This window comes from Aminobacter sp. Piv2-1 (assembly GCF_037625995.1).
In the GTDB taxonomy this organism is placed as follows: domain Bacteria; phylum Pseudomonadota; class Alphaproteobacteria; order Rhizobiales; family Rhizobiaceae; genus Aminobacter.
In genome coordinates, this window is the sequence record NZ_JARKMU010000015.1 from 1 (window position 1) to 114,392 (window position 114,392).

Genomic DNA, 114,392 nt, shown 5'->3' on the forward strand with positions numbered 1-114,392 from the left:
CACGTTCCCGCAGATCCATCGAATAGGGCTTGGGCATCGCAAATCACCTCCTACCGGAAGTGAATCACCAAGTTTGCCTCAATGGAATCCCTCTTGATTCAATCTGAGCGTCCGCCGCTCTAGAGCGCGGCCTTGTCGGCGGCGGCGCGGATCGCCTCGATGTTCGCGGCATAGGCCGACGGCCCACCCTTGAACACGGCGTTGCCGGCAACCAGCACGTTGGCGCCGGCGGCGGTGACCAGCGGTGCGGTCTCGGGCGTGACGCCGCCGTCGATCTCGATGTCGATCGGACGGTTGCCGATCATCGCCTTGACGCGCTTGACCTTGTCGACGACCGCCGGGATGAAGGCCTGGCCGCCGAAGCCCGGATTGACCGTCATCAGCAGCACCAGGTCGAGGCGGTCGAGCACGTATTCGATCACCGATTCCGGCGTCGACGGGTTGAGCGACACGCCGGCCTTCTTGCCGAGGTTCCTGATCGTCTGCAGCGAGCGGTCGAGATGCGGACCGGCCTCGGCATGAACGGTGATGATGTCGCAGCCGGCGTCGGCGAAGGCCGCCAGATACGGGTCGGCCGGCTCAATCATCAGGTGGCAGTCGAACACCTTGTCGGTGCGGTTGCGGATCGCCTTGATGACCGGCGGGCCGAAGGTGATGTTGGGGACGAAATGCCCGTCCATCACGTCGAGATGGATCCAGTCGGCGCCGGCGGTGACGATGGCCTCGACCTCGTCGCCGAGCTTGGAAAAGTCGGACGACAGCACCGAAGGGGCGATCAGGGTCTTGTTGGTCACGTTCAGGCCTTTCAGCGGGCAGAGCGATTTTTTCGACTGCCTAATAGCGCACGGCGCGAATGTCGAGAAAGGAATGCCGCCCATTTGGCCGCGGCGGCCTGAAAAGCAGAACCCCGCCGGTAAAATCCGGCGGGATTCCATGAGGTCGGCCGATCACTGCGGAATGATGTTGTTGGTCCTCGGCTGGTCACGCCGTTGCGGAATGAGCCCGCGGAACACATCCGGGTTGATCGGGATCTGCAGCGTCGGCGGCTGGCGGACCGGGCGGCAGTTCGGATACTGGCCGACCGTGCCGCGCGGGCACTGGCGCTCGATGGTCAAGCACTGCCCGTTGATCAGCACCTCGCCGCGGCGGCAGACGGTATCCTGCCGGTCGGGCACGCAGCGGCCGCGCACCAGCGACGTGCCTGCCGGGCACTGCACCGTCGGCGGCTTGCGGCATGCGCCCCGGATCAGCTGCGTGCCGCGCGGGCAGATGCAGCGTCCGTCCTGGGTCCGGACCTGGCCCGGCAGCAGCTTGCACTGGCGCACCGGCGGCGGCTCTGTCGACACGCACTTGCCCTTGGACAGTTGCGTGCCGCGCGGGCAGATGCAGCGCCCGTCCTGCGTCCGGATCTGGCCCGGCAGCAGCTTGCACTGGCGTGCCGGCGGCGGTTCGGTCGACACGCACTTGCCCTTGGACAGGTCCGTGCCGCGCGGGCAGACGCAGCGCCCGTCCTGGGTGCGGATCTGGCCGGGCAGCAGGCGGCACTGCGGCCTGACCGGCGGCGGAACCGGCGTCACCGAACCGCCGCCGCTCGTGCACTGGCCGTTGCGGAACGTCTTGCCCTCGGGGCAGACGCAGCGGCCGACGGCGTTGAGCACGAAGCCTTCGGAGCACTGCTTCTTCTCTTGCTGCGCGATGGTGAAGCGGTGGCAGGCATAGGCCGAGGCACCGCCGGCACCCGGCAGGCCGGCACCGCCGCCGCCGAGCTCGAGCCTGCGCACCGGCGTGTCTGGCGACAGCACCGCGACGCAGTTCTGTGCCGGTGTCGGCGCGTTGCGGCTGGCCAAGCGGGCATCGTCGGGGATCACCACCGTCACCTGATGCACGCGGCTCTCGCCGGCACCCAGGCTGACATTGGCAATGCACGACGACGGCAGCGTCGTCGGTTCGGGCGTGCAGCCGAAGGGCGGGCTGATCTCGGCGATCGTCACGCCCTCGAGCCGGCCGAGCCCATCCACGCCGATCGCGTCGCCGATGCGGACCGGGCCGTCGAAGGGCGCCGTGCCGCCATTGCGGATCGTGATCTCGAACGTGCAGGGCCGGCCGACCTCGCACCTGAGGTCCCCGGTCTTCTCGACGGTGAGGTTCGGCCTTTGCGGGTCGTGGTTCGGAATGCGCATGGTGGCGCAGGCCCTGTTGTTGGCCAGCACCGTCTCGCCGGCTATCGCCCGCACCTCGCCGCAGTTGCGGATGATGTCGGACTGGTAGTCGGGCGGCACGATGGCGACCACGGAGAGCGGAACCGAGGCACCCGGCACCAGCGCCACGCCCGGATGGTCGCAGCGGAACTGGCCGGGACCGGCGGGACCGCAGCTCCAGGGCGGCGTCGGCCCGAAGGTCGACGACGCCGGCGCGCCCGTCGGATAGTCGTCCATCACCGTCAGCGGCCCGACATAATTCTCGGTGCCGTTGTTGTAGACGCGGATCAGGAAGCTGCAGACGCCGTCGGCGGTGCAGGCCAAAGAACGCGGGTCCTTGGTGATGCGCAGATCGACCTTCTTCTCGACCGGCGGACGGCAATCGGGATCGCCGCGGCGGCAGATCGGGATTGCGGCGCAGGCCTTGTCGTTGTCGGTGCGGCCGAACACGTCGGGCTTGCCGCTTGCCGTGTAGTCGTACTCGGCGCAGTTGCGGATGTAGCGCGCCTGCCAGCCCGGTCCGGGCTTGAAGCCGATCTTGAGATCGACCCATTCGCCGGGGTCGAGCGTGGTCGCCGGATGCTCGCAGCTCATCGGGCTGGCGTTGGGCACGCAGGTCCACGGCGCGTTCGGGCCGGAGTCGATCGACGCGTTGCCGGGCAAGGTCACCTCGTCGAGCACGATCTTGCCGTTGTAGGGGGCGTCGCCGGCATTGCTGACGCGGATGGTGAAGCCGCAGCCGCCCTCGAGCGTGCAGCGGGCGACGTCGGCGCGCTTCTCGATCTTGATATCGGGCCGCTTCTCGGGCGGACATTGCAGATCGGGCGGAATGACGATGTCGATGATCTGCGTGCAGCAGAGCCCGACGCCCTCCTCCGGCCCGGCATAGGTCTCGATGCCGGTGACGATGAGATGCACGACATCGCCGGGGCCGGCGCCCTCGATCTTCCAGTTCAGCACGCCGCCGCCGGGCGGGACGAGCTGCAGCGGCGGATCGATGGTCACGCCCGGCGTCGTGGTGCGCAACTGCACCCAGCGTCCGGCGAGTTCCGGTCCGACCGGCATGTTGTAGATGTAGGCTCCGCCGCCCGGCACGCAGTCGACATCGCCGCGCTCGACCTTGAAGCAAGCCTCCTTGTCGCCCGGGGGCGGCGGCGGAGGCGGTTCGCAGTCGGTCACGTCGATGCGGATCGAGGTCTTCTCGCCGGTGCGGAAATCGCCGTCGTCGGGCTTGGACGGGTCGTGCGAGGGTATCTCGACCGAGCCCGGTCCCGCCGACAGCTTGACGAAGCCCTGGTTGTCCACGACCGCGGGCGCGGGGAAGGCGGCCTGGTCGATCAGCGCGGTGATGCGAATGTCGACATAGCGCTCGTTCGGGCCGCCGACGCCGTCGAGATCCGTGGCCGAAAGCCGGAAGTCGGCAAGCGTCGCGGTGTCGTTGGGGTTGGTGGTCGTGCCGATCGCGCCGGCCGGAAGCGGGCCGCCGACGGCGTCGGTGCCGTCGCCGGAGGCCTGGACGTTGACGATCCTGAGGCCCGGGGGCAGCTGGTCGCGGAAGTCCATGCGCAGCGACTTCAGCCCGTTGGCGAAGGCCGGATCGAAGAACTTCTCCGGATTGCCGCGGGCGCCGAAGCGCAGGTTGTAGATGACGTAGTCGCAGTTGCGCTGGGCGCCCTTCTTGGTGAAGAACGGCACCACCTCGTCGTGGCCGGGTTGCGGCTCGACCCGGTCGAGCCTGAGGTCCGGAACGACGTCGGGAAGCGACTGGGCAACGGCTGGCATGGCGGCGAGCGCGATACCTGCCGCCACCAGCCAGCGCGCCCCGCGCCTGGCAAGTGACAGGGGTTTCATGATCGTCTCCATGACGTTTAGGTTGCTCTGCGAAACGAGCGGAATGGGAGCGAAAGCGTTCATCTCTCCCTCCCTCACGGTTCGCAGCTTGCGGCGGGCGTCGCGAGCGGCACCACCACCTTGCAGCACGGATAGTAGCCGCCCTTGTCGGCGTCCGACTTCTTGTAGAAGCACAGTCCGACATTGACGGTGTCGCCGGGGAAGTTGCCGGTCACGCCGATGGTGAAGGGCGCGCCCGCCGGCTTGGTCTGCTGCAGCGGTGTGATGCCGACGCCCGGCGTCCTGGAATCGGCCTTGACGGAGTCGCCGCCGATGCCTGCAACGTCACGGACATAGAGATCGGCCTCGAGCCCGGCCGGGGTGCAGAAATACTCGACCGCCTCGATGTCGAGGCAGGGCGGCAGGTTGCCGGGCGGCGGGAAGTCCGGCGGCCACAACGGCGTCGGATAATCGCCCGGATAGGGGATCTGCTCATAGTAGCCGGCGCGGCCCTCGCAGGGACGCCAGACCTCGACGTCGCCGACATGTCCCTCGACTTCCGCGTCGTCGAAGAAGCTGTCGAAATCGACGAACCACGAGCCGAAGGGCGGGACGTTGGCCGGCTTGACCAGGGAGGTGGCGGTCAGCTGCACGCCATGCACGGCGAACGGCCCGCCGGGTGCCAGCTGGTCGGCGAGCGCCGGATTGTCCCTCAGCCTGTCGCCGGTCTTGACGATGGTGTCGGTGCAGGCGTTGGGGTTGATGAGCCCCTCAGCATCGTAGCCATATTGCAGGTCGATGCCGCCGGCCGACTGGCGGTTGCCTTCCGGGAAACCCACCGCATATTCCTGCGGCACCGGCACCCAGATGCTCTCGGTCGCCGGATCGTCCGGGCTTTCGCGCCAGTAGCGCACGACCTCGCCCTTGCCGGTGTCGGCGAAGCGCGAATAGTCGTAGCGGTTGTCGACCTCGCCGCGCTGGGCGAGATACATGAAGCCGCGGCTGTCGAAGGCGATGTCGGTGACCGGCAGCGCCTCGTCGGCCTCGACCGTCAGCTCCCAGCGGGCGTCGGCCTCGAAGCGGCCGTCGCGGCCGATGCCGACCGACCAGATCTCGGCCTCGTCGCCGACCGCGTAGTAGACGCGACCGCCGTGGAAGGCGACGCCCCAGACCCGGCGCTCGTCCTGGGTATAGCCCCAGCTGTCCGGATCCTCTGTGTCGAAGGCGGCTCCCTGGATGTCCATCACCGAGCCGTCGTCGGCGACCGCGGCGAGGCCGCGCGCCGGCCGGCCGGCGACGCCGTGGTCGAAGCTGTCGAGCACGGCGCCCGTGGCGTCGATGCGCCAGATCAGGCCGTCGTCCAGGTCGGAGGCGAAGAACTGGCGGTGCACCTTGTCGAAGCTGACGTCGCCGATGCCGGGGCCGCTGTCGGCGTCGATGTCGGCGAATTTCGACACCGCGCCGGTGATGCCGTCGATGCGCCAGATCGTGCCGGGGCCGCCGCCGTTCTCCTCGCCGAACTGGCCGGCCATGAAGCTGGCGCCCGCCGCGCCGCGGCGCTGCCGCTCGGGCCTGCCGTCGCCGTCGGCGTCGGGGGTGACGATGCGGAGGCCGTGCAGCGAGGTCGCGCCCGCGTAGAGGTCGGGCACGCCCGACGGCGTGCCATCGCGGACGCCGTCATCATAGGTCAGCGCGAAGACCTGGCCGATCTGGCCGGCAAGCACCTCGAAGGGCAACGGCGTGTTGACGAGCTGGCCCGCCGGCGGGCCGCCGAGGGCGGAGACGTCGAAGACGCGCAAGGTGGCGCGCCCGGTGTCGATGAAGGTTTCGTCGACCGGGTCGACGCCCGGCGGCAGGCCTTCCTCGATGCCGGGGATGAGCGTGCCGGAGAAGCCGGTGACGGCCATCGAGCCCGGGTTGATGATCTGGGTCTGTTGCGCGCGGGCCGCCGGTGGGAGCCAGAGGCTCGCCGCGAGCGCCAGGGCGAGCATGCCCGCATTGAGCGCCAGCGCGCGCGGGGGCGCGCCCAGGGATCGGGTTTCGAGTGCATCGATACCGCCGCCACAGCGCGCCATGACACCTCTCCCGAATTGTGCGGAAGAAGGCGCCGGAGCGCAGGCAGGAGCCAAGCGCTGGTACCCGGCACTTTCCTCCCTTGCAGTCCTGCGATTGTCCCCTACTGGAACGATACGCTTGGGTTCACCTAGGGTCAATGCAAGTGCCTCCAGGCGTCGCGCGTCCACCCACTGCCTGAGGCGGTGGCCACGCTGGGCCTGGGGTGATCCCGGTGACCCGTGACATGTGCTGTAGTCCGTCATGGGTTTTCCTTGGTTCTTGGTTGGGCCGCCGCACCATGCGGCGCCTGGTCCTGGGTCGGCCCGGCAAGCGCAAAGGTTCAGGAGGATCGCGGGCTGCCGGCGAGAATCTTGCGGACGCGCGGCAGGCTCGCGAGACACCGTAAAAGGCCGGAAAATGTCGATTGAAATCGATTACATAATCTGCCTATGATACTCGGCAGCAGTTTTGCATCGGGAGGAGCAAATGAAGAGACTTGCAGCACTGGCGCTCACCACGGTCGCCGCAATCGCCGTGTCGGCGTTCTCCGTCCAGGCCGAGAGCTTCAAGATCGGCCTGTCCAACGGCTGGGTCGGCAGCGAATGGCGCACCCAGATGATCGAGGAAGCGCAGGCCGCGGCGGCGGCGTGGAAGGACAAGGGCGTCGACGTCGAAGTGGTGGTGCAGAGCGCCAACGTCGACGTGCCCGGCCAGATCGCGCATGTGCGCAACTTCATCAACGAGGGCGTCAACGCCATCATCATCAACCCGAACAGCCCGACGGCCTTCGATCCGGTCTTCGCCCAGGCCAAGGAAGCCGGCATCCTGGTGATCTCCACCGACGCCGAGGTGTCGTCGCCCGACGCCGTCTATGTCGGCATCGACCAGAAGGCCTGGGGGGCGGCGGGCGCCAAGTGGCTGGCCGAGACGCTCGGCGGCAAGGGCAACGTGGTCGCCATCAACGGCGTCGCCGGCCACCCGGCCAACGAGATGCGCGTCGCCGGCTACAAGGAAGTGTTCGGCCAGTATCCCGACATCAAGATCGTCAACGAGGTCAACGCCAACTGGGACCAGGCGCAGGGCCAGCAGGCGATGCAGAACCTGCTCGCCACCAACCCCGACATCAACGGCGTGTGGGTGCAGGACGGCATGGCCGCCGGCGCCTGGAAGTCGATCATCGACGCCGGCAAGCAGTCGTCGATCGCCGCCACGGGCGAGATCCGCAAGGACTTCATCGACCTCTGGACCAAGGACAAGCTGAACTCGGGCGCCTCGGTGAACCCGCCCGGCGTGATGGCGTCCGCGCTCAACGTCGCGGTGCTGATGCTGCAGGGCAAGGAACTGAAGGAGCCGGCGACGGCCGGGCAGTACAAGAACGCGATGTATCTGCCGATCCCGTTCATCGACGGCAAGAACCTCGGCGACGCCGCCAAGGCGGTCGAGGGCAAGCCGGGCTACTATTCCTACACCAGCCAGCTTTCCATCGAAGACGCCGAAAAGCTGTTCAAGTAAGCTTCTCCCGAGACGGGGGACGCGCGCCTGCCCGCAGGCCCGCGTCCCCGCGACCGACGAAGCACCGGGAAGCCACCGCCATGTCCAAAATCGAGCTCCGCGGCGTAGGCAAGGCTTACGGCGCCACCCTGGCCCTGCGCCGCGGCGACCTTTCGATCGACGCCGGCGAGGTGCATGTGCTGATCGGCTCGAACGGGTCGGGCAAGAGCACGCTGTGCAAGATCCTGGCCGGCAGCGTCCGCCCCGACGGCGGCGAGATCCTGATCGACGGCAGGCCGGTCACCATTGGCGGCCCGCGCGCGGCGCGCGGCCACGGCATCGGCATCTTCTACCAGGAGCTCAGCCTGGCGCGGCACCGCAGCGTGGCCGAAAACATCTGCCTGCCCGACCTGCCCGCCACCCGCGCAGGTTTCGTCGACCGCGATGCACTGGAAAAGCGCGCCGCGCGCTACATCGCGCTGTTCGCGGCCGTCGCCGGCGAGGATTTTTCCGCCGAGACGACGGTCGACAACCTGCGCGCCGACCAGCGCCAGCTGGTCGAGATCATGAAGGCGCTCGCCACCGAGGCGCCGGTGCTCATCTTCGACGAGCCGACCTCGGCGCTCGACCGCGCCCAGGTCGACCGCTTCTTCGAGATCCTGCGCGGGCTCAAGGCCGAGGGCCGCAGCATCATCTTCATCTCGCACCGCATGGACGAGATCTTCGCCATCGGCGACCGCGTCACCGTCATCCGCGACGGCGAGACCGTCGGCACCGAGAAGATCACCGAGACCAATCCGGCTGCGGTGATCCGGCTGATGGTCGGCGCGCAGGACGAGCTCGCCCCCGGCCACGCCGCCCCGCCGGCAGCGGCTGCGGCCGACCGATCGCCGGTTCTGTCGGTCAGGGCCCTCGCCGGCAAGGGTTTCGCCAATGTCGGCTTCGAGGTCGCCAGGGGCGAGATCCTCGGCTTCGGCGGCCTGCACGGCCAGGGCCAGTCGTCGGTGCTGCGCGCCGTCTTCGGCGTCAACCCGGTCGGCTCGGGCGAGATCGTGCTCGACGGCAAGCCGTTCGCCGCCAGCAACCCGCGCGAGGCCATCCGGCGCGGCCTGGCCTATGTCTCCGGCGATCGCGGCCGCGACGGCGTCATCTCGGGCAGGCCGATCCTCGAGAACGTGACGCCGATCCACTTTCTGCGCCAGAAGCTCAGGCTGGCGCGGCCCGCGGCGCTCGCCGAGCGCGTCAGGCCGGCGCTCGAGGCCCTGCACACCAAGTTCGGGGGTCTCGCCCATCCGATCAACTCGCTGTCGGGCGGCAACCAGCAGAAGATCGTCATCGCCCGCTGGCTGATCGACCGGCCCGACGTGCTGTTGCTCGACGACCCGACCAAGGGCATCGACCTGTCGGCCAAGACCGACCTGTTCACGCTGATCCGCAAGCTCGCAGCCGAGGGCATGGGCATCGTGCTCTATTCGTCGGAGGACGCCGAGCTGCTCAACAACGCCGACCGCATCCTCGTCTTCAATGGCGGCCAGGTGCGGCGCGAACTCACCGGCGCCGACAGGACGCGCTACAATCTCTACCAGGCAGCATACGAGGCCGCGTGATGGCAACCGCGACCCTTTCCACCACCAGGTCCGGCGGGCTCAAGCGCCTCGTCGAGCGCTACCCCTTCCTGCCGGCGCTGCTGATCGCTCTGGTGCTGCTCGCCCTCAACGGCCTCTACCAGCCGCGCAGCGTCAGCTTCATCGGCATCACCGGGCTGGTGAAGACCTATCTCGCGCTGATGATGCTCGCCATCGCCCAGACCTATGTCGTCTATGCCGGCGACATCGACCTCTCTGCCGGCGCCATCGTGTCGCTGGTCAACGTCGTCATCGTCGTGCTGATGGAGAAGATGGGCGGCAGCGGCTTCTCGGTCGTCGCCGCGCTAGGCATCGGCCTGCTCGCCGGCCTCGCCTGCGGCGTCGTCAACGGCCTGGTGGTCGCGGCACTCAGGCTGCAGGCGATCGTCGCCACCTTCGCCACCTCGATCTTCTTCACCGGGCTCGCGCTGTACGTCATGCCGGTCGCCGGCACCCCGGCGCCGGCCGCCTTCTGGCGCACCTATGGCGGCCGCTTCTTCGACATCCCCTTCGTCTTCTATGCCGTGATCATACTTGCGGTCGTGCTCTACGTGCTCGCCCGCACGCGGCTTTCGACCCAGCTGCTCGCCGTCGGCGACGACGCGCAGGCAGCCTTCCAGAGCGGCCTGCCGGTGACCAGGATCCGCATCCAGGGTTACGCGCTGTGCGGCCTGTTCGCGGCCCTCGCCGCCTTCTGCATCACCGGCGACACGGCGAGCGGCGATCCGCTGGTCGGCGGCAAGATGACCCTGTTCTCAGTGGCGGCGGTGGTGCTCGGCGGCAGCGCGCTGTCGGGCGGCTACGGCACCGTCGTCGGCTCGATCATCGGCGCGCTGATCATCGGCCTCATCAACTCGCTCGTCTTCTTCGTCGGCACGCCGTCCGAATGGCAGAACCTGGTCCAGGGCCTCGCCATCCTGGTGGCGCTGATGGCGGGCGTGCTCGTCGGCAGGAGGGCACGCGCATGACCGTCACCACCGGAACCTCCCCTGCCACGGCAGCCTCGCCGGTGCTGACCTTCGTCAAGCAGCCGCTGGTCGTGGCGCTGATCCTGATCGTCGCCCTGCTGCTACTCGGCGAGGCGCTGTCGCCCGGCTTCGCCTCGGTGCAGCAGATCCTGCGCCTGCTCATCGTGGCCGCCCTGCTCGGCATCGTCGCGGCGGGCCAGAACCTCGTCATCCTCGGCGGCCGCGAGGGCATCGACCTCTCGGTCGGCGGGGTGATCTCGCTCTCGGCCATCATCGCCGGCAACGTCATGAACGGCGCCGACGGCGGCATCCTGCCGGCCATCGTCGCCTGCGTCGTGGCAGGCGGGCTGATCGGCCTGTTCAACGGGCTCGGCGTCACCCTGCTGCGCATCCCGCCGCTGGTCATGACGCTCGGCATGCTCGGCGTGCTGCAGGGCCTGCTGGTGGTGGTGCGCAACGGCATCCCCTCGGGTCTCGCCGCGCCCGGCCTGTCGCAATTCGTCACCCGGCCGTTCCTGCTCGGGCTGCCGGGCATCATCTGGCTGTGGGTGGCTATCGGGTTGCTGATGGCCTTCATGCTGACCCGCACCGTCTACGGCCACCGCATCTATGCCATCGGCTCCAACGAGCAGGCGGCCTACATGGCCGGCGTGCCGGTCAGGGCGACCCGCATTTCGCTGTTCATGCTGTCGGGCGTCTTCGCCGCCATTGCCGGCATCTGCCTGCTCGGCTATTCGGGCACCTCCTTCGCCAATGTCGGTGAGCAATACATGCTGCCCTCGATCATCGCCGTCGTCTTCGGCGGCACGCCGCTCGCCGGCGGCAAGGGCGGCTACACCGGCACCATGGCCGGCGCCCTGCTGCTGGTCATCCTGCAGGGGATCCTGACCACAGTGAACATCGACGAATCCGGCAGGCAGATGGTGTTCGGCGCGACCCTGCTGCTGCTGATGCTGTTCTACGGGCGCGGAAGGGCGATGCGCGGATGAACGAACGTCCCAAGATCAAGGACATCGCCGAGCGGCTCGGCGTTTCGGCTGCCACCGTGTCGCGGGCGCTCAACGACAGCGGGCTGGTCGCCGAGCCGACGCTCAGCCGCATCCGCGAAGTGGCGCGCGAGATGAACTACCGGCCCAATGTCAGCGCCCGCAACCTGCGCACGCAGAAGGCGATGGCGGTGCTGATGGTGGTGCGCGACGTCGGCAACCCGTTCTATCTCGAGATCCTCAAGGGGGTCGAGGCGACCGCCCGCGCCGCCGGCTATTCGGTGCTGATGGGCAACACCGAAAACGACTCCGACCGCGAGATCGAGTATTTCGACATGCTGCGCGACGGCCATGCCGACGGCATGATCCTGATGACCGGCAAGCTGCCCGAGCGCCCCGGCTTTGCCGGCCAGGCAGCCGGCGGCGCGCCGATCGTCGTGGCACTGGAGGAGATCGAGGACGCCGGCTTCCCGCATGTCATGGTCGACAACAAGGCCGCCGCCCGCAACGCGGTCGAACACCTGATCGGGCTCGGCCACCGGCGCATCGCCCATATCTCCGGCCCGGTTCCGGAACTCATGAGCATCAACCGCCGCGAGGGCTACCGCCAGGCGATGGCGGCCGCCGGCCTCGCCACCCCCGCCGGCTACGAGCAGCGCGGCGACTATCTGCTGCACACCGGCCAGCGGCTTTGCCGCGCCCTGTTCGAACTGCCCGAACCGCCGACGGCGATCTTCGTCGCCAACGACGAGATGGCCTTCGGCGTCATCCACGAATTGCGCGGGCTCGGCCTCGACGTGCCCGGCGACGTCTCGGTCGTAGGCTTCGACGACCTGTTCCTCTCAGAGGCCTTCTATCCGCCGCTGACCACCGTCAGCCAGCCGCGCACCGATATCGGCCGCGCCGCCATGACCATGCTGCTCGACCTTCTGTCGGGCGGCGCCACGCCGCTCAAGCCGGTGATGCTGCCGACGGCGCTGAAGGTGCGTGGCACCACGGCCGCGGCACCGAAGGCGGCCGCAGAATCGTGACTACGGGAAAACGACCATGACCGGACTGCCCAGACAGCGCCTGCGCGTAGGCTTCGTCGGAAGCGGCTTCATCGCCGAGTTCCATCTCAAGGGCATGCTCGGTGTGCGCAATGTCGACGTCACCGGCGTCTTCAGCCGCAAGGCGGAAAACCGCGCCCGCTTCGCCGCCCGCGTCGCGGAGTTGGGCTTGGGCGACTGCAGCAGCCACGACAACCTGGAATCACTGGTCAACGCCGGCGACGTCGACGCGATCTGGATCCTCTCGCCCAACTACACCCGCCTCGACGTGATGCGCACCATTCATGCCGAGGTGAAGGCCGGGCGCAGCAAAGTGATCGCGGTTGCCTGCGAGAAGCCGCTCGCCCGCACCGTTGCCGAGGCGCGCGAGATGCTGCGGCTCGCCGAGGATGCCGGCCTCAACCACGGCTACCTGGAAAACCAGGTGTTCTGCACGCCGGTGCTGCGCGGCAAGGACATCGTCTGGCGCCGCGCCGCCTCGACCACCGGGCGACCCTATCTCGCACGCGCGGCCGAGGAGCATTCAGGGCCGCACGAGCCGTGGTTCTGGCAGGGCGACAAGCAGGGCGGCGGCGTGCTCTCCGACATGATGTGCCACAGCGTCGAGGTGGCTCGGCACCTGCTCACCAAGCCGGGAGCCCCCCGCAAGTCGCTGACCGTCAAGCAGGTCAGCGGCACCGTCGCGACGCTCAAGTGGACGCGGCCCAACTATGCCGAGCAGCTCAGGAAGCGCTTCGGCGCCGAGGTCGACTACCGCAACCGCCCGTCCGAGGATTTCGCCCGCGGCACCATCCTGCTCGAAGACGAGGACGGCAACGAACTGGTGATCGAGGCCACCACCTCCTGGGCCTATGTCGGCGCCGGCCTGCGCATCCAGCTCGAACTGCTCGGGCCCGAATATGCGATGGAGTTCAACTCGCTCAACACCGGCCTCAAGATCTTCATGTCGCGCGCGGTCAAGGGCGAGGAAGGCGAGGACCTGGTCGAGAAGCAGAACGCCGAGCAGGGCCTGATGCCGGTGCTGGAGGACGAGGCCGGCGTCTATGGCTACACCGACGAGAACCGCCACATGGTCGAGTGCTTCCGCAAGGGCGAGACGCCGATGGAAACCTTCCACGACGGCCTCGCCGTGGTCGAGATCCTGATGGGGCTCTACCGCTCGGCCGAGATCAACGGCACGGTCTCGTTCCCCGCGCCCGAGCTGGAGAACTATGTGCCGCCGGTGGCGCGCCGCGGCGCCTGACCGGACCTGTCGGCTACGGCGCCCGGCAGCGTCCCGGACAGTGCGGCCAGGGTCGCCAAACCGCTCGAAGCGCGTTATCCTTGGCATGGTGAAGGTCGCGGCTTTGGCGTGACCAGTCATGCTGAGCCCGGGCCGTGACCCGCCCCAACCTGTTCCAGGAGGAGTGGTCATGGCAATTTTCCACGTGTACTCGGGCGCCACCAGGACGCTCCAGCATCCCGCCATCCGCCGCATAACGGTGGCGGATGTGTATGACGCCCTGCGCCTGGGCTTCGATGACTTTTGGGCAAAGCCGTCGCATTACGTTTTCCTGTGCCTGATCTACCCGATCGTCGGGGTGCTTCTGATCACCTGGACGTCGGGCGGCAACGCCCTGCAGCTCATCTTCCCGCTGATGTCGGGATTTGCCTTGCTCGGACCCTTCGCCGGGATAGGCCTGTACGAGATCAGCCGCAGGCGCGAGCAAAACCTCGACACGTCCTGGTGGCATGCCTTGGATGTCAGGCATTCGCCGGCCATTCCCGCGATGGCGGTCATCGGCGTCATGCTGCTCGCGCTTTTCATCGCCTGGCTCCTGGTCGCGCAGGCGCTCTACACCTGGTTCTACGGGCCGGCCGCGCCGCAGTCGATGACATCGTTCCTCGGCGATCTCTTCACCACCCAGCGCGGCTGGACGCTGATTGTGCTCGGCAATCTGATCGGATTCCTGTTTGCGCTGGTGGTGCTCTGCACCGCCGTCGTCGCCTTTCCACTGCTGCTCGACTGCGATGTCGGCGCCTATGCCGCGATCGAGACCTCGGTACGGGCGGTGCTGGGCAATCCGGTGCCGATGCTGCTGTGGGGTCTGATCGTCGCGGTCGCGCTGCTGATCGGGTCTCTGCCGCTGCTGGCGGGCCTCGCCATCGTCATCCCGGTGCTCGGCCACGCGACGTGGCACCTCTATCGCAAGGTCGTGGAAATACCGGTCGGCATGAAGACGCCCCTGCCACCTTCTGCTCGCAAAGAGGACGATGGACGATTCCCATATTGGCTTCGCTGGTAGTCGGCGCAGCCGAGCCGAACAGCGCCATTGGAGACAACCGCGGACCGTTGGGTTCCGCCCCTCATCCGGCTGCCGTCGCCTTCCCCCGTCTACGGGAGAAGGCGACTAGGCCGACATGCCGTTGCGCGGGCGGCTCTCGGCCGAAAGCCGGTCGAGATGCATGCGGATATGGGCCGCCTCGGCCGCCGTATTGGCCAGCGCGATCGCCCGCCCAAAGGCCTCGCGCGCCTCTGCGTCGCGGCCGAGCTGCATCAGCAGCCCGCCCTTCACGCCGAAGAAATGAAAGTAGCCGGCGAGCTTGGGCTCCAGCGGCTCGATCAGCTTCAGCGCGGCTTCCGGCCCACGCAGCTTGGCGAAGGCGACGGCGCGGTTCAGCGTCACCACCGGCGACGGCGTCATCGATTCCAGCACCGAGTAGAGCAGGTCGATCTCGGCCCAGTCGGTGTCCTCGGGGCGCGCGGCGCGGGCGTGGAGCGCGGCGATCGCCGACTGGATCTGGTAGGGGCCGGGCCGGCGATGGCGCATCGCCTTGTCGATCAGCGCCAGGCCCTCGTCGATCAGCGCCCGGTTCCACAGCGTGCGGTCCTGGTCCTCCATCAGCACCAGCTCGCCCTCGGCATTGAAGCGGGCGGCGGCGCGGGCGTGCTGGAGCAGCAGCAGCGCCGTCAGCCCCATCACCTCCGGCTCGGTCTGGAACAGCCGCAGCAAAAGCCGCGCCAGCCTGATCGCCTCCTCGCAGAGCGGCGCCCGGTTGGCGATCTCGGCCGCACCGGCCGAATAGCCCTCGTTGAAGACGAGATAGACCATGGCGAGCACCGCCGCGAGCCGCTCTGAACGCTCGACCGGTCCCGGCGCCTCGAAGGGCACGTTGGCGTTGGCGATGCGTCCCTTGGCGCGGGTGATGCGCTGCTCCATGGCGCTTTCGCCGACGAGGAAGGCGCGCGCGATCTGCTTGACCGACAGGCCCGAGACGATGCGCAGGGCGAGCGCGATCTGCTGGGTGGCCGGCAGGTCGGGATGGCAGCAGATGAACAGCAGCCGCAGGATGTCGTCGCGGTAGTGCGCCCCGTCGAGGCGGTCGACGACCTCGCCCTCGACGTCGTCGAGATCGGAGACGGTCTCTTCCGGCGGCATCGGCGCCTGCTTGGCGCGGCGGCGGGCGGCATCGATGCCGGAATTGCGGCCGACGAAGATCAGCCAGGCGGCCGGATCGCGCGGCGGCCCGTTCTTCGGCCAGGTGCGCAGGGCGCGCAGGCAGGCCTCCTGGAACGCCTCTTCCGCGCTGTCGAGGTCGCGGAAATAGCGCAGCAGGGCTGCCACGGCCTGCGGCCGGGCGGAAGAAAGAGCCGTGTTGATCCAGGCCGGGTCCGTCATGCTGCCTCTCGTCCGGGGAAGAAGGCGCCTATCGGGCGCAGTTCATAAGAGCCGCCGCCAGGATTGGCTTCCGCCAGGTCCTTGGCCACGGCCACCGCGTCGTCGAGCGTTTCGCACTCGACGACGTAGAAGCCGAGGAACTGCTCCTTGGTTTCGGCGAAGGGACCGTCGATGACCAGCGGCTCGTCCCTGGTCTTGCGCAGCGTGGTCGCCGCCGTGGTCGGCATCAGCCTCGCCACGGGCCCCAGCCGGCCCTGGTCGCGCAGCTTGCCGGTCACCACCTGCAGGCGCGCCATCACCTCGTCGTCCTGCTCCTTGGACCAGGCGCAGACGACGTCTTCGTTGTTGTAGCAAAGGATGGCATAGAGCATCTGTTCGGTTCCTTCATGTCTAGGACGAACAGATATGTGCATTGCCGACAGAGCATCGGCAAATTTTTTGTCGGCTGGAAGGCGTCGGAATTCACACCCCCACCCCTGGCCCCCCATAAGTGGAGGGGGACCCTTTCCCTGCCAGCCCGGTCAAATGCTTGCTCAGCCGGCGCCAAAATCCCCCTCCCCCTTGTGGGGAGGGGTCAGGGGTGGGGGCAACTTGTCCGCAAGCGTGCTCGAAGGCGGCGCGGGTTCATCCCTGCGGCAGCGCCGCAAGCGCGGCCTTCAGCGCCTCCGCCCCGCCCGCCACTTGCTCCGCCGTCGGCGAGAAGCCGAGGCCGAGCATCTTGCGGCCGAGCATGTGGTCGGCCGGGCGGTTGACCGATTCGATCGCCACCAGCCTGTCGCCGACGAAGTGATAGACCGAGAAGCGGTTCTCCGCCGGATCGCCCGACAGGATCTGCCGGTCGCTGCCCGCGGTCAGCCCAACCATCTGCAGCTTCATGTCGCCGATGTCCGACCAGAACCACGGCACCGCCGCGTAGGCGCCGTCATGGCCGACGATGGTCCGCGCCGCGAGCTTGGCCTGGTCGGTGGCGTTCTGCACCGATTCCAGCCGCACGTCGCCGCCGGTCTGCCAGTGGCGGTAGCTGGCATTGTCGCCGACGGCGAGGATGTTCTCGACCGAGCTGCGCATCCGGCCGTCGATGCGGATGCCGTTGGCGACTGCGAGGCCGGCGGCCTGGGCCAGCTCGACATTGGGGACCACGCCGATGCCGATGATGACCATCTTCGCCGGCAGGTGTTCGCCCGCGGACGTCAGCGCGCCAGTGACATGGCCGTTCTCGCCCTCGATGCGCTCGATGGTGGTCCTAAGCAGGATGCGCACGCCCGACGCCTCCAGCCGTTTGCGCACGTGCTCGGCAATCAGCGGCGCCACGGCGCGGCCGAGCAGCCGGTCGAGCGCCTCGACGACGGTGACGCGGCGGCCTCCGGCGGCGAGCGTCGCGGCGATCTCCAGCCCGATGAAGCCGCCGCCGATGACGACGACATCCTCGCTCGCCGCACTGTGGTCGCGGATCAGCCTCGCGTCGGCCACCGAGCGCAGCGACAGCACGCCGGCCAGATCCGAACCCTGAAGCGGCAGCTCCCGCGGCCGCGAGCCGGTGGCGAGGATCAGGTGGTCGTAGGCGAGGCTCTCGCCGCCTGCGAGCGCCAGCCGGTTGGCGCCCGTGTCGATGCCCTCCACCAGCGAACCGGGGCGGAGGTCGATCGAATGGCCGGAGTAGAAGACCTCGCCGCGCAGCGGCTGCGGCTGGGCGGCTGGATCCTTGATGAAGGTCTTGGACAGCGGCGGCTTGTGGTAGGGCAGCTCGTTCTCGTCGCCGAGCAGGATAACCGGGCCGTCATAGCCCTCCTCGCGCAGACTGGCCGCCGCCTGCACGCCGGCATGACCCGCACCGACAATCACCACACCGTTCTTCATGCTCGCCTCTGCAACACCGGAAAACACACGCGGAAATGGCCGCTGGGGCGGGGAACCGCAAGGGGCCATGCACGGATATTTGGCTGACAGCCGGCAGCACGGCTGTCAAGCACGCGCATGCGCCAGCGACGACCTGGCCGGAGCTCATGCGCGACACCCGCCGGCCCGCGCGACGGCAAGCGCCCACCAAATCAATGGCTTGCCAGCAATCGCGCCCTTATAAACTGGACAAATTTAGTTTAGAATAATTCTAAACTATTGATCCAACTGCATTTTTCCGCTCTCCGCCGTTGACTTTTGGTGCCGGACGCCCTTATGTCGCCCTGCTTTTACAGCGCCTGTCTTTGATGTCTGGGCCTTGAACCCTTTCGATTGGAGCGCCGGGTGCCAGCCTTCGACGCGTCGCCCGCCGGCGCTGGTTTTGTCGCATCAGCCCGACCGGGCATTGCTGCGACTGTCCGAGGCCGCCCCCGAAGTCTTCTCTCGATCCTGCGGTTCGCTGCCCGGCACATCCTCGCCGGCGCACGGGTTTTCGGCGCGGCCCCGCGCCATCGGAGACGTTGAGGAGACGTTCATGCCTGCATCCATCTCGCGCAGCCGGCATATCGGCAGGCTCGCCGCCATCGCCGCCACGACGGCGCTGACCGCCGCGGTCTTCGTCCTGCCGGCGAAAGCCGAAACGGACCCGAAGGCGGTCATCGCCACCTATGCCGACATCGCGCTGGCCAAGTACGAGGACTCGCTCGTCACCGCCAAGGCGCTCGACACGGCCGTCGAGGCGCTGATCGCGAAGCCCTCGGAAGAGACACTGAAGGCGGCCCGCGAAGCCTGGAAGGCGGCCCGCATCCCCTACCAGCAGACCGAGGTGTACCGCTTCGGCAACGCCATCGTCGACGACTGGGAGGGCCGCGTGAACGCCTGGCCGCTGGACGAGGGGCTGATCGACTATGTCGACAAGAGCTACGGCACAGAGTCCGACGAGAATTCGCTCTACACCGCCAATGTGATCGCCAACGCCTCGATCGAGATCAACGGCCAGAAGGTCGACGCCGCGAAGATCACGCCCGAGTTCCTGTCGGGCACGCTGCAGGAGGCCGGCGGCATCGAGGCCAATGTCGCCACCGGCTACCATGCCATCGAGTTCCTGCTCTGGGGCCAGGACCTGAACGGCACCGGTCCCGGCGCCGGCAACCGCCCCTACACCGACTACGACCCGGCCAACTGCACCGGTGGCAACTGCGACCGTCGTGGCCAGTATCTCGCGGCCGCGACCGACCTGCTGGTCGCCGACCTCGAGGAGATGGTCGGCAACTGGACGGCCGACGGCGCCGCCCGCAAGGCGCTCGTCGACGGCGACCCCAAGGCCGGCATCTCCACCATCCTCACCGGGATGGGCTCGCTGTCCTATGGCGAGCTCGCCGGCGAGCGCATGAAGCTCGGCCTCCTGCTGCACGATCCGGAAGAGGAACACGACTGCTTCTCGGACAACACCCACATCTCGCATCTCTACGACGCGGTCGGCATCCGCAACGCCTATCTCGGCAGCTACAAGCGCATCGACGGCGCGACCGTCGAGGGTCCGTCGGTGTCGGACCTGGTCAAGGAGGCAGATGCCGCGCTCGACCAGGAACTCGGCGGCAAGCTCGACGCCACGGTCGCCAGGATGGAGGCGATCAAGGCGCGCGCCGAGGCCGGCGAGCCCTACGACCAGCAGATCGGCGAGGGCAATGCCGAAGGCAACGCCACCGTGCAGGCGGCGATCGACGCGCTGGTCGACCAGACCAAGTCGATCGAGCGCGCGGTGGCAGCGCTCAAGCTCGAGGCCATCGCCTTCGAGGGCTCGGACAGCCTGGATGCCCCCGACAAGGTCTTCCAGTGAGCGCCCCCAGCGCCTAGATTATCCAAGCCACGCGGCGCGCTCGACGCGCCGCCAGCCACCCAGAGCAAGCCATGCTGATCTGCCACTGCAACCTGATCACCCAGAAGGAGATCGAAGACACGATCATCGAGCTTCTCGACCGGGATCCCTGGTCGCTGATCGTGCCGGCAAAGGTCTATCACGCGCTGCAGCAGCGAGGACGTTGTTGCGGCTGCTTCCCAAATGTGGTCGAAACAATCATTCGGATTACCGAAGCCTACCACGCTCGTACGGAGGCGAGCGGCGGGGATATCGTTTCGCACATGGACCGTGTGAAAGAGTTGCGGGTCCAATTTGGGAGCAGATTCAATGAAAGGCGAAAAGCAGGTCATCGAGCGGCTTAACGAAGCCCTTTTCCTCGAACTCGGCGCGGTCAACCAGTATTGGGTGCACTATCGCCTTCTCGAAGACTGGGGCTACGGCAAGCTCGCCAAGAAGGAGCGGGCGGAATCCATCGAAGAGATGCACCATGCCGACAGGCTCGTGGCGCGCATCATCTTCCTCGAAGGTCATCCCAACCTGCAGTCGGTAGCGCCGCTGCGCATCGGCCAGAACGTCAAGGAAGTGCTCGAAAGCGATCTCGCCGGCGAATATGACGCCCGGACCTCCTACAAGAAGTCGCGTGAGATCTGCCAGCAGCACGGCGACTACGTATCCATGAAGCTCTTCGAAGAGCTGCTCGCCGACGAGGAAGGTCACATCGACTTCCTCGAGACGCAGTTGCAGCTCCTCGAGGAGATCGGCGACGAGAAATATGGCCAGCTCAACGCCGAGACCGCGGACGAGGCCGAATAGGATGCCGGAATGCGGCGCAACTTTTCCCTGACGCGCCGCGCCCTGGCGGGTGCGCCCGCCTGCGATACTCCAGCCACCAGGGTATTCGAGGATACCCCCACCCCTGACCCCTCCCCACAAGGGGGAGGGGAATATGCTCGCGACCATGCCGACCGCGGTCATCCTCATTCCGCCCACACCTATCATGGTCCGGCGCCGGACGGCGGTGCCGCCAGATCCCCCTCCCCCTTGTGGGGAGGGGTCAGGGGTGGGGGTACCTTTCAGCCCGCGAGCGCGCCTGGCACCAAACTGCTTCGCAGCCTGCTTGCGGCGAATCTGATCCTGTTCGCCACGGTCGGCCATTCTGCCGCCGGCGACGCGCTGTCTTTGCCAGCCGAGCGCAGCGACCTCAACCCCAAGGACAAGGCGCGCGTCGAAAGGATCGTCAGGCCGACGACCGACTTCTCCAGGGCCGAACAGTTCGAGCGCATGCAGGGTGGCGCCGGCACCTCGGAAAAGCGCGTCAACCAGGATGCGTTCTCGCAGTCCTCGGCCAACATAACCTTCGAGGAAGAAGGCACCTTCAAGCTCGGCAACGGCATGTTCCGCAAGCTGTGGGTGTCCTCCCCCTCCTCCACCCAGGCCTCCGACGGGCTCGGGCCGCTGTTCAATGCGCGTGCCTGCCAGAGCTGCCACCTCAAGGACGGCCGCGGCCATCCGCCGGAAGGCAATTCCGACGCGACCTCGATGTTTCTGCGCCTCGCCCGCACCGCAGAGACCGACGCGGAAAAGGCAGCACTCGCCGAGCGCAAGGTGGTGAACTTCCCCGATCCGGTCTATGGCGGCCAGTTCCAGGATCTCGCCGTGCCCGGCCTCAAGGGCGAGGGCCGCATGGTCATCACCTATGAGGAGGTGCCGGTCGAGCTGGCCGACGGCACCAGGCTGTCGCTGCGCAAGCCGAGCTATTCGGTCGCCGACCTCGGCTACGGGCCGATGGACCCCAAGACGACACTGTCGCCGCGCGTCACGCCGCCGATGATCGGCCTGGGGCTGGTCGAGCAGATCCATCCCGCCGACCTCCTCGCCAATGCCGATCCGGACGACGGCAACGGCGACGGCATTTCCGGCAAGGCTGCCATCGTCCGCGACGACAAGACGGGCGAGCTCGCCCTCGGCCGCTTCGGTTGGAAGGCGCAGAACCCGACGATCCGCCAGCAATCGGCCGGCGCCTTTGCCGGCGACATCGGCATCTCCACGCCCGACGTGCCGCAGCACTGGGGCGACTGCACCAAGGCGCAAGCCGATTGCCTCGCCATGCCCAACGGCGTGCAGGAGCGGCTCGGGGCGGTCGAGGCACCCGATCCGATCATGGACCTCGTCACCTTCTACTCGCAGAACCTCGCAGTTCCCGCCCGCCGCGACATCGACAAGCCTGAGGTGCTGCGCGGCAAGCAGATGTTCTACGAGGCGGGCTGCGCCTCGTGCCACACGCCGAAATTCGTGACCCGCCGCGACGCACCCAACAAGGCGCAGGCCTTCCAGCTGATCTGGCCATACTCCGACTTCCTGCTGCACGACATGGGCGAAGGCCTCGCCGACGGCCAGCAGGTCGGCGACGCTACGGGCGGCGAATGGCGCACGCCGCCGCTGTGGGGCATCGGCCTGACCCAGACCGTCAACGGCCACACCTTCTTCCTGCACGACGGCCGCGCCCGCAACCTCACCGAGGCCATCCTGTGGCACGGCGGCGAGGGACAGGCGTCTCGCGACCGCTTTGCAGCACTTCCCGCTTCCGATCGCGATGCCCTGATCAAGTTCCTGGAGTCGCTGTGATGGCCAGAACAGTGCTTGCGGCATCCATCGCAATTCTCGTCGCCCTGCCGGCCGCAGCCCAGGCCAACGAGGCTTCCGGCAAGGTGATCTCGGGCGCCATCGACGGCTTCATCCGTCCCGTCTATGGCCGGCTGGTCGGGGCGACCACTGATCTCGGCATATCGATGGGCAAGCTCTGCGCTGCGCCCTCCACCGACACTCTCGAAGCCGCGCGGAAGGCCTTCTCGAAAACCACCGAAAGCTGGTCCGAGGTCGAGATCATCCGCTTCGGCCCGATCACCGAGGAGAACCGACTCGAGCGCATGCTGTTCTGGCCCGACCGAAAGGGCACCGGCCTCAAGCAGGTGCAGGCGGCCATCGCCGACAAGGACGAGACGGCCACCGACGCCGCCAGACTCGGCGACAAGAGCGTGGCCATGCAAGGGCTGGGCGCTCTGGAATTCGTGCTGTTCGGCACCGGTGCCGACGACCTGGCCGGGGCCGGGGCAGCCTATCGCTGCTCCTACGGCAAGGCGATTTCGGGCAACATTGGCAAGATCGCATCCGACGTCGACGCCGCCTGGCGCGACGACAAGGGTTTTGCCGCTCAATGGAAGCAACCCGGCCTCGACAATGCGCTCTACCGCAACGCCACCGAGGCCATCACCGAGCTGCTCGAGGTCTATGTCAACGGGCTGGAGCTGGTGCGCGACGTGCGCGTCAACGGCTTCCTCGGCAAGGAGGCCACGGCCGACAAGCCGAAGCAGGCGCTGTTCTGGCGCTCTGAGGGCACCGCCGCCTCGCTCGGCGGCAACATCGCCGGCATGAAGGCGCTGTTCGACGCCTCGCGGTTCGGCTCGCTGCTGCCGGCCGACGCCCAGTGGATCGCGCAATCCATCGACTTCGAATTCGCCAATGCGCAGAACGCGGCGGCCGCCGTCAGCGGCCCCATCGATGCGGTGCTCACCGATGCCGAAAAGCGCGGCAAGCTCGCCTATTTCGGCGTCGTCACCTCCAGCCTGTCGGAGCTGTTCGGCACCCGCCTCGCCAGCGCGCTCGGGCTGACCGCCGGCTTCTCGTCGCTGGACGGCGACTAGAGCATGATCCCGAACCAAAGGTCCGCGGCAGCGAAAAGTGGACGCCGGTTTTCGGACAAGATGATGCTCCAACAACAACTGCGTACGCCCCTGTTCGATCGCCGCGACTTCCTCAAGGCCGCGGGCACGACCTTCCTGATGTCGCTCACGCCGGCGCAGCGTGCGCTGGCGCTCGAAACCGATGCTATGTTCGCAACGGCTTACCAAGCGCGTTCGGGCGAGTATGGCGTCGCGGTCTTGTCGGAGGCAGGCAAGATCCTGCACAGCGTCGCCCTGCCCGAGCGCGGCCACGACGTCACCTTCGATCCCATCTCGCGCAAGTCGGTGGTGTTCGCCCGCCAGCCCGGCACCTTCATGATGGTGTTCGACCACACCGGCCGGGACGCGCCGCTGACCATCCCGAGCATCGCCGGCCGCCACTATTACGGCCATGGCGTGTTCTCGCCCGACGGGGCGCTGCTCTATGTCACCGAGAACGACTTCGACAACGCCGCCGGCATGGTCGGCATCTACGACGCGCGCGACGGCTTCCGCCGCACCGGAGAGTTCCCGACGCACGGCGTCGGCCCGCACGAGCTGATCCTGCTCGGCGACGGGCGCACGCTGGCCATCTGCAACGGCGGCATCGAGACCCACCCGGATTTCGGCCGCGCCAAGCTCAACCTGCCCACCATGAAGCCGTCCTTGGTGCTGGTCGACCGCGTTTCGGGCGATCTGCTCGAGAAACACGAACTACCTGAAAAGCTTCACCAATTGTCGATCCGGCACATGGACATCGACGCCCAGGGGACCGTCTGGTTCGGCTGCCAGCACGAGGGGCCGGCGACGGAGAAGCCACTGCTGGTCGGCCGTGCCGTGCGCGGCCAGGAACTCGAGATGTTGGACATGCCCGAGGACATCCTCGGCGGCTTCCGCAACTATATCGGCTCGGTGGCGGCCAATCGCGACGCCGGGCTGATCGCCGTCTCCTCGCCGCAGGGCAATGCCTGGGCGACGATCGAGGCGAAGACCGGCAAGGTGGTGGCGCAGAACGATCTCGTCGAGGTCTGCGGGCTCGCGCCCGACCGGGACGGCTTCCTGGCAACGACCGGCGCCGGCCTCATCGTCGGCTCCGACGGCGGCCAGACCGACGATCCCGAGCATGTGTGGGACAACCACATGCTGCGCATCTGACTTGCAGCATTCGTAAGTCTGCACTTACGCAAAAGCTTAGATCAGCCCGGAGACGTCCGCATGGGCAACGGCCTTGCGCAGCACGGCGAGGAACTTGTCGCCGGCGATCCCCGGCGCGCCGGAATTGTCGATCTGAACATGGCCCGGGCCGGACAGGTCGTGCGGCGCGGTGCGGGCGAGGCGCGCCAAGACCTCGCCGCGCGATTCCCGTCCCCGTGCCGCGAGACGCGTCGCGAGGACCTCCGGCGAGGCGGTGATCTCGACCACGACGACGTTCGCATAGCGCGCGCGCAGCGCCGGGATGACGCCGCGCGAGGTGTTGGCGACGACGACCTGGCCGTTGGCGACGGCATCGTCGACGGCAGCCGGGATGCCGTAGCGCAGGCCGTGCGCCTCCCAGGACAGCGCGAAGGCGCCGGCTTCCTCGGCTTCGACGAAGGCGGCATCGGCCAGCGTGTCGTGATCCTCGGTGGCACCGTCGCTGTGGCGGGTGATGACGCGGCGGGCGAACTCGACATGGTCGTCGTCGCTCAACCGCTCGCGCACATAGGCAATCAGCGTGTCCTTGCCGGCGCCGCTCGGCCCTACGACGGCGACGAAGACGCCGTTGCGGACAGGCGATCCGATGCGGGTGAGTTCACGCTCGATCAATGCAGAAACCATCATGCGACGTCATTTCCTCCATAGCAGCCCCCGTGCCCCGGCGGCCAGCGCCGGGGACCGAATTAGGCGATTTGCATGACGGGATGACGAAGCGGCAATGACGGACAGGCGACAGCGGATCGTCCGGCATGCTACTCAGGCGGCGGCTCACCGTCGGCCGCAGCTTCCGGTGGAGTTGCCGCAAGCCTCCGACGGCGCATCTCCGTTTCGAATTGCTCAGGCGTGATAATGCCTTCGTTGACCCAGGCGCGCAGCCAGATTTCGTCGACCTGCGCCAATGCTACGGTGTTTCTGTCTGCCAATTCTGCCCTGTTGCCTCATGCCTGACGTGTGCCGCCCCCCGCGGAACACCGCCACGCCCGTCCGAGCGGGCATGCATGCAACATTAATACATTCTCATACACTCAAAACAAGAAGCATTGTATAACTGAATATATATTCGGCATCGCAAGAATTTATAATGTTTTGGCTTAGAGCCAGATATTTAAGATACTTGCGACAAAACATCGCTCTTATTTTCGCCAAACAGGAATCGACCATGCAAGATTCGCCGGCAGGCGGCCGGCGAAAGAAGATCAGGTCAGGCAGAGCGTTCGGCCTAAGCCGCCTTGTCGCGGACCTGGTAGTCCTTGATCGCGGCGAAGCGGATCATCTTCCAGCGCTCGGCCTCGTAGTTGAGCGAGAACTCGTGCTGGGCGAGATAGACCGGATCATTGTCGAGGTCGCGGGCGATGTCGCCGCGATGGCTCTCGACGAAGCGCTGCAGGTCGGCCTTGTCGTCGGCGCCGATCCAGCGGCAGACCGAGAAGCGCGACATCTCGAAATCGACAGGCAGGGTGTATTCGACGTTGAGGCGCTCCTTGAGCACGTCGATCTGCAGCGCGCCGACGACGCCGACGATGGCCGGCGATCCGTCCTCGGGCTGGAACAGCTGCACCACGCCCTCCTCGGCCATCTGCTGCAGCGCTTCCTTGAGCTTCTTGGCCTTCATCGCGTCGCCGAGGCGCACGCGGCGCAGGATCTCGGGCGCGAAGTTGGGCACGCCGCGGAACAGGATGTCCTCGCCCTCGGTCAGCGTGTCGCCGATGCGCAGCGTGCCGTGGTTGGGGATGCCGACCACGTCGCCGGCATAGGCCTCGTCGGCGGTGATGCGCGAGCGGGCGAAGAAGAACTGCGGCGCCGAAAGCGACATCGGCTTGCCGGTGCGCACCAGCTTGGCCTTCATGCCGCGCTTGAGCTCGCCCGAGCAGACGCGGACGAAGGCGATGCGGTCGCGGTGGTTGGGGTCCATGTTGGCCTGGATCTTGAAGACGAAGGAGGTCATCTTCCCTTCCGTCGCCTCGACCTTGCGCGTGTCGGCCTCCTGGGCGCGCGGCGCCGGGCCGAACTCGCCAAGCGCCTCGATCAGGTCGCGCACGCCGAAATTGCGCAGCGCCGAGCCGAAATAGACCGGCGTCAGATGGCCTTCGCGGAAGGCCTGGAGATCGAACGGCCGGCACGCTTCGCGCGCCAGCTCCAGCTCCTCGATGAAGGGCGGGCGGTCGTTGTCGGGCAAGAGGCCTGCGGCGCGGTTGGAATCCGGGCCGTGCACCGGCGTGCGCTCCTTCTCGTCGTCGCCGTGGCGCACCGCGTTCTGGGCGAGGTGGTAGGTGCCGGAGAAGGTCTTGCCCTGGCCGATCGGCCAGGTGATCGGGGCGGTGTCGAGCGCCAGCTTCTCCTCGATCTCGTCGAGGATCTCGAAGGTGTTGCGCGCCTCGCGGTCCATCTTGTTGACGAAGGTGATGATCGGGATGTCGCGCAGGCGGCAGACCTCGAACAGCTTCAGCGTGCGCGGCTCGATACCCTTGGCGGCGTCGATGACCATGACCGCGCTGTCGACCGCAGACAGCGTGCGATAGGTGTCGTCGGCGAAGTCCTCGTGGCCGGGCGTGTCGAGCAGGTTGAAGACGTTGTCGCCATACTCGAAGGTCATGACGGAAGTCACGACCGAGATGCCGCGCTCGCGCTCGATCTTCATCCAGTCGGAGCGCGTCTGGATCTTGTCCTTCTTGGCCTTGACCTCGCCGGCGAGCTGGATCGCGCCGCCGAACAAAAGCAGCTTTTCGGTCAGCGTCGTCTTGCCGGCGTCAGGGTGCGCGATGATCGCGAAAGTACGGCGGCGCGCCACCGCCTTTTCGATGTCTTCAGCCATCGGGGATTCCTTGTGATGGCGGGGCTTCTAACAGCCGTGGTCGCGCCTGTCGAGGAAATGGACGCACGGCGGCGCTGCTACGAGCTCGGCTGAATTCAGGACAGTTGCCGTTGGCGCGGCAGGCGCCTCCCTCTCCCTTGTGGGGAGGGAGGCATCAACGTCGCGCCATTTCTAAAGGTGTCATCCCCGCAGATCGAACCCGCCCTCGGCGACGGTCTCGCCATTGACGATCAGCTCGACGCGGTGGTGGCCGGGATAGTGCTTGCGGGTGGTGAAGTCGCGCACCGCCTGGCCGATCTCCAGCTCCTTGCGTCCGGCCGGCGGCAGGCTGATCTGCTTGAGCTTGAACACCTTCTTCGAAGTGCCGCCCGCCTTCTTCACGTAGTGGACCGCATAGTCGACCACGAGCTGCTGCGGCCCCTTGGCGGTCGAGACGATGCTGGTCTTGAGCGCGATGCGCCCGCCCAGCGCGATCGACGCGGGGGTCACGGCAAATGCCGCGACGTCGACCTCGGGCTTGCCGGTCGTGCCGATCAGCGCAAGAGCCTTCGGATCGCCCTTCTTGATCAGCGTCCGCAAGGCGTGGCGCACGATCCAGGCGGTGTTCCTGTCGGCCATGTCCCAGCCCGCCAGGCACTCGAGCAACAGATCCGGACTGTCCTTGCTGATGTCGTTGAGATGGTTGGCCACCGACTTGCGCACATAGAGGCTCGGATCGCTCTTCAGCGCCTCCAGGATCGGCAGCGTCGGCGACGGGTCGGCAATCAGGTTCTTCAGCTGGAACGACCACGGCAGGCGCGGGCGTGAGCCTTCGCTGGCGAGGCGGCGCACATGCTCGTTGTCGTCGAGCGCCCAGCCGCGCATCACCTTCAGCGTTCGGTCGAAATCGTCGGCGAGGAAATGGCGGATGGCGAACTCGGCCGAGCCGAAGCGGGTGAAATGACACAGCGCCGCCATCGAGCGGTCGAATTCCGCCCGGCCGTACAGCGCCACGAACTCCGACAGAACGATGGACGCGAAGCCGTGGCCGATGCGCGGCGCGAGGTCCCGCAAGACCTCGATCGCGCGGGCAAAGTCGCCCGGCAAGGCACCGCGCAGCGCCTCGGCCGTCTGACGCAGCCGCTGCATGATGCCGAGCGCGTCGAGATCGTTCGTGGCCAACATCATGAAACGCTCGCGGTCGAAGCCCGGCGCGATCGCCGCCATCTCTGCTGCGATGCGCTGGAAGCGGGCCCGGTCGAAGATTTCCTTCAGCGCCGGCGCGGCCTGGGTCGCGGTGTCGTCCATATGCTCATCCTGTCCTGCCCCGTCAGCCCCGACGAATCGTGGCGGCACGCTACACCAGCCTGCTGCCAGCGGACTGTCAGGAGCCTTGGCCGGCGGCCCGCCCTACAGCACAAAATGGTGAGACCGACGCCATCCTTGACTAATAATCAGTTTGTACTTATGATTAGTCATGGCTTATGATTATTCGCAGATCGCGGCTCTGGCCGACCCTACCCGGCGAACCATCTTCGAACGGGTGGCGCAGCGGCCCTGCTCAGTGGCCGAGATCACGCGCACGCTGCCGGTGTCGCAGTCGGCGGTGTCACAGCACCTCAAGGTGCTGAAGGAGGCGCTGTTGGTGCGCATGGAACCGCAGGGCGCCCGCAACATCTACCACATCGACCCGGCCGGTCTGGGGCGCATGCGCGCCTGGCTCGACCGGCTGTGGGCCGAGGCGCTCGACGAATTCAGGCTGGCGGCCGACCGGCCAGAAGACGACAGCATCAAGGAAGACAGGGAGAACGAGACATGACAACAACGATTTCGCCGTCGCCGGTGCGCCGCTCGGTCACCGTCAAGGCCGCGCCCCAGCGTGCCTTCAAGGTCTTCACGGCAGGATTTTCGAGCTGGTGGCCGAAGGGCCATTCGATCGGCTCGGTCCCGCAGAAAACGGCGACCATCGAGCCGCGCGTCGGCGGCCGCTGGTACGAAACCGGCGAGGACGGCAGCGAATGCCCGTGGGGCGACGTCATCGCCTGGGAGCCGCCGCAGCGCATCCTGCTCGCCTGGCGTATCGGCGCCGACTGGAAATACGACCCCAAACTGCTCACCGAGGTCGAGGTCCACTTCGTGCCGCTCGCCGAAGGCGGCACGCGGGTCGAACTCGAACACCGGCTTTTGGAAAACATGGGCGACAAGGCCGACGAGACAGCCGCCATGCTCGGCTCCGAAGGGGGCTGGGGCGGTATCCTCGTGGGTTTCGGCGCAGCAGCCGACGCGGCAGCCTAATCCTCCCTTGCCTGGACATGCGGCCTTGCGCCGGTCGCACGTCCAGATTGACGACTACCCCGGACAGGCCGAAAATGTCGGCAAAAGCGTTGTCCACATCCAGGGGAGGTCGCCATGACCATCCATCAGGAAGTGCATCTCAGGGGCACGCCGAAGGACATCTACGACCTGCTTCTCGACTCCGCCCGCTTCCAGGCGATGACGGGCGGGCGCTCGGCCCACATCTCGACGCATGAGGGCGGCGAGGTGTCGATCTTCGGCGGCGATATCGAAGCCCGCAACCTCGAACTGGTGCCCAACCGCCGCATCGTCCAGGCGTGGCGCTCGCGGCACTGGGCCGAGGGCATCTATTCGGTCGTCCGCTTCGAGCTCGAGGCCGAGGCCGGCGGCACCAGGCTCGTCTTCGACCAGAACGGCTATCCGCGGACGGCACATGCCAGCCTCGATGAAGGCTGGTCGAAGATGTACTGGGAGCCGATGAACAAGGCGCTGACCCATCATTAGGGCAAGCCAATCGAGCTTGAGAGGCGCCCGTCCCCCCACAAGGGAGAGGGGGGACGATTTTGCCGCCGTTGCCACTGGAGTGCCGAAGATGGCCTTGGGCGCAGGTTGAGAGAAGTCCCCGGTCCAAACAGTGGGGAGGGGTTAGGGGTGGGGGTACAACGGCAGAGCGCTCCTCCGAGCGGTCGTCCCGCCTTGGGCTATCCAAGAAAAGTCTACTCCGCGGCCGCCGCCCGGCCCGCGGCGGCGGGCGCAAATGGGCTGACCGACATTCCGTCCCGCGTCATGGTGACGAAGCTCGACGGCGGCACGGCCTGCCAGCTTTCGCCCTCGCGATCGAAGGGCTCCGAGACGATGCAGCGGCCGGTGGCGCCGTCGCGTGTGTAGAGCGTCGGCGCATGCGCGTCGGTGGCATAGCGGACCGCAAACAGGTTCTCCCCGTCGCTGAACGCCGCCGTCAGCTTGAAGGAGGCGGCCATGCCGGCCGCTTCCGATGCCTCGATGATGCGGCGCGCAGCACGGGCAACCGCACCTTTCGGGTCGGTATCCAGCCCCTCCTCCAGCATCAAAAGGAAGAACAGTTCTGAATCGGTCGTGCCATGGCGCTGGTCGTAGAGCGTGTCGCAGACGCCCGCCTCGAGCCGGCGGCGGATGCGTTCGAAGCCCGAGATCTGGCCGTTGTGCATGAAGCTCCAGCGGCCCGAGACGAAGGGGTGGCAGTTGGCCCGGCTGGTGCCGCCGCCGGTTGCGGCGCGCACATGGGCGAGAAACAGGCTCGACTTGATCTGCCGGCACAGGCTCTTGAGGTTGGGGTCCGACCAGGCCGGCAGGATATCGCGGTAGAGGCCCGGCTCCGGCCGCTCGCCGTACCAGGCCAGACCGAAACCGTCGCCGTTGGTCGGAGACTTGGCTTCCTGGGCGCAATGGCTCTGGGCGATCAGCGAATGGCAAGGCACGGAAACGATGTCTTCGAGAAAGACCTCTTCACCGAGATAGGCGGCCCACCGGCACATGGTACTTCGACCTCAATCTTTGGCCCGCAGAACGGGCGCAAGTCCGCGTCCAGAGTCGGCCAGCATGGATAACAAATCGTAAACGGGGCAGAATCGCACCCGGCAGAGTTTCGACATCCGTTTGTGTCGCCGCCATGGCAAAGGGTTCACGCCGCGAGCGCCGCGCAAAAAACACACAGGCTTGTCATTGCACGCGAGCCATGCGGAGATCGGGATTGACGTTCCTCGACCTCCGTCCCATAGGATCGCCGCCATGAAATCCGCCACCGAAAACTCTTCCGCCCCCGTCGTCGGGATCGTTCGTTTGCCGCATGCCGGCGACCTGCCGCTGCCCGCCTATGAAAGCGCGGGTGCGGCCGGCATGGACCTGCGCGCCGCCGTCGCCGACGACCGGCCGCTGCTCATACTGCCCGGACGGCGCGCGCTGGTGCCGACCGGCCTAATCTTCGAGATCCCCGGGGGCTTCGAGGGCCAGGTGCGGCCGCGCTCGGGCCTCGCCTTCAAGCACGGCATCACCTGCCTCAACACGCCGGGCACCATCGACAGCGACTATCGCGGCGAGGTCAAGGTGCTCTTGATCAACCATGGCGACGAGGACTTCTATGTCGAGCGCGGCATGCGCATCGCCCAGATGGTGATCGCGCCGGTGACCCGCGTGGCGATCGAGGAGCGCAGCCTCGCCGGCTCGACCGAGCGCGGCAATGGCGGCTTCGGCTCGACCGGCACGGCATGAGCCGGCCCAGGCTGGTCATCTTCGACTGCGACGGCGTGCTCGTCGACACCGAGCCGCTGGCCAACCGGCGGCTGTCGGCCTGGCTGACCGAGGCCGGCTATCCGGTGAGCTACGAGGACTGCCGCAGGCAGTTCGTCGGGCGCAGCCTGGTATCGGTGCAGAAGGAGGTCGAGGCGACGGGCGTCAGCCTCGGCCCCGACTTCGTCGAGCGCTGGTATCGGGAGCTGCCCGGCCTGTTTGCGAGCGGCGTGCAGGCCATCCCGCACATCGAGACCTTCGTATCCGCCGTCCAGTCCGCCGGCATCGCCTATTGCGTGGCCTCGTCGGCGCGCATCGACAAGATGCACATGACGCTCGGCCAGACCGGCCTGCTGCCCCATTTCCGCGACGTGCTGTTCTCGGCCACCATGGTCGAGCGCGGCAAGCCGTTCCCGGACCTCTTCCTCCATGCCGCCGGCACGATGGGCTTCGAGCCCGCCGACTGCATCGTCGTCGAGGACAGCGTCGCCGGCGCCCAGGCAGGGCGTGCCGCCGGCATGCGCGTGTTCGGCTATCACGGCGATCCGCATTCCGACCGCGACGGGCTCGAGGCGAGCGGTGCCGTGCTGTTCGACGACATGCGCAGGCTGGCAGGACTTATCCCCATCGCCTGAAATCGGATTTGAGGCGTCTCGCACTCCAGTCTAGTATCGGCCTGTCGGTTCAGCTCGAGGGCGTTGACATGGACAAGGGCGAGGTCTTCCGGAAACTGCACGAGGCGCCGGGCGCCTTCATCATCCCCAACCCGTGGGACATCGGTACCGCCCGCCTGCTCGCCTCGTTCGGCTTCGAGGCGCTGGCGACGACGAGTGCCGGCTTCGCCTTCTCGCGCGGCCTGCCCGACGGTGAGATCGGCTTCGAGACGATGATCCACCACTGCCGCGACATGGCGCATGCCACCGGGTTGCCGGTGTCGGCAGATCTCGAAAAGGGCAAGGGCGACAGCCCCGAAAGTGCCGGCGAGACGATCTTCGCGGCCGAGGCCGCCGGGCTCGCGGGCTGCTCGATCGAGGACCATACCGGCGAGGCCGAGAGCCCGATCTACGACTTCCCGCATGCGGTGGAGCGCGTCCAGGCGGCGGCCGAGGCGGCGCGGGCGCTGAAGCACGACTTCGTGCTGACGGCGCGCGCGGAGAATTTCCTCTGGGACCGGCCCGACCTCGACGACACCATCAAGCGGCTGCAGGCCTTCGAGAAGGCCGGCGCCGACGTGCTCTATGCGCCCGGCATCACCGACATCGGCATGATCCGCACGCTGTGCGGCGCGGTCTCGAAGCCGGTCAACGTGCTGGCGGTGCCGGGCTTCTCGGTCGCAGTACTCGCCGAGGCGGGCGCCAAGCGCATCTCGCTCGGCTCCAAGCTTACGAGCTACGCCTTCGGCATGATGGAGCGGGCGTCGCGCGAGATGCTCGGCCAGGGCACGTTCGAATTCGCCCGCGACGGCATGGCGTACGCCAAGCTGCAGGCGCTGTTCGGCCGCGAGGGCTGAGCCCGGTCACGCCCGCGCCGTCGCCGGCCTGAGCTCGGCGGCAGTCAGGCCCTTGTGCAGGTGCACCATCATCGCCGCGGCGAAGAGCGGGGTGAGAAGGTTGAGGATCGGCACGGCGAGAAAGGCGGCGACGACCAGCCCGGCGAGGAAGACCGTGCCGGCATGACGGCGGCGCATATCCTTTGCGTCCTGTTCCGAGCGGAAGCGCATGGCGGCGAACTCGAAGAACTCGCGGCCGAGCAGATAGCCGTTGACGAGGAAGAAGGCGCCGATGTTGACGCCGGGCACGAAGAGCAGGAGCAGCGCGACGAAGTTGCCGAGGATGACGACGCCGAAGAATTTTATCGCCAGCACCATGGCGCGCAGGGCCGGCACCGCCTGCCCCGGCCGGTCGGCGGGATAGCTGGTCTTTTCGACCACCTCGGCGACGTCGTCGAGAAACAGGCCGGCGACGATGGCGGTGACCGGCGCGACCAGCAGCGCCAACCCCAGCGCCAGGCCGATGCCCGCGACGACCGCCGCGATCAGGCCGAGCCAGCCGGTCCAGGCCGGCAGGCCGGGCAGCATGGCGTCGATCCACGGCATGGCCAGCCAGTCGAACAGCTCGCGGATGCCGAACCAGAGCGCGATGAGCGCCAGGATGGTCAGCCCCAGCGTCTTCAGGAACACCGCGCGGAACTCGGGCGAGAAGAGCTGGCCGGCGGCGGAGCGGGCGGCTTCGAGGATCATGGTCTTGAGGTCGTTCCCAGTTTCCGCCCTGAGATAAGGTGCCGCGCCGCCCGCCTCAAGCACAGCAGGGCCAAATTGCCGGGTAGGCAAATGGCCCGCGAGCCGCTACAGGCAATCCGTTTTGCCGATCCGTCGGCCCTGTTACGGCCAAAGCGCCGCGGAGACCCTGATGAGCCAATATGACGTGCTGTGCATCGGCAACGCCATCGTCGACATCATCGCGCAATGCGACGAGGCCTTTCTCACCGACAATGGCATCATCAAGGGGGCGATGAACCTGATCGACGCCGAGCGCGCCGAGCTGCTCTATGCGCGCATGGGCCCGGCGATCGAGGCCTCGGGCGGCTCGGCCGGCAACACCGCCGCCGGCGTCGCCAGCTTCGGCGGCCGCGCCGCCTATTTCGGCAAGGTTTCGCGCGACAAGCTCGGCGAGATCTTCGCCCACGACATCCGCGCCCAGGGCGTGGCCTTCGACACGAAACCGCTCGACGGCACCCCGCCGACGGCGCGCTCGATGATCTTCGTCACGCCCGACGGCGAGCGCTCGATGAACACCTATCTCGGCGCCTGCGTCGAGCTCGGGCCCGAGGACGTCGACGCCGACAGGGTGCGCGCCGCCAAGGTCACCTATTTCGAGGGCTATCTGTGGGACCCGCCGCTGGCCAAGGAAGCGATCCGGCTGGCCGCAGCGCACGCCCGCGGCGCCGGCCGCGAGGTGTCGATGACGCTGTCGGATTCGTTCTGCATCGACCGCTACCGCGGCGAATTCCTCGACCTGATGCGCTCGGGTGTGGTCGACATCGTCTTTGCCAACAGCCACGAGATCAAGTCGCTCTACGAGACGTCGTCGTTTGACGAGGCCCTCGCCCAGATCCGCAAGGATTGCAGGCTCGCCGCCGTGACCCGCTCCGAGAAGGGCTCCGTCATCGTGCGCGGCGACGAGACCGTGGTCATCGAGGCGACGAAGATCCGCGAACTGGTGGACACCACCGGTGCCGGCGACCTCTACGCCGCCGGCTTCCTGCACGGCTACACGCAGGGGCGCTCGCTCAAGGATTGCGGCGACCTCGGCTCGCTGGCCGCCGGCCTGGTGATCCAGCAGCTCGGCCCCCGGCCCCGGCAGAACTTGCGGCGCGAAGCCGAGCAGGCGGGGTTGCTGTAAGCGGCGATCCACCTCCCCCTTGAGGGGAGGTCGCGCCAAAGGCGCGGGTGCGGTGTTTGCGGCAGCGCTCGGCATGAATCTTACCCCTCTCGCTGCGCTCGGCACCTCCCCCATCGAGGGGGCGTCGCGCGCTCCCTCTCGCGACCCCACCCCGATCCGCTGCGCGGATCGACCCTCCCCTCAAGGGGGAGGGAAAGCCGCGCGCTTCGTCCTTGCCACGCCCCGTTTCCGGTCTGGCCATTGCTGGGAAAAAGTTCGGGAAGCGGGGCGCGAGGCCGAGCCTGCCGATAATCTGGTAACGTGGCGCGACGTCCGCGCCCCGCCCGGTGTTCTTGCCCCGCTCAGTCGCCGCGATGCGTTCGCACCGCCGGCCGCCGCAAGGCCCGGGCTTGGGGGCTCATCGCCCAGCGAGGAGAACCGACCTCCCGCCAGCCCGGCACCGGCGCTTCCCCCCGATGCCCGGTGCGCACCGGGGTCCCGTGGAAGATCGCGAGGAGAATGATACGGGAGGTTTTCCAGGGGGTGGAAAAACGGGCGGGTTTCTCCACGCACATTGCTGACAGATGCTGACAAATTCTCGCAAATCGGCGCGGAGCAGACCATCGCGGCAAATCTCATCGCGCGACTGGAGTACCGCTATTCCGACTTCGGCACCAACGTTTATCGCGACTTGCCGGCCACAGTCCCGATCTCGATCAAGTACGCGACCCATGATGTCAGGCTTGGTCTGGCGTACAAGTTCTGATTAGCGACTAAGCTTCCCCAGAAGCCCCGGTCATGCGCCTGGGGCTTCTCCTTCGCTCAAGAGCACCACCTTGCTCATTTGCGAGCCACATTTCTCATAAGTCAAATCCGAATGCCATCTTGTCAAAATAACAGCAGAGCTTTCTAAAATAGGTTTTATATGGATCTCTAAACTTATTATCTATGTTTCTTTTTAGAAAATCTCTAAGCACCTCCATATCAATGTCCTTTCGCGGCTGGTTCAAAATAAAAACGACAGCCTTTTCCGGATCATTGCACTCCACTATTTCCTTTGTTGAGCGGCCTGCCCATCTGTTTTCATATTGAGACTTGTACGATTTTGCTTCAAATCCCCGATCCTGAGCCTTCTTAGCAACATTATATGCCGCCACATACTCGAAGCCCGTCAAATCTTCTTTTGTTTTTATGCCGGCATCCCTGATGTACCTGAAGACCGGAATGAAAGTGTTGTTTCTTTTATCAAATATCGGGTACGCAACTCTAAGAAGAGTCTTTGGGTCAAATTCCGACTTCTCTTTGAGGAAGTCGTCAAACACATCGGAAACAGCAACACCCTTGTAGCCGTGGTCAGCAAGTATCTTTTGACCCTCGCTCTCCGCCTCAGCCTGCTGATTCTGATAGCCCTGTGCGATCCCTACGCCGACAACGAATTCAACGTCCTCAGCTGAATCGATCTCATCAAAATCTATCACCGCAAGTTTCGTTTCTGGATCAGACGATTTTACCAAATCATACATCTGTTCCTTACAGTACCTAAGTATCCGAGCAGGTATTTTCCGTTTGCATGATTCGATCGCGCTGTATACCTCGCAAAAATCGTCGGTATATATAACAGTCGCATTCAAGCTATATCCGCCACTGCTGAAAATCGTCCTCTGGATGGACGAACCCGCTCCCTTCGCTCTATTTACGAAAATTAGATTGCGACTGAATTTCTCTAGATTTTCTATACCAAGGCATTTTGCTATTGAAAATATCAACTTCTGAATGTGAGGGTCACTCAATGAATACCCAATGAAAAATATTGGGTGCTCAATAAAAATTGTAATCAATTTTGCTGCCAGGTACGGATTCTTTTCGTCAAATCCCTTGTAGTCCTCTTCGGTCAATATCAGACTACTCGGTTGCCCAGCACAACCATGTATCTTGTATATCTCTGCGATGGCCTGTGGATTGGAAAACAGTAACTCTTCCTGACCCACAAAAACCCGATAATCAGGAAACAAATCCTCCAGCAAGAAATCCCAATTTGTGGTGATGACACCATCAACATTGAGATTCCTCAGCGCAAGGATCTCCTTTTGAATGCCCTCGTCAGCAATCCCTTTTAGCGAAATTTGTCGTAGATAGAGCGATATCTCTACCTTCAAGGCTGACGAAACAACCTTCGCCTCCCCCTTGAAGGTATCCCGACTATCCTTGTAAGCGTCATCCTTCCACCACAAGTCATGAAAATCCTTCGCGATCAGGGAAGCCGCTTTGGGCGTGTCCCCATTCGCTGATGAGTAGTAGTAATCATATTCTCGCAAGCCAGTGCAGAACTTCGCCAAAAGCTCATCCCACTGCTCCAGACCTAGGTAGCGCCGCGAAAACCCAGACCCGATGAACAAGTATGGCGCGCCACTATGCTCCTTCAAAAGGTTGGAAACATGTTCCGTGACACTGGACATCAACTTTACCTTCTTTTGAAACAGAACACCTGCGCCAACTGGGCGCGCGTTAAGCTAGCGCCCCACCCTCAATTATCTCAAGTCCCTCATTTCACGCCGTTTGCCGCCGCGTCGTCGATGTCTTCGTCATCGACATTCATCGGCACCGCCTAGATCGCCTTAACAAAGCCGACGGGCATTGTGTCGATGACAGAACAGTCGCTGAGTACCTGCTACGCGTGGTTGGGTGACGCGACAAGGCGGAGCCCGGTTCAGCGGCTCGGTGGACCACACCCTTCGGCACCCCCCTCTGCCCTGCCGGGCGTTCGTCGTTCGAAAAGCCAAGCAATTGGCTTTTCGTTGCCTGCGGCAACCACTCCTCACCCCCCACAAGGGGGGAGATTGGCAGCTTCGGCGTTAGCGCCTGGCTGAGAGCCTCAAGTCCCCGCGTTGTACGCCGCGATCGCCGCCATGTTGACGATGTCGGAGTCCTTGGCGTTGAGCGGCACGATCTGCACCGGCTTGTTGAGGCCGACGAGCAGCGGGCCGATGACGGTGGAGCCGCCGAGCTCCTGCAGCATCTTGGTCGAGATCGCCGCCGAGTGGTAGGCCGGCATGACCAGCACGTTGGCGGCACCGGTGAGGCGGCAGAAGGGGTATTGCTGCTGCATCAGGCGGTGGTTGAGGGCGACGTCGGCCGCCATCTCGCCGTCATACTCGAAATCGACGCGGCGCTTGTCGAGGATCTTGACCGCCTCCTGGACGCGCTCGGAGCGCTCGCCGGCGGGGTGGCCGAAGGTCGAGTAGGCGAGCATGGCCACGCGGGGTTCATAACCCATCCTGCGGGCGTAGCCGGCGGCCTCCTCGGCGATGTCGGCGATCTGCTCGGCATTCGGCATGTCGTGCACGGCGGTGTCGGCGACGATGACGGTGCGGCCACGGGCGAGCACGATCGACACGCCGATGACGCGGTGGCCGGGCTTGGCGTCGATGACGCGGCGGACGTCGTCGAGCACGGTCGAGTAGTTGCGGGTGACGCCCGTGACCACGCCGTCGGCGTCGCCCAGCGCCACCATGCAGGCGGCGAAGTGGTTGCGGTCGTTGTTGATCAGCCGCTGGCAGTCGCGGAACAGGAAGCCCTTCCGCTGCATGCGCTCGTAGAGATAGTCGGCATAGATGGTGTTGCGGCGCGACAGCCGCGCGTTGATGATCTCGATGCCCGGCTTGTCGAGCTCGATGCCGGCGTGGCGGGCGTTCTCCTTGATGACGTCGTCGCGGCCGAGCAGGATGGCGGTGCCGAGCTTCTGGTTGACGTAGGAGACGGCGGCGCGCATGACCTGCTCCTCCTCGCCCTCGGCGAAGACGATGCGCTTGGGCTGGCGCCGGACGCGGTCGGAGATGCGCTGCAGGGTGGACGCGATCGGGTCGCGGCGGGCCGACAGCTCGTTGGCGTATTTGTCGAGGTCGATGATCGGCCGGCGCGCGACGCCCGATTCCATCGCGGCCCTGGCCACCGCGACCGGGATCGCCGAGATGAGGCGCGGGTCGAACGGCACCGGGATGATGTAATTGGGGCCGAACTTCGGCCGGTTGCCCTGGTAGGCGGCGGCGACGTCGTCGGGCACGTCCTGGCGGGCGAGGTCGGCGAGCGCCTTTGCGGCGGCGACCTTCATCGTGTCGTTGATGGTGGTGGCGCGCACGTCGAGGGCGCCGCGGAAGATGTAGGGAAAGCCGAGCACGTTGTTGACCTGGTTCGGATAGTCCGAACGGCCGGTGGCCATGATGGCGTCGGTGCGGATCTCGGCCACTTCCTCGGGCGTGATCTCCGGGTCGGGATTGGCCATGGCGAAGATGATCGGGTTCTTGGCCATGGACTGGACCATGGCGGGGGTGAGCGCGCCCTTGGCCGAGAGGCCGAAGAAGACGTCGGCGCCGTCCATGGCGTCGGCGAGCGAACGCGCCTCGGTCTTGACGGCGTGGGCCGACTTCCACTGGTTCATGCCCTCGGTGCGGCCCTGCCAGACCACGCCCTTGGTGTCGCACAGGGTGACGTTCTCGGGCGCGAAGCCCATGGCCTTGATGAGCTCGATGCAGGCGATGCCGGCGGAACCGGCGCCGTTGCAGACGAGGCGGGTGGTCTTCATGTCGCGGCCGGTGACGGCGAGCGCGTTGATGAGGCCGGCGGCGGCGATGATGGCGGTGCCGTGCTGGTCGTCATGGAAGACGGGGATGTCCATCAGCTCGCGCAGCTTCTGCTCGATGATGAAGCATTCGGGCGCCTTGATGTCCTCGAGGTTGATGCCGCCGAAGGACGGCCCGAGGAACCGCACGCAGTTGATGAACTCGTCGGCGTCCTCGGTGTCGACCTCGAGGTCGATGGAATCGACGTCGGCGAAGCGCTTGAACAGCACCGACTTGCCTTCCATGACGGGCTTGGAGGCGAGCGCGCCGAGATTGCCGAGGCCGAGGATGGCGGTGCCGTTGGAGATGACGGCGACCATGTTGCCGCGCGTGGTGTAGTCGAAGGCGCGGGAGGGATCCTCGGCGATGGCCTTCACCGGCACGGCGACGCCGGGCGAATAGGCGAGCGACAGGTCGCGCTGCGTCGCCATCGGCTTGGTCGGCACCACCTCCAGCTTGCCTGGCCGGCCCATGGCGTGAAACTCGAGCGCCTCCTCGGGACTGACCGAGGGGCCGGTGTTGTCTGATTTGCGGTTCGTTGCCATGGCGAGAATTGTCCCTACCCTTGTATACAATTTCTTTTTGTGTGGAGCGTTCCGGATTAAGGCTACACATCGGCGCTGTAAACCGCCAAGCAGAGGGGTGGGTTTGCTTTTTTTGAAGGGCCGTGCGTGAACGACCGACCGACCATCGCCGCGGAAGCTGACTTTGGGGAAGTTCGGGGGGATTCCCGGGCCGACGCCCAGGTGCATGCGGCGCCGACGCCGATGATGGAGCAGTATATCGAGATCAAGGCGGCGAACCCGGATTCGCTCCTGTTCTACCGCATGGGCGACTTCTACGAGCTGTTCTTCGACGACGCCGAGAAGGCGAGCCGGGCGCTCGGCATCGTGCTCACCAGGCGCGGCAAGCACCAGGGCCAGGACATCCCGATGTGCGGGGTGCCGATCCATGCGGCGGACGACTACCTGCAGAAGCTGATTTCCCTCGGCTACCGGGTGGCGGTGTGCGAGCAGATCGAGGATCCGGCCGAGGCCAAGAAGCGCGGCTCGAAGTCGGTGGTGAAGCGCGACGTGGTGCGGCTCGTCACGCCGGGCACGATCACCGAGGACAAGCTGCTCGCGCCGGCCGAATCCAGCTTCCTGATGGCGCTGGGACGGGTGAAGGGCGCGGGCGAAGCGGCCCTCGCGCTGGCCTGGATCGAGATTTCCACCGGCATCTTCCGCGTCGCCGAGACGACGGCGGAGCGGCTCGCCGCCGACATCTTCCGCATCGACCCGCGCGAGCTGATCGTCGCCGAGCCGGCGTTCCACGACGAGGATCTGCGCCCGACGTTCGACCTGGTGGGGCGCATCGTCAATCCGCAGCCGCCGAGCCTGTTCGATTCGACGTCTGCGCCGCAGCGCATCGCGCGCTTCTACGACGTGGCGACGCCGGACAGCTTTGGCGCGTTTTCCCGCGCCGAGCTGTCGGCGATCTCGGGCGCCATCGCCTATGTCGAAAAGACGCAGAAGGCCGAGCGGCCGCCGCTGTCGCGCCCCGAGCGCGAGCAGGCGGGCACGACGCTGTTCGTCGACCCGGCGACGCGCGCCAATCTCGAACTGCTGCGTACGCTGTCGGGCAACCGCGACGGCTCGCTGTTCCGCGCCATCGACCGCACGGTGACCGGCGGCGGCGCGCGTCTCCTGGCCGACCGGCTGATGTCGCCGCTGACCGATCCGGAAGCCATCGGCGCAAGGCTGGACGCGGTGTCGTTGTTCATGGGCGAGACCAGGCTCAGCGAAGCGGTGCGCCTCAGCCTGAAGGGCGTGGCCGACATGCCGCGGGCGCTGTCGCGACTGGCGCTCAACCGCGGCGGCCCGCGCGACCTGGGTGCGCTGCGCTCGGGTTTTGCGGCGGCGCGGACCATTGCCGGGCTGTTTGCCGGGGCGGCGCTGCCGAAAGAGCTGGCGACGGCGATCGCGGCGATATCGGCGCTGCCAGAAAACTTCGCCGACCATCTCGACGCCGCCCTGGGAGAAGAACTGCCGCTGCTCAAGCGCGACGGCGGTTTTGTCCGCGCGGCCTACAATGCGGAACTCGACGAGATGCGGGCGCTGCGCGACCAGTCGCGGCGGGTGATCGCCGGCATGGAGCGCGACCTGATCGAGGAGACGGGCATCCGCTCGCTCAAGATCCGCCACAACAACGTGCTCGGCTACTACATCGAGGTGACGGCCAACAACCAGGCGGCGCTGAACGGCACCGACGAGGCCAAGGCGCGCTTCATCCACCGCCAGACCATGGCGAGTGCTATGCGCTTCACCACCACGGAGCTCGCAGGTCTCGAGACCAAGATCGCCAACGCCGCCGACCGGGCGTTGACCATCGAGCTCGCCGCCTTCGACCAGCTGGTAGGCGAGGCAGTCGGCCACGCCCAGGCGATCCGCGCAGGCGCTGATGCGCTGTCGGTGCTCGACGTGTCGCAAGCCCTTGCGCTGCTCGCCCAGAACGAGGCGTGGTGCCGGCCCGAGGTCGACGCCAGCCTCGCCTTCGACATTTCGGGCGGACGCCACCCGGTGGTCGAGCAGTCGCTCAGGCGCGAGGCGGCAGCACCCTTCGTCGCCAACGACTGCACGCTCTCGCCCGACGGCAACGACAGATGGGGCGCGATCTGGCTGCTCACCGGCCCCAACATGGGCGGCAAGTCGACCTTCCTGCGCCAGAACGCGCTGATCGCCATCCTCGCCCAGATGGGTTCTTTCGTCCCTGCGACCAGCGCCCATATAGGCGTGGTCGACCGGCTGTTCAGCCGCGTCGGCGCCTCCGACGACCTGGCCCGCGGGCGCTCGACCTTCATGGTCGAGATGGTGGAGACGGCCGCCATCCTCAACCAGGCGGGCGAGCGCACGCTGGTCATCCTCGACGAGATCGGCCGCGGCACCGCCACCTTCGACGGCCTGTCGATCGCCTGGGCGGCGGTCGAATACCTGCACGAGAAGAACCGCTGCCGGGCGATCTTCGCCACCCATTTCCACGAGCTGACCGCGCTCGCCGGCAAGCTCGGCCGCCTGCACAACGTGACGATGCGGGTGAAGGAGTGGGAAGGCGAAGTGGTGTTCCTGCACGAGGTGGGCAAGGGTGCCGCCGACCGATCCTACGGCGTGCAGGTGGCCCGCCTCGCCGGCCTGCCAGACGCCGTGGTGGCGCGGGCCAAGGAGGTGCTGCACCAGCTCGAGGAAGGCGAGACCTCGGGCAAGGCCAACAAGCTCGTCGACGACCTGCCGCTGTTTTCGGTGGCGATGAAGCGCGAGACGCCCAAACCCGTCGCCAACGACGCGCTGACCAAGGCGCTCGAAGGGCTCAGCCCCGACGAGATGACCCCGCGCGAGGCGCTGGACGCGCTGTACAGGCTGAAGGGGCTGGCGGGGAGGTAGGGCGAGGGCAGACAACGAAAAAAGGCGTAGTCCCCGCTTACTCTGAGCCCTGCCAGCGCGATGTCCTGCACCGCCTGCAAGCAAATTGGCAATGTCGCAGGCCAGACCGCCAAGCGTCAAAGCTCAGACGAGATGAACGCGCAGTTGCGATACCGCGGGTGCAATGACATCAACGAAATCTGTGTCTGAGGTCATAACCACGAGGTTGCGCTCTACAGCTTGTGCTGCAATCCAAAGGTCATTTTCGTCGATCTGCAGCATCTTGCTGGTGACACGATCGGACCAGGCTTCCACCCAGCGAACGGACTTGCTGGAGATGTTCACCCTTTGGTTGGCAATGCTAGATTTCACCAATCCAAAAGCGTCGGCGGTGTGGCGATTGACCTGTGCCAGCGGGTGGTCCTCGGTTCTTTCAATGCACAATTCAATGTGCCGGGTCGGCTTGCCCGCCGCTTTTGATAGTGCCAAGCCGTAGCGCAGCTCGCCCAGGGTGATGGCGGAGATTATCTTCACCGACGCTGGATCAAGGTTTGCAACGGCGTTGCGAACCGCATCATGGTTGGGACGTGCTGCATCATAGAGGACGGAGACGAGATTCGTATCCAGCAAATAAGAATCCATCAATGGACGTACTGCCTCAACAGTTCAACCTCATCATCAGGCGCAGGAGTGAATACATCAAGAGCCCAGCTGCCTCGATTCTCTTTGACCATCGGACCAATATACTCATGGAGCGGCAGATAGGCGGTAAAGTCTTCAGGAATCCATTCCACAAAATTATGATCTACGCGTCGACCGGAACATCCACGGAAGAACTCGAGCAACTGTCGCTCAATGCGCGGTGGCAGGTCGTACGCCTTTAGAACTTCAGCATCTATTCCGATGAGCAAGCTGTTGAGCAGCTGAGTACGCCCTTCAGAGGTATGGATTCGCCCCTGCAGCTCACTGCGAGCGTCGCGATACTTTTTCACTGCAGCAACGATCCTAGAAAAGTCACCCCTCGGCATGGGGATCGCCTCAAGCAGCTCTTTGGTAATGTGCTGATCGGACGCGTGCTCGGTCAAAAAGGCATTCGCAAGCGGGCCATTTAAGACCGCCTCAATGACACCGAGGGGAAGCTCTGTCATTTTGGGCCAGATCCCAACAAATGCCTGAGACACAACAAGCCCTGCGTCGTCTGCCGACGCGGCGAGGCGCCACGGCCCCCGCGAAAGCCTAGTGACGTTGGAAATCACCTTGGGCCGGTCCCAGGCCCGACTGAGGGGTGCCGGCCGATCTGCCTCCTTAGGGTCCATGTTGAGGAACTCGAACTGGTCGAGTCCGAACTGGTGAAGCGAACGGGACGGCCTTACCACGCCCAGCGCGAACCCCGCTCGTGGCTCCGCGGAAACACCGCGGTCTTTCTTGCGCCACTTGAGACCCTTGTAGATGTCGGCCATAGCACCGAGCCGGGGCATCCGGGCGACAAGCTCCCAGAGTTCATCAAGTTCACCGATCCAGAGATCCCCAGCCGTTACGGCCCTGACGCCGCGGCGTTCCGAGGTGAGCTTGCCATTCGCCAGAAAGCTGAGCCGGTCTCGGTCTGCCACCACGCTGGAAACCAGTGCGACGGCGCTGCCAGGCGCGTCTTGCCCATCTGTGTCGCTGCTCGGATTGGCCGACGGATAGGCGTTTGCAGGTCGCAACTCACTCGCAATGAGAACCGATGCTTCAAGTCCAGCGCGCTGAAAAATTCGATCTGGAAGAGCCGTTAACTCTATCCGCTGATACTGCTCAGCAAGCGCCTGGCGCAAAGCACCATATTGCTGTTGCCGCAAGAACCCCCGAGGCAGCACAAAGCCTAGACCCTGCGGGCGCGCCGCTATGGCAGCCCGCAGAACCGCCATGGGCTTCGAGATCGAAGAACCCGCAAGGTGGTCGTACCGAGTGCGTTCCTCTAGGCCGAAATCCTCCCAGGGTGGATTACAAAAGACAATTGTGGCCGAGGCTAGGTGAGTATCGAGAACTTCGTGCTCGAACAGGTCTGCATTGGCGATCTTCCAGCCGTTCGCATTGGGATAGTCAGCAAGGATTAGCGAAAGCGTGGCAACCTCGCAGGCAAATGAATCAATCTCGGCTCCTCTGATCCTTTGTACCAACAATGCATGACGCTCGGCGGCTGTGAACTCTTGGGGCAGCAAATCCCTTAGGTGCCGAAGCGCAGCAACGAGGAAGACGCCGGCGCCCGAGAAAGGCTCGACAATGGTTAGGTCCCTCATGTCGAAGCGGCTGAGATCGAGACGATTGACGACATATTCGGCCAACTGCCAGGGGGTACTATGAGTTCCGAAGCGTTTGCGAGTATCGGTGGTGACCAGTGTGTTCTCATAGATGAAGGCGAGACTGTCCGAAGAAATGTTTCGGAAATTGATAGCAACCTTCAGCTTCTGCCAAGCCTTAGCCGCCTCGACAGGCACCAGCACCTCGTCCCGACCGCGGGCAAAGCGGCTGAGGCCATAATAGTTCTCGATGCCGTAAAGCACCGCCTCGACGCTCGCGTCATGCCACCCGGTTGCGATTGGGTGCTCGCGGTCGAGTAGAATCTTGGCGGCCAGCAGACGGAACGTGGTTCGAAACACTGATTCCTCAGCATCCCTGCCTGCCATGAGGTCGCCAACGACGTCGCGCAGAAGCACGTCGAGCTTGGTTTCTACCTCGTGCTCGATCGCCTGCAAGAGACCTAGATCAACGAAGTCATATTGATAGCCGCCTTGGTTATGGCCAAGCGATTTGGCTCGATGCACGGCCAGTGGCTGCCAGCGCTCGGCATAGCGCTCGAAGAGGGCCGGAATGTCATCGAGGCTTACGCGCTCGATGAGTTGGGGAGCCCCAGCAACGCCTACCCGCCACACTCCGATATCGTCATGGCCGATCGAAAAGAGGATGGGCGCCCCTAGTGCGCGGTGTTCGTGCAGTCTCCCCTCGTCTGAGACGACCCCAAAGGCGGCATAGCGATAGGATTCCGGCACCTGAGTAAAGACCGCAAGCGCCACACGCCGCGCCTCCCCATTTGGGGACAGGACGTCGGCAAACGTATAGTCGCGGATCATCGCCTCGGCGCTGTAGCCTAGATTTCCCAACTCAGTTTGGAGGATATTGAGCGTGTTCATCGTCGTTCCTCCATGCGGAGGATTTCGGTTTTGGTTCGGCCGATTTCGGTTCGGCGAAGATCAGGTTGGTCTAGTACGGACGCCGTCTTGAGCCCAACGACGGGAAAAAGGGTAAGCTGGGCAACCGGCTCAGGCAGCCCAAGGCCTTGCGATAGGACGGCGAGGTGAGGGTCAAGCTGCAGCACAATTGCGTCCTCACCTTCCCTTGCAGCGGCCACTCTGGGCGTCACCAACTCGGCTCTGGCGTCGCCATAAACGACTAAACTCCCGCCCCACAGGGCGTGAAAAGATAGGCCATCGAGGCTCCCGCGCAGCGCCTGCAGCAATTCCCGGTGAGCTTCGAGCTCAACATGGAACCGAACTCTGAGCACAGAGGCGAGGCGCAGGACGAGCAGGCTCTTCCAAGAAAACTGTGCCTGACTGCCGCGCTTTTGCGCCGGAACGTCCGGCCTTACGAAATCTCTGCGGACCGTCCACTCCCGTAGCTGGTCTGCTGTGAGACCAGTCATGGCAGGGACATCGCGGCTCTTGATAAGGCGCATGCCAACTCCACCTCGGGTATAGCGACCGACCTAGAGAACGGGTACCATACCCGAATTACCAGGTAAAGACGGTGTGATTGAGCGACTTGCAGATTTCAGCACGCAATCTGAGATCTACTCAGCTTTGTCTTAGGGATGAACGCCACAGTCGGCTTGCGGCCAAAATCGTTTCGGCCCCCTGCCCCTCCTGCCGGCCACCATTGCACCCCCGGCAACTCCGGCGACACTGCCTCGCGAGGAGAGAGGCAGCAAAGATGCATGAGGTCGTGACACTGGAGGGCTGGTCGTCGCCGATTGTGGAGGCGGTGACGCGGACCAGGTTTGCCACCATGCGGCTCGATGAAGACGCAGCCGGATGGTTGCCGGGACGTGGTGATTTTCAGGAACGCGGATGCGACCACCGTGCTGCGCAACGGGCTGAGCACCTCGTGCCGTCACCCATGACCATGCCGCCGGCGACGAGATCTTGGCGATCGCCTTCAAGGCGAGCGGCTTCATGCCGCTGATGCCGGGCGAGATGATGCGCGCGGCGCTGCTATCGGTGCTGCCCGCCGCTTCTCCAGGCCTGACGGTGGCCGAGGCCGGCCCGCTCCCGCTGTTGCCGGAAGCGCTGTTTCCCGGCGGCGACAAGGCCGGCTGGTGGCTGAAAGCCGCGCAGCTCGACCTCGAGGCGCAGGGCATCGTGCGGCGCGAGGCGAGCAAGCCGCTGAGGCTGCACAGGGCGCGAGAACGCGTCCAGCCCGGACACAGCCGACCCCAGCCATCGCCGCAATGAAGTCCGGTACCCGGCGAGGCAGAACACTCGCCGGGCACGGCATCGTCACGACCTAGGCCACTACCTGTCCGCGCGCTTCGGCATCACCAGATCGTCGACGGTGTAGACGTGGAATTCGCTCGACGAGACGGTGTCGAGCTTGCGGAACTTCTCGACAAAGGCCGGATCCGAGAAGAACTCGTCGACATTGCCCGCTCCCTGGATGGCCTCGATGTTGACCACCGTCTTGCAGTCGGTGCTCTTGGCGAGATTGCTCCAGAGGAAGCCTTCCTTCCGCTCGGCCACATAGTGCACGACGTCCTGGATCAGCCGGAACGCTTCCTCCTGCCGGCCGGGATGGGCGTGGATGACATTGACGACGAAGGTGGTCGGCTGCGGCTTGTCGGTGAAGCCGGCTGCGAATTTCTTGTCCAACTGAAACTCCTGTGTCGCTGGGACGCGGCTTGCCTGCCGCACGACGACTGGATATCGGGGCAAGGATATCGGATAAATGGTCCGGTATTCGCTACAGACCGGCAATTTTTTCCGCAATCGAGGCAGAATGGACAGGCTCGGATCGCTCGATGTCTTCGTGCAGGCGGCCGAGGGCGGCAGCTTCGTCGCGGCGGGCCAAAGGCTCGGCCTGTCGAGTTCGGCGGTCGGCAAGGCCGTGGCCCGCCTGGAAAAGGACATGGGGGTGCGGCTCTTCCATCGCTCGACGCGCAGCATGGCGCTGACCCAGGAAGGCAGCGTGTTTCTCGACGCGTGCCGGCGCATCCTGGCCGAACTCGATGCGGTGCAGGCGGAACTGTCGAGCGCGCACACTATCCCGCGCGGGCCGCTGCGGGTCAGCCTGCCGCTGACCGGGATGCTGTTGATGCCGGCCATCTCGGCGTTCATGCGGGCCTATCCCGAAGTGTCGGTGGACCTCGACTTCACCGACAGGCTGGTCGACGTGATCGAGGAGGGGTTCGATGCCGTGATCAGGACCGGCGAGGTCCGCGACAGCAGGCTGATGAGCCGCAAGCTCGGCACGTTCCGGCACCGGATCGTGGCTGCGCCGCGCTATCTCGAGGCGGCGGGAACACCGCGGGTTCCCGAAGACCTTCTGCAGCACAGGTGCCTGCATCACCGCTATCCGAGCACCGGCAAGCTGGAACCGTGGCCGCTGCTGCGGGACGGCGAGGAGCTGCGCCTCGACCTGCCGACGACGCATGTGGCCAGTACCTTGGAGCCGCTCGTCCACCTCGCCGAGGGCGGCTTCGGCATTGCCTGCCTGCCACCCTTCGCGGTTGCGGCCGAGATCGCAGACGGCCGGCTGCAGACGCTGCTCGACGACCACCTCGCGCCGACGGGCACATTCAGGGTGCTGTGGCCGACAAGCCGCTACCTGTCGCCGAAGGTGCGCGTCTTCGTGGATTTCATGGCCGCCAACCTGTTTCCCGACCCGGCCTGAAGCCGCGGGCTGCCGGGGGTCACGGCTTCAGCTTCTGCGGATAGATGGTCTCGCCGCGCTTCAGCATGTCGACGAAGGCCGCGATCTTGTTCCTGCGGCCGGCTTCCGTCTTCATGTTGTGGACGCGGAAGGCGAGCGCGAAGCGGTTCTGCTCGCTGAGCCTGGCGAGCATCGCCTTGGCCTCGGGCACGGCATCGATGGCCGCCTGGAGGTCGTCGGGGATCTTCATGTCCTTGCCGCTCCTGTAGGCGCGATCCCAGCGGCCGTCGGCCTTGGCCGCCTCGACATGGGCGAGGCCGTGCGCGGTCATGCGGCCCTCCGCGATGAGGCGGGCAACGTTGTCGACGTTGATCTGGCTCCACACGCTCTTGCTGCCGCGCGGCGAGTAGCGCTGCAGGAAGCTCTTGTCGTCGAGGCCCTTGCGCAGGCCGTCGATCCAGCCCCAGCACAGCACCACGTCGATCGCCTCCCTGGGCGTGATCGACGGCAGGCCGGAGGCGACCTTGTGGATCCTGATCCAGACCTCGTCGGCCTTGTCGTGGTTGGCGCCGAGCCATTGGTAGAAGCTCGCCGCATCGCGGAACTCGCGGACCTTTTCGGGATCGACCCTGACCGGCGCCATCAGCCGATGCCCCCAAACACAGCGACCACCAACATTCGCATGCCCGTTCCTCCGCCGGCACGCCGGGCGCTTGTTGCCGAGGCCGGACCGTCGCACAGGACGGAAGTCGCGTCGACGGGTCCAGCCAACGATGCCGGTGGAATTCGGCACGGCCGCAGCAACTCGAAGCTTTCCGTGAAGGGAATCTTAAAGCCTGTTCACGTAGCAACTGCATGTATTGCCGCAAGAAGTGCGGAAACGAGAAGCCGGGGGGCGAGTTCGTTTCGCAGTACATGTGAACACCAAGAACGACACCAGATCCAGGTTCAGGCTGTTCGGGCTGCTTTGGCCCTTCATCGTCGTCGTGCTCGTCCAGACGATCATCGCCGGCGCCAGCCTCTACATGCTGTCGGCGGTCCGCGCCTATGTCGCGGGGGAAAGCGCGTGGTCGAAGGGCCAGCGCGACGCCATCTACTACCTGACGCTCTATGCCGACACCGGCGACCAGCAGTATTTCGACCACTTCCGGCAGGCCATCGCGGTGCCGCTCGCCGACCGCGAGGCGCGGCGCGCCATGGAACGGGCGGACCGCGACTACGGCGCCGCCGTCGACGGCTTCCGGCGCGCCGGCAACCACCCGGACGACATTCCCGCGCTGATCTGGCTGTTCCTCAATTTCCGCAACGTGAGCTACCTGTCCAACGCCGTGCAGCGCTGGGTCGATGCCGATCCCAAGATCCAGGAGATCGCAGCACTCGGCGAGGCGATCCATGCCGATTTCGCCGCCGGACAGGTCTCGCCCGCCCGGAGCGCCGACTGGAAGCTCAAGATCCACCGCCTCAACGAACAGACGACGCCACTGGCCGACGCATTCTCGCAGTCGCTCGGACGCGGCTCGCGCGCCGTCGCCGGCCTGCTGCTCGGCGTCAACGCGCTGACGGCCAGCCTGTTGATCCTGCTCGCCATGCGGCGTACCGGCAGGCTGCTCGAGCAGCGCGAGGCCTTCGAAAGCGCGCTGAACGCGGAGCGCGAGCGGGCCCAGATCACGCTCGGCTCGATCGGCCAGGCGGTGATTTCGACCGACGCGGCGGGCCGTCTCGACTACATGAACCATGCGGCAGAGACGCTGCTCGGCTGGCGCAGCGACGCGGCGCGGGGCACTCCGCTCGATCGCCTGTTCCGACTGGTCCGGGAAGAGACCGGCGAGGAGGAAGAGGGGCTGATCGAGCGCGTGCTGGCGGGCGAGCCCTATGACGGCAGCGGCGTGCCGCAGCAGCTGGTGCGGCCCGACCGGTCGACGGTGGCCGTGTCGCTCGCGGCGTCGCCGCTCTATGTCGGGCAGAAGGTCACAGGCGCGGTGCTGGTGTTCCACGACCGCACCAAGGAGCAGGAATTCCTGGCGCGGCTGTCGTGGCAGGCGACGCACGACATGCTGACCGGGCTCGCCAACCGGCGCGAGTTCGAAACGCGGCTCAAGGCGTCGCTCGCCGGCCTGGCCAGGCGGCCGGCGGAGCATGCGCTGATGTATCTCGACCTCGACCAGTTCAAGGTCGTCAACGACACCTGCGGGCATGCGGCCGGCGACGAGTTCCTGCGCAAGATCGCCACCGCGCTGAGCCAGCAGCTGCGGCATGGCGACCTTTTGGCCCGGCTGGGCGGCGACGAGTTCGGAATATTGATGGAGAACTGCCCGAGGAAGCCGGCGACGGCCGCGGCCGAGCGGCTGCGCCACGCCGTGGAGGAGCTGCATTTCGGGTGGGACGGCCGCACGTTCAACTCCAGCGCCAGCATCGGCGTCGTCGGGCTTTCGGATGCGACCCTGTCGCTGGAGCAGATCCTGCGCAGCGTCGACGTCGCCTGCTACCTGGCCAAGGACAACGGCCGCAACCAGGTGCAGTTCCGCGAGATCGGCGACCCCGAACTCGAGCACCGGCTGGGCGAGATGGCCTGGGTGCAGCGGCTGCGCGAGGCGCTGGAGCAGAACCGCTTCCGCCTCCACGCCCAGGAGATCGTGCCGCTCGATCCCGGACGCGCGGAGGGCGGCGCGCATGTCGAGCTGCTGGTCCGCCTCGTCGACGCCGACGGCGCCGTGGTACCGCCCGGCGCGTTCATTCCGGCGGCCGAGCGCTACGGGCTGATGCCGCTGATCGACCGCTGGGTGGTGCGCTCGGCGCTCGACACGCTGGCCGCCCAGGCCAGGGCTGGCGATTCCGATCCCATCGCCACCTGCGCCATCAATCTCTCGGGCGCGAGCTTCGGCGACGAGAGCTTCGTCAACTACGCGCTCGAACAGTTCGAGCGTACCGGGGTCGCGCCGGCGACGATCTGCTTCGAGATCACCGAAACCAGCGCCATTGCCGACCTCGACGCGGCGGCCCGCTTCATCAAGGCGCTGCAGGCGCATGGCTGCCGCTTCTCGCTCGACGATTTCGGCTCGGGCATGTCCTCCTTCAGCTACCTCAAGGCGCTGCCGGTGGACTACCTCAAGATCGACGGCGGCTTCGTCAAGGACATGCTGGTCGACCGCATCGACCGCGCCATGGTGGAGATGATCCACCATATCGGCGAGGTGACGGGCAAGCGCACGATCGCCGAGTTCGTCGAGAACGACGACATAGCAGCCGCGCTGCGAGGCATCGGCATCGACTACGGCCAGGGCTTCGGCATCGCCCCGCCCCGCCCCTTCGGCGCCCGCTATGTCGGGATCGCGCCGCGCCTGGCCCTGCCCGAGGCCGGAGGACCGGACCTGGCGCTGGCGAGCTGAGAAGGGCTGGCGCTCAGATCATCTCCAGCGGTCGCTTGCGCGCCGGCGGCGCGAAGAGACCGTCGAGTTCGGCGATATCCTCGGGCGTCAGGCAGATGTCACGCGCGGCAGCGTTCTGGCGGACATGTTCGAGGCGGCTCGCCTTCGGGATGGCGATGACGCCGTCCTGGGCGAGCACCCAGGCGAGCGCGACCTGCGCCGGGGTGGCGCCGTGGCGGGCGGCGATGCCGCGCAAGCCCCGGTCGCGCGCCAACTCACCCTGCTCCACCGGCGAATAGGCCATGACCGGCATGCCGCGGCCGCGGCACCAGGGCAGAAGGTCGAACTCGATGCCGCGCCTTGTGAGGTTGTAGAGCACCTGGTTGGCCTGGGCGTTGCGCCCGCCCTGGAGCCGTTCGAGCTCCTTCATGTCCTCGGTGTCGAAGTTGCTCACGCCCCAGTGGCGGATCTTGCCCGCCCGACGCAGCTCCTCGAAGGCGGCGACTGTCTCGGCGAGCGGCACGCCGCCGCGCCAATGCAGCAGGTAGAGGTCGATGCGGTCGGTACGCAGGCGCTTCAGGCTGGCCTCGCAGGCGCGCAGCACGCCGCTGCGCGAGGCATTGCTCGGCAGCACCTTGCTGACCAGGAAGAGCTTTTCGCGGCGGCCGGCGATCGCCTCGGCCACGATCTCCTCGGAACCGCCATCGCCATACATCTCGGCGGTGTCGATCAAGGTCATGCCGAGATCGATGCCGAGCTTCAGGGCGGCCACTTCGTCGGCCGCCCTGCGCCGGTCCTCGCCCATCATCCAGGTGCCCTGGCCGAGCACCGGCACCAACTCGCCGGAAGGAAGCGTGGTGGTGGCAATAGGCATGACGGGTTCCTTTCCTGGGTCGATCCCGCCCAGCTTACATGGGCGGGTTGGCCTGAAGCCAGGCCTCCATGCGCTTGATCTCGGCCTCCTGGGCGGCGATGACCTCCTCGGCGAGCTTGCGCATCTCCGGATTCTTGCCGTTCTCCAGCTGGACCTTGGCCATGTCGATGGCGGCCTGGTGATGCGGGATCATGCTGCGGGCGAAGTCGACATCGGCGTTGCCCGAGTACTCCATCGACGTCATGGTCTCGTGCATCTTGTCCATGGCCGCCTTGTAGGCCTCGGTCGCCGCACTGTCCGCCGCCGGCGCGGCCATGCCGCTCATGTTCATGCCGCTGTGGTCGATCTGGGCATAGCCGGTGCCGATCGCGGCAAGGCCGACGATCGTCGCCGCCGACAGGGCAAGCGCGGTCTTTCGTACAAACGTCATTACAGTCTCCTCGTTGAACTCGTCCAAACGCCCGGGAACCGGATCGGCTCCATCACAGCTTCAGACTGCGCAGCCGCAGCGAATTGCTGATGACTGAGACGGACGAAAGGGCCATCGCGGCGGCGGCGATCATCGGCGACAGAAGCGTGCCGGTGATGGGGTAGAGCACGCCGGCGGCGATCGGCACGCCGAGCACGTTGTAGACGAAGGCGAAGAACAGGTTCTCCTTGATGTTGCGGAGCGTGCCCTTGGCCAGGCGCCGCGCCCGGACGATGCCGGTCAGGTCGCCCTTGACCAGGGTGATGCCGGCACTCTCCATGGCGACGTCGGCGCCGGTGCCCATGGCGATGCCGACATCGGCGGCGGCGAGCGCGGGCGCGTCGTTGACGCCGTCGCCGGCCATGGCGACGCCCTCGCCCTTGGCGCGCAGCTCGTCGATGAGCGCCTTCTTGCCTTCGGGCAGCATGTCGGCGCGGATCTCGTCGATGCCGAGCTTCTGCGCGACCGCCTTGGCAGTGCGGGCATTGTCGCCCGTCGCCATGATGATGCGCATGCCGAGATCGTGCAGGTTGCGGATGGCCTCGGCGGCGGTCGCCTTGATCGGATCGGCGACGGCCACAAGCCCGGCCGGCTTGCCGTCGACGGCGACGAACATGGCGGTCTTGCCCTCGGCGCGCAGCGCATCGGCACGGGCCGACAGGCCGGCGATGTCAAGGCCGAGATCGGTCATCATGGCGGCGTTGCCAAGCGCGATCTTGCGCCCCGATACCGTGCCGGTGACGCCCTTGCCGGTGACCGACTCGAAGTCCTGGGCCTCGGGCACGGCGACGCCGCGCTGGCCCGCGCCGTCGACGATCGCCTCGGCAAGCGGATGCTCCGACCCCTTTTCGAGGCCGGCGGCCAGCGCCAGCAGCTCGTTTTCGGCCATGCCGTCGGCGACGACCACGTCGGTCAGCTGCGGGCGGCCTTCGGTCAGCGTTCCGGTCTTGTCGACGATGAGGGTGCTCACCTTGGAGAAACGCTCGAGCGCCTCGGCGTCCTTGATCAGCACGCCGGCCTGGGCGCCGCGGCCGGTGGCGGTCATGATCGACATCGGCGTGGCGAGGCCGAGCGCGCAGGGGCAGGCGATGATCAGCACCGCCACCGCCGAGACGATGGCGAAGACCATGCTCGGCTGCGGCCCGACGAGTGCCCAGACGATGAAGGAGGCGATGGCGATCAGCACCACGGTCGGCACGAAATAGAACGACACGAGGTCGGCGAGCCCCTGGATGGGGGCGCGGCTGCGCTGCGCCTTGGCGACCATGTCGACGATCTGCGACAGCACGGTGTCGGCGCCGACCTTCTCGGCACGCATGATCAGCGAGCCATTCTTGTTGAGCGTGCCGCCGGTGAGCTTCTCGCCCTCGACCTTCTCGACCGGAACCGGCTCGCCAGTGATCATCGATTCGTCGACCGAGGAGCGGCCTTCGAGCACGACACCGTCGACGGGGATGCTGTCGCCGGGGCGGACGCGCAGGCGGTCACCGCTGAGAACTTCTTCGAGCGGCACCTCGCTTTCGCTGCCGTCATCGGCAATGCGGCGCGCGGTCTTGGGCGCGAGGTCGAGCAGGGCGCGGATGGCCGAGCCGGTGCGCTCGCGCGCCCTGAGTTCCAGAACCTGGCCGAGGAAGACCAGCGTGACGATCACGCTGGCCGCCTCGAAATAGACCGGGACGGAGCCGCCATGGGTGCGGAACTGCTCCGGAAACAGGTCGGGGAAGAGCGTGGCGACGACGCTGTAGGCGTAGGCCGCGCCGACGCCGAGCGAGATCAGCGTCCACATGTTGGGACTGCGGTTGCGGAACGAATCGAGGCCGCGATCGAAGAACGGCAGCGCCGCCCACAGCACCACGGGCGTGGCGAGCAGGAGCTCCAGCCAGGCGGTGACCCGCTCGCCGATCCACTCGCGGACGGGCAGGCCGACCATCGCCCCCATGACGACGATGACCAGCGGGATCGACAGCGCCGCGCTGATCCAGAAGCGGCGGGTGAAATCGACCAGCTCGGGGCTCGGCCCCTCCTCGCCGGTGGGCATCATCGGTTCGAGCGCCATGCCGCAAATCGGACAGGAACCCGGCTTGTCGCGGATGATCTGGGGGTGCATCGGGCAGGTGTACTGCGTGCCGGCGGGCGCGGCCTGCGCCGCGGGCTTGCCGCCGAGATACTTGGCCGGCTCGGCCTTGAACTTGCCCTCGCAGGCCGGCGAGCAGAAATAGTAGCTGGAACCCTCGTGCTTGAGGAAATTTTTGGCGCTGGAGCGATCGACGCTCATGCCGCAGACGGGATCGGTGGCGCTGATGTATTTTTCCGGCTCCTTGACAAACTTGTCACGGCAGCCGGCGCTGCAGAAGTGGAACAGGTGGCCCTCGCGCTCGAGCGTCGGCTTGCCGGCGGCCGGGTCGACGACCATGCCGCAGACCGGATCACGAATCACATCTTGCGCCGCTTCGGTGCCTTTCGAAGAATGTCCGTGGTGCTGGTGATGTTCATTCATAAGTAAGATCCACGCTCCTGTTGCCGAATCGAGCATAATGTCTCCAGTAGGTGGAAGGTCAACGCGCCATCCTGCCTCCCGGTTCGCCCCGGGGCGACGGGCCATACCCATGGCGGAAAAATCGCGCTATAGACGCGGCCTCAAGGGCGAGGCCAGCCGAGGCACATGACGAACATTCCGCTCAAGCTCGATCAGCTCATCGACGCGGACGAACTGCGCCGCCAACTCACCGCGCTGACCGCGGCGACGGGCGGCGACGGCACCGATCCGGCGATCCGCGCCAAGGCGCTACTGCTGTTCAAGGAGCGGGTCGCCGCCGGCAAGAGCGTCGCCGAACGGATGCTGATGGAGGACGAGGGCGGCACCGCCTGCGCGACGCGCATCTCGCACCTCATGGATGAGGTCATCCGCGTCCTCTACGACTTCGCCGTCACCCATGTGTACCGGGCCAAGAACCCGTCGCGCGCCGAGCGCATGGCGATCGTGGCGGTCGGCGGCTACGGCCGCGGCACGCTGGCCCCGGGCTCGGACATCGACCTGCTGTTCCTGCTGCCCTACAAGCAGACGCCGTGGGGCGAGCAGATCGTCGAGTACATGCTCTACATGCTGTGGGACATGGGGCTGAAGGTCGGCCACGCCACCCGCAACATCGACGAGTGCATCCGGCTCTCGCGCACCGACATCACCATCCGCACGGCGATCCTGGAGGCGCGCTACGTCTGGGGCGAGAAGAAGCTCTGCGAGGAGCTGATCGAGCGTTTCGACAAGGAGCTGGTGAAGGACACGGGCGCCGAATACGTGCAGGCCAAGCTCGCCGAGCGCGACGGCCGCCACGCCAAGGCCGGCGAGAGCCGCTACCTGGTCGAGCCCAACATCAAGGATGGCAAGGGCGGCTTGCGCGACCTGCACACGCTGTTCTGGATCGCCAAATACTACTACCGCGTCCGCACCGGCGCCGAGCTGGTCGACAAGGGCGTGTTCAAAGAGGGCGAGTACGGCCAGTTCGTCGAGGCCGAGGACTTCCTCTGGGCGGTGCGCTGCCACATGCATTTCCTCACCGGCAAGCCGGAGGAGCGGCTGCATTTCGACATCCAGCGCGAGATCGCCGAACGGCTGGGCTACACGACGCAGCCCGGGCTGTCGGCGGTCGAACGCTTCATGAAGGACTACTTCCTGGTGGCCAAGGAAGTGGGCGACCTGACCCGCATCTTCTGCGCGGCACTGGAGGAGGAGCAGGCCAAGGACGCGCCGGGCTTCCACGGGCTGCTGCAGGGATTTACGCGGCGGCGGCGCAAGCTCGCCGGCACCAGCGACTTCATCATCGACAACCAGCGCATCAACGTCGCCGACGACAAGGTGTTCGAGCGCGACCCGGTGAACATGCTGCGCTTCTTCTGGTTCGCCGACCGGCACGGACTGGAGCTGCATCCCAATGCGCTGAAGCTATTGACCCGCTCGCTGGGGCTGGTGGACCGGGGGCTGCGCCGCAACGAGGAGGCCAACCGCTACTTCCTCGACATCCTGACCTCGGACCGCAATCCCGAGCTCAACATGCGGCGCATGAACGAGGCGGGGCTGCTCGGGCGGCTGATCCCCGACTTCGGCAAGATCGTCGCCATGATGCAGTTCTCGATGTACCACCACTATACGGTGGACGAGCATCTGCTGCGCTGCATCGGCGTGCTGTCGGAGATCGAGCACGGCGACGGCGAGAAGATCCACCCGCTCAGCCATTCGCTGATCGGCGGGCTGAAGAAGCAGCGCGAGGTGCTCTATGTCGCGGTGCTGCTGCACGACATCGCCAAGGGACGGCCCGAGGACCATTCCGAGGCGGGCGGCAAGATCGCGCGCCGCATCTGCCCGCATATGGGGCTTTCGCCGTCCGACACCGAGACGGTGGCATGGCTGGTCGAGAACCACCTCGCCATGTCGATGACGGCGCAGACTCGCGACCTCAACGACCGCAAGACCATCGACGACTTCGCCGACGTGGTGCAGTCGGTGGAACGGCTGAAGCTGCTCCTGATCCTGACGGTGTGCGACATCCGCGGTGTCGGCCCCGGGGTGTGGAACGGCTGGAAGGGCCAGCTGCTGCGCACCCTCTATTACGAGACCGAGCTTCTGCTCACCGGCGGCTTCTCGGAGCTGTCGCGGGCCGAACGCACGGCCGCGGCGCGCGAGACGCTTGCCGCGGCACTCGAAGCCTGGCCGGAGAAGGCGCGCGGGAAATACGTCAAGCTGCATTACGAGAACTACCTTCTGACCGTCGACCTGGACGACCAGAAGCGGCACGCCGAGTTCATCCGCGCCGCCGACGAAGCGGGCAAGCAGCTGTCGACAATGGCGCGGACGCGCCAGTTCGAGGCCGTCACCGAGATCACGGTTCTGGCGCAGGACCACCCGCGGCTGCTGTCGGTGATCGCCGGCGCCTGTGCCGCCGCCGGCGGCAACATCGTCGACGCGCAGATCTTCACCACCGCCGACGGCCGCGCGCTGGACATCATCCTGATCTCGCGCGAGTTCGACCGCGACGAGGACGAGCGCCGCCGCGCCGAGCGGGTGGGCGGGCTGATCGAGGACGTGCTTTCGGGGCGCGCCTGGCTGCCGGAAATGATCGCCAAGCGGACCAAGCCCAGGCGCGGCCACAAGACCTTCCGCATCCAGCCGCGGGCCGAGATCCGCAACGCGCTGTCGAACCGCTTCTCGGTGGTCGAGGTCGAGGGCCTCGACCGGCCGGGCCTTTTGTCGGAGATCACCGGCACGCTGTCGGACCTGTCGCTCGACATCGCCTCGGCGCACATCACCACCTTCGGCGAGAAGGTCATCGACACCTTCTACGTGACCGACCTGACCGGCCAGAAGATCGACAACCCGACCCGGCTCGAGAATATTCGCGCCCGCCTCATCGCCACGATGGAAGGCCCCGCCCACGAGCGCGCCAGAACCAAGGCAGCGGCTGCGGAATGACGGTGGCAGCTTGCATTTTACGACGCCCCCTCACCCGGCCTCCGCTTCGCTCGGCCACCCTCTCCCCGGCGAGGAGAGGAGGTTGAGACAAATCGCGCCAATTTTGCCCGATTCACTTGGGCGTATTCAGCCTTCGCGTGAGGGGGACAGGGCCGGCACCAGCAACCAGCAACGGACAATCCTTTGAGCCTTGTGAAAAAATTCGCAACCGTCGCGTCGGGCACGCTGATGAGCCGGGTGCTGGGCTTCGCCCGCGAGATGCTGATGGCGGCAGCCCTCGGCACCGGCCCGGTGGCTGACGCCTTCTATGCGGCGTTCCAGTTCCCCAACACGTTCCGCAGGCTGTTTGCCGAAGGCGCCTTCAACGCCGCCTTCGTGCCGCTGTTTGCCAAGGAGATCGAGGCCAATGGCGTCGAAGGCGCCAAGCGCTTCTCGGAAGAGGTGTTCGGCGCGCTGTTCTCGGCGCTCCTGGTGCTGACCATCGCCATGGAGCTGGCGATGCCGCTGATCGTGCGCTTCGTGGTGGCGCCGGGCTTCGCCGACGATGCCGGCAAATACGGCCTGACCGTCGCGCTGGCCACGATCATGTTCCCGTATCTCATCTGCATGTCGCTAGCGGCGATGATGAGCGGCATGCTCAATTCACTGCGCCGCTATTTCGCCGCGGCGGTGGCGCCGGTATTCCTCAACATCATCCTGGTCGGGGTTCTGGCCAATGCCTGGTACAACGGCCATGACGGGCTGAAGGTCGGCTATGCGCTGGCGTGGGGCGTGCTGGCGGCGGGGCTCGTGCAGCTCGCCATCGTCTGGATCGCGGTGCGCCACGCCGGCGTCTCGATCGGCTTGCGCCGGCCGCGGCTGACGGCCAACGTCAAGCGCCTGCTGTGGCTGGCGCTGCCCGCCGCGATTACCGGCGGCATCACCCAGATCAACACGCTGATCGGCACGGCAATCGCCTCGGGGCAGGACAGCGCGGTGTCGTCGCTCAACCTCGCCGACCGCATCTACCAGCTGCCGCTCGGCGTGGTCGGCGTCGCGGTGGCGATCGTTCTGCTGCCGGAACTGGCGCGGGCGCTGAAGGCCGGCAACATGGTCGAGGCCTCCAACCTGCAGAACCGTTCGGTCGAGTTCACGCTGTTCCTGACCCTGCCGGCGGCGGCGGCGCTGCTGGTGATCTCCGAACCGATCATCCGCGTGCTCTACGAGCGCGGCGCCTTCGGCGCGCAAAGCACCGAGGTGGTGTCGTCCATCCTCGCGATATTCGGCCTCGGCCTGCCGGCCTTCGTGCTGATCAAGGCCTTCACGCCCGGCTATTTCGCCCGCGAGGACACCCGGACGCCGATGGTCTTCGCGGCGATCTCGGTGGCGGTCAACATCGCCACCGCGCTGATCCTGTTCCCGTCGATGGGCGCGCCGGGCATCGCCACCGCCTCGGCGCTCGCCGGCTGGGTCAATGCGGGGCTGTTGCTCGTCGTCCTGGTGCGGCGCGGCCACTGGGGCCGCGATGCCGGCCTGATGCGGCGCATCCCCCGCCTGGTCATCGCCGCCGCGGCAATGGCGGGCGCGCTGTGGTTCGCGGCCGACGCCGCCGGGCCATGGCTGGGCTCGAGCGTCCCGCTCTACACGCAGGCGACGGCGCTGCTGGCGCTCGTACTGGGCGCGATGGTCGTCTACTTCGCCGTCGCCTTCGCCATCGGCGGCGCCGACATCGGCATGATCCGGCGGAATGTGAGGCGGAAATCACCCACTGCGACAACGCCGACAGAAGCGGAATGACCGGTGCCAGAACCGCCTAGCTCCAAGCCTCGCGAGAGCTTTACGGCATAGGGGCTGCGTCCTGCCGCGTTCGATCCTCGGCGTCGTAGAAAAGGCCGAGCGATGGCGCAGGACCGCTCCCAGATTTGCAGTTACGTCGACGAAGTGATGGGCTATATCGGGTCAGCTTCGGCATGACTGTCGGCCAAAGTACGGAGGGGGGAGCGCATGAGACTACCGGAGGGATGCGTCGTCCGCGACCTGGCCACGCACATGGACGATCGCGGTGATCTGACTGAGATTTTCAGGCTTGAATGGGGCACCGGCATAGAGCCGGTACAATGGAATTTCGTGCGCAGCGAAGCCAATGTGCTCCGAGGCGTGCATGTCCATGTCGTCCACTCCGATTATCTGGTGTGCATGGAGGGATCGATGGTCCTGGCGCTCGTCGACATCAGGCCGGAATCGCCAACGCATGGCCTGTCGACCACGGTTGTCCTCAAAGGCGAACGCTTGCAAGCCGCCCTCGTGCCGCCCGGCGTGGCGCATGGCTTCCATTTTCCTGACCGTTCGAGCCTCTGCTATTCAGTCTCCCACTATTGGAATCTCGTCGACGAGATCGGCTGCCGATGGGATGACCCAGCGCTCGGGCTCGACTGGCGGGTTGTCGACCCCAAGCTGTCGCCGCGCGATACCAACGCCGGCACCGCAGCCGAGATGACTCGGCTGTTCCTGGACGAACGCCAGCGGCTGAGCATGGCCCATGACTGACATGCCCTATGTGGGGCTGGTCGGCTGCGGTGGCTGGGGCCGCCTCATCCTTCGCGACCTCAAGTCGCTCGGCGCGATGGTCGCCTGTGTAGCGCCGGGCGAACGATCGCGCTCCAACGCCGAGGCGAATGGCGCCGATCTCATCGTCTCGCGCCTGGAAGACCTGCCGGTTGTCGAGGGTGTGGTCGTCGCAACCCCCAGCAACAGCCACGGCAGCGTGCTCCTGCGCCTGTGCGAGCGTAACGTTCCGCTCTTCGTCGAGAAGCCTCTGACTTCAGATCATGCGACAGCCAAGCTGCTCGCGGAGACTGCACCCGACAGGATCTTCGTGATGGACAAGTGGCGCTATCACGGCGGCATCGACCGCATCGCACAATTCGTAAGAAGCGGCGAACTGGGCGACCCGATTGGTCTCAGACTGTTCCGGTTGGGCTGGTCGATGACGCACAACGAAGTCGATCCGATATGGAACCTTCTGCCGCACGACCTGTCGATCTGCCTGCACGTGCTGGATGACCTTCCACCCGTCGTCACGGCTTTCAGCGACGGGCTAGGCCCTGCTACAAGCGGTTTGGTCGCATTGCTGGCGCGCGATGGCGGGCCCCGCGTCGTCATTGAAACCTCGGCCCATCATCCCGTGAACCGACGCGCCGTCATCCTGGCGTGCAGCAGGGGAACCGTGACGTTGAACGGCAGCATGGACGAAGAACTGATCCTGCGTCGCGGCACTCCCGATGACCTCGGCGCACCTGAAATCAAGGTGCCGATCACCACAGACATGCCGCTCAAAGCGGAACTCGCAGCCTTCCTAAGCCACCTGCGCGGCGGACCTGCGCCCATGAGTTCGGCGATGGAAGGTGCGCTCATCGTGGAACGCGTCTGCGATATCCGCAGCAAGGCGGGCCTGCCGGGATGAGCGCCAGTCCGGGCATCATTCCGCAACCAACGTTCTCGGTCGTCATGGCCGCCTACAATCGTGGCCGTCACATCCTTCCGTCGATACGATCCGTGCTGGCCCAAAGCCTGCAGGACTTCGAATTGCTGATCATCGGCGATGCATGCACCGACGACACTTCGGAAGTGGTGGCATCGGTCGGCTCGCCAAAAGTAAGGTGGTTCAACCTGCCGGAGCGAGGCGGCAGCCAGTCCTTTCCCAACAACGAAGGCATTGCCCGCGCGGTTGGACGCCACATCGCCTATCTCGGTCACGACGACATCTGGGCACCGAACCACCTCTCGGCGCTGGCCGACCTGTTCGAGAGCGACCCGACGGCGGATTTTGCGATCAGCGGGACCATCTATCACGGACCGCGTGCCAGCAACTATCGTCTGGTCACCGGCATTTTCGACGACAGCCGCGCCGCCTCGGAGCATTTCTTTCCGCCGTCGAGCGTGGCGCACAAGATCGACGTCGTCGACCGGATAGGAAGATGGCGGGCTCCGTCGGACATCGTTCCCCCTGTCGACGCGGAATTCCAGCTGCGTGCCGCAGGCGCGGGCATGCGGTTTGTCTCAACGCAGCACATCACGGTGCACAAGTTCGCTGCAGGCCACCGCTACCTGTACTACCTGAAACAGGCCTCGGACGAACAGGCGCGCATGCTCCGCCGCATGAGTTCGCCGGGCTATGCAGGCTATGTGGCGTCCGAGCTGGCAAGATCGAAGGCTTCGGGCACCTTCATGACGGCACGGTTTCCGAGCTTCGATAGCTACTCCAAGGGGCAACTGGCGGAGCTGAACGGCAGAAACAGGGGCGTTGTCAGGCCGGAGCTCAAGCCGCTGCTGGGGCCGGAGATAATCCGACAGGACAACCACACCAGGGCGCTGGACTGGCTGCCCAATGCGAGCGACCCCGACTGGATACGTTGGGTCGGCTGCAATCCGCGGCCCAAGCTGCTCGTGCCATTCAAGGCTTCGGAGCCGGTCGCCGTCAGGCTGAGCCTTTGGCATCGCGACCCGCAGGCACTGAAATCCCTGAAACTGTCAGTCAATGACGCTCCGACAAAAGCGCGGATCGGCCGGCTGCGCCAGCGCGGCAACCTCTGGAAGGCCAAGGCGTCGCTCGATGTGCGGCTCAAGCCGGACGACTACACCATCCTGGAGCTGCACCTCAACAAGCTGCAGCGGCCAACCGCGCAACGCCCCGGACTGGGCGTAGCCAAGATCGAAGTCACGCCATCGAGCTGGCGCGGTCTCCTTGGGCGCCTTGCAAAGCTGGCCAGCTCGATCAGCTCGGCGCGCTGACGCCACTTGCCCGCTCCCGCGCCTTCGTCCATAAGCGCCACTCGCATTTCGCCGCGCGCGAAACGGCCCTCCACAAGCCACGGGATCAACATGACCGCCTTCAAGCCCCTCGTCTTCTCCGGCGTCCAGCCGACCGGCAACCTCCATCTCGGCAACTATCTCGGCGCCATCCGCAAGTTCGTCGCGCTGCAGGAAACCAACGACTGCATCTATTGCGTCGTCGACCTGCATTCGCTGACCGCGCAGCTCGTCCATGACGACCTCGAAGGCCAGACGCGCTCGATCACCGCGGCGTTCCTGGCTTCCGGCATCGATCCCAAGAAGCACATCGTCTTCAACCAGGCCCGCGTGCTGCAGCACGCCGAGCTCGCCTGGATCTTCAACTGCGTGGCGCGCATCGGCTGGATGAACCGCATGACGCAGTTCAAGGACAAGGCCGGCAAGGACCGCGAGAACGCCTCGCTGGGCCTGCTCGCCTATCCGAGCCTGATGGCCGCCGACATCCTGCTCTATCGCGCCACGCATGTGCCCGTCGGCGAGGACCAGAAGCAGCACCTGGAACTGACCCGCGACATCGCCCAGAAGTTCAACAACGACTTCTCGTCGCGCATCGCCGATCTCGGCATCGGCGTCGAAATGCAGGTGGGCGAAGAGACGGTCAACGGCTACTTCCCGATCACCGAGCCGATCATCGGTGGGCCGGCGGCACGCATCATGAGCCTGCGCGACGGTTCGAAAAAGATGTCGAAGTCGGATCCGTCCGACCTGTCGCGCATCAACCTGACCGACGACGCCGACACGATCTCGAAGAAGATCAAGAAGGCCAAGACCGATCCGGAAGCGCTGCCGAGCGAGACCGACGGGCTGAAGGAACGTCCCGAGGCGGAAAACCTCGTCGGCATCTATGCCGGCCTCGCCGACATGTCGAAAGAGAATGTGCTCCGGGAGTTCGGCGGCCAGCAGTTCTCGGTGTTCAAGCCGGCACTTGCCGACCTCGCGGTCGACAAGCTGGCGCCCGTGGCCGGCGAGATGCGCCGCCTGATGGCCGACCCCGGCCATATCGACGCCGTGCTGCGCGACGGCGGCGACCGGGCGCGGGCGATTGCCGAAGTGACGATGAAGGACGTGCGCGACATCATCGGCCTACTAGGCGACTGACAGCGTCCCGGCGCCGGCCTGCTTGCGGGCGGCCGGCGCCGGTGGCAAATTGCTCGCCGGTACGCCCACGCACAGCAAGGTAGCACATGGTCTCCAAACGCCTCAGCAAGGAAGCCGGCCATCGGCGCAAGTTCCTGGCGATCATCGACGAGACGCCGGAATGCGAGCGCGCCGTGGCCTATGCCTCGAAGCGCGCCAGGTCGACCGGCGGCGTGCTGGTGCTGCTCTATGTGATCGAGCCGGACGACTTCCAGCACTGGCTGGGCGTTGAAAAGATCATGCGCGAGGAGGCGACCGCCACGGCCAACGGGGCGCTGGACACCCATGCCTCGAAAGTGCGCGAGACCCTCGGCATCGAGCCGGAGCTGGTGGTGCGCGAAGGCCGCCCCGCCGAGGAGATCCACAAGCTGATCGAAGACGACCAGGACATCGCCATCCTGGTGCTGGCGGCCGGCGCGGGCAAGGAAGGCCCCGGGCCGCTCGTCGCCTCGATCGCCGGCAAGGCGGCCGCCTTCCCGATCCCGGTGACGGTGGTGCCGCAGAACCTGTCCGACGAGGACATCGACAGCCTGGCCTAAGAAACCGGCGCAACATATTGGCGCGGAGGCGCGCCAGCGGCTTGAATGTCGGCCGCCATGAGCCTAATTAGAACTATTCCAAAGTGACGGCCCGCCGACGCGGCGGCCATGGAGATACGGCCATGTTCATCCAGACCGAAGCGACCCCCAATCCGGCGACGCTGAAATTCCTGCCCGGCAAGGAAGTCCTGGTGGACGGCACCGCCGATTTCCGCGACGCCGACAGCGCGCGCGCCGCCTCGCCGCTGGCCGGCCGGCTGTTCGACATTCCGGGCGTCACCGGCGTGTTCTTCGGCTACGACTTCATCACCGTGAGCAAGGACGGCCCGGACTGGCAGCACCTCAAGCCGGCGATCCTCGGCTCGATCATGGAGCATTTCATGTCGGGTGCGCCGGTGATGGCGCGCGAAAGCGCGGCAGGCGCCGGGCATCAGGCCGACAGCGAGGAGTTCTACGACCAGGCCGACGCCGAGATCGTGGTGACGATCAAGGAACTGCTCGACACGCGGGTTCGCCCGGCGGTCGCCCAGGACGGCGGCGACATCACCTTCCGCGGCTACGAGAACGGCACCGTGTTCCTGCACATGAAGGGCGCCTGCGCCGGCTGCCCGTCGTCGACGGCGACACTGAAGCACGGCATCCAGAACCTGCTCCGCCACTTCGTGCCTGAGGTGCAGCAGGTCGAGCAGGTGGCCTGAGGCTGCCCGTCAATTCTACTCCCCCGGCCATCTGACGCAGTTTTCTGCGCTTCCGGTGCTCACGGACCTGAACGTCCGCTGCGCTCCGGTTCTCGAAAACCACCCCAGATGCCTCGGCGGAGCGAATTGCCGGAACAGCCTCACTACTGACCCAAAAACAAAAAACCGGGCCTTGGAGCCCGGTTTTTGTTTGCGACGTCCGTGTTGCCTGGACGGTTCGCGGTTAGATCACGATGACCTTGGTGCCGACCTCGGCGCGATTGTAGAGGTCGATGATGTCCTGGTTCATGAGGCGGATGCAGCCCGACGACATGGCCTTGCCGATCGACCACCATTCCGGCGTGCCGTGCAGGCGGTAACCGGAGTCGCCGCCCTTGTTGTAGAGGTAGAGGGCGCGCGCGCCGAGCGCGTTCTTGGGGCCGCCAGGCATGCCGCCCGACCATTTGGCGAGCTCCGGCTGGCGCTTGATCATCGCCGGCGGCGGCGTCCACACCGGCCATTCGCGCTTGAGCGCGATGCGGGCGGTTCCCTGCCACTCGAAGCCCTCGCGGCCGACGCCGATGCCGTAGCGGATCGCCTTGCCTTCGGCCTGGACCAGATAGAGGAACTTCTGCCCGGTATCGACGACGATGGTGCCCGGCTTCTCGTCGGTCTCGTAGCGCACGACCTGGCGGTGGAACTGGCGCGGCACCTTGCTGATCGGGATGGTCGGCAGCTTGTAGCCGGCATCGACGCGGGCGCCGTAGTCGTTGGAGAAGATGCGCGACACACCGTCGGTCGAGCAACCCGCGAGTGCGGCGGAAAGCGCCAGTGCGGCGGCAATTGCAGAGAATTTCAAGCGCATGCTGGATTCCCGAAAGGAGCGACGCCCAGGCCGATTCGGCCTCATTTCCGCCACCATTCTTAACGGTCCGGCATTTTGCTTGCCAAGCCTCGCAAGCGCCCATTGCCGCCGCCGCCTTAACTAAGGTGGAAGCTATGGCATTTCGGCAACACGCAGGACGGGAAAGCGGATGCAGGCAGCGAGGCGGGGTTGAGCAGAGGCTTGCCACCACCAGGGTTCTATTCCCAAGGAACAGTTGCCTCAGGACGGGTTCAAAACGTGAACAAATGATGCCATGATCGGCGCATGCCGATCATTTCGCCGCTTGCCCAAAATCCCCTCGTCGACGGCCGCCAGTCAGACCGCGCCATGCTGGTGCGGCGCGGCGTGCAGCGCCTGCTGTCGCAGATGGGCGCGCATGTACTGCCCGAGCTTTCGCTGGCGACCGGACGGCGCGCCGACCTCGTGGCGCTGACACGCCAGGGCGACATCTGGATCATCGAGATCAAGTCGTCGGTCGAGGATTTCCGCACCGACCGCAAATGGCCGGACTACAGGCTGCACTCCGACCGCTTCTTCTTCGCCACGCACCCCGAGGTGCCGCAAGAGATCTTCCCCGAGGAATGCGGCTTCATCCTTTCGGACGGCTATGGCGCCGAGATCATGCGCGAGGCGCCGGAGCACCGCTTGGCGGCGGCGACACGCAAGGCGCTGATGCTGAGGATCGCGCGCGCCGGCGCGGCGCGGCTGCTTGCCGCCGAACTCGCCGGTGTCGCGGTGCCGGCGCTGGAGGGGGAGAGCGAGTAGTGAGGGGAGTAGGGGAGTAGGGGAGTAGGGGAGTAGGGGAGTAGGGCAATATGGAGGGCGGCAGAGCAGTCACTGCCCTATTCCCCTATTCCCCTATTCCCCTATTCCCTTACCCGTCATCTCGGCGCCCGCTTGGCGAGGATGCGCTGCAGCGTGCGGCGGTGCATGTTGAGGCGGCGTGCGGTCTCCGAGACGTTGCGCTCGCACATCTCGTAGACGCGCTGGATGTGCTCCCAGCGGACGCGGTCGGCCGACATCGGGTTTTCCGGCGGGGCCGCGCGCTCGCCGCTCGAATTGGTCAGGGCCGCAAACACGTCGTCGGCATCGGCCGGCTTGGAGAGGTAGTCGATGGCGCCGAGCTTCACCGCGGTGACGGCGGTGGCGATGTTGCCGTAGCCGGTGAGGATGACGGTGCGGGTGTCCTCGCGGCGCTCGCGGATGGCGGACACCACGTCGAGGCCGTTGCCGTCGCCCAGCCGCATGTCGACCACCGCATAGGCCGGCGGATTGGCGCGCACCTTGGCGACTGCCTCCTCGACGCTTTCGGCCGTGTCGACGGCGAAGCCGCGGCTCTCCATGGCGCGCGCCAGGCGCGTGAGGAACGGCTTGTCGTCGTCGACGAGAAGCAGAGTGTGGTCTTCGCCCGGCAGCCCGCTTGCAATGTCCTGGGTGGTCATCACATCTTATCCTTTTTGTCTTTGATCCCAGTCGTCCTTATGGTTTTCCACGCAGATATAGGTGCAAAGCCAGGATGTCCAATGCCAGGGCCGTGAATGCACCCGTACGCCGGCTCAGGCGGTGTCGAACATGGCCGACCCGGCCGGCGCCGGATTGAGGAAGACGGCGCGCGGCCAGGAGATCTCGACCACCGCGCCCTCGCCCGGCCCGCTCGAATTGGTGAAGCTGATCTCGGCGCCGGAGCGCTCGAGCAGGGTCTTGGCGATGAACAGGCCGAGGCCGAGGCCGCCGCCCGGCTCGGCCCCCTGGCGGGTGGACATGTAGGGCTCGCCGATGCGGTCGATGATGTCGTGCGGGAAGCCCGGACCGTCGTCCATGATGCTGAAGGTGACTTCCTCGTCGTCCCAGCTCCAGTGGATGGTGACGCGGCTGCGGGCGAAGTCCACCGCGTTCTCGACCAGGTTGCCGAGGCCGTAGATGACGCCCGGGTTGCGGTGGCCGACCGGCTCGGGGCCGATGCGCTCGCCGGGGTCCAGCTTGATGGCGATGCCGAAGTCGCGGTGCGGCGCGGTGACCTCCTCGACCAACGAGGTGAGCGGCAGGCGGGCGAGATGCTCCTCGCCTTCCGACGACAGGCTGGTGAGGCGCTTCAGGATCTCGCGGCAGCGCTCGCTCTGGCTGCGCAGCAACGTGACGTCCTCGCCGAACTTCGGATCGCGGCCGAGGGCGCGCTCCATCTCCTTGGCGACGAGCGTGATGGTGGCGAGCGGCGTGCCGAGCTCGTGGGCGGCCGCTGCGGCGAGGCCGTCGAGCGCCGACAGGTGCTGCTCGCGCTGCAGCACGAGTTCGGTCGCGGCGAGCGCATTGGCGAGCAGGCGCGCCTCCTCGGCGACGCGGAAGGCGTAGATGGCGGTAAATGCGATGGAGCAGGACACGGCGATCCAGATGCCGGCGGTGTAGATGAAGGGCATGGCCAGGACGATGCCCTTGTACCAGGGCAGCGGCAGATGGAAGAAGGCGAGCAGGCTGACCATGGCGATGACGAGGCCGGCGAGCACGGCGGTGAGGCGCAGCGGCAGCGAGGTGGCCGAGATGACCACCGGCACGGTCATCAGCAGCGAGAAGGGATTGGACAGGCCGCCGGTGATGTAGAGCAGGCCGGCGAGCTGCAGGCTGTCGAAGGTGAGGATGCCGAAGGCGGCGATCGGCCGGAGCCGGTGGGTGGCCGGATAGCGGAAGGCGAGGAAGAGGTTGAGCCAGGCGGAGCTGGCGATCAGCGCGAAGCAGAGGCTGACCGGCAGCGGGAACTCCAGCACGTAGGCGACCACCACCACGGTGATGCTCTGGCCGACGATAGCCAGCCAGCGCAGGCGGATCAGCGTGTTGAGGCGGAGCCTGTGGCTATGCTGCAGGTCTGGCTTGCGGGTCAGCGGGTTCATTTCGGCTTTATGCGCTGCAACAGGCGCTCGCGCCAAGCCCCAGAGCCTATTCCATCCCGAAATCGGGATGGGGCTCTGTGTTCTTCCTGGGTGAGCATAATCTTTTTTCGAAGACCGGTGCCCACTTTTCGCTGCGCGGACCTTCGGTTCGGGATCATGCTCAGGTGCCGCGCGGCTTGGCGCGGCTGGTGGCTTGCGCCTCCAAGGGGTTTTCCGGCCAGACATGCTTTGGGTAGCGGCCGCGCATGTCGGAGCGCACGTCGGCCCAGGAGCCGCGCCAGAAGCCGGGCAGGTCGCGCGTCTTCTGGATCGGCCGGTGCGCCGGCGACAGCAGCTCGAGCGTGAGCGGCACGGTGCCGCCGGCGATAGCGGGGTGCTTGTCCATTCCGAACAGCTCCTGCACGCGGACGGCGAGCACCGGCCATTCGCCGTCGTAGCGGATCGGCACATGGCTGCCGGAGGGCGCGTCGAAATGGGTGGGCGCGAGCGAACCGATCTTGCGCTGCAGGTCGTGCGGGACGAGCGACAGCAACGCGTCATGGAGGGTGCCCGCGCCGATGCGGGCGAAGGAAGCCTCGCCGCGCAGGAAGGGCAGCAGCCAGTCGTCGAGCCGCGCCAAAAGGGCCTCGTCGGACATGTCCGGCCAAGGCTCGCCCAGGCCGCGGCGGAGCCAGGACAGGCGCTGGCGCAGAGTCTCGGCCTCCTTGCCCCAGTCGAGCAGGCCGAGCCCGTGAGCGCGCAACGCGTCGAGGATGGCGCGGTCGGCCGCCTCGCCGGTGGGCGCCGGCAGCATGCGCTCGGACAAGGTGACGGCGCCGAGCCGGACGGTCTCGCGGACACGGACCGAACGCTTGTCCTTGTCGAAGCTCGCCTCGGTGCGGCGCTCGAGATGGGCGGCAAGGATCGCGCGGATGTCGGCTTCCGAGACCGCCGCGGCGGAGGCGATGCGGGCGTTCTGCGCCTTGCCCTGCAGGTCGGCGACGACGAGGTAGGGCTCGCTTGCGAGCGGATCAGCGGCGTCGACGGCCGCACCGCTGCCATTGGCGAGCACGAAGCGGCCGCGCTCGCCGCGCGCCTTGGCGACGCGGTCGGGCCAGGCATAGAGGAGAAGGGCGCCGGGGGTGAGCGTCTCGCCTGCTGCGGAACCTCGCGCAGATTCGCGCTGCCCCTCATTCCCTGCCGGACCTTCTCCCCGCAATGACGGGGAGAAGGAGGATGGCCGCAACGTCGACGCCCCCCTCTCCCCATCATTCACAGGGAGAGGGTAAGGGTGAGGGGCATTCATGCCGGCCTGCCGTGCCAGCCGCTCCGCCAGTTGCCGCGCGGCGGTGGCGCGGGGCGAGCGCTCGGTGCGGAAGCGCTGCAGGCGGCGTTCGAGGTCGGCGCTGTCGCCACCCAAACCGCGCTCGGTCATCAGCACGGCGAGCCGGGCGGCCTCCGCCCCGGCGCCCTGGCGGGCAGCTTCGGCGACCATGTGGGCGAGACGCACCGGCAGCGCCAGCCGGCGCATCGCCTGGCCGGCCTCGGTCAGGCGGCCGTCGGCGTCGATGGAGTCGAGCTCGCGGAGAAGAGCGCGCGCCTCGGCCAGGGCCGGCGCGGGCGGCGTGTCGAGGAAGGCGAGCGTGGTCGGGTCGGCGACGCCGAAGGCGGCGCAGTCGAGCACGAAGCCGGACAGGTCGGCCTCGAGGATTTCGGGCGGCGAAAAGGCGGGCAGCGCCGCCGTCTGCTCGGCGCGCCACAGGCGGATGGCCATGCCCGGGCTGGAGCGGCCGGCGCGGCCGGCGCGCTGGTCGGCGGCGGCGCGGGACGCCCGCACCGTCTCAAGCCGGGTCAGGCCGCTCGCCGGCTCGTATCTGGGCAGGCGCGACAGGCCGGAATCGACGACGACACGGACGCCGTCGATGGTGATCGAGGTTTCCGCGATCGACGTTGCCAGCACCACCTTGCGGCGGCCGGCGGGTGCGGGGCGGATCGCCGCGTCCTGCGCCTTGCCGTCGAGCTGGCCGTAGAGCGGGACGACGTCGACATCGGCCGAGACACGACCTTCCAGGCGCTCGGCGGTGCGCTCGATCTCGCGCTGGCCCGGCAGGAAGGCGAGCACGCTGCCCTGCTCGTCGGCAAGGGCGTCGCGGATCGCCCTGGCCATGGCGTCCTCGACGGCCGTACCAGCGGGACGCTCGTCGTAGCGGATCTCGACCGGGAAGCTGCGGCCCTCGCTTGCGATGACCGGCGCGCCGTCGAGCAGTTTCGACACCCGCGCGCCGTCGAGCGTCGCCGACATGACGACGAGCCTGAGGTCGGGGCGCAGGGCGCCCTGCACGTCGAGCGCCAGCGCCAGGCCGAAATCGCCGTCGAGCGAGCGCTCGTGGAACTCGTCGAACAGGACCGCGGCGACGCCGGGCAGCTCCGGATCGTCGAGGATCATGCGGGCGAGCACGCCCTCGGTGACGACCAGGATTCTCGTCTTCGCGCTGACCTTGTTTTCCATGCGCATGGCGTAGCCGACGGTGCCGCCCGGCTCCTCGCCGAGGAGCGAGGCCATGCGGCGGGCGGCGGCGCGGGCGGCGAGCCGGCGCGGCTCGAGCAGCACGATCCTGCCGTCACCGCGCCAGGCGGCGTCGAGCAGCGCCAGGGGCACGAGCGTGGTCTTGCCGGCGCCGGGCGGGGCGACCAGCACGGCGCTGCGGCCTGAAGACAGGGCCTCGGCAAGTTGCGGCAGGACCGCCGTCACCGGCAGGTCGGGGAGTTTGGTCATCGGCAATCGTTCCGGGCCGTTTCAGCCACGCGGGCGGCCCGGGCGGCATATCAGGCACGGACGGGGAGAGGCAATGGCGGCGGTAGGCCGCCATACGAGGGGCAAAGATCTCGCCCCTCGCGCGGCTCTACCGGACCTGATGTCCGGCTGTGCCCTCAGGGCTGAAGCAGGAGATCGTAGAAATTGCGGATGACCTTGCAGGAGCCGAGGCGCTGCACGATCTCCTCCATGTCGCGAAGGTCGGCGTCCGATTGGTGATGGCCGGTCATCACCTCTTCCCGCACCTTCGCCGTCAGCGCCTCGGGCTGGCCGAACGACCAGCCGGCCTCGAGCTTTCCGGTCCAGGTGCCGGTCCACTGGATGTCTGTGACCTGATTTGCCGCAGCCCATTTGTCGATGCAGGCATCGGCCCAGCCATGCAGGTACCAGAAGAACGGATTGACGTGGCTGGAATAGATGTCTCCGAGATAGTCATACTCGACCGAATCCCATTTGGGATCGATGGCGCTCACGTCCTCCAGGTTGGGTGACGGCATGTAGCCGAAGGGCTGGCTCGCCCACCGCATGTGGAAGCTGTTGTGGATCGTCATCTCGACCAGGTTGCCCAGCGCGCCGAGCGACAGTCTCCGGAGGTTGTTCGGGCTGGTATAGAAGGTCTCCCATATCCCGATCGGGTTGTCGGCATAGGCGTCCGACTTCAACCGCTGCAGCGAGGTGGTCATCTGCGCGTTGTCCGCCGCGGACTGGTTGGGATCGGCATATGTCCAGGCGGCCGGCACCGCGAAATCGGGGTTCTCCCCCGGCCTGGGCATGGCGGGCCAGGCGTCCAGCGGCGGCTCGCCTTCCTGCGCGAGCAGATCGTTGACCTCGCGGATCATCTGCCGGTGCATGTAGAGAAAATCCTCGCCGGCAAAATTGTCGAGGATGAGCTTGCCCTCGGCGTCGAACGGGGCGCGGTCACAGGGTGGCGCCCAGCCCTTGTTTCGGATGAGCTGCCTGACCTCCGCCGTCAGGCGCGGATTGTTCCAGGCCCCCCGCACCGCATGCCAAAGAAAATGCCGAAGGCGATGACGACGAGAAGCCAGCATATAAACTACTGGCTTCGGTAACTTGCGAATTGCCATATGCTCCTCCCTTGCTTTGCGTCCCTGACACTCAGGTGACGTTCAGATCTCGGGGTAAGCAGTCATGGGATCGAGAAATGACCGATCGCCATCGGCGTTTCGGTTTTTTGCGCCTTATGTATTCGCCTGAATATTCTAAGTTTTTGCGTTGCGCGCTACTGTGCAAATTCTGCATCGCGCAACGACGATTCCTGGCACGCACAAGGCGATAATCGTTCTCATGCCGCATTACCCCGCGCAACTGATCTCGCCATATCTTCACTGCAACTTCAAGGGGAATCTTTTTGTGGCGAGGCAACCAGAGTTCTATTCTACGTCTTTTTGGCCGGGCGCTCCATTTTGTCGCCGCAACCTTGGTGACTGCCCCCTCACCGGTTTGCTGCGCAAACCACCTCTCCCCCACTCCGTGGGGGCGAGGAACCCTAGCTGGAAAGGCGCCTTCGCCGCCGCCGCGATTCTTCGACCTCACAAGGTGTCGGCGTGCGGTGGTCTCAGGCACGCCGACCGTCAGCGATCAACTGCCTACCTCACCGTCACCCATTTCCGATCGGCAAACGACTGCGCCATCGCATGCACGGTACGCTCGATCTCGAGGCCCTCGTCGAAGTCGATGACGCGGGCAGGCGCACCGGCGATGCGGGCGAGCAGCTCGCGGCACTCGATGGTCTTGAGGTCGTTGAAGCCGAGGCCATGGCCGGGCGCGGGGATGAACTTGCCGTAGGGCTCGTGCACGGGGGCCGCGAGGATGGTGCGGTAGCCTTGCTCGGTCGCACGGTCCGAGGTGACGTAGAGCTGGATCTCGTTGAAGCGCTCCTGGTCGAAGACGATCGACCCCTTCGAGCCGAAGATCTGGACCTGGATGCGGCCCTTGCGGCCCCAGGCGGAACGGTTGACCAGAAGCGTGCCGGAGACGCCGTTTTCGAGATGGATCAGGCTCGAGGCGATGTCGTAGGTCTCGACCGCGCGGCGGCCGCCGCCCGCGACCTGGCGATCCGGATAAGGTTTTGCCATGTCGCACATGACAGACGCCACGCGGCCGAACAGGGCCGTGATCAGCGACAGCGGGTGGACGGCGAAATCGTCGAGCGCGCCATAGCCCGACTTGGCCTCGTGCTTCCAGAAGAACGGCGCGTCGGGGTCGGCCATGAAGTCCTCGTCCATCTCGACGCGGAGATGGTTGACCTCGCCGATGATCTTTTCGTCGAGCAATTGGCGGATGTGGCGGATGGCCGGGCTCTGGATGTAGTTGTAACCGAGCACGGCGACCTTGCCCGACTTGCGGGCGGCCACCGCCATGGCTTCGGCCTCGGCGAGCGTCGGCGCCATCGGCTTTTCGCACCACAGATGCTTACCTGCCTCAAGGACCGCGATCGCCATCTCGGGATGGAACTGGTTGGGCGTAGTCAGCGAGACGACGTCGACCTCGGGGTCGGCGACGACGGCGCGCCAATCGCCCGACGCCTTCTCGAAGTCGAGCTCGGAGGCGCGCTGGGAGGCAAGGTCGGCATTGGCCTCGGCGAGATGGACGAGCCTCACTTTCTCGACGTCGCCGAATACGGTGCGCACCGAATTCCACGCCAGCGCATGGCACTTGCCCATGAAGCCGGTCCCGATAAGTCCTACACCTGTCACTTCACGCTCTCCCGGTTTATAGAAACTGTCGCGTTCCGACGCATCGGAATGGGCTCAATCATTCTTTGCCGGAGCATGATCCGGTCCGAAAACCGGTTCCCGCTTTTTTGGGATCATGCTCATGGCGGACTGAATAGTCGAATTTTGTCGAAAATGGAACATACGGTTCATTTTATTTGGACAGCCGGTCGCCCCGGCGCTATTGTGGACCAGGTGGAGGCGGAATGGACAACATGGCGGACACGGCTTCGGAGGCACTGCCGCGCGATTTCGAGGCGCTGAGGGCGCTGATCCTGGACCGGCGCCAGAGCCTGCCCAAGCGCATCGCCCAGGTGGCCGCCTACGCGCTCGACAATCCCGACGAGATCGCCTTCGGCACTGCCGCCAGCATCGCAAGCTCGGCCGGCGTGCAGCCCTCGACGCTGATCCGCTTCGCCCAGCATCTCGGCTATGACGGCTTCACCAGCCTGCAGCAGGTTTTCCGCGAACGGCTGAGGGAACGCACGACCTCCTACGAGGAGCGGCTGACGGTGGTGCGCGGCGAAGGTGACGACGACGCCAGCAACCGCCGCATCGTCGACGGTTTCCTGGCCGCCGCCAGCAAGTCGATCGACGTGATGTCGCGCAATCTCGACGACGAGACGCTGGACCGCGCCATCGACCTGCTCAACGGCGCCGAGACCATCTACATCCTCGCCCGTCGCCGCTCCTATCCGGTCGCCAGCTACATCGCCTATGCACTGGGCAAGCTCGGCGTGCGCAGCCAGCTGATCGAATCCGCCTCCGGCTTGAGCCCCGAGATCATTTCCTTCGCCACGTCGAAGGACGCCGTCATCGCCATCAGCTTCTCGCCCTATGCCTCGGCGACGGTGGAGGAGGCGCGGGTGCTGTCGGCCAACGGCGTGCCGGTGGTGGCGATCACCGACAGCGCGTTCTCGCCGCTGGCGCAGTTCGCCAAGGTGTGGTTCGAGGTGGCCGAAGCCGATTTCGGCGGCTTCCGCTCGCTCGCCGCGACCATGGCGCTGGCGATGGGGCTGACGGTCGGCGTGGCCGAGCTCAGGCGCGGCCGCAAGGGCAAGAAATCGGCCAATTCCAAGGGTTGAGGCGCCCGCGCACTGCACTCAGCGCATGGCAGCTGCCCGCAAACGGCATGCCACGCCGCGCACAGGGCGAAAAAGAGTTGACGCAAGGGCCATAGTGGCTCAATCCCAATTTAGCCATCTATCGTATGAGAGAGCCCATGCCTGCTTATCGTTCGCGCACCACCACCCACGGCCGCAACATGGCCGGCGCGCGTGGCCTATGGCGCGCCACCGGCATGAAGGACACGGATTTCGGCAAGCCGATCATCGCCGTGGTCAACTCCTTCACCCAGTTCGTGCCGGGACACGTGCACCTCAAGGATCTGGGCCAGCTCGTCGCCCGCGAGATCGAGGCGGCCGGCGGCGTGGCCAAGGAGTTCAACACCATCGCCGTCGACGACGGCATCGCCATGGGCCATGACGGCATGCTCTATTCGCTGCCGAGCCGCGAGATCATCGCCGACAGCGTCGAATACATGGTCAACGCGCATTGCGCCGACGCCATGGTGTGCATCTCCAACTGCGACAAGATCACCCCCGGCATGCTGATGGCCGCGATGCGCCTCAACATCCCGGCCGTGTTCGTCTCCGGCGGCCCGATGGAGGCCGGCAAGGTGGTGCTCGCCGGCAAGAACGTGGCGCTCGACCTGGTCGACGCCATGGTCGCGGCCGCCGACGACAAGGTTTCGGACGAGGACGTCAAGATCATCGAGCGCTCGGCCTGCCCGACCTGCGGCTCGTGCTCGGGCATGTTCACCGCCAACTCGATGAACTGCCTGACCGAGGCGCTCGGCCTGTCGCTGCCCGGCAACGGCTCGACGCTGGCGACCCATGCCGACCGCAAGCGCCTGTTTGTGGAAGCGGGACACCTCATTGTCGACCTAGCCCAGCGCTACTACGAACAGAACGACGAGAGCGTGCTGCCGCGCTCTATCGCGTCGAAGGGCGCGTTCGAGAACGCCATGGCGCTCGACATCGCCATGGGCGGCTCGACCAACACCGTGCTGCACATTTTGGCCGCCGCGCATGAAGGCGAGATCGACTTCGACCAGGACGACATCGACACCCTATCGCGCAAGGTGCCGGTGCTGTGCAAGGTGGCGCCCGCCAAGCAGGACGTGCACATGGAAGACGTGCACCGCGCCGGCGGCATCTTCTCGATCCTCGGCCAGCTCGACAAGGCCGGCCTGCTCAATCGCGACCTGCCGACGGTGCACACCGCCAGCATCGGCGAGGCGATCGACCACTGGGACATCTCCAGGACCAAGAGCCAGGCGGTGCGCGACTTCTTCCTCGCCGCGCCCGGCGGGGTGCCAACCCAGGTGGCCTTCAGCCAGGACCGCCGCTGGGACGAGCTCGACCTCGACCGCGAGAAGGGCGTCATCCGCTCGGCCGAGCATCCGTTCTCCAAGGACGGCGGACTTGCCGTGCTCAAGGGCAACATCGCGCTGAACGGCTGCGTAGTGAAGACCGCCGGCGTCGACGAGTCGATCCTGAAATTCTCCGGGCCGGCCCGCGTGTTCGAAAGCCAGGACGCCTCGGTGAAGGCGATCCTCGCCAACGAGGTCGTGGCCGGCGACGTGGTGGTGATCCGCTACGAGGGCCCGAAGGGCGGCCCCGGCATGCAGGAGATGCTCTATCCGACCAGCTACCTCAAGTCGAAGGGCCTGGGCAAAGCCTGCGCGCTTCTGACCGACGGGCGCTTTTCGGGCGGCACCTCCGGCCTGTCGATCGGCCATGTCTCGCCGGAGGCGGCGAATGGCGGCGCCATCGGCCTGGTGCGCGAGGGCGACATCATCGACATCGACATTCCGAACCGCACCATCAGCCTGCGCGTCGACGAGGCCGAGCTCGCCACCCGCCGGGCCGAACAGGACGCCACGGGCTGGAAGCCGGTCGAGCAGCGCAAGCGCAAGGTGACCAAGGCGCTGAAGGCCTATGCCGCCTTCGCCACCTCCGCCGACCGCGGTGCGGTGCGCGACCTCGGCGACTTCGAGTAAGGCCGGCGGCCCGCGCCGCGACGAAACAAGACAAAGACTTTTCCGCCCCGCCCGATCGACCGATCCGGCGGGGCGGAACTTTTTTGGCCAGCCGAGAATTTCCTTCCTGCGCGCCCCTCCGAAACGAAATTCGCTGCCTTTGTTTGAGCCGGGCGCCGCCGATAAATGCGGCCAGACCGGCCGGACGTGGCCGCAAGATCAACCGGGCGGCAGTGTCTGTCCGACCGAGATGGGGTAAGCTTAATGAAACTGCCGGATGAGGGAGGTGCTGCCATGAGCCGCTTGAACCCACCCTTCAGGTCTGCGCTCGATCTGATCGGCGACACGCCGATCGTGGAGCTCAGGCGCTTCGACACAGGGCCGTGCCGGCTGTTCATCAAGCTCGAAAGCCAGAACCCCGGCGGCTCGATCAAGGACCGCATCGCGCTGTCGATGATCGCGGCGGCCGAACACGCGGGCAAGCTCAAGCACGGCGGCACCATCGTCGAGGCGACCGCCGGCAACACCGGACTAGGCCTCGCCCAGGTCGGCATTCCAAAAGGCTACCGCATCATCCTGGTGGTGCCCGACAAAATGTCGCGCGAGAAGATCCAGCACCTGAGGGCGCTGGGCGCGGAGGTCCGGCTGACGCGCTCGGACGTCGGCAAGGGCCATCCCGAATATTACCAGGACATGGCCGAGCGGATCGCCGCAGAGATCCCCGGCTCGTTCTACGTCAACCAGTTCGCCAATCCGGCGAACCCGCACGCGCATGAGACGACGACGGGCCCGGAGATCTGGAAGCAGCTCGAAGGCGACGTCGACGCCGTGGTGGTGGGGGTGGGCTCCGGCGGGACGCTGACCGGGCTCGGCCGCTTCTTCGCCAAGGTGTCGCCGAAGACCGAGATGGTGCTGGCCGATCCGGTCGGCTCGGTGCTGGCGCCACTGGTCAAGACCGGCAAGATGGAGGAGGCCGGCAGCTGGACGGTGGAAGGCATCGGCGAGGACTTCGTGCCGCCGAACTGCGACCTGTCCTTCGTCAAGCGCGCCTATTCGGTCAACGACAAGGCGAGCATGCTGGCCGTGCGCGACCTGCTCGCCAAGGAAGGCATCCTCGCCGGCTCCTCGTCGGGCACGCTGCTTTCGGCGGCGCTGCGCTACTGCCGCGAGCAGAAGACGCCGAAGCGGGTGGTGACCTTCGTCTGCGACAGCGGCAACAAGTACCTCTCCAAGGTGTTCGACGACTTCTGGCTGGCCGAACAGGGCCTGGCCGAGAAGGAACAGCACGGCGACCTGAGCGACCTGGTGGCGCGCTCGCACCGCGAGGGCGGCACGGTGTTCGTCGGGCCCGGCGACAGCCTGCTCACCGCCTATGGCCGGATGCGGCGCGGGGACGTGTCGCAGCTGCCGGTGCTCGACGAGGGCAAGCTCGTCGGCATCATCGACGAGAGCGACATCCTCGCCAAGGTGGAAGGCCCCTATGACGGGCGCTGGGACCGTTTCAACGCTCCGGTGGCCACAGCCATGACCAAGGAGCTGCACACGCTGCAGGCCAGCCAGACGCTCGACGCGCTGCTGCCGATCTTCGACCGCAACGAAGTGGCGATCATCTTCGACGGCGAGGAATTCATCGGGCTGATCACCCGGGTCGACCTCATCAACCATCTGAGAAGGGCAAGATGACGACGCAGAAGAACAGGCTGGCATTCTCGACGCGCACCATCCATGGCGGCCAGAGCCACGACCCGACGACGGGTGCTGTGATGGTGCCGATCTACGCCACCTCGACCTACGGCCAGCAGAGCCCGGGCGTGCACAAGGGCTTCGAGTACGCCCGCAGCCAGAACCCGACGCGCTTTGCCTTCGAGCGCGCCATCGCCGATCTCGAAAGCGGGGCCGCCGGCTTCGCCTTCGCCTCGGGGCTGGCGGCGATCGGCACCGTGTTCGAGCTGCTCGACTCCGGCGCCCACATCGTCGCCACCGACGACATCTATGGCGGCACGTTCCGGCTGCTCGAACGCGTGCGCAAGCGCTCGGCCGGGCTTCAAGTGACGTTCGTCGACTTCACCGACCTCGCCGCCGTCGAGGCGGCGATCCGGCCGGAGACGAAGATGCTGTGGGTCGAGACGCCGACCAACCCGCTGCTGCGCGTCGTCGACCTCGAGGGCGTGGCGGCACTTGCCAGGCGCAAGGGCATCCTGTCCGTCGCCGACAACACCTTCTGCAGCCCCTACCTGCAGCGGCCGCTGGAACTCGGCATCGACATCGTCGTGCACTCGACGACCAAATATCTCAACGGTCATTCCGACATGGTGGGCGGCTGCGTGGTGGTGGGCGACGACAAGGACCTGCGCGATCAGCTGAAGTTCCTGCAGAACGCCATCGGCGCGATCTCCGGGCCGTTCGACAGCTTTCTCGCGCTGCGCGGCATCAAGACCTTGGCGCTGCGCATGGAGCGGCACTCCGCCAACGGCTTGAAGATCGCGCGCTGGCTGGAGGGGCAGAAGGACGTGCGGCGGGTGATCTATCCCGGCCTCGAAAGCCATCCGCAGCATGCCATCGCCAAAGCGCAGATGTTTGCCTTCGGCGGCATGATCACGGCGGTGCTCGACCGCGATCTGGCGGCGACGAAACGCTTCCTCGAGCGGACGCAGCTGTTCACGCTCGCCGAAAGCCTCGGCGGCGTCGAAAGCCTGATCGAGCATCCGGCACTGATGACCCACGGCTCGATCCCGTCGGAAAAACGCGCCGAGATCGGCATCTCGGATTCGCTGGTCAGGCTGTCCGCCGGCATCGAGGACGGCGACGACCTGATCGCCGACCTGGAGCAGGCGCTGGCGGGGTGATTTTTTCCCCACGCTCATGTGGGAAGCTGGAGCTGCCCCTCACCCTTACCCTCTCCCCGTGAAGAACGGGGAGAGGGGGACGTCAGCGTAGAGCTCCGTCCTTCTCCGCTTCTCAAGAAGAATACCGATCTCCTCAAAAAGGGAAAATCGCTGCGGTCAGCCGTCCCTCGTCACCGCAAGAGCGGGCGCTGGCATCGGGCCAGTCTCCTTCTCCCCGTCCTGACGGGGAGAAGGTCCGGCAGGGGATGAGGGGCAGCGCCAACCTTCACCCACCAGCGTCACTCGCTCTCGAAGCCGACCAGGAACTTGCTGAGCAGTACATTCAGCACGGTGCGTTCGTCAGGGGCGAGCGTTTCGACGATGCGCGTCTGGGTCGCGACATGGTCGGTGACGGCCGCGTCGATGGTGGCAAAGCCCTTTTCGGTCAAGGAGACGATGAAGCTGCGGCGGTCGTCCGGGTTGAGCCGGCGCTCGACCAGACCGGCCTTTTCCAGCTGGTCGACACGGTTGGTCATGGTGCCCGAGGTGATCATCATGGTGGCGGAGAGGTCGCCCGGCGACAGCGCATGGGGCGGGCCGGAGCGGCGCAACGTCGCCAGCACGTCGAAGCTCGCATAGTTCAGCCCGTGGCGCGCGAAGGTCTTTTCCATCTCGCGCCCGAGATGCTGGGCGAGCCGCGAGATACGGCCGATCAGGCCCATCGGCGCGACGTCGAGGTCGGGCCTTTCGCGGTTCCACTGGGCAAGAATGTCGTCGACGCGATCCATGCCGCAACCCTCTCCAAATAATATCTTGACGTCAAGAGAAATGGCCTTATCTTGATGTCAAGATATTTGATGTGGAGACAATCCCCATGTCCCGAAACTCCGACCTCCTGCTGACCGCGCTGGCCCCCGCCATCTGGGGCAGCACCTATCTGGTGACCACCGAGTTCCTCCCGGCAGGCTATCCGCTGACGGTGGCCATGCTGCGCGCCCTGCCCGCAGGCCTTCTGCTGCTGCTCTTCGTCCGCAAACTGCCGCAGGGCATCTGGTGGGCGCGGGTGCTTCTGCTCGGCGCGCTGAACTTCTCGGTGTTCTGGTGGCTGCTGTTCATCTCGGCCTACAGGCTGCCGGGCGGCGTGGCGGCAACCGTCGGGGCGATCCAGCCGCTGATCGTCATCCTGCTCTCCCGCGCCCTGCTCGGCACCACGATCAGGCCGCTGGCGATCGTCGCGGCGATTGCCGGCATGGGCGGGGTAGCACTGCTGATCCTGACGCCGAATGCGGCGCTCGACCCGATCGGCATCGCGGCGGGCCTCGGCGGCGCGGTTTCGATGGCGGCCGGCACCGTGCTCAGCCGCCGCTGGCAGCCGCCGGTTTCGCCGCTGACTTTCACGGCCTGGCAGCTCACCGCCGGCGGGCTGCTGCTGCTTCCAGTCGCCCTGCTGCAAGAGCCGGCCCTGCCGTCGCTGACAACGGACAATGTGCTCGGGCTCGCCTGGCTCGGCCTGATCGGGGCAGCGCTCACCTACATCGTCTGGTTCCGCGGCATCGCCAGGCTCGAACCCTCCGTCGTCTCCCCGCTCGGCTTCCTGAGCCCGATGACGGCCGTCATCCTCGGCTGGTCGGTGCTCGGCCAGTCGCTGAGCGCGGCACAGATCCTCGGCATGGCCGTGGTGCTCGGCAGCGTATGGCTCAGCCAGCGCGCCCAACGGCAGGCCGCACCGGCCACAGGACCCGCCCTGCCCGCCGGCTCCTTCAGCCGGTCATGAAACCAGGATGCCGATTTCTTCCGCGGCAGCGATGAAGGCCCGCCGCGCGGCTTCGCGCGTGCGGGTCCCGGCAAGGGCGGCCGAGACCACCTCGACCGCCTCGCGGTAGAACGGGCCGGCGCGCTTGGTATGCGGCCAGTCGACCAGCGCCTCATAGGCGCCCTTGACGGACGTGACCTCGCGCCGGGTGCTTTCGGGCCCGATCCGGACGTTGACGGAATGGTCGAACAACATGCGGTCCATGGCAGCCTCCAGGATGAACGCGACCCACAACGCGCGGAAATCGCTCAGGTTCCCAGCCCGAGCCGAACGAGCCGCAGCAGGTCCCGCGCTGCGCTCGGATGCTAGTCCCGCCCCGGCGGCCATTCAAGAACGGCGGTACTTTGTTGCCGAGCGCCTGCTGCCAGCGTAGCGTGGGGCAAGGCGATTTGGGGGACACGGCCATGGCTCAGGCACACCCGACCAAGCGTGGCGCTGACGCCGCAGGTGCACACACCCTCCGCATGCTGGCGCTGTCCCTCGTGCTACCTGTCGCCGCCTGCCAGCCACAGGCGGAAGCGCCGCGCCAGCCCGTCATGGTCAGCGCCGTCGAAGTGCAGGTCTCCGACTATGCGCCGACCGCGACGCTGACCGGCGTGATCGCGGCGCGGACGCTGAACAAACTGTCTTTCCAGGTCGGCGGCCGGGTCGGCGAACGCTCGGCCGATATCGGCCAGCGCGTCGAAAAGGGACAGGTGCTGGCGCGGATCGACCCGCAGGAGCAGCAGTCGGACGTGCGCGCTGCGCAGGCGAGCCTCGATGCGGCCGACGCCCAGTTCCGGCAGGCGTCGGCAGCCTTCGATCGACAGAAGACGCTTCTGGCCCAGGGCTTCACGACGCGGCGCGAATACGACCTCGCCGAGCAATCGATGCGGGTGGCCCAGGGAGGCGTCGACCAGGCCCGGAGCCAACTCGACAATGCCAGGGACCGGCTGACCTATACCGAGCTCAAGGCGAGTGCTGCCGGGGTGGTGACGGCGCGCATGGTCGAGGTCGGCCAGGTGGTGCAGGCGGCGCAGACCGCGTTCAGCATCGCCGAGGACGGCGACCGCGACGCCGTGTTCAACGTCGACGAGGCGATGATCGCCCGGACGCCGGTCGCGCCGGTGGTGAAGATCGCCCTCGTCTCCGACCCCAGCATCGAGGCCAACGGCGAGGTGCGCGAGGTGTCGCCGGCGGTCGATCCGGCCTCCGGCTCGATCCGCGTCAAGGTGGCGGTCCCGGACACGCCAGCCGGCATGCCGCTCGGCGCCGCAGTCACCGGCACGATAACCGCCAAGGCGCAGAAGGCGATCGTCCTGCCGTGGCAGTCGCTGATGTCGGACGCTGGCAGGCCGGCGGTATGGACGGTCGACCCGGCCAGCCGGGCGGTGACGCTGGTTCCGGTGGAAGTGGCGGCCTTCGCCTCCGGCATAGCGGTAGTGACGAAGGGGCTGGAGCCCGGCCAACAGGTGGTCGCCCGGGGCGGGCAACTGCTGAGCCCCGGCCAGGTGGTGGAGGTGGCACGATGAGGGCCCTTGCGACGTGCATCTGGCTGACAGGCGCGTTGGCGCTGGCAGCCTGCAGCGAGAGCCCGAACGAACCGGCCGGGGAGATCGTCCGGCCGGTGCTGTCGCAGCTGGCCGAACCGCACGCCCACGGCGCGCAGGATTTCGTCGGGACGATCCAGCCGGAATTCTCCGCCGAGCTGGCCTTTCGCGTGCTCGGACAGCTGGTGGCGCGCGACGTGGGCGTCGGCGACACGGTGAAGAAGGGCACGACGCTTGCAGCGATCGACCCGTTGTCGCTCGAGCTGGCGGCGCAATCGGCGCGCGCCGACCTTTCCTCCGCCGAGGCGCAATTCGCCAACGCCTCGGCCAGCGAGGAGCGCCAGCGGACCCTGCTCTCCGAAGCCAACACCTCGCAGGCGGTCTACGATTCGGCCAGGCAGGCGCTCGATTCCGCCGCAGCCAACGTCGAACGCGCCCGCGCGGCGCTGGCCAAGGCGCAGGAGCAGCTCGGCTATGCCCGCCTGTTCTCCGACTTCGACGGCGTGGTGACCGCCGTCGGCGCGGAAGTCGGCCAGACGGTATCGCCGGGGCAGATGGTGGTGACGGTGGCCCGGTCGGACAAACGCGAGGCCGTGGTGGACATTCCCGACCAGATGGCGGCGGCCCTGAAGCAGGGCGAAGCCTTCGAGGTGTCGCTGCAATCGGTGCCGTCGCTGCGCACGGCCGCTCAGATTCGCGAGATCGCGCCGCAGGCCGACGCCTCGACCCGGACGCGGCGCGTGCGGCTGGCGCTCGACGCTCCCCCCACCGCCTTCCATCTCGGATCGACCGTGACGGCGACGATGCTGGCCAAGGCCGACGAGAGCATCGACCTGCCGCTGTCGGCGCTGCTCGAAAGGGACGGCAAGAGCTATGTCTGGGTCGTCGACCCGGCGGCATCGACAGTCAGCCTCCAGGCGGTCGAGGTGCTGGCGAGAGATGCCGGCAAGTTCACCGCCGGCGGGATTTCGGCAGGGGCGCGGGTGGTGACGGCAGGCGTCAACAGCCTGAGCGACGGCCAGAAGGTACGGATACCGGAAGGAGCGTGAGGTGAAGGATTTCAATCTCTCCGACTGGGCGCTGGGCCACCGTTCGCTGGTCTGGTACTTCATGCTGATCTTCATGGTCGCCGGCGTGTTCGCCTATCTCAACCTCGGCCGCGAGGAAGATCCCAGCTTCACCATCAAGACCATGCTGATCCAGGCCAACTGGCCCGGCGCGTCGGTCGACGAGACCACCAGGCAGGTGACCGACCGGATCGAGAAGAAGCTCGAGGAGCTCGAGAGCCTCGACTTCTCGCGCAGCGTCACGACCGCCGGCCAGACCATCATCTTCGTCAACCTGAAGCAGACGACCAAGGCGCGCGACGTCGAGCCCACCTGGGTGCAGGTGCGCAACATGATCAACGACCTGAGGCCCTACTTCCCGGAAGGCGTGCAGGGACCGTTCTTCAACGACCGTTTCGGCGACGTGTTCGGCAACATCTACGGCTTCACCGCCGACGGGCTGACGATGCGCCAGCTGCGCGACTACGTCGAGATGGTCCGCAGCCGCGTGCTGACCATCCCCAACGCCGGCAAGGTCGAGCTGATCGGCGCGCAGGACGAGGTCATCTATCTCGAGTTCTCCACCCGCCAGATCGCGGCCCTCGGGCTCGACCAGCACGCCATCGTGGCCAGCCTGCAGGCGCAGAACGCGATCTCGCCTTCCGGCGTGATCCAGGCGGGCGAGGAGCGCATCGCCGTGCGCGTCGGCGGCCAGTTCACCTCGGAGGAGAGCCTGAGGTCGATCAACCTCAAGGTCAACGACCGCTTCTTCCGCCTGAGCGACGTGGCAACCATCAGCCGCGGCTATGTCGATCCGCCGACGGCGCTGTTCCGTGTCAACGGCCAGCCCGCCATCGGGCTGGCCATCGGCATGAAGCCCAACGCCAACCTTCTGGAGTTCGGCGCAGCACTCGAAAAGCTGATGGATGGGGTGACGGCGGAGCTGCCGATCGGCGTCGGCGTGAACCTGGTCGCCGACCAGCCGCTGATCGTCGAGGAGGCGGTGTCGGGTTTCACCCGGGCGCTGTTCGAGGCGGTGGCGATCGTGCTCGCCGTCTCCTTCATCAGCCTCGGCCTGCGCGCCGGACTGGTCGTGGCGCTGTCGATCCCGCTGGTGCTGGCGATCACCTTCCTGGTCATGGCCTATCTCGGCATTTCGCTGCAGCGCGTGTCGCTCGGCGCCCTGATCATCGCGCTGGGGCTTCTGGTCGACGACGCGATGATCGCGGTCGAGATGATGGTGGCCAGGCTGGAGATCGGAGATTCGCTCAGGAAGGCGGCGACCTACGTCTATACTTCGACGGCATTTCCCATGCTGACGGGCACGCTGGTGACGGTGGCCGGCTTCATCCCCATCGGCCTCAACACCAGCCTGGCGGGCGAATACACCTACACGCTGTTCGTGGTCATTGCGGTGTCGCTGCTGCTGTCGTGGATCGTGGCGGTGCTGTTCGCGCCGCTGTTGGGCGTGACGCTGCTGCCGGCGACGATGAAGAAGCACGACGCGAGGCCGAGCAGGTTCTCGGCGGCCTTCTCGCGCCTGCTGAACCTGGCGGTGCGGCGGCACTGGCTCACCATCTTGGCGACGGTCGCGCTGTTTGCCCTGTCGGTGGCCGGCCTCGGGCTCGTCCAGCAGCAGTTCTTCCCGCCGTCGGACCGTTCCGAGCTGATCGTCGACTGGAACCTGCCGCAGAACAGCTCGATCGCCGAAACGCGCGCCCAGATCGAGCGCTTCGAGGAGGTCGCGCTCAAGGACAACGCGGATATCGACCACTGGAGTTCCTATGTCGGCCAGGGTGCGGTGCGCTTCGTGCTGGCGTTCGACGTGCAGCCGGCCAGCCCCTATTTCGGCCAGACCATCATCGTGACCAGGGACATCGAGGCCCGGCACAGGGTGCAGGCGGCGATCGAGAAGATCCTGCGCGAGCAGTTCGTTGGCACCGATGCCTTCGTCAAGACGCTGGAGCTCGGACCGCCTGTGGGGCGGCCAGTGCAATATCGCATCAGCGGCCCCGAGATCGAAACCGTGCGCGGCCTGTCGCAGCAGCTGGCGAGCGTCATCTCCGCCAATCCTAGGCTGCAGGCCGCGAGCTTCGACTGGAACGAGCCGTCGCGCGTGCTCAAGGTCGACGTGCTGCAGGACAAGGCGCGCCAGCTCGGCATCACCTCGCAGGACATCGCCAGCGCCATGAACAGCGTGGTGGGCGGCGTGACCATCACCCAGGTGCGCGACGCGACCTATCTGATCAATGTCGTGGTGCGCGCGGGTGAAAAGGAGCGCGGCTCGATCGAGACCCTGCGCAACCTGCAGATCCCGACCGGCAACGGCGAGGCCATCCCGCTCGCGACCGTCGCCGACTTCCGCTACGAACTCGAGCAGCCGACGATCTGGCGGCGCAGCCGCCTGCCCACCATCACGGTCAAGGCGGGCGTCGTGGGCAAGGCGCTGCCCGACACGGTGGCGGCCGAACTCAGGCCGGCGATCGACAGGTTCTCAGCCGGGCTGCCGGCGGGCTACGCGGTCGCGGCCGGCGGCACGGTGGAGGAAAGCGCCAACAGCCAGGGGCCGATCATCGCCGTTGTGCCGCTGATGCTGTTCATCATGGCGACGGTGCTGATGATCCAGCTGCAGAGCTTCCAGCGGCTGTTCCTGGTCGTGGCGGTGGCGCCGCTCGGGCTGATCGGCGTGGTGACGGCACTGGTGCCAAGCGGCGCGCCGCTCGGCTTCGTGGCGCTGCTCGGCGTCTTGGCGCTGATCGGCATCCTGATCCGCAATTCGGTGATCCTGATCGTGCAGATCGAGGACCTGATCAAGGAAGGCGTCCATCCCTGGAATGCTGTGATCGAGGCGACGGAACACCGCATGCGCCCGATCGCGCTGACGGCGGCGGCGGCGAGCCTGGCGCTGATCCCCATCGCGCGCGAAGTGTTCTGGGGGCCGATGGCCTATGCCATGATGGGCGGCATCATCGCCGGCACGGCGATCACGCTGCTGTTCCTGCCGGCGCTCTATGTCGCCTGGTTCAGGATCAAGGCGCCGACGGAAGGGGCAGAGCGGCACAAGGTGGCGGAATCGGCAGCGCTGTGAGCGCTCAGTGGAGGCCGCCGACGCCGAGCAGCCTTTCCACCACCTCCGGCTGGGCGGCAAGCTCGGCGGGCGTGCCCGACCAGGCGACGCGGCCGCGTTCGAGGATGACGGCGCGGTCGGCGAAATCGAGCGCGCTCTGGATGCGCTGCTCGACCAGCACGACCGTCATCTCGCCGCCCGAGGCGAGCCTGGAGAAGGCCGCCATGAGTTCCTCGCAGATGACCGGCGCCAGCCCCTCCAGCGGCTCGTCGAGCAGCAGCACGGTCGGCTTGCCCAAGATGGTGCGCGCGGTGGACAGCATCTGCTGCTCGCCGCCGGAAAGCTGCGAGCCGAGGTTCCTGCGCCGCTCCTTGAGCCGCGGGAACATCTGGTAGGCTTCCTCGATGGCCGAACGGTCGCGGTCCTTGAGGCCGACGAAGAGGTTTTCCTCGACCGTCAGCGACGGGAAGATGCAGCGCGCCTGCGGCACGTAGCCGAGGCCGCTGCGGGCGCGCGACGAGCTTTCGAGATGCGCCAGCTCGGTGCCGCCGAGGCGGATCGAACCGCCATAGCGCCTGGTCTGGCCGGCGATGGTGGCGAGCAGCGTGGTCTTGCCCATGCCGTTGCGGCCGAGCACGGCAAGGCGCGCGCCGGCCGGGACGGAGAGGCTGACGTTCTCCAGCACCCGCGTCGGGCCATAGCCGGCGCTGAGATCGGCGATTTCAAGCGGCGCTGCGGTCATTGGCGTAGCTTCCGAGATAGGCTTCGCGCACACGCGCATCCTTGGTGACGTCCTCAGGCGAGCCGTCGAAGATGATGGCACCGGCGGCGAGCACGATGACGCGCTTGGCGAAGCGAAAAACGAGGTCCATGTCGTGCTCGATCATCAGCACGGCGAGGTCGGATGGCAGGCCGGCGAGCGCGGCCTCGATGCGCGGCGTGTCGCTCTGCGGCACGCCGGCGGCGGGCTCGTCGAGCAAGAGCACCTTGGGCTTGAGCGCGAGCGCCAGCGCGATCTCGAGAAGGCGCTGCTGGCCGTAGGCGATCTCCGCCACCTTGCGCGTGGCGATGTGGTCGAGGCCAAGCGCGGCGAGCAGTTCGCCGACCTCGGCCATCACGTCGGCCTTCGCCTGGTAGTGGCCGAAGATCGCACCGGTGCGGCCGCTGCGCTGCATGACGGCGAGCGCGAGATGCTCCTCGGGCGTCATGTCGGGGAACAGCCGCGTCACCTGGAACGAACGCACCAGGCCCTGGCGGACGCGCGGCGTCGGGCCGATGCTGGTGACGTCGTTGCCGGCGAGGATGACCTTACCGGAATCGGGCACGAGATGGCCGGTGACCAGGTTGACGAAGGTGGTCTTGCCGGCGCCGTTGGGGCCGATCAGGGCCACCCGGTCGCCCGGGTTCATGGTGATCGACACATCCTGGGTGACGGCCAGGCCGCCGAAGGCCTTCCTGAGGTTCTGGACCTGGAAGACCGCGCTCATTTGCCGGAACCCCTGAAGCGATCGACGAGCGCCAGGGCGGAGCCGTAGAGGCCGCGCGGCGCAAACAGCACGACCACGATGAGCAGCGCGCCGACGATGGTGAGCCAGTGGAACGGATTGGCCGCCGAGACGAAGTCCTCGAACCACATGAAGGAGACGGTGCCGACCAGCGCGCCGTAGAGCGAGCCTGTGCCGCCGAGCACCAGCATGACCAGCGACTCGGCCGAGAGCGTGAAGCTGAGCGAGTCGAGGCCGACCACCTGGGTGGAGATGGCGTTGAGCGCGCCGCCGACGCCGGCGACCAGGCCGGAGATGACGTACATCTTGAGCAGCGTGCCGTGCACCGAGGCGCCCATGGCGCGGACGCGGATCGGGTCTTCCTTGATGCCGCGGCAGAGCATGCCGAAGGGCGAACGCGTCAACAGGCGCAGCAGGATGAAGACGACGGCGAGCAGCACGACCGCGAAACCGTAGGCCGTGCGGCCCCAGAGATCGAAGGCGAACATGCCGAAGATCGGATCGGGCGCGATGCCCGACAGGCCGTCGCTGCCGCCGGTATAGGCGGAGGCCTTGTTGGCAGCCTCGTGGAACAGGTTGACGACGGCAATCGACAGAACCAGTTGCGCCAGCCCGTGGCCGCGCAGGATCACGGCGCCGGAGATGAGGCCCGCAACCGCGCCGCCGGCAGCGCCGATGACGACCATCAAAAGCGGATCGGTGATGCCCCAGTGCACGGCGGCGATGCCCGCCGCATAGGCGCCTGCGCCGAACAGCGCCGCGTGGCCGAGGGTTGCGATGCCGCAGAAGCCGGTGACCAGGTCGATCGACAGCACCAGGAGCGCGATCGCCAGGATGCGGGTGAGCAGCGCCAGGTTATTGGGGAACAGGAAGTAGCCGATGGCAGCGATCGCCAGGATGACGGCGAGGCCGATCAGATCGCGGACGAGCCAGTTGGGGCGCGCGGCAGCCGGCGTGGCGACGGAGCTTTGTTCGACGGCAGCCATCTACCTGCTCCTGCCGAGAAGGCCGCGCGGAAACACGCAGACGATCGCTATGACGGCGAGATAGAAGAAGAACTCACCATATTCGGGCAGCAGGTAGCGGCCGGTGGTGTCGATCGCGCCGAGCAGAAGGCAGGCGAGCAGCGCGCCGGGGATGGATCCCGCGCCGCCGACCGAGACGACCACCAGGAAGGTGACCATGTAGCGCAGCGCGTAATAGGGCTCGATGGGCAAAAGCTCGGCGCCGACGATGCCACCGAAGGCAGCGAGGCCGACGGCAACGGCGAAGCTCACGGCATAGACGATCCTGGTGCGAACGCCGAGCGAGGCAGCCATCGCCGCATTGTCGACCGAGGCGCGCAGCTTGACGCCGAAGGAGGTCTTCTCGATCAGGTACCAGAGGCCACCGGCCACCACGACGCCGCAGGCGATGGCGAACAGCTTGTGCGCGGCGATGGAGCGGAAGCCGAGGTCGACCGGACCGCGCAGCGTCTCGGGCAACGGAATGGTCTTGAGCGTCGGCCCGAACACGTAATTGGCGATGCCGATGACGCAGAAGGTGATGCCGATGGTCATCAGCACCTGGGTGAGTTCGGGCGCGCCGTAGATGCGGCGATAGAGAAACCGCTCGACGGGGATGGCGATCAGGATGGTGCCGACGACGGCGGCCAGCACCGCGACGGCATAGCCAAGGCCGAGCGTCTGCGCGGCGTAGGAGGCGATGTAGCCGCCGATCATGGCGAAGGCGCCGTGGGCAAGGTTGACCACGCGCATCAGGCCCATGGTCACCGAAAGTCCGATGGAGATGACGAACAGCACCATGCCGTAGGCAAGGGCGTCGATCCCAACGCTGAATACGGTTTGCATCGTTCAATCCAGCAGTGGCCCGGATGCCGCCGCGGCATCCGGGCTCTGTCGTTGACGTATCGCTGCTACTTCACTGCGGCAAGGCCGGGGTCGCCCTGCTTCTCGAAGGTCGCGATTTCCTTGTTGTAGTAGGTGCCGTCCTCGGCCTTGGCGACCTCGCGCAGATAGATGTTCTGCGTGATGTGGCGGCTTTCGGGATCGATGGAGACCGAGCCGCGGGGGCTTTCCCACGCCATGCCCTTGACCGCGTCAACGGCCTTCTGGGCATCCTGCTCGCCGCCGGTGGCCTCGATCATCTTGTAGATGACGTGCATGCCGTCATAGGCGCCGACAGCGGGGAAGGACAGCTCGGCCGGGTTGCCGATGGCCTTGCGGGCAGCCTCGACGAACTTCTTGTTCTCGGCCGAGTCGTGCGAGACGGCATAGTGGAAGGTGGTCAGAAGACCCTCGGCCGCCTGGCCGAGCGCCGGCAGGTCGGCTTCCTGGGTGAGGTCGCCGGGCGCGAGGAACTTGACGCCGGCCTTGGCGAGGCCGTTGTCGTTGTAGGCCTTGACGAAGCCGAGCGTGGTCGGGCCCGACGGCAGGAAGGCGAACACGGCGTCGGCGCCAGAGTCCTTCACGCGCTGCATGATCGGGCTGAAATCGTTGGTCGACAGCGGCATGCGGATGGAATCGACGACCTCACCGCCTTCGGCGGTGAACGTGGTCTTGAAGGCATTCTCGGAATCAACGCCCGGACCGTAGTCGGAGACCACGGTGATGACCTTCTTGACGCCGCGCTCCTTGGCGACCTTGGCCATCGGCGCCGAGGTCTGCCAGGTGGTGAAGGAGGTGCGGACGACGAGCGGGCTCTTGGTGACGATGGCCGAGGTCGCGGCGTTCATGACGACCAGCGGCACGTTGGCCTGCTCGAGCAGCGGGGTTACGGCCATCGCATCGGGGGTGAAGTAGAAACCGGCGAGATACTGCACGCCTTCCTTGACCACCAGTTCCTGCGCCAGCGCCTTGGCCTGGGCCGGATCGGCCTGGGGAACGTCGCGGTAGACGATCTCGATGTCGTCGTCGCCGACCTTGCTGCCGTTGAGCGCCATCCAGGCGTCGATGCCGGCCTTGAAGTTCTTGCCCTGGATGGCGAACGGGCCCGAGAACGGGCCGACCACGCCAACCTTGATCGTGTCGGCAAAGGCAGTGCCGGAAAGGGCCAGGACCGCAAGCGCGGCCAGAAGGGACTTCTTCAATTTTTCCTCCGTCTATACGGGCCGGCACTGTCGCGCGCGCCGGTCCCGGTATCTCCTATCCCGCCAAGTGTCATGCTCGAAACGGTAATGTAAAATGAAAAGAATCGAGCAACCTATAACCAGACGGGTATGCGATCGGCCCAAATCCCCTCAATAGGGCAGGCCGACATAGTTTTCGGCAAGTGCTGCCGCGGCCGCATCGGAATGCACGAGATAGTCGAGTTCGGCCTCCTGGATGCGCTGGCCGAAGTCGTCGGTGTCGGGGAAGCGATGCAGCATGGTGGTCATCCACCACGAGAAGCGCACCGCCTTCCAGACGCGCGCAAGGGCACGGGCCGAATAGGCATCGATGCCGGCCTGCGACTTGTCCCGATAGAATTCGCGCAGGCCCCAGAAGAGGTAGCGCACGTCGCTGGCGGCGAGGTTGAGCCCCTTGGCGCCGGTGGGCGGCACGATGTGGGCGGCGTCGCCGACGAGGAACATGCGGCCGAAGCGCATCGGCTCGGCGACGAAGGATCGCAGCGGCGCGATCGACTTCTCGAAGGACGGCCCGGTAACGACGCGCGCGGCGGCTTCCGGCGGCAGGCGGCGGCGCAGCTCGTCCCAGAAACGCTCGTCGCTCCAGTCCTCGACGTGATCGTCGAGCGGGCACTGCACATAGTAGCGGCTGCGGTGGGTGGAGCGCATCGAACAGAGCGCGAAACCACGCGGATGGTTGGCGTAGATCAGCTCGTGGTCGGCCGGCGGCACCTCGGCGAGCAGGCCGAGCCAGCCGAACGGATAGGCGCGTTCGTAGCCCTTGATGGCCCTTTCCGGCACCGACTTGCGGCTGACCCCGTGGAAGCCGTCGCAGCCGGCGATGAAATCGCAGTCGATGCGATGGGTGGCGCCGTCCTTCTCGTAGGTGACATAGGGCGCATCGCCGTCGAAATCGTGCGGCTGGACATTCTTTGCCTCGTAGACGGTGGTGGCGCCCGTGGCCTCGCGCCTATCCATCAGGTCGTGCGTCACCTCGGTCTGGCCATAGATCATGACCCGCTTGCCGCCGGTGAGGGACGCAAGGTCGATGCGGTGGAGCCGGTTGTCGAAGGCGAGCGAGATGCCCTCGTGCGGCAGGCCTTCGGCATGCATGCGCGCGCCGGCGCCGGCCTCGTCGAGTAGGTCGACCGTGCCCTGCTCGAGCACGCCGGCGCGGACGCGGCCGAGCACGTAGTCGCGGTCGACGCGCTCGAGGATGACGTTGTCGATGCCGCTGTTGGCAAGCAGCTGCCCGAGTAGAAGGCCCGACGGGCCGGAGCCGATGATGACCACCTGAGTACGCATTCGTTGTCCTTCCAGCCGCGCGCAAGCGTCACTGTCGGCAGGCGTTTCCTGGCCGGCGCGGATATTTGGTTGCGAGCGCCCCCGGCTAAAGACCGGCGTCCGCGCCCATACTTTCGATCTGCCCGGCAAGCACTGCGGCCCGCCCGAGCGATGCCGCTGTCGCCACCGCCATCTGCGGCAGGAGCAGCCATTCCAGCGTCCAGGCCGCGCCAGAACGTTCCTGTTCGTGCACCAGCGCGTGGTGCATTCCGGAAACTTGCGTGGCGTTGAAGCGGGCGAGCGCGACCAGCACCTCCGCCGCCACCGGGTTGTGCTTGTGCGGCATGGCCGACGAGCCGCCGCCGCCGCTGAGCGATATCTCCGACCCATCCTGCGCCATGAGCGCAACATCCTGGCCGAACTTGCCGAGGCTGCCGGTGATCAGCGACAGCAGGCCGGCGAAGTCGGCCAGCCGGTCGCGCTGGCAGTGCCATTGCGGCGCGTCGCCGAGGCCGAGTTTCTGCGCCAGTGCCTTGCGCACCGCAGCGCCCTTGCCGCCGAGCTTTTCCAGCGTGCCGGCGGCGTCGCCGAACTGCACGACCAGGAGCTCCGGGCGCATCGCCGCGAGCCGGGCCCGGTGACGCTCAATCGGCGCCCGCCAGGCCGAGACGCGGTCGGCGACAGAGATCGGGATCGCCGCCTGCATGCGGGTGCGGCCCATCAGCCGGCGGGGACCGAAACTTTTTTCCAGGGCGTCGAACTTCGCGATCACCTCTGCCAGCAATGCGTCCAACCGGTCGACGACCGGCACGAGCCTCAATATCAGCGCCGTGTCGATGACATCCTGGCTGGTGGCGCCGAAATGGACCTTGTCGGCATGCGGCGCCCCGACCGCTGCACGCAGCTGACGTACCAACTCGGGCATGACGACGCCATCGCGGGCAACGGCAGCGTCGAGCGCGGCCAGGTCAGCCACGAACGATACGATCGCCGAAACGATCGCATCGGCCGCGTCGCGCCCGATCACCCCCTCGTCCGCCTCGGCCTCGGCCAACGCGCGCTCGAAGGCGAGCATCGCCGCGATCTCCGCGCCGACCGAGAACTGGCGCGCGGTCTCGGCGTCGGCAAGCAGACCGGCGAGGTAGGGGTTATCGAAGGGCGAAACTGTCATGGATCAGTTCATCGGGCTCTGGTCATATGGTTCAGACATCGGACTCAGATGTCGAAGAACACCGTTTCCTTGTCGCCCTGGAGATGGATGTCGAACTCGTAGACACCGCTTTCCTTGGGCTCGGCGATCAGGGTCGACACGCGCTGGCGATGTTCGATGCGGGCAAGCACCGGATCCTCCGCGTTGGCTGCATCTTCGTCGGCAAAATACATGCGCGTATGCAGTCCGAGATTGATGCCGCGAGCGACGATCCAGAAGCTGATGTGCGGCGCCATCAGGCGGCCGTCCTTGAACGGCACGCGGCCCGGCTTGATGGTCTCGAAGACGCAGTCGCCCGACACCATGTCGGTCGGCTTGCGGCCCCAACCGGTGAAGTTGGGATCGGCCGTGCCGCGCAGCTCCGAAGGCGAATTGTAGAGGCCGTCACTGTCGGCCTGCCAGATCTCGATCAGCGCGTCCTTGAGCGGCGTGCCGGTGCCGTCGAGCACGCGAGCGCGCACCGAGATGCGCTGGCCCCGGGTCTTGTCGTTGACCATCTCGGTGCCGAGATCGCGGTCGTAGACGCCCGCGATGCCGGAAAAGTTCGGCGTCAGGCCGATATGGACGTAAGGACCCGCGGTCTGCGAGGGGCTTTCCTTGAGCCGGTTCAGCGACTGGACCATCAGTTGCCCTCCAGGCGGTTCTCGAACAGCGACGAACGGCGGCCGCGCAGGACGATGTCGAACTTGTAGGCGCGCGCATCCATCGGGATGGTGGCCTGCATGTCGAGCGCGGCGATCAGCGTCTCGATCGCCGCCTTGTCGGGAATGGTCCTGACGATCGGGCACAGCCAGATCAGCGGATCGCCCTCGAAATACATCTGGGTGATGAGCCGCTGGGCGAAGCCGTGGCCGAAGACCGAGAAGTGGATATGGGCGGGGCGCCAGTCGTTGACGCCGTTCGGCCAGGGATAGGGACCGGGCTTGATGGTGCGGAAGGCGTAAGCGCCGTGCTCGTCGGTGATGGTGCGGCCGCAGCCGCCGAAATTGGGGTCGAGGGCAGCGATGTAGCCCTCCTTCTTGTGGCGGTAGCGGCCGCCGGCATTGGCCTGCCAGAATTCCAGCAGCGCGCCGGGCACGCCCTTGCCGCGCTCATCGAGCACGCGGCCATAGACGATGATGCGCTCGCCGATGGCGCTTTCGCCCGGCTGGGCGAAATTGTGGATCAGGTCGTTGTCGAGCTCGCCCAGGATGTCGTGGCCGAACACCGGGCCAGCGATCTCGGAAAGCGTGTTGTCGAGCGACAGAAGCGCCTTCCGCGGCGAGCGCAGCACCGAGGTCTTGTAGGTCGGCGTGAAGGCCGGCGGATGCCAGTCGCGGTCGCGCTGGAAGAAGGCACCGGTCTCGGGCCGGCGGTCGGCGGTCGGATCATTGCTCATCGGACTTACCCGCATCGATTTCGGCAAAGACCTGCTTGGCGATCTTGATGGCGCGGTTGGCCGCCGGCACGCCGGCGTAGATCGCCACGTGCAGGAAGGCCTCGCAGATGTCCTCGCGCGTTGCCCCGGTGTTGACGGTGGCGCGCACATGCATGGCCACCTCCTCGTCGTGGCCGAGGGCCGCGAGCAACGCCAGCGTCACCATCGAGCGCTCGCGCCTGGTCCAGGTCGGGCGCGCCCACACCGTGCCCCAGGCAGCCTCGGTGATGAGCTGCTGGAACGGCCGGTCGAAGTCGGTCGAGGCCGTTTCGGCGCGGTCGACATGGGCGTCGCCGAGCACGGAGCGGCGAACGGCAAGGCCTTCGCGATACCTGGCCGAGGCTGGCGCCGATGCAGTCATGACAAGTTCACTCCAATGGAAGCTGGGCGACGAAGCGCTTGATGAGGGCTGTGAGCTCGTCCGGCTTTTCGATGCAGGGGATGTGGCCGGCGCCGTCGATGATCTTGAAGCGCGAGCCGGGGATGAGATCGGCCATCGAGCGCACCAGCGCCGGCGGCGTCGAGCCGTCCTGATCGCCGACGACGCAGAGCGTGGGCACCGCGATTGCGCGGGCCGCCTCGGTGTAGTCGGCATCACGCAGGGCGGCACATGTGCCGGTGTAGCCGGCCAGCGGCTGGCGCGTCAGCATGTTGCGGTAGCCGACGAGGTCGGCCTTGCGCTGCTCGTGGAACTCGGGCGTGAACCACAGCTTCAGCACGCCATCGGCGATCGAGGCGATGCCGTCCTTTTCGACGGCGGCGATACGGGTGTTCCAGGATTCGTTGGTGCCGATCTTATGGGCGGTGTCGCACAGCACCAGCGCCCGCACCAGGTCTGGCCGCCGGGCATAAAGCCCCTGCGCGATCAGCCCGCCGACCGAGAGACCGACGACGATGGCCTTCCTGACGTTGAGATGGTTGAGCAACCCGGCGAGATCGCCGACGTGGTCGTCCATCGAATAGGGTGCCGCGCCGACGTCGGAGAGGCCGTGCCCGCGCTTGTCGTAGGTGACGATGGGATAATCGCCGGCAAGGCGTACGATGACGTCGCGCCAGATGCGGAAATCGGTGCCCAGCGAATTGGCGAAAACCAGGACCGGCTTGTTCGCCGGTCCGCCAATCAGCTGATGGTGCAGCGTGATGCCGCCGATGTCGGTGAATTGCACTCGATTTCTCCTCGCGATGACAGTGAATGAGTTGTTTGGTTTGGTAAAATGATATTTTGTGGCCTTCTCTTAACTCCTGGGTTATGAGAAATCATGATCGAAAGCCGTGTCAGGTTCCGCCATCTCCAGACCTTCCTAGAAGTTGCGCGCCAGAAAAGCGTGGTCAAGGCGGCCGGGCTGCTCAATGTCAGCCAGCCGGCGGTGACCAAGACCATCCGCGAGCTGGAGGAGGCGCTGGGCGTCACCGTGTTCGAGCGCGACGGCCGCGGCATCAAGATCACCCGCTCGGGCGAAGTGTTCATGCAGCATGCCGGCATGGCGATCACCGCCCTGCGCCAGGGCATCGATTCGGTTGCCAATGCGCGCGCCGAGGGCGGACCGCCGATCCGCATCGGCGCGCTGCCGACGGTTTCGGCCCACATCATGCCTCGCGCCATGAGCCTGTTCCTCGGGGAGAAGACGGGAGCTGCGATCAAGATCGTGACCGGCGAGAACGCGGTTCTCCTGGAGCAGCTCCGCCTCGGCGAGCTCGACCTCGTCGTCGGCCGCCTTGCGGCGCCCGAGAAGATGACTGGCTTCTTCTTCGAGCACCTCTATTCCGAGCAGGTGGTGTTCGTGGTGCGCGCCGGCCACCCGCTGCTCGAGGCAGACCAGGGCGTGTTCGAGCGGCTGGGCGAGTTCCCGCTCCTGATGCCGACGCGCGGCTCGATCATCCGGCCCTTCGTCGAGCGCTTCTTCATCACCAACGGCGTCGCCTCGATCCCGACGGAGATCGAGACGGTGTCGGATTCGTTCGGCCGCGCCTTCGTGCGGCAGAGCGATGCTATCTGGATCATCTCGCATGGCGTGGTCAGCGACGAGATCAAGGCCGGCACGCTGAAGATGCTGCCGGTGGACACGGCCGAGACACGCGGCCCGGTGGGCCTGACCATGCGCACCGACACGCAGCCCTCGGCAGCGTTCTCGATCCTGCTCAAGACGATCCGCGAAGCCGCGGCCGAGCGCGGCTGAACGCCGCCATGAGCCGTGCCCCCTCGCAATGGCAGGATGCATCCGCTACATACGCTGTAAGCTTGAAATGAGGATGCAATGGCCGAGAAGATCGACGGGCGAAAGACAATCGTTTTGACCGGAGCCAGCCGCGGCATCGGCCATGCGACAGTCAAACGCTTCTCCCGCGAAGGCTGGCGCGTCATCACCTGCTCGCGCCAGGCGTTTTCCGACGACTGCCCGTGGCCGGCCGGCCCGGAAGACCACATCCAGGTCGACCTCGCCGACCAGGGCGACGTCGGCAGCGCCGTTTCGGAAATCCGCCAGCGGCTGGAAAAAGAAGGCGGCATGCTGCATGCGCTGGTCAACAATGCCGGCATTTCGCCCAAGATGCAGGGCGGCGGCCGGATGAATTCGCTCGACACGCCGATGCATGTCTGGCGCGACGTGTTCCAGGTCAATTTCCTGGCGCCGATCATGCTGGCGCGCGGCCTGTTCAAGGAACTGGCGGCGGCGAAGGGCTCGGTGGTCAACGTCACCTCGATCGCCGGCACGCGCGTGCACCCCTTCGCGGGGGCGGCCTATGCCACGTCGAAGGCGGCACTCGGCGCGCTGACGCGCGAGATGGCCGCCGACTTCGGCCCGCACGGCATCCGCGTCAACGCGATCGCCCCCGGCGAGATCGACACGGCGATCCTGTCGCCTGGCACCGACAAGATCGTCGAGCAGATTCCGATGCGGCGCCTGGGCGCCACCTCCGAGGTGGCAGACATCATCTATTTCCTGTGCTCGGGACAGGCGTCCTACGTCACCGGCGCCGAAATCCACATCAATGGCGGCCAGCACGTGTGATGGGCTTGTCCTTCTCCCACAGGGGGAGAAGGCCACGTCGCGGCCCACCCCCCCAAAACGAAAAAGCCCGCCGGTTGGCGGGCTTTTTGCTGCTGGGCAGAGGTGCCCGTTGTCAGGCCCTGACCTGCTTCGCCGCCTCGTCGAGCGACTTCTCGACGATGTCGAAAAGCTCGTCGACCTGCTTTTCGGTGATGATCAGCGGCGGGCAGAAGGCGAGCGCGTCGCCCATGTTGCGGGAGATGACGCCGTTCTGCTGCAGGATGCCGTTGACCAGGCCGCCGAGCGCGCCGACCGCATTCCACGGCGCCTTGGTGGCCTTGTCGGCGACGAGTTCCATCGCGCCGATGAGGGCGATGCCGCGCACCTCGCCGACGAGGTCGTGCGAGGCGAGCCTGGCCAGGCGCTTCTGCATGTGGGCGCCGACCTCGCGGGCGTTGGCGACGAGGTTGCGCTCCTCGATGATGGCGATGTTCTCGAGCGCAACCGCCGCCGCCACCGGATGGCCGCCGGCGGTGAAGCCATGGCCGAAGGTGCCGATGCGGTTGCTCTCGTCAGCCAGCGGCTCGAACACCTTGTCGTTGATCAGCATCGCCGAGATCGGCAGGTAGGACGACGAGATCTGCTTCGACATGACCATGATGTCGGGCTTCATGGCGTAGGTCTCGGTGCCGAACATGTTGCCGGTGCGGCCGAAGCCGCAAATGACCTCGTCGGCGACGAGCAGGATGTCGTACTTCTTGAGCACCGCCTGGATCTTTTCCCAGTAGCCGGCCGGCGGCACGACGACGCCGCCCGCACCCATGACCGGCTCGCCGAACATGGCGGCGATCGTCTCGGGACCTTCGGCCAGGATCAGCTTTTCGAGATCGTCTGCGAGGCGGGTCGAGAACTGCTCCTCGGTCTCGCCGGGCAAAGCCTCGCGCCAGTAGTGCGGCGACGAGGTGTGCAGCACGTTGGCGATCGGCAGGTCGAAGGACAAATGGTTGTTGGGCAGGCCGGTGAGGCTGGCCGAGGCGATGGTGACGCCGTGATAGGCGCGCTTGCGCGAGATGATCTTCTTGCGCTCAGGCTGGCCCAGCGCATTGGAGCGGAACCAGATCATCTTCATGGCCGTGTCGTTGGCCTCGGATCCGGAGTTGGTGAAGAACGCCTTGCTCATCGGCACCGGCGCCATGGTGACCAGCTTCTCGGCAAGGTCGACCAGCGGCGAATGACCCTTGTGGGTGAAGTTGTGGTAGAAGGGCAGCTTGGCCATCTGCCTGGTCGCGGCATCGACGAGACGCTTCTCGGAGAAGCCGACGCCGACGCTCCACAGGCCCGACATCGCCTCGATATAGCGCTTGCCGGCGATGTCCTCGACATAGATGCCATCGCCCTTGTCGATGATCAGCGGCCCGACCTCCTGGTGGCGGCGGGCGTTGGTGTAGGCGTGCATGTGGAATTTCTTGTCGCGCGCCTCGGGCGAATTGGGCTGGCTGTCCATGATCATTTCCTCGGTTGGGGGCGGTGTCGCCGGACGGGCGACGATGTCGTCGATTTTGCGGTCGCCTTGTCGGTCGATCGCTTGCAAAATCCGTAAATTGTTGTTTGATGCATCATGTTTTTCGTGTGGACCAATGTCAAGGGCCAGCGGCGCGGCAGCGGCGGGCCAGAAGCGGCTTTCGAGCACGGGCGATGAACGAGAACTTCGGCTTCCAGGCGGTCGCGCACGACAATCTCGGCGGGGTGGTCTACGGCCAGCTGTCGGAAGCGCTGACCAAGGGGCGCTTCGCTCCCGGCGCGCGGCTGACCATCCGCGACCTCGCCCAGTCGCTGGGCACCAGCGTGACACCGGTGCGCGACGCGATCCTGAGGCTGATCCAGGACGAGGCGCTGGTGCAGAAATCGGCGCGCGAAGTGCGCGTGCCGGTGATGACGCTGGAGCGCTATCTCGAAATCCGCCAGATCCGGGTGAAGCTCGAGGGGCTTGCCGCCCGCGAGGCGGCGCTGAAGGCGGCGCCTCGTGATATCGCCAGGCTGCGCGAGCTGATCGAGCGAAACGAGCATGCCATCGCGAGCCAGGACTGGAGCGCAGCACTCGAACTCAACCAGACCTTCCATTTCGCGCTGGCCGAGATCGCCGACATGGCGGTGCTGCGCGGCATCCTCGGCCGCCTGTGGCTGCAGATGGGACCGCTGATCGCCGCCTCCTACGAGCATGGCGGCCGCGCTATGATCGACCATCACCACGAACTGCTGGAGGCGATCGAGGCGCGCGACGCCGACGGCGCCGAGCGCGCCATCGTCGACGACATCGTGGGCGCGAGCTCGGTCATTATCGACCGGCTGGCCGCGCTCAAGCCGGCGGGGGACTGACATGGACACCGTCGACTGCATCGTTGCCGGCGCCGGCGTCATCGGCCTCGCGGTCGCCCGCGAGCTAACCCGTCGCGGCATGGAGACGATCATCGTCGAGGCGGCCGACGCCATCGGCACCGAGACCAGCTCGCGCAATTCCGAGGTGATCCACGCCGGCATCTATTATCCGCAAGGCAGCCTGAAGGCCGAGCTGTGCGTTAGCGGTCGCCGCAAGCTCTATGCCTATGCCGCCGAGCGCGGCATTCCGCACAAGCGCTGCGGCAAGCTGATCGTGGCGACCCTGCCCGAGCAGCAGGAGACCCTGGCCGGTATCATCGCCAAGGCAAGGGCCAACGGCGTCGACGACCTCGTGATGCTGGGCGCGGAGGAGGCGATGGCCATGGAGCCATCGCTCACCTGCACGGCCGCGGTGCACTCGCCCTCGACCGGCATCATCGACAGCCATGCGCTGATGCTGGCGCTGCTCGGCGAGGCCGAAGACGGCGGCGCCTTTCTCAGCCTCAACACCGAGATCGTGTCGGGGCGTATCGACGGAGGCACCTTCGTGCTCCAGACGAAGGACACCTCGACGGGCGAGGAATTCGAGATCGCCGCCCGCCATGTCGTCAACGCCGCCGGCCTCGGCGCCAACAGGCTGGCCGCATCGCTCGAAGGTCTCGACCCCAAATTCGTGCCGCCGCTGCGCTATGCCCGCGGCAACTATTTTTCGGTCACCGGCAAGCCCGCCTTCTCGCGCCTGATCTATCCCGTGCCCGAACCGGGCGGGCTCGGCGTGCACCTGACGCTCGACCTCAATGGCGGCATGCGCTTCGGCCCCGATGTCGAGTGGATCGACGAGAAGGACTACACGGTCGATCCGCGCCGGGCCGACCATTTCTACGACGAGATCCGCAAATACTGGCCCGGCCTCGCCGACGGCGGCCTCAGCCCGACCTACAGCGGCATCCGCCCGAAGCTCTCGGGACCGGGCGATCCGGCGACCGATTTCGTCCTCCAGGGGCCCGAGGTCCACGGCGTCGCCGGACTGGTCAACCTGTTCGGCATCGAAAGCCCGGGGCTGACCTCGTCGCTGGCCATCGCCGAGCTTGTGGCTCAAAAGATTAGTCCAACCTATATCTAGCGCATCCACGCCAAATCACGTTTAGGCCAGTGTGACGCGGGCCTAGACCCGCCTACCCGTTCCGGCAAACCAGCCCGATACCCAGCAAGGACCGACCATGTATCCTGATGTAAACCTGTTCATCGACGGCAAGTGGACCGCCGCCGAAGGCGGCAAGACCATCGACGTCTACAACCCCGCCACCAACGAGGTGATCGGCAAGGTCGCCTCCGCCGGCAAGGGCGATCTCGACCGGGCGCTGGCTGCCGCCGACCGTGGCTTCAAGGTGTGGCGCAGGATCTCGGCCTACGAGCGCTCGAAGATCATGCGCCGCGCCGCCGACCTGATGCGCGAGCGCGCCGAAACAATTGCCGAAGTGCTGTCGGTCGAGCAGGGCAAGCCGTTCGCCGAATCGAAGATGGAAGTGCTGTCGTCGGCCGACCTGATCGACTGGTTCGCCGAGGAAGGCCGCCGCACCTATGGCCGCGTCGTGCCCGCCCGCGCCGCCGGCATCACTCAGCTCGTCATCAAGGAGCCGGTCGGCCCGGTTGCCGCATTCACGCCGTGGAACTTCCCGGTGTCGCAGGCCGTGCGCAAGATCGGCGCGGCACTTGCCACCGGCTGCTCGATCATCGTCAAGCCGCCGGAAGAGACCCCCGGCTCGCCCGCCTTCCTCGCCGACGTCTTCAAGGATGCCGGCCTGCCCGACGGCGTGCTCAACCTCGTCTACGGCAATCCTCCCGAGATTTCCGGCTATCTCGTGCCGCATCCCGTCATCCGCAAGGTGTCGTTCACCGGCTCGGTGCCCGTCGGCAAGCATCTCGCGGCCCTTGCCGGCCAGCACATGAAGCGCGCCACGATGGAGCTCGGCGGCCATGCCCCGGCGATGGTGTTCGACGACGCCGACATCGACCACGCGGCCGCGACGCTCGCCGGTTCGAAGTTCCGCAATGCCGGCCAGGTCTGCGTGTCGCCGACGCGCTTCCTGATCCAGGAAGGCGTCTATGAGCGCTTCCTCGGCAAGTTCGTCGAGAACGCCAAGTCGGTGAAGGTCGGCGACGGCCTGGCCGAGGGCACCCGCATGGGCCCGCTGGTCAACGAGCGCCGCCTCGAAGCCGTGGAGAAGCTGATCAACGAGGCCGTCAGCGATGGTGCAAAGATCGAGACCGGCGGCAAGCGCATCGGCAACAAGGGCTCCTATTTCGAGCCGACCGTGCTGACCGGCCTGCGCCCCGACATGCGCATCATGAACGAGGAGCCGTTCGGCCCCGTCGCCCTGGTGCTGCCGTTCAAGAGCTTCGACGACGTGGTGGCGGAAGCCAACCGCCTGCCCTACGGGCTTGCGGCGTATGCCTTCGCCAAGTCGAGCAAGACGATCACCGATCTCAGCGCCGAGATCGAGACCGGCATGCTGACGATCAACCATCTCGGCCTCGCCTTGCCCGAAGTGCCGTTCGGCGGCATCAAGGACAGCGGCTACGGCTCGGAAGGCGGCACGGAAGCGCTGGAAGCCTACCTGATCACCAAGTTCGTGACCCAGGCCGGCGCCTGAGGTCATCTGCCGGGGAGGAGACCATGGCAGGCGATCACAACCCGGCTGACGGCATCGCCTTCGTCAACGGCACCTATGTGCCGCTGGCGGAGGCGTCCGTTCCGCTTGTCGACCGTGGCTTCGTCCGTTCGGACGCAACCTATGACGTGGTCCATGTCTGGAAGGGCAGCTTCTTCCGGCTCGGCGACCACATCGAACGCTTCCAGGCGTCGATGCGCGGCCTGCGGCTGAGCCTGCCGCTTTCGGCCGGCGAGATCGCCTGGATCCTGACCGAATGCGTCCGCCGCAGCGGGCTGCGCGACGCCTATGTGCAGATGACCTGCACGCGCGGCATCGCCCCCAAAGGCACGCGCGATCCGCGCCTGTGCGAAAACCGCTTCTATGCCTTCGCCCAGCCCTTCGTCTGGATCGCCAACGAGGACCAGCGCCGCGACGGGCTGAAGATGATCATCAGCTCGGTGCAACGCATCCAGCCGGAGGCGCTCGACCCCCGGCTCAAGAACTTCCACTGGCTCGACCTGACCATGGGCATCTTCGAGGCCTATGACCGCGATGCCGTGACCGCCGTGCTGTCCGACCGCGACGGCAATGTCACCGAGGGTGCGGGCTTCAACGTCTTCACCGTCCGCGGCGGAACACTCGCCACGCCCGACCACGGCGTGTTCGAGGGCATGACGCGCCGCACGGTGATAGAGATGGCTGCGGAGATCGGGCTCGCCTGCGCGCTGCGTCCGGTCAGCGCCGGCGAGTTGCGGGACGCCGACGAAATCTTCATCACCAGCACCGCCGGCGGCATCATGCCGGTGACCGAGATCGACGGCCGCATCCTCGGCAACGGCAGGCCGGGACCGGTGACCCAGCGCATCCACGACCTCTACTGGGACCGCCAGCACGCGGCGGGCCTGTTCACCGCCGTCGACTACCGCGACTGAACAGCATTTCTCCGGCGGCTCAGCTCGCCTTGGGGCGCTTCGACTGCAGCACGTTGCGGATCGAGAAGCTCGAATGGATGCGGGCGAGACCAGGCAGCGCCGACAGGATCTCCTTGTGCACGCGCTCGAAGTCGGCGGCGCTCTCGACCTCGACGCGCAGGAAATAATCGGCGTCGCCGGTCATCAGGTAGCACTCCTTGATCTCGGGATGGCGCCGCACCGCGAGCTCGAAGCGGTTGAAATAGTCCTCCGTCTGCCGCTCCAGGGTGATCTGGATCATCACGGCGATACCCTCTTCCGCAGCACCGCTGCCGAGTAGGGCGGTATAGCCGCGGATCACGCCGTCCTGCTCCAGCAGTTGCACCCGCCGCAGGCAGGCGGACGGCGACAGCCCCACCTCCTCGGCCAGCCTGGCGTTGCTGATACGCGCATTGGCCCGCAGAGCGCGGATAATGCCGCGGTCGATCGCGTCAAGCGAGGGCATCGCATTTCCTTTCAAATCACCGACGAAAATTCGGCGATGTGCCTCCAGTTCGCATAAATCGTACAAGATTGGCAAGATTTTCGACGATCGTTGCGGTATCCTCCGGGGCAAAGGCGAGGACAGTCCCGGACATGCACATGAGCGCGCAAAGCGAGATCGAAAGCCGTGCGGCCTGCGGAGTGCTGACGATCGACCTTGGGGCGCTGGTCGCGAATTACGAGCAACTCTGCCGCCGAACGGCACCGGCAAAGGCGGCTGCCGTGGTGAAGGCGGACGCCTACGGGCTCGGCGTCGCCCATGTCGCGCCCGCGCTCTACGACGCCGGCTGCCGCGACTTCTTCGTCGCCCACTTCATCGAGGCGCTCCGCCTGAAGCCCTATCTGCGCAGCGACGCGCGCATCCTGGTTCTCAACGGGCTGCTGCCCGGCAGCGAAGGCGATTGCGCAGACCTCGGCATCGTGCCGGTGCTCAACTCGCTCGAACAGGTGGCGAACTGGTCGGCAACCGCCCGCTCGCGCCACGTGACGCTGCCCGCCGCACTCCAGGTCGACACCGGCATGTCGCGGCTCGGGCTGGAGCCGGACGAGGTCGATGCGCTTCTCGCCGAGCCGGCAAGGCTCTCGGGCATCCATGTCGACATCGTCATGAGCCACCTCGCCTGCGGCGACGAGCCGGCGCACGCCGCCAATGTCCGCCAGCTCGGCCGCATGAAAGCCGTCCGTGAGCGCTTTGCCGACGCGAAGCTGTCATTCGCCAATTCGGCCGGCATCTTCCTCGGCGACGACTATCGCGGCGACCTCGCCCGCCCGGGCATCGCGCTCTATGGCGGCGCGCCGCTGGCCGGTCATGACAACCCGATGCGTCCCGTGGTGCGCCTCGACATCCGCGTGGTGCAGACCCGCACGGTGCCGGCAGGCGCGGAGATCGGCTATGGCGCGAGCTTCGTCGCCCAGTCCGAGATGCGGCTGGCCACCATCGCCGCCGGCTATGCCGACGGCCTGCCGCGCCATCTCAGCAATTCGGGCGCGGCCTGGTACGGCGGCGTGCGCCTGCCCATCGTCGGCCGCGTCTCGATGGACAGCATCATCCTCGACGTGACCGCACTCGAGCCCGGCACGCTGAAGCTCGGCAGCATGGTCGAGCTGATCGGCCCGCACCAATCGCTGGAAGCGATCGCGGCGGATGCCGGCACCATTTCCTACGAAATCCTGACCAGCCTGGGACGGCGCTACGACCGCCGCTACCTCGGCCCGGCAGAGCGCTAATCCACAGGGGCAACCATGCGCATAGTCATCCTCGGCGCCGGCGTCATCGGCGTCACCTCCGCCTACTACCTGGCCAAGGCCGGCCACCAGGTCACGGTGCTCGACCGCCAGGCAGGACCGGCGCTCGAGACCAGCTTCGCCAATGCCGGCGAGATCTCGCCCGGCTATGCCTCGCCCTGGGCCGCCCCCGGCATTCCGCAGAAGGCGATCAAGTGGGTGTTCATGAAACATGCGCCGCTGATCATCCAGCCGATGCTCGACGCCTCGACCTGGCGCTGGGTGACGGCGATGCTGCGCAACTGCACCTCGGCCCGCTACGCACTCAACAAGAGCCGCATGGTGCGGCTGGCCGAATACAGCCGCGACCGCCTGATTGCACTGCGCGACGACACCGGCATCGAATACGACCACCGCACGCGAGGGACGCTGCAGCTGTTCCGCTACCAGAAGCAGCTCGACGGCATGGCCAAGGACATCGAGGTGCTGAAGAGCGACGGCGTGCCCTATGAGGTGCTCGACGCGAGCGGCTGCATCGCCGCCGAGCCCGGCCTCGCACCCGTGCGCGAGAAGATCGCCGGCGGCCTGCGCCTGCCCAACGACGAGACCGGCGACTGCTTCAAGTTCACCAACGAGCTGGCCAGGCTCGCCGAAAAGCTGGGCGTCGAGTTCCGCTACAATGTGAAGCTCGAGAGCCTGCGCCAGGAAGGCAATCGCATCGTCGCCGTGCGAACGTCGGAAGGCGAGGTCGAGGCAGACATGTTCGTCGGCGCGCTCGGCAGCTTCACGCCCGCCTTCGTCAAGCCGCTCGGCCTCAAGGTGCCGGTCTATCCGGTCAAGGGTTACTCGATCACCGTGCCGATCGTCGACGAGAGCAAGGCGCCGGTGTCGACCATCATGGACGACACCTACAAGATCGCCATCACTCGCCTGGGCGACCGCATCCGCGTCGGCGGCATGGCCGAGATCGCCGGCTTCAACACCGAGCTTTCGCCATCGCGCAAGGCGACGCTGCAGTTCTCGGTGGAGGACCTGTTCGGCGGCGCCGCCGACCAGAGCCGCGCCAGTTTCTGGAGCGGGCTGAGGCCAATGACGCCGGACGGCACGCCGGTGATCGGCCGCACGAAATTCGACAATTTCTACCTCAACACCGGCCACGGCACGCTGGGCTGGACCATGGCCTGCGGGTCGGGCAGCGTGCTGGCCGACATGATCAGCGGCGCCCGCCCCGAGATCGACGTGGCCGACCTCGCGCTGTCGCGCTACGCGTAACACCGGCATTTGCCGAACAGAAGAAGGCGTCGGAGCCGGGCTCCGACGCCTTGGTTTCGATGCTAGCCTGCGCCCTATGTAAGCCGGCTAAAAACCCGAGGTCGACTTCTCGACCAGCTTGAGCTTGCCCTTGTCGACGCGGAAGAAGGGCATGGCGCGCTCACCCGCACCGTCCTCGCGGAAGCGGAACACGCCGGTCGAACCACGGAAGCCGGTGGGGCTCTCGATCACCTTCTTGGTGAAGCCCTTGGGGCCGAGCGCGCTGGCAATGCCGGCTGCGAGCGCCACCGTGTCGTAGCCATAGGCGACATTGACGTCGGGCTCGTAGTTGTAGGTCTTGCGGAAGCGCTCGGCGATCGGTCCGATCTCGGCGCTGTCGAGGGTGGCGATATAGGCACCCTGCAGCGTCGGGTCGTCGATGCCGTGCTCGAGCCAGCGGTTCGAGCCGACCAGGCTGACGTCCTTGCCGAGCATGCCCTTTGCACGCAGCGCCGCCACCAGCGGCGCCGGGTTGGCACTGCCGCCGGCGACGACGATCGCCTGCGGATCGCCGACCAGAGCCTGCATGTCGGCCACGGCCTTTTCCGATCCGCCGGTCGACGGCCCGAACGGCAGCGCCACGGCAAGCGAGGCGCCGTAGATGGAAAGGCTGTTGGCGACGCGCTTCTCGGTCGCCTTGCCGGCCTCGCCTTCCGCCATGAACAGCACGAACTTGCGCGCGCCCTTGGCGGCGATGGCCGCGGCACCCGCCGCCGCGCTGTCGGCCTCGTTGAGGCGGACGGAATAGACGCCCGGCGCGCCGGCGTAGTTGTCGGCGAGCGCCAGCACCAGCGGCCGGTTGCTGCCCGAGACGGAGCCGAGCTGACGCACCGCGCCCGGCTCGGACGGCCCGATCACCAGCTTCGCGCCCGAGGCAAGCGCCCCGGTCGTCAGCGTCCTGGCGCGGGCATCGTCACCGCCGGTATCCTCGACATTGAGCGTGATGAGGTCGTTGCCCAGGTCGGCCATGGCCAGTGCCGCCGCGTCGCGGATCTTGCGGCCACGGTCGCCCGCGGCACCACCGGCCGACAGCGGAAGGATCATCGCCACCTTGACCGGGCCCTTGCCGAGGCTCTCGGAAGCCTTGGCCGGCCCCGAAGCGGACTGGGCCGGCGGGGCGGCCTGGGCGGCTTGGGCCGCCGTAGCGTCGCCGGCGACCGCGCCGAGCGTGCCCTCACCCTCGTTCCCCGACTGGCAGGCAGCGAGACCGATCGGCAGGGCCAGCATCGCGGCCAGCAGGGACGCCGGAAAGCGCCGGACAGATTGCGTCATCATTCCCCCTCACTCATCGGTTGGGTGTCACTGTCGCGACGACTGCGGCACAAGAACGGCACGCCGAGCTAGCTGCCGAACAATTTCGCGCGCAGGCTGCGGATATGACGCGCCTGGGCAGCGGGCCGGTACTCGGCGCAGCGCATGTAGCGCGACCCCGGCACGAAGTTGCGGCGCACGCACACCCCCTTGGGAGCCGCCGAACCGGCCGCGCCCACCGGCCCGAGACCGGCCACCGCGGCGAAGCCAAAGGTGGCTTCGGGCACCGTGCCCGTGACGGCATAACCGTCGCGTTTGAGGATCTCGCGCGCCCGCTGGCAATAGCGGACGGACAGGGCCGAGAAGCGCGTTTCCGCATGGCCGGCACGATATTTCATGACGGTGGTGCAGAGATCGCCTTCCGCCAGCCGGAAGGCGTCGGCGAGGTAACGCACGCCGAGAGCTATGTTGGTGCGCGGCTCGGCGAGCTGCTCGTCGGTGCCGCGAAAGCCCATGAGCCGTGCGGTGGCAGGCATCACCTGCATCAGCCCAACCTCGCCGTCGCCGCCGCGGGCCTCGGGATCGTAGAAGCTCTCGATCTCCATCACCGTCAGCGCCAGCTCGGCCGGCAGCTGCTTCATGCCCGCCTCACAGGCGGCAAGGACGCGAAACGCCTCCTTGCCCGATTCCGCACTGGGCGGACGGCACTCCACATGTGCCGGGGGCGAGCCGTCCGCTCCGGGCCGGACCAGCTCGGGAGCAGCGGCGGATGCGGCACCCGCCGATGCCGAGAGCCAGGCCAGAACCGCCGGAATGGAGCGAAGTACCATCGCGCGAGGCCGCGCCGGAACGTGCCGCCTGGGGCGCGTCAAAGCCGCGCCCGCCGGGCGGCTAGTTCTGGTATTCCACCATGCGATCGTAGAAGCACTCGCACTTGTTGAGGTAGTCCTCGTCGCGGTAGCTGGTCTTGAGGTAGCCATAGGCCTTGCCGCAGGCGACCTTGGCTTCCGAAGCCCAGACGAAGACCGGACGCGAGGAATCGACCCACTCCGAGCTGTTGGCCGCCGCCACCGCCTCGTCCATCATGCGCACGACCTCGGTCTTGAGCTCGCCCATGTCTTCGGTGAGCGCCAGGTTGGACGGGCCGGCGACGCGGCAATAATTGGTCACCGGCGTGCCGATGGGGTCGGCGGCCATGGCCGGACCGACAAAGGCAAACGCGACGACGCCGGCGAGCGCCGACCGCTTCTTCCAGTTGAAAGCCATCTTTTCTTCCCTCTCCTGTCCGGCATCGGCTCGATGCCGCCCGTCACCCGTTGAATTTCCAGCCCGGCAAGCCGGGCGCATCCATCTTCACACGGCCCCGTGTCCCGAGGAGCCGTCGTCTTCGAACAATATGGCAAAAGGCAAGGAAGCCGCCACGCCCTCGCCGCCCGTCTCGACGACGGCAGGCGCGCTGTCGGCCGACAGCTCTTGCCCACCCGGCTCCGGCCCCAGGAGATGCGGGATGAGGTCCGCCATCTCGATGACATCGCCGAACAGCGCATCGTCGAGGATCTCGCCGAGCGCGGCAGGATCGATCACCGGCACGGGCGATGGCGCGAGGATGGGGAGGGCGTCGACAAGCAAGGCCTGTTCCGAATCCAGCGTGATGACGGGCATTTCCGCGCCGTCGGTTTCAAGCTCGCCCGTTGGGCCCGAGACTCTGTCGACCATCCCGTTCGCCTTCGTTGCTACCCTGCTCTCGTCTGCAGAAGACGGGGCATCTATTCTCTTCAAAGCCTTAACCAACTTACGCCAGTTCGGCAATTGCGGGACAACCCGCAAGTGCCGACTGCGAAAAAGTCAGTCCTGTCGCATCATGGAATTCCAACAACCGTAACGTCATGGTCGACATAGAGGTTGGCGACCGCGCCGTTGACCTGCGCGGTGTAGAGGTTGAACACCTGCCCGCCAGGCGAGGTCGTGGTGGTGCCGGTATCGGTCCATACCGCCGTGTCTGCGCTGAGATCGACCTTGTCTCCGCTTGAGCCGACGACATACAGGTCGTTGCCCGTGTCGCCGGTGAAGTCGACCACATCCTGCGCGGTGAATTTGAGCGTGGTTCCGACGTTGTCCAGCGGAATCGCTTCCTCGGTAATCAGGATCTCCTCGATATTGACGATCGGTTCCCCGGTCAGGTCGACGACTGCATTTGCAAATCCGGAGGCGGGGCCCCCTTGCGCCGTCGTGTTGAACAATGCGCCATCATCGATCCTGAGGATGTCCCAACCCGCACCGCCGTCAAGCTGCAGATCAAGCCGGTCGTAGACGAGGATGTCGTTGCCAGCGCCGCCCTGGACCGTATCCGCGCCGCGGCCGCCATTCAGGACGTCGGGGCCGGCGCCGCCATCGAGCGTGTCGTTATCGTCGTTGCCGAAGGTGTAGTGCAGCCCCGTATTCGTATCCGTGATCGTGTTTGCGTTGGTGGTGCCGTCCGTAGAATATGTCCCCCCAACACTTGCCGGGCCGGTCGGATTGATAACGGCGGTGATACCCATATTGGTGCCACCGCTGGTGTCGTAATCCAGCTGGATGTTGCCCTTGGGCGGTGTAATCGTCACTCCCTCGAGATTGAAATTGGTGATGATCACCTTGCTGGGCGAGTTGGCCGTATCTTCCGCTGCAACATAGAAGCTGTGCGACGCGTCGATGCTGAACCCCGCATCGGACAACACAGCACCTTGCTGGCCTTGCCCACCCCTGAGCACCACCTGGGAGTACGAGTCGAGCGGCACGGATGAATCGACGAAGGTCAGGATCATCGTCTGGGCGCTGCTGTTGGTGTTCGTCACCATCGAGCCATTGAGGACGCGGGTGGCGGGGATGCCGGTCATGTCCGTCACCGTAGCGACATTGTTGGCCGGATCGTCGGTGTGCCCCGGAGCGCAGCCGCCGCCGCTCAGAGCGGTCTCGGTGGCCTTGACCGTCAAGTCGAAGTTGAGGTTGGACGGGAGCGTTCCGCTTGCCGGCGCGGTCACGGGGATGTTGAAATCGACCGTCGCCACATTCGACGGTGCAGTGACGGTAATGACACCGGTAGCCGCGTTGTAGGTGTAGGCGTAGGTGACGTTTCCTTGGGTGAAATTGCCCGCGGCAGACAGTCCGGCGGTGAAGCCCGGAGCGAGTTGGACCGTCAGCGTATGCGTCTCGGATCCGTCGAGATCGCTGAACACCGCATGCACTTGCACCGTCCCAGGCTCGCCGTTGCTGAACGAAGAGCCGGAGTCGCCTGAGTCGGCGACGGTGATATCCACCGCGGTGGGGGCATCGGCGACCGCGTCGACATACAATGTCGCCGCAACGTCGGCACTCGTGGTGCCCACGCCGTTGTAGGTCGACGTCGCATTGACCAGGATTGAGGCATCGACGTCGCTGTTGGCCGGGGGCGTCATCGGAACGGTCGCCGTCACTGCCGTGCC

97 protein-coding genes (1 of these 97 running past the window's edge) are annotated in these 114,392 nt (G+C 66.4%); 50 read left to right on the plus strand and 47 right to left on the minus strand.

The features are described 5' to 3' along the window. Positions 1–119: 119 nt before the first annotated feature. The 3 genes from rpe to AmiPiv_RS22625 all read right to left on the minus strand — a co-directional run bounded on the left by rpe (position 120) and on the right by AmiPiv_RS22625 (position 6,019). Positions 120–794: a ribulose-phosphate 3-epimerase gene (rpe, locus tag AmiPiv_RS22615; protein ID WP_340041117.1), complete on the minus strand. Its 675-nt coding sequence runs from the start codon at positions 792–794 to the stop codon at positions 120–122. A gap of 153 nt (positions 795–947) precedes the next feature. Further along, a complete protein-coding gene (locus AmiPiv_RS22620) occupies positions 948–4,112 on the minus strand; it encodes a DUF7929 domain-containing protein (protein WP_340041119.1) in 3,165 nt (1,054 codons plus the stop codon). A gap of 11 nt (positions 4,113–4,123) precedes the next feature. Continuing rightward, complete coding sequence (locus AmiPiv_RS22625; protein WP_340041298.1) at positions 4,124–6,019, minus strand: hypothetical protein; 1,896 nt, start codon at positions 6,017–6,019, stop codon at positions 4,124–4,126. A 550-nt stretch (positions 6,020–6,569) separates the two neighbouring features. On the opposite strand from AmiPiv_RS22625, the gene AmiPiv_RS22630 reads away from it, so the two are divergent. The 7 genes from AmiPiv_RS22630 (at position 6,570) to AmiPiv_RS22660 (ending at position 14,487) form a co-directional block, all read left to right on the plus strand. Next, positions 6,570–7,595 carry an ABC transporter substrate-binding protein gene (locus AmiPiv_RS22630; RefSeq protein ID WP_340041121.1) on the plus strand — a complete coding sequence of 342 codons (1,026 nt, stop codon included), beginning with the start codon at positions 6,570–6,572 and terminating at the stop codon, positions 7,593–7,595. Between the two features lie 80 nt (positions 7,596–7,675). After that, a complete protein-coding gene (locus AmiPiv_RS22635) occupies positions 7,676–9,181 on the plus strand; it encodes a sugar ABC transporter ATP-binding protein (protein ID WP_340041122.1) in 1,506 nt (501 codons plus the stop codon). Further along, positions 9,178–10,167, plus strand: coding sequence for an ABC transporter permease (locus AmiPiv_RS22640; RefSeq protein WP_340041123.1), 990 nt, complete (start codon positions 9,178–9,180; stop codon positions 10,165–10,167). The genes AmiPiv_RS22635 and AmiPiv_RS22640 overlap by 4 nt, the downstream gene beginning before the upstream one ends. Next, positions 10,164–11,156 (plus strand): ABC transporter permease, encoded by a 993-nt coding sequence (locus tag AmiPiv_RS22645; protein ID WP_340041124.1) that lies wholly within the window; start codon positions 10,164–10,166, stop codon positions 11,154–11,156. The genes AmiPiv_RS22640 and AmiPiv_RS22645 overlap by 4 nt, the downstream gene beginning before the upstream one ends. After that, a complete protein-coding gene (locus tag AmiPiv_RS22650) occupies positions 11,153–12,184 on the plus strand; it encodes a LacI family DNA-binding transcriptional regulator (protein ID WP_340041125.1) in 1,032 nt (343 codons plus the stop codon). The genes AmiPiv_RS22645 and AmiPiv_RS22650 overlap by 4 nt, the downstream gene beginning before the upstream one ends. Positions 12,185–12,200: 16 nt before the next feature. Next, on the plus strand, positions 12,201–13,445 hold the full coding sequence (locus AmiPiv_RS22655; RefSeq protein ID WP_340041127.1) for a Gfo/Idh/MocA family protein: 1,245 nt from the start codon (positions 12,201–12,203) through the stop codon (positions 13,443–13,445). Between the two features lie 169 nt (positions 13,446–13,614). Continuing rightward, entirely contained in the window at positions 13,615–14,487 is an 873-nt protein-coding gene (locus tag AmiPiv_RS22660; RefSeq protein WP_340041129.1) for a DUF2189 domain-containing protein, read from the plus strand. Between the two features lie 105 nt (positions 14,488–14,592). Here AmiPiv_RS22660 and AmiPiv_RS22665 read toward each other — a convergent pair whose 3' ends face one another. The 3 genes from AmiPiv_RS22665 to AmiPiv_RS22675 form a co-directional block, all read right to left on the minus strand. Further along, positions 14,593–15,861: an RNA polymerase sigma factor gene (locus AmiPiv_RS22665; RefSeq protein ID WP_340041131.1), complete on the minus strand. Its 1,269-nt coding sequence runs from the start codon at positions 15,859–15,861 to the stop codon at positions 14,593–14,595. After that, complete coding sequence (locus AmiPiv_RS22670) at positions 15,858–16,232, minus strand: YciI family protein (protein WP_340041133.1); 375 nt, start codon at positions 16,230–16,232, stop codon at positions 15,858–15,860. Before AmiPiv_RS22670 ends, AmiPiv_RS22665 begins: the two co-directional genes overlap by 4 nt. Before the next feature lie 253 nt (positions 16,233–16,485). Next, positions 16,486–17,718 carry an NAD(P)/FAD-dependent oxidoreductase gene (locus tag AmiPiv_RS22675; protein ID WP_340041135.1) on the minus strand — a complete coding sequence of 411 codons (1,233 nt, stop codon included), beginning with the start codon at positions 17,716–17,718 and terminating at the stop codon, positions 16,486–16,488. 574 nt (positions 17,719–18,292) lie between these two features. On the opposite strand from AmiPiv_RS22675, the gene AmiPiv_RS22680 reads away from it, so the two are divergent. From AmiPiv_RS22680 to AmiPiv_RS22705, 6 genes are all read left to right on the plus strand, one after another. Beyond that, positions 18,293–19,597 carry an imelysin family protein gene (locus AmiPiv_RS22680; protein WP_340041138.1) on the plus strand — a complete coding sequence of 435 codons (1,305 nt, stop codon included), beginning with the start codon at positions 18,293–18,295 and terminating at the stop codon, positions 19,595–19,597. A 71-nt stretch (positions 19,598–19,668) separates the two neighbouring features. Next, a complete protein-coding gene (locus AmiPiv_RS22685) occupies positions 19,669–19,980 on the plus strand; it encodes a (2Fe-2S)-binding protein (protein ID WP_340041140.1) in 312 nt (103 codons plus the stop codon). Beyond that, entirely contained in the window at positions 19,946–20,431 is a 486-nt protein-coding gene (gene bfr / locus AmiPiv_RS22690) for a bacterioferritin (protein WP_340041142.1), read from the plus strand. Before AmiPiv_RS22685 ends, bfr begins: the two co-directional genes overlap by 35 nt. Positions 20,432–20,440: 9 nt before the next feature. Next, on the plus strand, positions 20,441–22,243 hold the full coding sequence (locus AmiPiv_RS22695; RefSeq protein ID WP_340041144.1) for a di-heme oxidoreductase family protein: 1,803 nt from the start codon (positions 20,441–20,443) through the stop codon (positions 22,241–22,243). Continuing rightward, positions 22,243–23,319 carry an imelysin family protein gene (locus AmiPiv_RS22700; RefSeq protein ID WP_340041145.1) on the plus strand — a complete coding sequence of 359 codons (1,077 nt, stop codon included), beginning with the start codon at positions 22,243–22,245 and terminating at the stop codon, positions 23,317–23,319. Before AmiPiv_RS22695 ends, AmiPiv_RS22700 begins: the two co-directional genes overlap by 1 nt. A gap of 78 nt (positions 23,320–23,397) precedes the next feature. After that, on the plus strand, positions 23,398–24,492 hold the full coding sequence (locus AmiPiv_RS22705; protein WP_340041299.1) for a DUF1513 domain-containing protein: 1,095 nt from the start codon (positions 23,398–23,400) through the stop codon (positions 24,490–24,492). 36 nt (positions 24,493–24,528) lie between these two features. Here the strand turns inward: AmiPiv_RS22705 and phnN are convergent, their stop codons facing one another. The 3 genes from phnN to AmiPiv_RS22720 all read right to left on the minus strand — a co-directional run bounded on the left by phnN (position 24,529) and on the right by AmiPiv_RS22720 (position 28,633). Beyond that, the gene (gene phnN / locus AmiPiv_RS22710; protein WP_340041146.1) at positions 24,529–25,158 is read right to left on the minus strand and encodes a phosphonate metabolism protein/1,5-bisphosphokinase (PRPP-forming) PhnN; all 630 of its coding nucleotides are present in this window, start codon (positions 25,156–25,158) and stop codon (positions 24,529–24,531) included. A gap of 595 nt (positions 25,159–25,753) precedes the next feature. After that, positions 25,754–27,346 carry a peptide chain release factor 3 gene (locus AmiPiv_RS22715; protein ID WP_340041147.1) on the minus strand — a complete coding sequence of 531 codons (1,593 nt, stop codon included), beginning with the start codon at positions 27,344–27,346 and terminating at the stop codon, positions 25,754–25,756. A 180-nt stretch (positions 27,347–27,526) separates the two neighbouring features. Next, on the minus strand, positions 27,527–28,633 hold the full coding sequence (locus tag AmiPiv_RS22720; RefSeq protein ID WP_340041149.1) for a DNA alkylation repair protein: 1,107 nt from the start codon (positions 28,631–28,633) through the stop codon (positions 27,527–27,529). Between the two features lie 169 nt (positions 28,634–28,802). On the opposite strand from AmiPiv_RS22720, the gene AmiPiv_RS22725 reads away from it, so the two are divergent. The 3 genes from AmiPiv_RS22725 (at position 28,803) to AmiPiv_RS22735 (ending at position 30,124) form a co-directional block, all read left to right on the plus strand. Then, positions 28,803–29,144: an ArsR/SmtB family transcription factor gene (locus AmiPiv_RS22725; RefSeq protein WP_340041151.1), complete on the plus strand. Its 342-nt coding sequence runs from the start codon at positions 28,803–28,805 to the stop codon at positions 29,142–29,144. Continuing rightward, on the plus strand, positions 29,141–29,620 hold the full coding sequence (locus tag AmiPiv_RS22730; protein WP_340041153.1) for an SRPBCC family protein: 480 nt from the start codon (positions 29,141–29,143) through the stop codon (positions 29,618–29,620). Before AmiPiv_RS22725 ends, AmiPiv_RS22730 begins: the two co-directional genes overlap by 4 nt. A 114-nt stretch (positions 29,621–29,734) precedes the next feature. After that, positions 29,735–30,124: an SRPBCC domain-containing protein gene (locus AmiPiv_RS22735; RefSeq protein ID WP_340041154.1), complete on the plus strand. Its 390-nt coding sequence runs from the start codon at positions 29,735–29,737 to the stop codon at positions 30,122–30,124. A gap of 212 nt (positions 30,125–30,336) precedes the next feature. Here AmiPiv_RS22735 and AmiPiv_RS22740 read toward each other — a convergent pair whose 3' ends face one another. Beyond that, the gene (locus AmiPiv_RS22740) at positions 30,337–31,134 is read right to left on the minus strand and encodes a class II glutamine amidotransferase (protein WP_340041155.1); all 798 of its coding nucleotides are present in this window, start codon (positions 31,132–31,134) and stop codon (positions 30,337–30,339) included. Positions 31,135–31,387: 253 nt separating this feature from the next. Between AmiPiv_RS22740 and dut the strand changes: the two genes are divergently transcribed. From dut to AmiPiv_RS22755, 3 genes are all read left to right on the plus strand, one after another. Next, complete coding sequence (gene dut, locus AmiPiv_RS22745) at positions 31,388–31,867, plus strand: dUTP diphosphatase (protein ID WP_340041157.1); 480 nt, start codon at positions 31,388–31,390, stop codon at positions 31,865–31,867. Then, positions 31,864–32,520, plus strand: a complete 657-nt coding sequence (locus tag AmiPiv_RS22750; RefSeq protein WP_340041159.1) for an HAD family hydrolase — start codon at positions 31,864–31,866, stop codon at positions 32,518–32,520. The genes dut and AmiPiv_RS22750 overlap by 4 nt, the downstream gene beginning before the upstream one ends. Before the next feature lie 68 nt (positions 32,521–32,588). Next, positions 32,589–33,395, plus strand: a complete 807-nt coding sequence (locus tag AmiPiv_RS22755; protein WP_340041301.1) for an isocitrate lyase/PEP mutase family protein — start codon at positions 32,589–32,591, stop codon at positions 33,393–33,395. A gap of 6 nt (positions 33,396–33,401) precedes the next feature. Here AmiPiv_RS22755 and AmiPiv_RS22760 read toward each other — a convergent pair whose 3' ends face one another. Beyond that, a complete protein-coding gene (locus AmiPiv_RS22760) occupies positions 33,402–34,124 on the minus strand; it encodes a sulfate transporter family protein (RefSeq protein ID WP_340041161.1) in 723 nt (240 codons plus the stop codon). 169 nt (positions 34,125–34,293) lie between these two features. Between AmiPiv_RS22760 and AmiPiv_RS22765 the strand changes: the two genes are divergently transcribed. After that, positions 34,294–35,286 carry an adenosine kinase gene (locus AmiPiv_RS22765; protein WP_340041163.1) on the plus strand — a complete coding sequence of 331 codons (993 nt, stop codon included), beginning with the start codon at positions 34,294–34,296 and terminating at the stop codon, positions 35,284–35,286. Positions 35,287–35,839: 553 nt separating this feature from the next. After that, a complete protein-coding gene (locus AmiPiv_RS22770) occupies positions 35,840–36,031 on the plus strand; it encodes an outer membrane protein (protein ID WP_340041165.1) in 192 nt (63 codons plus the stop codon). 94 nt (positions 36,032–36,125) lie between these two features. On the opposite strand, the gene AmiPiv_RS22775 is transcribed toward AmiPiv_RS22770, so the two are convergent. Beyond that, positions 36,126–37,721: an SIR2 family protein gene (locus AmiPiv_RS22775; RefSeq protein WP_340041167.1), complete on the minus strand. Its 1,596-nt coding sequence runs from the start codon at positions 37,719–37,721 to the stop codon at positions 36,126–36,128. A gap of 416 nt (positions 37,722–38,137) precedes the next feature. Continuing rightward, positions 38,138–40,426, minus strand: a complete 2,289-nt coding sequence (locus tag AmiPiv_RS22780; RefSeq protein ID WP_340041169.1) for an NADP-dependent malic enzyme — start codon at positions 40,424–40,426, stop codon at positions 38,138–38,140. A gap of 222 nt (positions 40,427–40,648) precedes the next feature. Here AmiPiv_RS22780 and mutS point away from each other — a divergent pair, with 222 nt between their 5' ends. Beyond that, the gene (gene mutS / locus AmiPiv_RS22785; RefSeq protein WP_340041303.1) at positions 40,649–43,297 is read left to right on the plus strand and encodes a DNA mismatch repair protein MutS; all 2,649 of its coding nucleotides are present in this window, start codon (positions 40,649–40,651) and stop codon (positions 43,295–43,297) included. 123 nt (positions 43,298–43,420) lie between these two features. On the opposite strand, the gene AmiPiv_RS22790 is transcribed toward mutS, so the two are convergent. From AmiPiv_RS22790 to AmiPiv_RS22800, 3 genes are read right to left on the minus strand one after another with little or no spacing between them, the layout of a single operon-like run. Continuing rightward, complete coding sequence (locus AmiPiv_RS22790) at positions 43,421–43,906, minus strand: PIN domain-containing protein (protein WP_340041171.1); 486 nt, start codon at positions 43,904–43,906, stop codon at positions 43,421–43,423. Positions 43,907–43,917: 11 nt separating this feature from the next. Then, complete coding sequence (locus AmiPiv_RS22795) at positions 43,918–46,446, minus strand: N-6 DNA methylase (RefSeq protein WP_340041174.1); 2,529 nt, start codon at positions 46,444–46,446, stop codon at positions 43,918–43,920. Beyond that, complete coding sequence (locus tag AmiPiv_RS22800; protein ID WP_340041176.1) at positions 46,443–46,988, minus strand: hypothetical protein; 546 nt, start codon at positions 46,986–46,988, stop codon at positions 46,443–46,445. The genes AmiPiv_RS22795 and AmiPiv_RS22800 overlap by 4 nt, the downstream gene beginning before the upstream one ends. Before the next feature lie 466 nt (positions 46,989–47,454). Between AmiPiv_RS22800 and AmiPiv_RS22805 the strand changes: the two genes are divergently transcribed. Beyond that, entirely contained in the window at positions 47,455–47,763 is a 309-nt protein-coding gene (locus AmiPiv_RS22805) for a DUF6958 family protein (RefSeq protein WP_340041178.1), read from the plus strand. Between the two features lie 60 nt (positions 47,764–47,823). On the opposite strand, the gene AmiPiv_RS22810 is transcribed toward AmiPiv_RS22805, so the two are convergent. Beyond that, positions 47,824–48,177, minus strand: a complete 354-nt coding sequence (locus tag AmiPiv_RS22810; protein WP_340041180.1) for an antibiotic biosynthesis monooxygenase — start codon at positions 48,175–48,177, stop codon at positions 47,824–47,826. A 127-nt stretch (positions 48,178–48,304) separates the two neighbouring features. On the opposite strand from AmiPiv_RS22810, the gene AmiPiv_RS22815 reads away from it, so the two are divergent. Next, on the plus strand, positions 48,305–49,198 hold the full coding sequence (locus AmiPiv_RS22815) for a LysR family transcriptional regulator (protein WP_340041182.1): 894 nt from the start codon (positions 48,305–48,307) through the stop codon (positions 49,196–49,198). A 19-nt stretch (positions 49,199–49,217) separates the two neighbouring features. Here the strand turns inward: AmiPiv_RS22815 and AmiPiv_RS22820 are convergent, their stop codons facing one another. After that, a complete protein-coding gene (locus tag AmiPiv_RS22820) occupies positions 49,218–49,820 on the minus strand; it encodes a YdeI/OmpD-associated family protein (RefSeq protein ID WP_340041184.1) in 603 nt (200 codons plus the stop codon). Positions 49,821–50,094: 274 nt separating this feature from the next. Between AmiPiv_RS22820 and AmiPiv_RS22825 the strand changes: the two genes are divergently transcribed. Beyond that, complete coding sequence (locus AmiPiv_RS22825) at positions 50,095–52,563, plus strand: EAL domain-containing protein (RefSeq protein WP_340041186.1); 2,469 nt, start codon at positions 50,095–50,097, stop codon at positions 52,561–52,563. 13 nt (positions 52,564–52,576) lie between these two features. Here the strand turns inward: AmiPiv_RS22825 and AmiPiv_RS22830 are convergent, their stop codons facing one another. The 3 genes from AmiPiv_RS22830 to AmiPiv_RS22840 are packed head-to-tail and all read right to left on the minus strand — an operon-like array spanning position 52,577 to position 56,382. Beyond that, entirely contained in the window at positions 52,577–53,416 is an 840-nt protein-coding gene (locus tag AmiPiv_RS22830; RefSeq protein ID WP_340041188.1) for an aldo/keto reductase, read from the minus strand. A gap of 34 nt (positions 53,417–53,450) precedes the next feature. Continuing rightward, positions 53,451–53,846, minus strand: a complete 396-nt coding sequence (copM, locus tag AmiPiv_RS22835; protein WP_340041190.1) for a CopM family metallochaperone — start codon at positions 53,844–53,846, stop codon at positions 53,451–53,453. Positions 53,847–53,898: 52 nt separating this feature from the next. Then, on the minus strand, positions 53,899–56,382 hold the full coding sequence (locus AmiPiv_RS22840; protein WP_340041192.1) for a heavy metal translocating P-type ATPase: 2,484 nt from the start codon (positions 56,380–56,382) through the stop codon (positions 53,899–53,901). Between the two features lie 165 nt (positions 56,383–56,547). On the opposite strand from AmiPiv_RS22840, the gene AmiPiv_RS22845 reads away from it, so the two are divergent. The 8 genes from AmiPiv_RS22845 (at position 56,548) to AmiPiv_RS22880 (ending at position 66,553) form a co-directional block, all read left to right on the plus strand. After that, entirely contained in the window at positions 56,548–59,349 is a 2,802-nt protein-coding gene (locus tag AmiPiv_RS22845) for a [protein-PII] uridylyltransferase (RefSeq protein ID WP_340041194.1), read from the plus strand. A 183-nt stretch (positions 59,350–59,532) separates the two neighbouring features. Next, positions 59,533–61,125: a murein biosynthesis integral membrane protein MurJ gene (murJ, locus tag AmiPiv_RS22850; protein ID WP_340041196.1), complete on the plus strand. Its 1,593-nt coding sequence runs from the start codon at positions 59,533–59,535 to the stop codon at positions 61,123–61,125. 207 nt (positions 61,126–61,332) lie between these two features. Next, positions 61,333–61,875 (plus strand): dTDP-4-dehydrorhamnose 3,5-epimerase family protein, encoded by a 543-nt coding sequence (locus tag AmiPiv_RS22855; RefSeq protein WP_340041198.1) that lies wholly within the window; start codon positions 61,333–61,335, stop codon positions 61,873–61,875. Then, positions 61,868–62,791: a Gfo/Idh/MocA family protein gene (locus tag AmiPiv_RS22860; protein ID WP_340041200.1), complete on the plus strand. Its 924-nt coding sequence runs from the start codon at positions 61,868–61,870 to the stop codon at positions 62,789–62,791. Before AmiPiv_RS22855 ends, AmiPiv_RS22860 begins: the two co-directional genes overlap by 8 nt. Continuing rightward, entirely contained in the window at positions 62,788–64,119 is a 1,332-nt protein-coding gene (locus AmiPiv_RS22865) for a glycosyltransferase family 2 protein (RefSeq protein WP_340041201.1), read from the plus strand. The genes AmiPiv_RS22860 and AmiPiv_RS22865 overlap by 4 nt, the downstream gene beginning before the upstream one ends. 90 nt (positions 64,120–64,209) lie before the next feature. Then, positions 64,210–65,277, plus strand: a complete 1,068-nt coding sequence (trpS, locus tag AmiPiv_RS22870) for a tryptophan--tRNA ligase (RefSeq protein ID WP_340041202.1) — start codon at positions 64,210–64,212, stop codon at positions 65,275–65,277. Between the two features lie 86 nt (positions 65,278–65,363). Beyond that, complete coding sequence (locus AmiPiv_RS22875) at positions 65,364–65,855, plus strand: universal stress protein (RefSeq protein ID WP_340041203.1); 492 nt, start codon at positions 65,364–65,366, stop codon at positions 65,853–65,855. Between the two features lie 122 nt (positions 65,856–65,977). Continuing rightward, a complete protein-coding gene (locus AmiPiv_RS22880; protein ID WP_340041205.1) occupies positions 65,978–66,553 on the plus strand; it encodes a NifU family protein in 576 nt (191 codons plus the stop codon). A 223-nt stretch (positions 66,554–66,776) separates the two neighbouring features. Here the strand turns inward: AmiPiv_RS22880 and AmiPiv_RS22885 are convergent, their stop codons facing one another. Then, the gene (locus AmiPiv_RS22885; RefSeq protein WP_340041207.1) at positions 66,777–67,397 is read right to left on the minus strand and encodes a L,D-transpeptidase; all 621 of its coding nucleotides are present in this window, start codon (positions 67,395–67,397) and stop codon (positions 66,777–66,779) included. A gap of 285 nt (positions 67,398–67,682) precedes the next feature. Here AmiPiv_RS22885 and AmiPiv_RS22890 point away from each other — a divergent pair, with 285 nt between their 5' ends. Continuing rightward, positions 67,683–68,183, plus strand: a complete 501-nt coding sequence (locus tag AmiPiv_RS22890; RefSeq protein ID WP_340041209.1) for an MmcB family DNA repair protein — start codon at positions 67,683–67,685, stop codon at positions 68,181–68,183. A 116-nt stretch (positions 68,184–68,299) separates the two neighbouring features. On the opposite strand, the gene AmiPiv_RS22895 is transcribed toward AmiPiv_RS22890, so the two are convergent. The 5 genes from AmiPiv_RS22895 to AmiPiv_RS22915 form a co-directional block, all read right to left on the minus strand. Then, on the minus strand, positions 68,300–68,860 hold the full coding sequence (locus AmiPiv_RS22895; protein ID WP_340041211.1) for an ActR/PrrA/RegA family redox response regulator transcription factor: 561 nt from the start codon (positions 68,858–68,860) through the stop codon (positions 68,300–68,302). A 114-nt stretch (positions 68,861–68,974) separates the two neighbouring features. Continuing rightward, entirely contained in the window at positions 68,975–70,300 is a 1,326-nt protein-coding gene (locus tag AmiPiv_RS22900; RefSeq protein ID WP_340041213.1) for an ActS/PrrB/RegB family redox-sensitive histidine kinase, read from the minus strand. 160 nt (positions 70,301–70,460) lie between these two features. Continuing rightward, positions 70,461–73,055, minus strand: coding sequence for an ATP-dependent helicase HrpB (gene hrpB / locus AmiPiv_RS22905; RefSeq protein ID WP_340041215.1), 2,595 nt, complete (start codon positions 73,053–73,055; stop codon positions 70,461–70,463). Positions 73,056–73,210: 155 nt separating this feature from the next. Continuing rightward, positions 73,211–74,095 (minus strand): hypothetical protein, encoded by an 885-nt coding sequence (locus AmiPiv_RS22910; protein WP_340041217.1) that lies wholly within the window; start codon positions 74,093–74,095, stop codon positions 73,211–73,213. Positions 74,096–74,701: 606 nt separating this feature from the next. Beyond that, positions 74,702–75,811, minus strand: coding sequence for a Gfo/Idh/MocA family protein (locus AmiPiv_RS22915; RefSeq protein ID WP_340041218.1), 1,110 nt, complete (start codon positions 75,809–75,811; stop codon positions 74,702–74,704). Positions 75,812–76,035: 224 nt separating this feature from the next. On the opposite strand from AmiPiv_RS22915, the gene AmiPiv_RS22920 reads away from it, so the two are divergent. The 4 genes from AmiPiv_RS22920 to AmiPiv_RS22935 all read left to right on the plus strand — a co-directional run bounded on the left by AmiPiv_RS22920 (position 76,036) and on the right by AmiPiv_RS22935 (position 81,718). Next, the gene (locus AmiPiv_RS22920) at positions 76,036–76,914 is read left to right on the plus strand and encodes a MurR/RpiR family transcriptional regulator (RefSeq protein WP_340041219.1); all 879 of its coding nucleotides are present in this window, start codon (positions 76,036–76,038) and stop codon (positions 76,912–76,914) included. Between the two features lie 137 nt (positions 76,915–77,051). Next, a complete protein-coding gene (gene ilvD, locus AmiPiv_RS22925) occupies positions 77,052–78,893 on the plus strand; it encodes a dihydroxy-acid dehydratase (protein WP_340041220.1) in 1,842 nt (613 codons plus the stop codon). 273 nt (positions 78,894–79,166) lie between these two features. Beyond that, positions 79,167–80,555: a pyridoxal-phosphate dependent enzyme gene (locus AmiPiv_RS22930; protein WP_340041222.1), complete on the plus strand. Its 1,389-nt coding sequence runs from the start codon at positions 79,167–79,169 to the stop codon at positions 80,553–80,555. Continuing rightward, complete coding sequence (locus AmiPiv_RS22935) at positions 80,552–81,718, plus strand: cystathionine gamma-synthase (protein WP_340041224.1); 1,167 nt, start codon at positions 80,552–80,554, stop codon at positions 81,716–81,718. The genes AmiPiv_RS22930 and AmiPiv_RS22935 overlap by 4 nt, the downstream gene beginning before the upstream one ends. 278 nt (positions 81,719–81,996) lie before the next feature. On the opposite strand, the gene AmiPiv_RS22940 is transcribed toward AmiPiv_RS22935, so the two are convergent. Further along, a complete protein-coding gene (locus tag AmiPiv_RS22940; protein WP_340041226.1) occupies positions 81,997–82,485 on the minus strand; it encodes a MarR family winged helix-turn-helix transcriptional regulator in 489 nt (162 codons plus the stop codon). Positions 82,486–82,571: 86 nt separating this feature from the next. Here AmiPiv_RS22940 and AmiPiv_RS22945 point away from each other — a divergent pair, with 86 nt between their 5' ends. Next, a complete protein-coding gene (locus AmiPiv_RS22945) occupies positions 82,572–83,471 on the plus strand; it encodes an EamA family transporter (protein WP_340041228.1) in 900 nt (299 codons plus the stop codon). Here the strand turns inward: AmiPiv_RS22945 and AmiPiv_RS22950 are convergent. Then, on the minus strand, positions 83,466–83,714 hold the full coding sequence (locus AmiPiv_RS22950; RefSeq protein ID WP_340041230.1) for a DUF982 domain-containing protein: 249 nt from the start codon (positions 83,712–83,714) through the stop codon (positions 83,466–83,468). The two genes, AmiPiv_RS22945 and AmiPiv_RS22950, sit on opposite strands and share 6 nt — an antisense overlap. Before the next feature lie 200 nt (positions 83,715–83,914). Between AmiPiv_RS22950 and AmiPiv_RS22955 the strand changes: the two genes are divergently transcribed. The 3 genes from AmiPiv_RS22955 to AmiPiv_RS22965 all read left to right on the plus strand — a co-directional run bounded on the left by AmiPiv_RS22955 (position 83,915) and on the right by AmiPiv_RS22965 (position 89,173). Next, complete coding sequence (locus tag AmiPiv_RS22955) at positions 83,915–85,021, plus strand: efflux RND transporter periplasmic adaptor subunit (RefSeq protein WP_340041232.1); 1,107 nt, start codon at positions 83,915–83,917, stop codon at positions 85,019–85,021. Next, positions 85,018–86,088: an efflux RND transporter periplasmic adaptor subunit gene (locus tag AmiPiv_RS22960; protein WP_340041234.1), complete on the plus strand. Its 1,071-nt coding sequence runs from the start codon at positions 85,018–85,020 to the stop codon at positions 86,086–86,088. The genes AmiPiv_RS22955 and AmiPiv_RS22960 overlap by 4 nt, the downstream gene beginning before the upstream one ends. Positions 86,089–86,149: 61 nt before the next feature. Beyond that, entirely contained in the window at positions 86,150–89,173 is a 3,024-nt protein-coding gene (locus tag AmiPiv_RS22965; RefSeq protein WP_340041305.1) for an efflux RND transporter permease subunit, read from the plus strand. Between the two features lie 4 nt (positions 89,174–89,177). Here the strand turns inward: AmiPiv_RS22965 and AmiPiv_RS22970 are convergent, their stop codons facing one another. The 11 genes from AmiPiv_RS22970 to pcaD form a co-directional block, all read right to left on the minus strand. Continuing rightward, the gene (locus tag AmiPiv_RS22970; protein ID WP_340041236.1) at positions 89,178–89,894 is read right to left on the minus strand and encodes an ABC transporter ATP-binding protein; all 717 of its coding nucleotides are present in this window, start codon (positions 89,892–89,894) and stop codon (positions 89,178–89,180) included. Next, positions 89,875–90,639 (minus strand): ABC transporter ATP-binding protein, encoded by a 765-nt coding sequence (locus AmiPiv_RS22975; protein WP_340041238.1) that lies wholly within the window; start codon positions 90,637–90,639, stop codon positions 89,875–89,877. The genes AmiPiv_RS22970 and AmiPiv_RS22975 overlap by 20 nt, the downstream gene beginning before the upstream one ends. Then, the gene (locus AmiPiv_RS22980; protein ID WP_340041240.1) at positions 90,636–91,643 is read right to left on the minus strand and encodes a branched-chain amino acid ABC transporter permease; all 1,008 of its coding nucleotides are present in this window, start codon (positions 91,641–91,643) and stop codon (positions 90,636–90,638) included. The genes AmiPiv_RS22975 and AmiPiv_RS22980 overlap by 4 nt, the downstream gene beginning before the upstream one ends. Continuing rightward, the gene (locus AmiPiv_RS22985; protein ID WP_340041242.1) at positions 91,644–92,507 is read right to left on the minus strand and encodes a branched-chain amino acid ABC transporter permease; all 864 of its coding nucleotides are present in this window, start codon (positions 92,505–92,507) and stop codon (positions 91,644–91,646) included. A 65-nt stretch (positions 92,508–92,572) separates the two neighbouring features. After that, on the minus strand, positions 92,573–93,745 hold the full coding sequence (locus AmiPiv_RS22990) for an ABC transporter substrate-binding protein (protein ID WP_340041244.1): 1,173 nt from the start codon (positions 93,743–93,745) through the stop codon (positions 92,573–92,575). 150 nt (positions 93,746–93,895) lie between these two features. After that, positions 93,896–95,068, minus strand: a complete 1,173-nt coding sequence (gene pobA / locus AmiPiv_RS22995) for a 4-hydroxybenzoate 3-monooxygenase (protein WP_340041246.1) — start codon at positions 95,066–95,068, stop codon at positions 93,896–93,898. A gap of 85 nt (positions 95,069–95,153) precedes the next feature. Further along, positions 95,154–96,218 (minus strand): 3-carboxy-cis,cis-muconate cycloisomerase, encoded by a 1,065-nt coding sequence (locus AmiPiv_RS23000; protein ID WP_340041248.1) that lies wholly within the window; start codon positions 96,216–96,218, stop codon positions 95,154–95,156. A 44-nt stretch (positions 96,219–96,262) separates the two neighbouring features. Further along, entirely contained in the window at positions 96,263–96,880 is a 618-nt protein-coding gene (pcaG, locus tag AmiPiv_RS23005; protein ID WP_340041250.1) for a protocatechuate 3,4-dioxygenase subunit alpha, read from the minus strand. Continuing rightward, complete coding sequence (pcaH, locus tag AmiPiv_RS23010; protein ID WP_340041252.1) at positions 96,880–97,635, minus strand: protocatechuate 3,4-dioxygenase subunit beta; 756 nt, start codon at positions 97,633–97,635, stop codon at positions 96,880–96,882. Before pcaH ends, pcaG begins: the two co-directional genes overlap by 1 nt. Continuing rightward, positions 97,625–98,035 carry a 4-carboxymuconolactone decarboxylase gene (pcaC, locus tag AmiPiv_RS23015; protein WP_340041254.1) on the minus strand — a complete coding sequence of 137 codons (411 nt, stop codon included), beginning with the start codon at positions 98,033–98,035 and terminating at the stop codon, positions 97,625–97,627. The genes pcaH and pcaC overlap by 11 nt, the downstream gene beginning before the upstream one ends. A gap of 7 nt (positions 98,036–98,042) precedes the next feature. Then, entirely contained in the window at positions 98,043–98,840 is a 798-nt protein-coding gene (gene pcaD / locus AmiPiv_RS23020; protein ID WP_340041256.1) for a 3-oxoadipate enol-lactonase, read from the minus strand. A gap of 93 nt (positions 98,841–98,933) precedes the next feature. Here pcaD and pcaQ point away from each other — a divergent pair, with 93 nt between their 5' ends. Both pcaQ and AmiPiv_RS23030 read left to right on the plus strand, forming a co-directional pair. Continuing rightward, the gene (gene pcaQ, locus AmiPiv_RS23025; protein WP_340041258.1) at positions 98,934–99,851 is read left to right on the plus strand and encodes a pca operon transcription factor PcaQ; all 918 of its coding nucleotides are present in this window, start codon (positions 98,934–98,936) and stop codon (positions 99,849–99,851) included. Between the two features lie 78 nt (positions 99,852–99,929). Then, positions 99,930–100,682, plus strand: a complete 753-nt coding sequence (locus AmiPiv_RS23030; RefSeq protein WP_340041260.1) for an SDR family NAD(P)-dependent oxidoreductase — start codon at positions 99,930–99,932, stop codon at positions 100,680–100,682. Positions 100,683–100,794: 112 nt separating this feature from the next. Here AmiPiv_RS23030 and AmiPiv_RS23035 read toward each other — a convergent pair whose 3' ends face one another. After that, positions 100,795–102,165 (minus strand): aspartate aminotransferase family protein, encoded by a 1,371-nt coding sequence (locus AmiPiv_RS23035; protein WP_340041262.1) that lies wholly within the window; start codon positions 102,163–102,165, stop codon positions 100,795–100,797. Positions 102,166–102,356: 191 nt separating this feature from the next. On the opposite strand from AmiPiv_RS23035, the gene AmiPiv_RS23040 reads away from it, so the two are divergent. The 4 genes from AmiPiv_RS23040 (at position 102,357) to AmiPiv_RS23055 (ending at position 106,623) form a co-directional block, all read left to right on the plus strand. Beyond that, positions 102,357–103,037, plus strand: coding sequence for a GntR family transcriptional regulator (locus tag AmiPiv_RS23040; RefSeq protein WP_340041264.1), 681 nt, complete (start codon positions 102,357–102,359; stop codon positions 103,035–103,037). Position 103,038: 1 nt separating this feature from the next. Further along, positions 103,039–104,160, plus strand: coding sequence for an NAD(P)/FAD-dependent oxidoreductase (locus AmiPiv_RS23045; RefSeq protein WP_340041266.1), 1,122 nt, complete (start codon positions 103,039–103,041; stop codon positions 104,158–104,160). 97 nt (positions 104,161–104,257) lie between these two features. Further along, entirely contained in the window at positions 104,258–105,691 is a 1,434-nt protein-coding gene (locus AmiPiv_RS23050; protein ID WP_340041268.1) for an NAD-dependent succinate-semialdehyde dehydrogenase, read from the plus strand. 23 nt (positions 105,692–105,714) lie between these two features. Further along, a complete protein-coding gene (locus AmiPiv_RS23055; RefSeq protein ID WP_340041270.1) occupies positions 105,715–106,623 on the plus strand; it encodes an aminotransferase class IV in 909 nt (302 codons plus the stop codon). 19 nt (positions 106,624–106,642) lie between these two features. Here the strand turns inward: AmiPiv_RS23055 and AmiPiv_RS23060 are convergent, their stop codons facing one another. Continuing rightward, entirely contained in the window at positions 106,643–107,107 is a 465-nt protein-coding gene (locus AmiPiv_RS23060) for an Lrp/AsnC family transcriptional regulator (RefSeq protein WP_340041272.1), read from the minus strand. Positions 107,108–107,238: 131 nt separating this feature from the next. On the opposite strand from AmiPiv_RS23060, the gene alr reads away from it, so the two are divergent. Both alr and AmiPiv_RS23070 read left to right on the plus strand, forming a co-directional pair. Continuing rightward, positions 107,239–108,372, plus strand: coding sequence for an alanine racemase (gene alr, locus AmiPiv_RS23065; RefSeq protein WP_340041274.1), 1,134 nt, complete (start codon positions 107,239–107,241; stop codon positions 108,370–108,372). Between the two features lie 15 nt (positions 108,373–108,387). After that, positions 108,388–109,641: a D-amino acid dehydrogenase gene (locus AmiPiv_RS23070; protein ID WP_340041276.1), complete on the plus strand. Its 1,254-nt coding sequence runs from the start codon at positions 108,388–108,390 to the stop codon at positions 109,639–109,641. An 87-nt stretch (positions 109,642–109,728) separates the two neighbouring features. Here AmiPiv_RS23070 and AmiPiv_RS23075 read toward each other — a convergent pair whose 3' ends face one another. The 5 genes from AmiPiv_RS23075 to AmiPiv_RS23095 form a co-directional block, all read right to left on the minus strand. Next, on the minus strand, positions 109,729–110,955 hold the full coding sequence (locus AmiPiv_RS23075) for a penicillin-binding protein activator (protein ID WP_340041278.1): 1,227 nt from the start codon (positions 110,953–110,955) through the stop codon (positions 109,729–109,731). A gap of 65 nt (positions 110,956–111,020) precedes the next feature. Beyond that, on the minus strand, positions 111,021–111,572 hold the full coding sequence (locus AmiPiv_RS23080) for a transglycosylase SLT domain-containing protein (protein WP_340041280.1): 552 nt from the start codon (positions 111,570–111,572) through the stop codon (positions 111,021–111,023). 250 nt (positions 111,573–111,822) lie between these two features. Next, on the minus strand, positions 111,823–112,197 hold the full coding sequence (locus AmiPiv_RS23085; RefSeq protein ID WP_340041281.1) for a hypothetical protein: 375 nt from the start codon (positions 112,195–112,197) through the stop codon (positions 111,823–111,825). 87 nt (positions 112,198–112,284) lie between these two features. Next, entirely contained in the window at positions 112,285–112,647 is a 363-nt protein-coding gene (locus AmiPiv_RS23090) for a hypothetical protein (RefSeq protein WP_340041282.1), read from the minus strand. Positions 112,648–112,790: 143 nt separating this feature from the next. After that, positions 112,791–114,392: part of a VCBS domain-containing protein coding region (locus tag AmiPiv_RS23095; protein WP_340041284.1), annotated on the minus strand (this coding region is incomplete at its 5' end). 716 nt of the annotated region lie beyond the right edge of the window; the window shows 1,602 of its 2,318 annotated nt.

Excerpts from the sequence above, each read along its gene's own strand:
- AmiPiv_RS22965 (WP_340041305.1), top strand. The coding sequence starts at position 86,150 with ATGCTGATCTTCATGGTCGCCGGCGTGTTCGCCTATCTCAACCTCGGC.
- AmiPiv_RS22845 (WP_340041194.1), top strand. The coding sequence starts at position 56,548 with ATGACGAACATTCCGCTCAAGCTCGATCAGCTCATCGACGCGGACGAA.
- bfr (WP_340041142.1), top strand. The coding sequence starts at position 19,946 with ATGAAAGGCGAAAAGCAGGTCATCGAGCGGCTTAACGAAGCCCTTTTC.
- AmiPiv_RS22700 (WP_340041145.1), top strand. The coding sequence starts at position 22,243 with ATGGCCAGAACAGTGCTTGCGGCATCCATCGCAATTCTCGTCGCCCTG.
- AmiPiv_RS22650 (WP_340041125.1), top strand. The coding sequence starts at position 11,153 with ATGAACGAACGTCCCAAGATCAAGGACATCGCCGAGCGGCTCGGCGTT.
- AmiPiv_RS22780 (WP_340041169.1), bottom strand. The coding sequence starts at position 40,426 with ATGGCAACGAACCGCAAATCAGACAACACCGGCCCCTCGGTCAGTCCC.
- AmiPiv_RS22670 (WP_340041133.1), bottom strand. The coding sequence starts at position 16,232 with ATGCTCTATGCCATCCTTTGCTACAACAACGAAGACGTCGTCTGCGCC.
- AmiPiv_RS22725 (WP_340041151.1), top strand. The coding sequence starts at position 28,803 with ATGGCTTATGATTATTCGCAGATCGCGGCTCTGGCCGACCCTACCCGG.
- AmiPiv_RS22680 (WP_340041138.1), top strand. The coding sequence starts at position 18,293 with ATGCCTGCATCCATCTCGCGCAGCCGGCATATCGGCAGGCTCGCCGCC.
- AmiPiv_RS23070 (WP_340041276.1), top strand. The coding sequence starts at position 108,388 with ATGCGCATAGTCATCCTCGGCGCCGGCGTCATCGGCGTCACCTCCGCC.
- dut (WP_340041157.1), top strand. The coding sequence starts at position 31,388 with ATGAAATCCGCCACCGAAAACTCTTCCGCCCCCGTCGTCGGGATCGTT.
- copM (WP_340041190.1), bottom strand. The coding sequence starts at position 53,846 with ATGACGTTTGTACGAAAGACCGCGCTTGCCCTGTCGGCGGCGACGATC.
- AmiPiv_RS22755 (WP_340041301.1), top strand. The coding sequence starts at position 32,589 with ATGGACAAGGGCGAGGTCTTCCGGAAACTGCACGAGGCGCCGGGCGCC.
- alr (WP_340041274.1), top strand. The coding sequence starts at position 107,239 with ATGCACATGAGCGCGCAAAGCGAGATCGAAAGCCGTGCGGCCTGCGGA.
- phnN (WP_340041146.1), bottom strand. The coding sequence starts at position 25,158 with ATGATGGTTTCTGCATTGATCGAGCGTGAACTCACCCGCATCGGATCG.
- AmiPiv_RS23045 (WP_340041266.1), top strand. The coding sequence starts at position 103,039 with ATGGACACCGTCGACTGCATCGTTGCCGGCGCCGGCGTCATCGGCCTC.
- pcaQ (WP_340041258.1), top strand. The coding sequence starts at position 98,934 with ATGATCGAAAGCCGTGTCAGGTTCCGCCATCTCCAGACCTTCCTAGAA.
- pobA (WP_340041246.1), bottom strand. The coding sequence starts at position 95,068 with ATGCGTACTCAGGTGGTCATCATCGGCTCCGGCCCGTCGGGCCTTCTA.
- AmiPiv_RS22720 (WP_340041149.1), bottom strand. The coding sequence starts at position 28,633 with ATGGACGACACCGCGACCCAGGCCGCGCCGGCGCTGAAGGAAATCTTC.
- AmiPiv_RS22980 (WP_340041240.1), bottom strand. The coding sequence starts at position 91,643 with ATGGCTGCCGTCGAACAAAGCTCCGTCGCCACGCCGGCTGCCGCGCGC.
- AmiPiv_RS23075 (WP_340041278.1), bottom strand. The coding sequence starts at position 110,955 with ATGATGACGCAATCTGTCCGGCGCTTTCCGGCGTCCCTGCTGGCCGCG.
- AmiPiv_RS22740 (WP_340041155.1), bottom strand. The coding sequence starts at position 31,134 with ATGTGCCGGTGGGCCGCCTATCTCGGTGAAGAGGTCTTTCTCGAAGAC.
- AmiPiv_RS22895 (WP_340041211.1), bottom strand. The coding sequence starts at position 68,860 with ATGACCACCCAGGACATTGCAAGCGGGCTGCCGGGCGAAGACCACACT.
- AmiPiv_RS22695 (WP_340041144.1), top strand. The coding sequence starts at position 20,441 with ATGCGGCGCAACTTTTCCCTGACGCGCCGCGCCCTGGCGGGTGCGCCC.
- AmiPiv_RS23055 (WP_340041270.1), top strand. The coding sequence starts at position 105,715 with ATGGCAGGCGATCACAACCCGGCTGACGGCATCGCCTTCGTCAACGGC.
- AmiPiv_RS23035 (WP_340041262.1), bottom strand. The coding sequence starts at position 102,165 with ATGGACAGCCAGCCCAATTCGCCCGAGGCGCGCGACAAGAAATTCCAC.
- AmiPiv_RS22815 (WP_340041182.1), top strand. The coding sequence starts at position 48,305 with ATGGACAGGCTCGGATCGCTCGATGTCTTCGTGCAGGCGGCCGAGGGC.
- pcaG (WP_340041250.1), bottom strand. The coding sequence starts at position 96,880 with ATGGTCCAGTCGCTGAACCGGCTCAAGGAAAGCCCCTCGCAGACCGCG.
- AmiPiv_RS22935 (WP_340041224.1), top strand. The coding sequence starts at position 80,552 with ATGACGACGCAGAAGAACAGGCTGGCATTCTCGACGCGCACCATCCAT.
- AmiPiv_RS22900 (WP_340041213.1), bottom strand. The coding sequence starts at position 70,300 with ATGAACCCGCTGACCCGCAAGCCAGACCTGCAGCATAGCCACAGGCTC.
- AmiPiv_RS22735 (WP_340041154.1), top strand. The coding sequence starts at position 29,735 with ATGACCATCCATCAGGAAGTGCATCTCAGGGGCACGCCGAAGGACATC.
- AmiPiv_RS22660 (WP_340041129.1), top strand. The coding sequence starts at position 13,615 with ATGGCAATTTTCCACGTGTACTCGGGCGCCACCAGGACGCTCCAGCAT.
- AmiPiv_RS22840 (WP_340041192.1), bottom strand. The coding sequence starts at position 56,382 with ATGAATGAACATCACCAGCACCACGGACATTCTTCGAAAGGCACCGAA.
- AmiPiv_RS22775 (WP_340041167.1), bottom strand. The coding sequence starts at position 37,721 with ATGTCCAGTGTCACGGAACATGTTTCCAACCTTTTGAAGGAGCATAGT.
- AmiPiv_RS22890 (WP_340041209.1), top strand. The coding sequence starts at position 67,683 with ATGCCGATCATTTCGCCGCTTGCCCAAAATCCCCTCGTCGACGGCCGC.
- AmiPiv_RS22675 (WP_340041135.1), bottom strand. The coding sequence starts at position 17,718 with ATGAAGAACGGTGTGGTGATTGTCGGTGCGGGTCATGCCGGCGTGCAG.
- AmiPiv_RS22795 (WP_340041174.1), bottom strand. The coding sequence starts at position 46,446 with ATGAACACGCTCAATATCCTCCAAACTGAGTTGGGAAATCTAGGCTAC.
- AmiPiv_RS22620 (WP_340041119.1), bottom strand. The coding sequence starts at position 4,112 with ATGAACGCTTTCGCTCCCATTCCGCTCGTTTCGCAGAGCAACCTAAAC.
- AmiPiv_RS22625 (WP_340041298.1), bottom strand. The coding sequence starts at position 6,019 with ATGCTCGCCCTGGCGCTCGCGGCGAGCCTCTGGCTCCCACCGGCGGCC.
- AmiPiv_RS22885 (WP_340041207.1), bottom strand. The coding sequence starts at position 67,397 with ATGCGCTTGAAATTCTCTGCAATTGCCGCCGCACTGGCGCTTTCCGCC.
- AmiPiv_RS22945 (WP_340041228.1), top strand. The coding sequence starts at position 82,572 with ATGTCCCGAAACTCCGACCTCCTGCTGACCGCGCTGGCCCCCGCCATC.
- hrpB (WP_340041215.1), bottom strand. The coding sequence starts at position 73,055 with ATGACCAAACTCCCCGACCTGCCGGTGACGGCGGTCCTGCCGCAACTT.
- AmiPiv_RS22970 (WP_340041236.1), bottom strand. The coding sequence starts at position 89,894 with ATGACCGCAGCGCCGCTTGAAATCGCCGATCTCAGCGCCGGCTATGGC.
- AmiPiv_RS22920 (WP_340041219.1), top strand. The coding sequence starts at position 76,036 with ATGGACAACATGGCGGACACGGCTTCGGAGGCACTGCCGCGCGATTTC.
- AmiPiv_RS23085 (WP_340041281.1), bottom strand. The coding sequence starts at position 112,197 with ATGGCTTTCAACTGGAAGAAGCGGTCGGCGCTCGCCGGCGTCGTCGCG.
- AmiPiv_RS23090 (WP_340041282.1), bottom strand. The coding sequence starts at position 112,647 with ATGGTCGACAGAGTCTCGGGCCCAACGGGCGAGCTTGAAACCGACGGC.
- AmiPiv_RS23000 (WP_340041248.1), bottom strand. The coding sequence starts at position 96,218 with ATGACAGTTTCGCCCTTCGATAACCCCTACCTCGCCGGTCTGCTTGCC.
- AmiPiv_RS22865 (WP_340041201.1), top strand. The coding sequence starts at position 62,788 with ATGAGCGCCAGTCCGGGCATCATTCCGCAACCAACGTTCTCGGTCGTC.
- AmiPiv_RS22930 (WP_340041222.1), top strand. The coding sequence starts at position 79,167 with ATGAGCCGCTTGAACCCACCCTTCAGGTCTGCGCTCGATCTGATCGGC.
- pcaH (WP_340041252.1), bottom strand. The coding sequence starts at position 97,635 with ATGAGCAATGATCCGACCGCCGACCGCCGGCCCGAGACCGGTGCCTTC.
- AmiPiv_RS23060 (WP_340041272.1), bottom strand. The coding sequence starts at position 107,107 with ATGCCCTCGCTTGACGCGATCGACCGCGGCATTATCCGCGCTCTGCGG.
- AmiPiv_RS22630 (WP_340041121.1), top strand. The coding sequence starts at position 6,570 with ATGAAGAGACTTGCAGCACTGGCGCTCACCACGGTCGCCGCAATCGCC.
- mutS (WP_340041303.1), top strand. The coding sequence starts at position 40,649 with ATGATGGAGCAGTATATCGAGATCAAGGCGGCGAACCCGGATTCGCTC.
- AmiPiv_RS22665 (WP_340041131.1), bottom strand. The coding sequence starts at position 15,861 with ATGACGGACCCGGCCTGGATCAACACGGCTCTTTCTTCCGCCCGGCCG.
- AmiPiv_RS22955 (WP_340041232.1), top strand. The coding sequence starts at position 83,915 with ATGGCTCAGGCACACCCGACCAAGCGTGGCGCTGACGCCGCAGGTGCA.
- AmiPiv_RS22940 (WP_340041226.1), bottom strand. The coding sequence starts at position 82,485 with ATGGATCGCGTCGACGACATTCTTGCCCAGTGGAACCGCGAAAGGCCC.
- AmiPiv_RS22800 (WP_340041176.1), bottom strand. The coding sequence starts at position 46,988 with ATGCGCCTTATCAAGAGCCGCGATGTCCCTGCCATGACTGGTCTCACA.
- AmiPiv_RS23050 (WP_340041268.1), top strand. The coding sequence starts at position 104,258 with ATGTATCCTGATGTAAACCTGTTCATCGACGGCAAGTGGACCGCCGCC.
- AmiPiv_RS22750 (WP_340041159.1), top strand. The coding sequence starts at position 31,864 with ATGAGCCGGCCCAGGCTGGTCATCTTCGACTGCGACGGCGTGCTCGTC.
- pcaC (WP_340041254.1), bottom strand. The coding sequence starts at position 98,035 with ATGACTGCATCGGCGCCAGCCTCGGCCAGGTATCGCGAAGGCCTTGCC.
- AmiPiv_RS23040 (WP_340041264.1), top strand. The coding sequence starts at position 102,357 with ATGAACGAGAACTTCGGCTTCCAGGCGGTCGCGCACGACAATCTCGGC.
- AmiPiv_RS22860 (WP_340041200.1), top strand. The coding sequence starts at position 61,868 with ATGACTGACATGCCCTATGTGGGGCTGGTCGGCTGCGGTGGCTGGGGC.
- AmiPiv_RS22715 (WP_340041147.1), bottom strand. The coding sequence starts at position 27,346 with ATGGCTGAAGACATCGAAAAGGCGGTGGCGCGCCGCCGTACTTTCGCG.
- AmiPiv_RS22635 (WP_340041122.1), top strand. The coding sequence starts at position 7,676 with ATGTCCAAAATCGAGCTCCGCGGCGTAGGCAAGGCTTACGGCGCCACC.
- ilvD (WP_340041220.1), top strand. The coding sequence starts at position 77,052 with ATGCCTGCTTATCGTTCGCGCACCACCACCCACGGCCGCAACATGGCC.
- AmiPiv_RS22985 (WP_340041242.1), bottom strand. The coding sequence starts at position 92,507 with ATGCAAACCGTATTCAGCGTTGGGATCGACGCCCTTGCCTACGGCATG.
- AmiPiv_RS22645 (WP_340041124.1), top strand. The coding sequence starts at position 10,164 with ATGACCGTCACCACCGGAACCTCCCCTGCCACGGCAGCCTCGCCGGTG.
- AmiPiv_RS22760 (WP_340041161.1), bottom strand. The coding sequence starts at position 34,124 with ATGATCCTCGAAGCCGCCCGCTCCGCCGCCGGCCAGCTCTTCTCGCCC.
- AmiPiv_RS22880 (WP_340041205.1), top strand. The coding sequence starts at position 65,978 with ATGTTCATCCAGACCGAAGCGACCCCCAATCCGGCGACGCTGAAATTC.
- AmiPiv_RS22960 (WP_340041234.1), top strand. The coding sequence starts at position 85,018 with ATGAGGGCCCTTGCGACGTGCATCTGGCTGACAGGCGCGTTGGCGCTG.
- trpS (WP_340041202.1), top strand. The coding sequence starts at position 64,210 with ATGACCGCCTTCAAGCCCCTCGTCTTCTCCGGCGTCCAGCCGACCGGC.
- AmiPiv_RS22855 (WP_340041198.1), top strand. The coding sequence starts at position 61,333 with ATGAGACTACCGGAGGGATGCGTCGTCCGCGACCTGGCCACGCACATG.
- AmiPiv_RS22730 (WP_340041153.1), top strand. The coding sequence starts at position 29,141 with ATGACAACAACGATTTCGCCGTCGCCGGTGCGCCGCTCGGTCACCGTC.
- AmiPiv_RS22765 (WP_340041163.1), top strand. The coding sequence starts at position 34,294 with ATGAGCCAATATGACGTGCTGTGCATCGGCAACGCCATCGTCGACATC.
- AmiPiv_RS22875 (WP_340041203.1), top strand. The coding sequence starts at position 65,364 with ATGGTCTCCAAACGCCTCAGCAAGGAAGCCGGCCATCGGCGCAAGTTC.
- AmiPiv_RS22685 (WP_340041140.1), top strand. The coding sequence starts at position 19,669 with ATGCTGATCTGCCACTGCAACCTGATCACCCAGAAGGAGATCGAAGAC.
- AmiPiv_RS22655 (WP_340041127.1), top strand. The coding sequence starts at position 12,201 with ATGACCGGACTGCCCAGACAGCGCCTGCGCGTAGGCTTCGTCGGAAGC.
- AmiPiv_RS23080 (WP_340041280.1), bottom strand. The coding sequence starts at position 111,572 with ATGAAGCAGCTGCCGGCCGAGCTGGCGCTGACGGTGATGGAGATCGAG.
- AmiPiv_RS22820 (WP_340041184.1), bottom strand. The coding sequence starts at position 49,820 with ATGGCGCCGGTCAGGGTCGATCCCGAAAAGGTCCGCGAGTTCCGCGAT.
- AmiPiv_RS22975 (WP_340041238.1), bottom strand. The coding sequence starts at position 90,639 with ATGAGCGCGGTCTTCCAGGTCCAGAACCTCAGGAAGGCCTTCGGCGGC.
- AmiPiv_RS23030 (WP_340041260.1), top strand. The coding sequence starts at position 99,930 with ATGGCCGAGAAGATCGACGGGCGAAAGACAATCGTTTTGACCGGAGCC.
- AmiPiv_RS22830 (WP_340041188.1), bottom strand. The coding sequence starts at position 53,416 with ATGCCTATTGCCACCACCACGCTTCCTTCCGGCGAGTTGGTGCCGGTG.
- AmiPiv_RS22950 (WP_340041230.1), bottom strand. The coding sequence starts at position 83,714 with ATGGACCGCATGTTGTTCGACCATTCCGTCAACGTCCGGATCGGGCCC.